Annotated in this window: 67 protein-coding genes, 1 pseudogene and 2 riboswitches; of the genes and pseudogenes, 26 read left to right on the top strand and 42 right to left on the bottom strand. The window is 39.9% G+C overall.

Annotated elements, in window-relative coordinates; translation table 11 throughout:
* The 8 genes from NMU02_RS13775 to NMU02_RS10540 form a co-directional block, all read right to left on the bottom strand.
* On the bottom strand, window positions 1-249 hold a 249-nt coding region (locus tag NMU02_RS13775; RefSeq protein ID WP_435522038.1), incomplete at its 3' end, for a hypothetical protein.
* A gap of 372 nt (window positions 250-621) precedes the next feature.
* Window positions 622-3,150: a glutaminase family protein gene (locus tag NMU02_RS10570; RefSeq protein WP_255027851.1), complete on the bottom strand. Its 2,529-nt coding sequence runs from the start codon at window positions 3,148-3,150 to the stop codon at window positions 622-624.
* Between the two features lie 4 nt (window positions 3,151-3,154).
* Window positions 3,155-4,609 carry a glycoside hydrolase family 125 protein gene (locus NMU02_RS10565; protein WP_255027850.1) on the bottom strand — a complete coding sequence of 485 codons (1,455 nt, stop codon included), beginning with the start codon at window positions 4,607-4,609 and terminating at the stop codon, window positions 3,155-3,157.
* A 138-nt stretch (window positions 4,610-4,747) separates the two neighbouring features.
* Window positions 4,748-6,703 (bottom strand): glycoside hydrolase family 97 protein, encoded by a 1,956-nt coding sequence (locus NMU02_RS10560; RefSeq protein ID WP_290427139.1) that lies wholly within the window; start codon window positions 6,701-6,703, stop codon window positions 4,748-4,750.
* Window positions 6,704-6,993: 290 nt separating this feature from the next.
* Entirely contained in the window at window positions 6,994-9,891 is a 2,898-nt protein-coding gene (locus tag NMU02_RS10555) for a chondroitinase family polysaccharide lyase (protein WP_255027849.1), read from the bottom strand.
* A gap of 86 nt (window positions 9,892-9,977) precedes the next feature.
* Complete coding sequence (locus tag NMU02_RS10550; protein ID WP_255027848.1) at window positions 9,978-10,979, bottom strand: DUF5017 domain-containing protein; 1,002 nt, start codon at window positions 10,977-10,979, stop codon at window positions 9,978-9,980.
* A 27-nt stretch (window positions 10,980-11,006) separates the two neighbouring features.
* Window positions 11,007-12,716, bottom strand: a complete 1,710-nt coding sequence (locus NMU02_RS10545) for a RagB/SusD family nutrient uptake outer membrane protein (RefSeq protein WP_255027847.1) — start codon at window positions 12,714-12,716, stop codon at window positions 11,007-11,009.
* Window positions 12,717-12,737: 21 nt separating this feature from the next.
* The gene (locus NMU02_RS10540; RefSeq protein WP_354003117.1) at window positions 12,738-15,767 is read right to left on the bottom strand and encodes a SusC/RagA family TonB-linked outer membrane protein; all 3,030 of its coding nucleotides are present in this window, start codon (window positions 15,765-15,767) and stop codon (window positions 12,738-12,740) included.
* A gap of 472 nt (window positions 15,768-16,239) precedes the next feature.
* Between NMU02_RS10540 and NMU02_RS10535 the strand changes: the two genes are divergently transcribed.
* From NMU02_RS10535 to NMU02_RS10525, 3 genes are all read left to right on the top strand, one after another.
* Window positions 16,240-17,439: a glycoside hydrolase family 88 protein gene (locus tag NMU02_RS10535; RefSeq protein WP_255027845.1), complete on the top strand. Its 1,200-nt coding sequence runs from the start codon at window positions 16,240-16,242 to the stop codon at window positions 17,437-17,439.
* 141 nt (window positions 17,440-17,580) lie between these two features.
* Window positions 17,581-20,655, top strand: a complete 3,075-nt coding sequence (locus NMU02_RS10530) for a chondroitinase family polysaccharide lyase (RefSeq protein WP_255027844.1) — start codon at window positions 17,581-17,583, stop codon at window positions 20,653-20,655.
* Window positions 20,656-20,674: 19 nt separating this feature from the next.
* Window positions 20,675-22,228, top strand: a complete 1,554-nt coding sequence (locus NMU02_RS10525; RefSeq protein ID WP_255027843.1) for a sulfatase family protein — start codon at window positions 20,675-20,677, stop codon at window positions 22,226-22,228.
* 115 nt (window positions 22,229-22,343) lie between these two features.
* Here NMU02_RS10525 and NMU02_RS10520 read toward each other — a convergent pair whose 3' ends face one another.
* From NMU02_RS10520 to NMU02_RS10485, 8 genes are all read right to left on the bottom strand, one after another.
* Window positions 22,344-24,395 carry a beta-N-acetylhexosaminidase gene (locus tag NMU02_RS10520; protein ID WP_255027855.1) on the bottom strand — a complete coding sequence of 684 codons (2,052 nt, stop codon included), beginning with the start codon at window positions 24,393-24,395 and terminating at the stop codon, window positions 22,344-22,346.
* Window positions 24,396-24,483: 88 nt separating this feature from the next.
* Complete coding sequence (locus NMU02_RS10515; RefSeq protein WP_255027841.1) at window positions 24,484-25,284, bottom strand: hypothetical protein; 801 nt, start codon at window positions 25,282-25,284, stop codon at window positions 24,484-24,486.
* Window positions 25,285-25,389: 105 nt separating this feature from the next.
* Complete coding sequence (locus tag NMU02_RS10510; protein ID WP_255027839.1) at window positions 25,390-27,105, bottom strand: DUF4091 domain-containing protein; 1,716 nt, start codon at window positions 27,103-27,105, stop codon at window positions 25,390-25,392.
* Window positions 27,106-27,116: 11 nt separating this feature from the next.
* Window positions 27,117-28,169, bottom strand: a complete 1,053-nt coding sequence (locus tag NMU02_RS10505) for a cadherin repeat domain-containing protein (protein WP_255027838.1) — start codon at window positions 28,167-28,169, stop codon at window positions 27,117-27,119.
* Between the two features lie 32 nt (window positions 28,170-28,201).
* Window positions 28,202-29,668: a RagB/SusD family nutrient uptake outer membrane protein gene (locus NMU02_RS10500; RefSeq protein ID WP_255027837.1), complete on the bottom strand. Its 1,467-nt coding sequence runs from the start codon at window positions 29,666-29,668 to the stop codon at window positions 28,202-28,204.
* A gap of 22 nt (window positions 29,669-29,690) precedes the next feature.
* Window positions 29,691-32,915, bottom strand: coding sequence for a TonB-dependent receptor (locus NMU02_RS10495; RefSeq protein WP_255027836.1), 3,225 nt, complete (start codon window positions 32,913-32,915; stop codon window positions 29,691-29,693).
* Window positions 32,916-32,962: 47 nt separating this feature from the next.
* A complete protein-coding gene (locus NMU02_RS10490) occupies window positions 32,963-33,952 on the bottom strand; it encodes a FecR family protein (RefSeq protein WP_255027835.1) in 990 nt (329 codons plus the stop codon).
* A 117-nt stretch (window positions 33,953-34,069) separates the two neighbouring features.
* Window positions 34,070-34,687, bottom strand: coding sequence for an RNA polymerase sigma-70 factor (locus NMU02_RS10485; protein WP_255027834.1), 618 nt, complete (start codon window positions 34,685-34,687; stop codon window positions 34,070-34,072).
* Between the two features lie 438 nt (window positions 34,688-35,125).
* Here NMU02_RS10485 and NMU02_RS10480 point away from each other — a divergent pair, with 438 nt between their 5' ends.
* The 3 genes from NMU02_RS10480 to NMU02_RS10470 all read left to right on the top strand — a co-directional run bounded on the left by NMU02_RS10480 (window position 35,126) and on the right by NMU02_RS10470 (window position 39,964).
* Window positions 35,126-38,008 carry a ligand-binding sensor domain-containing protein gene (locus NMU02_RS10480; RefSeq protein ID WP_255027832.1) on the top strand — a complete coding sequence of 961 codons (2,883 nt, stop codon included), beginning with the start codon at window positions 35,126-35,128 and terminating at the stop codon, window positions 38,006-38,008.
* A 149-nt stretch (window positions 38,009-38,157) separates the two neighbouring features.
* Window positions 38,158-39,165, top strand: coding sequence for a quinone-dependent dihydroorotate dehydrogenase (locus tag NMU02_RS10475; protein ID WP_255027831.1), 1,008 nt, complete (start codon window positions 38,158-38,160; stop codon window positions 39,163-39,165).
* 4 nt (window positions 39,166-39,169) lie between these two features.
* Window positions 39,170-39,964, top strand: a complete 795-nt coding sequence (locus tag NMU02_RS10470) for an alpha/beta hydrolase (protein WP_255027830.1) — start codon at window positions 39,170-39,172, stop codon at window positions 39,962-39,964.
* 86 nt (window positions 39,965-40,050) lie between these two features.
* Here the strand turns inward: NMU02_RS10470 and NMU02_RS10465 are convergent, their stop codons facing one another.
* The gene (locus NMU02_RS10465) at window positions 40,051-41,139 is read right to left on the bottom strand and encodes a phosphotransferase enzyme family protein (protein ID WP_255027829.1); all 1,089 of its coding nucleotides are present in this window, start codon (window positions 41,137-41,139) and stop codon (window positions 40,051-40,053) included.
* Between the two features lie 202 nt (window positions 41,140-41,341).
* Between NMU02_RS10465 and NMU02_RS10460 the strand changes: the two genes are divergently transcribed.
* Entirely contained in the window at window positions 41,342-42,235 is an 894-nt protein-coding gene (locus NMU02_RS10460; RefSeq protein ID WP_255027828.1) for a DMT family transporter, read from the top strand.
* 78 nt (window positions 42,236-42,313) lie between these two features.
* Here NMU02_RS10460 and NMU02_RS10455 read toward each other — a convergent pair whose 3' ends face one another.
* The 3 genes from NMU02_RS10455 to NMU02_RS10445 all read right to left on the bottom strand — a co-directional run bounded on the left by NMU02_RS10455 (window position 42,314) and on the right by NMU02_RS10445 (window position 45,965).
* Window positions 42,314-43,564 (bottom strand): hypothetical protein, encoded by a 1,251-nt coding sequence (locus tag NMU02_RS10455; RefSeq protein ID WP_255027827.1) that lies wholly within the window; start codon window positions 43,562-43,564, stop codon window positions 42,314-42,316.
* 569 nt (window positions 43,565-44,133) lie between these two features.
* Entirely contained in the window at window positions 44,134-45,444 is a 1,311-nt protein-coding gene (locus tag NMU02_RS10450) for a phosphatase PAP2 family protein (RefSeq protein WP_255027826.1), read from the bottom strand.
* 44 nt (window positions 45,445-45,488) lie between these two features.
* Window positions 45,489-45,965 carry a DUF456 domain-containing protein gene (locus NMU02_RS10445; protein WP_255027825.1) on the bottom strand — a complete coding sequence of 159 codons (477 nt, stop codon included), beginning with the start codon at window positions 45,963-45,965 and terminating at the stop codon, window positions 45,489-45,491.
* A 186-nt stretch (window positions 45,966-46,151) separates the two neighbouring features.
* Between NMU02_RS10445 and NMU02_RS10440 the strand changes: the two genes are divergently transcribed.
* Genes NMU02_RS10440 through NMU02_RS10430 form a run of 3 tightly spaced genes read left to right on the top strand, consistent with a single transcriptional unit; the run spans window position 46,152 to window position 48,341 of the window.
* Window positions 46,152-46,562 (top strand): hypothetical protein, encoded by a 411-nt coding sequence (locus NMU02_RS10440; protein ID WP_255027824.1) that lies wholly within the window; start codon window positions 46,152-46,154, stop codon window positions 46,560-46,562.
* Window positions 46,537-47,823: a DUF3440 domain-containing protein gene (locus NMU02_RS10435; protein WP_255027823.1), complete on the top strand. Its 1,287-nt coding sequence runs from the start codon at window positions 46,537-46,539 to the stop codon at window positions 47,821-47,823. The genes NMU02_RS10440 and NMU02_RS10435 overlap by 26 nt, the downstream gene beginning before the upstream one ends.
* Window positions 47,823-48,341 carry an IbrB-like domain-containing protein gene (locus tag NMU02_RS10430; protein WP_255027822.1) on the top strand — a complete coding sequence of 173 codons (519 nt, stop codon included), beginning with the start codon at window positions 47,823-47,825 and terminating at the stop codon, window positions 48,339-48,341. Before NMU02_RS10435 ends, NMU02_RS10430 begins: the two co-directional genes overlap by 1 nt.
* Before the next feature lie 91 nt (window positions 48,342-48,432).
* On the opposite strand, the gene NMU02_RS10425 is transcribed toward NMU02_RS10430, so the two are convergent.
* Together NMU02_RS10425 and NMU02_RS10420 are read right to left on the bottom strand one after the other, a co-directional pair.
* Complete coding sequence (locus tag NMU02_RS10425; RefSeq protein ID WP_255027821.1) at window positions 48,433-49,668, bottom strand: PLP-dependent transferase; 1,236 nt, start codon at window positions 49,666-49,668, stop codon at window positions 48,433-48,435.
* Window positions 49,669-49,678: 10 nt separating this feature from the next.
* Window positions 49,679-50,848: a MalY/PatB family protein gene (locus NMU02_RS10420; protein WP_255027820.1), complete on the bottom strand. Its 1,170-nt coding sequence runs from the start codon at window positions 50,846-50,848 to the stop codon at window positions 49,679-49,681.
* A 220-nt stretch (window positions 50,849-51,068) separates the two neighbouring features.
* Between NMU02_RS10420 and NMU02_RS10415 the strand changes: the two genes are divergently transcribed.
* Together NMU02_RS10415 and NMU02_RS10410 are read left to right on the top strand one after the other, a co-directional pair.
* A complete protein-coding gene (locus NMU02_RS10415) occupies window positions 51,069-52,388 on the top strand; it encodes a DEAD/DEAH box helicase (protein ID WP_255027819.1) in 1,320 nt (439 codons plus the stop codon).
* A gap of 200 nt (window positions 52,389-52,588) precedes the next feature.
* Window positions 52,589-53,059 carry a DoxX family protein gene (locus NMU02_RS10410; protein ID WP_255027817.1) on the top strand — a complete coding sequence of 157 codons (471 nt, stop codon included), beginning with the start codon at window positions 52,589-52,591 and terminating at the stop codon, window positions 53,057-53,059.
* 76 nt (window positions 53,060-53,135) lie between these two features.
* Here the strand turns inward: NMU02_RS10410 and lgt are convergent, their stop codons facing one another.
* The 3 genes from lgt to NMU02_RS10395 all read right to left on the bottom strand — a co-directional run bounded on the left by lgt (window position 53,136) and on the right by NMU02_RS10395 (window position 55,879).
* Window positions 53,136-54,008, bottom strand: a complete 873-nt coding sequence (lgt, locus tag NMU02_RS10405) for a prolipoprotein diacylglyceryl transferase (protein WP_255027816.1) — start codon at window positions 54,006-54,008, stop codon at window positions 53,136-53,138.
* Between the two features lie 124 nt (window positions 54,009-54,132).
* The gene (locus NMU02_RS10400; RefSeq protein WP_255027814.1) at window positions 54,133-55,029 is read right to left on the bottom strand and encodes a diaminopimelate dehydrogenase; all 897 of its coding nucleotides are present in this window, start codon (window positions 55,027-55,029) and stop codon (window positions 54,133-54,135) included.
* A gap of 130 nt (window positions 55,030-55,159) precedes the next feature.
* Window positions 55,160-55,879 (bottom strand): NUDIX hydrolase, encoded by a 720-nt coding sequence (locus NMU02_RS10395; protein WP_255027813.1) that lies wholly within the window; start codon window positions 55,877-55,879, stop codon window positions 55,160-55,162.
* Between the two features lie 449 nt (window positions 55,880-56,328).
* Here NMU02_RS10395 and NMU02_RS10390 point away from each other — a divergent pair, with 449 nt between their 5' ends.
* Window positions 56,329-56,991, top strand: a complete 663-nt coding sequence (locus NMU02_RS10390; protein ID WP_255027812.1) for an MgtC/SapB family protein — start codon at window positions 56,329-56,331, stop codon at window positions 56,989-56,991.
* A 133-nt stretch (window positions 56,992-57,124) separates the two neighbouring features.
* Here the strand turns inward: NMU02_RS10390 and NMU02_RS10385 are convergent, their stop codons facing one another.
* The 3 genes from NMU02_RS10385 to dnaK all read right to left on the bottom strand — a co-directional run bounded on the left by NMU02_RS10385 (window position 57,125) and on the right by dnaK (window position 60,643).
* A complete protein-coding gene (locus NMU02_RS10385) occupies window positions 57,125-57,832 on the bottom strand; it encodes a pirin family protein (protein ID WP_255027811.1) in 708 nt (235 codons plus the stop codon).
* A 120-nt stretch (window positions 57,833-57,952) separates the two neighbouring features.
* Complete coding sequence (locus tag NMU02_RS10380; protein ID WP_255027810.1) at window positions 57,953-58,633, bottom strand: hypothetical protein; 681 nt, start codon at window positions 58,631-58,633, stop codon at window positions 57,953-57,955.
* Between the two features lie 99 nt (window positions 58,634-58,732).
* The gene (gene dnaK / locus NMU02_RS10375; protein ID WP_255027809.1) at window positions 58,733-60,643 is read right to left on the bottom strand and encodes a molecular chaperone DnaK; all 1,911 of its coding nucleotides are present in this window, start codon (window positions 60,641-60,643) and stop codon (window positions 58,733-58,735) included.
* Between the two features lie 373 nt (window positions 60,644-61,016).
* On the opposite strand from dnaK, the gene mce reads away from it, so the two are divergent.
* The 6 genes from mce to NMU02_RS10345 all read left to right on the top strand — a co-directional run bounded on the left by mce (window position 61,017) and on the right by NMU02_RS10345 (window position 66,937).
* Entirely contained in the window at window positions 61,017-61,430 is a 414-nt protein-coding gene (gene mce / locus NMU02_RS10370) for a methylmalonyl-CoA epimerase (RefSeq protein ID WP_255027808.1), read from the top strand.
* A 20-nt stretch (window positions 61,431-61,450) separates the two neighbouring features.
* Complete coding sequence (locus tag NMU02_RS10365) at window positions 61,451-63,004, top strand: acyl-CoA carboxylase subunit beta (RefSeq protein WP_255027807.1); 1,554 nt, start codon at window positions 61,451-61,453, stop codon at window positions 63,002-63,004.
* A gap of 20 nt (window positions 63,005-63,024) precedes the next feature.
* Entirely contained in the window at window positions 63,025-63,921 is an 897-nt protein-coding gene (locus NMU02_RS10360) for an OadG family transporter subunit (protein WP_255027806.1), read from the top strand.
* Between the two features lie 75 nt (window positions 63,922-63,996).
* Complete coding sequence (locus NMU02_RS10355; RefSeq protein ID WP_255027804.1) at window positions 63,997-64,428, top strand: acetyl-CoA carboxylase biotin carboxyl carrier protein; 432 nt, start codon at window positions 63,997-63,999, stop codon at window positions 64,426-64,428.
* Between the two features lie 4 nt (window positions 64,429-64,432).
* Window positions 64,433-65,593 (top strand): sodium ion-translocating decarboxylase subunit beta, encoded by a 1,161-nt coding sequence (locus tag NMU02_RS10350; protein ID WP_255027803.1) that lies wholly within the window; start codon window positions 64,433-64,435, stop codon window positions 65,591-65,593.
* A gap of 345 nt (window positions 65,594-65,938) precedes the next feature.
* Window positions 65,939-66,937 (top strand): acyltransferase family protein, encoded by a 999-nt coding sequence (locus NMU02_RS10345; protein WP_354003116.1) that lies wholly within the window; start codon window positions 65,939-65,941, stop codon window positions 66,935-66,937.
* A 158-nt stretch (window positions 66,938-67,095) separates the two neighbouring features.
* Here NMU02_RS10345 and NMU02_RS10340 read toward each other — a convergent pair whose 3' ends face one another.
* The 8 genes from NMU02_RS10340 to NMU02_RS10305 all read right to left on the bottom strand — a co-directional run bounded on the left by NMU02_RS10340 (window position 67,096) and on the right by NMU02_RS10305 (window position 76,200).
* On the bottom strand, window positions 67,096-68,382 hold the full coding sequence (locus NMU02_RS10340; protein WP_255027801.1) for a leucine-rich repeat domain-containing protein: 1,287 nt from the start codon (window positions 68,380-68,382) through the stop codon (window positions 67,096-67,098).
* 271 nt (window positions 68,383-68,653) lie between these two features.
* Window positions 68,654-69,802 (bottom strand): DUF6688 domain-containing protein, encoded by a 1,149-nt coding sequence (locus NMU02_RS10335; protein WP_255027800.1) that lies wholly within the window; start codon window positions 69,800-69,802, stop codon window positions 68,654-68,656.
* 543 nt (window positions 69,803-70,345) lie between these two features.
* Entirely contained in the window at window positions 70,346-71,092 is a 747-nt protein-coding gene (locus tag NMU02_RS10330; RefSeq protein ID WP_255027799.1) for a hypothetical protein, read from the bottom strand.
* Between the two features lie 86 nt (window positions 71,093-71,178).
* Window positions 71,179-71,562, bottom strand: coding sequence for a DUF3037 domain-containing protein (locus NMU02_RS10325; protein ID WP_255027797.1), 384 nt, complete (start codon window positions 71,560-71,562; stop codon window positions 71,179-71,181).
* Window positions 71,540-72,322, bottom strand: a complete 783-nt coding sequence (locus NMU02_RS10320) for a HipA family kinase (protein WP_255027795.1) — start codon at window positions 72,320-72,322, stop codon at window positions 71,540-71,542. Before NMU02_RS10320 ends, NMU02_RS10325 begins: the two co-directional genes overlap by 23 nt.
* A 52-nt stretch (window positions 72,323-72,374) precedes the next feature.
* Entirely contained in the window at window positions 72,375-72,923 is a 549-nt protein-coding gene (gene nrdG, locus NMU02_RS10315; protein ID WP_255027794.1) for an anaerobic ribonucleoside-triphosphate reductase activating protein, read from the bottom strand.
* Between the two features lie 17 nt (window positions 72,924-72,940).
* A complete protein-coding gene (locus tag NMU02_RS10310; RefSeq protein WP_255027793.1) occupies window positions 72,941-75,148 on the bottom strand; it encodes an anaerobic ribonucleoside triphosphate reductase in 2,208 nt (735 codons plus the stop codon).
* Between the two features lie 296 nt (window positions 75,149-75,444).
* The gene (locus NMU02_RS10305) at window positions 75,445-76,200 is read right to left on the bottom strand and encodes a nitroreductase family protein (RefSeq protein ID WP_255027792.1); all 756 of its coding nucleotides are present in this window, start codon (window positions 76,198-76,200) and stop codon (window positions 75,445-75,447) included.
* Between the two features lie 156 nt (window positions 76,201-76,356).
* Between NMU02_RS10305 and NMU02_RS10300 the strand changes: the two genes are divergently transcribed.
* The 7 genes and pseudogenes from NMU02_RS10300 (at window position 76,357) to NMU02_RS10270 (ending at window position 90,675) form a co-directional block, all read left to right on the top strand.
* A complete protein-coding gene (locus NMU02_RS10300; RefSeq protein ID WP_435522037.1) occupies window positions 76,357-78,396 on the top strand; it encodes a TonB-dependent receptor plug domain-containing protein in 2,040 nt (679 codons plus the stop codon).
* A 29-nt stretch (window positions 78,397-78,425) separates the two neighbouring features.
* A pseudogene (locus NMU02_RS13770) lies at window positions 78,426-79,553 on the top strand (YncE family protein); the annotation flags it as partial.
* A gap of 972 nt (window positions 79,554-80,525) precedes the next feature.
* Window positions 80,526-80,731, top strand: a riboswitch (cobalamin riboswitch).
* A 123-nt stretch (window positions 80,732-80,854) separates the two neighbouring features.
* Window positions 80,855-82,861 carry a TonB-dependent receptor plug domain-containing protein gene (locus NMU02_RS10290; RefSeq protein ID WP_255027790.1) on the top strand — a complete coding sequence of 669 codons (2,007 nt, stop codon included), beginning with the start codon at window positions 80,855-80,857 and terminating at the stop codon, window positions 82,859-82,861.
* A gap of 4 nt (window positions 82,862-82,865) precedes the next feature.
* Complete coding sequence (locus NMU02_RS10285) at window positions 82,866-84,023, top strand: YncE family protein (protein ID WP_255027789.1); 1,158 nt, start codon at window positions 82,866-82,868, stop codon at window positions 84,021-84,023.
* Window positions 84,024-84,030: 7 nt separating this feature from the next.
* Window positions 84,031-85,263 carry a cell surface protein gene (locus NMU02_RS10280; protein WP_255027788.1) on the top strand — a complete coding sequence of 411 codons (1,233 nt, stop codon included), beginning with the start codon at window positions 84,031-84,033 and terminating at the stop codon, window positions 85,261-85,263.
* Between the two features lie 19 nt (window positions 85,264-85,282).
* Window positions 85,283-87,022, top strand: a complete 1,740-nt coding sequence (locus NMU02_RS10275) for a DUF5074 domain-containing protein (RefSeq protein ID WP_255027787.1) — start codon at window positions 85,283-85,285, stop codon at window positions 87,020-87,022.
* Window positions 87,019-87,216: riboswitch (cobalamin riboswitch) on the top strand. Its footprint overlaps the gene before it by 4 nt.
* Window positions 87,217-87,357: 141 nt before the next feature.
* A complete protein-coding gene (locus NMU02_RS10270; protein WP_255027785.1) occupies window positions 87,358-90,675 on the top strand; it encodes a DUF5074 domain-containing protein in 3,318 nt (1,105 codons plus the stop codon).
* Window positions 90,676-90,741: 66 nt separating this feature from the next.
* On the opposite strand, the gene NMU02_RS10265 is transcribed toward NMU02_RS10270, so the two are convergent.
* The 6 genes from NMU02_RS10265 to NMU02_RS10240 all read right to left on the bottom strand — a co-directional run.
* Window positions 90,742-91,119: a 2-amino-4-hydroxy-6-hydroxymethyldihydropteridine diphosphokinase gene (locus tag NMU02_RS10265; RefSeq protein ID WP_255027784.1), complete on the bottom strand. Its 378-nt coding sequence runs from the start codon at window positions 91,117-91,119 to the stop codon at window positions 90,742-90,744.
* Window positions 91,116-93,242, bottom strand: a complete 2,127-nt coding sequence (locus NMU02_RS10260; RefSeq protein ID WP_255027782.1) for a Tex family protein — start codon at window positions 93,240-93,242, stop codon at window positions 91,116-91,118. Before NMU02_RS10260 ends, NMU02_RS10265 begins: the two co-directional genes overlap by 4 nt.
* Entirely contained in the window at window positions 93,239-94,657 is a 1,419-nt protein-coding gene (locus tag NMU02_RS10255) for an ATP-binding cassette domain-containing protein (RefSeq protein ID WP_255027781.1), read from the bottom strand. The genes NMU02_RS10260 and NMU02_RS10255 overlap by 4 nt, the downstream gene beginning before the upstream one ends.
* A gap of 3 nt (window positions 94,658-94,660) precedes the next feature.
* A complete protein-coding gene (locus tag NMU02_RS10250) occupies window positions 94,661-95,614 on the bottom strand; it encodes a substrate-binding domain-containing protein (RefSeq protein ID WP_255027779.1) in 954 nt (317 codons plus the stop codon).
* Complete coding sequence (locus NMU02_RS10245; RefSeq protein ID WP_255027778.1) at window positions 95,611-96,804, bottom strand: metallophosphoesterase; 1,194 nt, start codon at window positions 96,802-96,804, stop codon at window positions 95,611-95,613. Before NMU02_RS10245 ends, NMU02_RS10250 begins: the two co-directional genes overlap by 4 nt.
* A gap of 144 nt (window positions 96,805-96,948) precedes the next feature.
* Window positions 96,949-97,829: DUF1566 domain-containing protein (locus NMU02_RS10240; RefSeq protein ID WP_255027777.1), on the bottom strand; the 881-nt coding region annotated here is incomplete at its 5' end.

The following is a 97,829-nucleotide window of genomic DNA, read 5'->3' as shown; positions in this document are numbered from 1 at the left end:
TAGCTGTTTCTGATCACACAAAGATAACATTTTGAAAGCAAAATACAACGGATGGGTGCCTGTGTATTTCTGATTGTTGGCTGTTTCTGATGACACAAAGATAACATTTTGAAAGCAAAATACAACTACAAATAGCTTTTCGCCCGTATAATCTAGCTGTTTCTGATCACACAAAGATAACATTTTGAAAGCAAAATACAACGGATGGGTGCCTGTGTATTTCTGATTGTTGGCTGTTTCTGATGACACAAAGATAACATTTTGAAAGCAAAATACAACTACAAATAGCTTTTCGCCCGTATAATCTAGCTGTTTCTGATCACACAAAGATAACATTTTGAAAGCAAAATACAACAATATGTCTTTACCGATAAAAACACAGGCAGCTGTTTTTAATCACACAAAGGTAACACTTTGAAAGCAAAATACCCCCACTACTTAATTATACTAATATCGCAATTTCTTATTTTACTTGACCTTTTCCGGAATACCGTATGTTTATTCGTAACTTGTTTTCTTTTTGAAGATTCATATATTTTAATCTGTAAACAGATAAATACGAATAAAAAAGAGTTACCCCTAAACGAGCAACTCTTTTAAGAATATATTCTGATATAGAATTTATTTTTTCAACATCTTTTCTTTGAGTATCGGCATATAATACCCTCCGACAACCGAACGAGCTTGGAAACCATGTTGCGTTCCCAGAATCGTTTCGTGCCAGTCACTGATGGGAACCCGGGAAGTTGTCTCATTTGCATACAACCACACCGGATCTACCAATGCATTGAATGTATCGGCTTCTTCCGCCATTGTTGCAGTCCAAAGAATCCAATCCGACTTTGTATAATCCCTTCGGTTGTCCAACGGTAACCCGTATTTATTCTGTTTGCTGAGGTAATATGCGAGTTCCTTCTTATATATATACTCAGGAAACAGGCCGGTCTCAAATAATTTATCCCATACCATATTATATTTCTGGCTCCAGGTATTGGGTTTATCAAACGTTAAACGGTAGTGATCTCCATCATTAGCCATTTCTTCCCATTTTCGAGCCATTTCCTTCGCTGCAGTCATATATTTTTCGGATATCTCTTTTTTACCCATCAAATCGGCCATTTTAGCATACCCGGAAATCCCGACAATCGCTTTTACCGAAAGATTCACATTATGTGCGAAATGTCCCGCAAAATCATCAGTACATAACTGATTTTCAGGATCGAGTCCATTTTCAAGCAAATAATTAGCCCAAGTGGTAAGAACATCCCAATGCTTTTCTGCATAATCCGTATTTCCATCGATAAGGGTAACAGCCGTAGTCATTATCAGCATATTACCACTTTCTTCCACCGGCATGTCTCCGCCATAGGTCTGTCCGTTAGCCATAGGATACGTACCCACATCATGCGCGGCAAAAGGCTTATTCCATTTACCACTTTCACTGTAATAGAAAATATGATTCATCAATCCCTTTGCCAAATCGGTATTATAAACGAGGAATAAAGGAATAGAAGGATACGAAATATCTACCGTACCGATCGAACCGTTACTAAAATTCTCTTTCGATAAGAAAAGTAATTCCCCTTTCTTATCTTCTACCAGCTTATGCGCCGATATAGCCTGACGATAAACTAAGGCACAGAGATCGGCATATTTTTCACCACCAACTTCTGAAGCCCGTTTCATCAAATCTTTATCAAAGGCTGCACATTTATCCATAACCGGAGTATAATCCTGTGCCGCGGAAGAAAGCTCGCCCATTATTGTTTTATCGCCTTTACGATTCCAATAAGGCAACAAGTTCTCACCGAAATACTGTATAGAATATCTGTCATCATAACCAACCATGATATAACCACAAACCGGTTTTTCTCCTACCTTTTGCAAATTATCGGATATAGCCAATACCTCCATTTCTTCAGAAATATCTCCCGTTAGTGTTTCATCAGCACTATTATCGAGTGCACTGTTCTTAACAAAAGCTTCTTGTACAACCGCAGCCCGACCGATTTGCGCCGTACGATTTTGCTTCTTTTCTCCGGAAAGGTAAAAATATCCCCAGTCGATACGTACATCATCCCCTTTCTGTCCCAGCACATCTTGTTCTTTCGTTCCGGTTTTCAAAACGAACAGCTTCTCGTCAGGTTCCATTGAAGAAGTTACCGGTTGATAAATACGATCTTGCGCCCATTGAGGTGTAGCATCGAAATATACAGCTACATCATGGGATTTCCCGTCGACCGACTTTACCTGATATGTAATATAATTTACAGGACGCGAAAGCAAATCGAGATCATCCATCAACAGCGGAGAAGTAAAAATCACATCCAGCAAAACCCCTCCGCATTCGAAGGCATAATAAGTCTGAGTAGGCATTACATTTGCCGAAACCTGTTTCGCAGCCATTGGAAATACCGGAGTAAACTCAGGCTTTTCCCAAATACCGAAATCAAGATAAGCACCTCCTACCGGATTTTTACAATGCGCCGCAATTATATTTTTACCCGGTTTCAATAAAGCCTTCAACTCACCGGTTAAAGGTTTCATCTGTTTCATGGCACAGGCATTTCCCGTATTAACAACCTCTTTACCGTTAATATACAATTCGAGATTATCGTCATGAGAATATTCCAGGATTAAATCTTTCGTCAATAATTCTGGTTCTATTTCTATTGTACGGCGTACCCAAATATCAGTACCGGGCCAATCGGTTTTTACCGTTTTAGCCGGAGTTCCGAAAGCTCCGGTTCCTTTTTTCCAAGCAGAATCGTTAAAATCTGGATTCATCCATTCCGACGCCGGTTTTTCAAAAGTATAATTCCCTTTCCAAGGAGCTTTATCGGCCGTATTTACCACTTGCTTCATCACAGCCTTTTCGTTACCCATAAAACGATAGCATTCACCATCCACTTTAATAATTCCCAACATAGGAAAATCGTGTCCGGTCCAATGTTTTACCGGTAAATCGTATAAATTATCCGCCATCGACCATGCCGAGGTATATGGATCGATCGTTATCAACGGATAGGCCGGAGCGCGCAAGTCATTCACCTGTGCAGGAGTATAATATTTATCACTCCCGCAAGAGGTTAGCCACAACAAGGCGCCGATACCTATTGCGAGATGTTTAGCATAATGTTTGAATTTCATTTCTTTATAAATTATTTAATAATGAACTTTTATTTTCGTTTACCAATCGCAGTATCAATTCTCCAAAAAGAGTATTAGCCCACGCAAACCAATGTCTTGTAAAATTATGCGTATTGTCTTTATTGAATGTCTCGTGCATAAATCCGGTATTATCATCGGTATCACGTAACATTCTCAAACAGTTACGTATCTCGTTATTATCGGTACTGGTTTCCGCTTTCATAATAATACTCATCGGCCATATCATATCATAACCCTGATGAGGACCGCCTATGCCTTCGCCTTTGCTTCCTTTAAAAAAATACGGATTATCGAGACTCCATACCAGTTTACGGGTATTGCGATAAACGGGATCGTTTACCGACATATTTGTCAGATAAGGCATTGCCAAAAGGCTCGGGATATTGGCATCATCCATAAAATAAGCATTTCCGTAACCATCTACCTCAAAAGCATATACTTTTCCGTATTTAGGATGGCGCACAATACCGTATTTATTTATAGCAGTCTGCACCTCATCGGCCAATGCCTTACAGTCGGCTGCAAGTTGGGTATTTCCGGTTACTTCAGTACAAATTTCGGCAATTTGACGTAATGACGCCACTGCAAATACATTCGAAGGAATCAGGAAGCCGAAAGTCGTAGCGTCATCCGAAGGCCGGAAAGAAGAAACGATAAGCCCGACAGGACTTACAGGATTCCCCCATCCTCCATTAGATAACGTATCTAATTGACGTTCGGTTTTTCGCTGAAAATTATACGATCCACGACCGTCTTTACGTTGCTGATCCCGGAATGTTTTATATACCGACTCCATAGCATTCGTCCAGTTTTTATCGAAAACAGAAGTGTCACCCGTCGTTCTCCAGTAATTATAAGCCAAACGAACCGGATAGCACAACGAATCGATCTCCCACTTACGTTCATAAACGTAAGGTTTCATTTCAGTCATATCCGACTCCCAGCTACTGCTTTTTTCAGTTTGTCCAAAAGCATTTGCATAAGGGTCCTGCAAGATACACCAGGTTTGACGATTGATTACTCCGGCAATTAATAACCGCAACGGCTCATCATTTTTACATAAAGGCAAATAAGGCCATACCTGGGCGCCCGAATCCCGTAGCCACATAGCATGTATATCACCAGTTATGACAAATGTATCGGGACGCTCTCCATTCATTTTAAATGATTCTATTGTTGTATCCAGCGTATTCGGAAAACAATTCTCGAACATCCAGGCCAATTTCGGATCTTTTATCTGTTTTTTTACCCGTGCAATCGTCTCTTCAACAGACTTAGAAGTAAATTTACGATTTGCAAGTTCCGGTCGTTTCGATACATAATCGGCAGTTCCTTTACCGTTGCCGGCTGCAAATGCCGAAACAGGTATGCTGCCCGAAGCAGCTAAAGCGGCCAATGCAAGCCCTCCCTTTTTCAGAAAATCTCGTCGTGTTGTCATAACTCTATATATTTATATTTAATATTACCATAATATATTAAAATCAGATCGGCAACAGCCATAAATACTCCGTTATACAAAAAAATCCCGGTCATGTAAATTTATATGTCATACATTACCGGGATTTTTCAATAGCGTTTATTCTATAACGCCTGTCCAACCACCGTTACGTACCATATGTAAGATAAGGGTCGTACTTTTGTTTACCGGCTGCTCTTTTTTCTTATAATCGAGAGCCTGACGATCGGCATTTATTCCATCTTCAAACGAAGTAAGCTTATACTTACGATTGTCTTCCAGAAAGTCTAAAGATATATTTATATCTCTTTCTTTATCATTCGTAATGCCACCGATATACCATTTATCACCTTTACGTTTGGCTACGACCAACGATTTTCCAATCTCGGCTTGTAAAACTCGTGTCTCGTCCCAGGTAACCGGCACGCTGGTAATATATTCGGTACATTCGCGTTCGCGATAATAATTGGTAGGGTTATCAGCAAGCATTTGCAATCCGCTTTCAAATACAACGAAAAGAGCCATCTGATAGGCACGTGTACCAATAGCAGCAGAATTAGGGCGTCTAGAACAATACACCTCGGGCTGCATACTTATCATTGCGCCCGGAGTATAATCCATCGCACCCACAGCATTTCGCATAAAAGGCAGATAAATATTATTTTCGGGAGTAGCGCCACCCATTTGTTCCATTCCCCTTACCCCTTCATAAGAAAGAATATTGGGGTAAGCACGTTCCATACCAGCAGGCTTGAACGATCCGTGAAAATCAACGAATAGTTTATGTTTTGCAGCTTCTTTCGCTACACGTTCGTAATAATTTACCATCCACTGGTCGCTACGATCCATAAAATCGATTTTAACCCCTGCAATACCCCAATCGCTGAAAGTTTTAAACAAGTCGAAATTATTTTCTACTGTCAACCAGGTCAACCAAAGAACAATGCCTACGTTCTTTTCTTTTCCGTAACGAATCAGTTCGGGCAAATTTACATTGGGATTAGGAGTATAAGGATCACGGGTAGATTTTGCCCATCCTTCATCCATAATAATATAAGGAATACCGAATTCCGAAGCAAAATCGATAAAATATTTGTAAGTTTCGAGATTACATCCGTATTTAAAATCTACATGATAAGGAGAAGCTCCGTTCCACCATTCCCAACTTACCTGTCCGGGTTTTATCCAACTGATATCTTCCAGTTCACACGGACGAGAGAGTTTATATACCATCTCATTACCTACAATATCGGCATCATTTTTACCGATAACAAAAGTACGCCACGGATACTTTCTTTTTCCCGAGGTTTTGGCAATGTAATCGGCTTCTTTCAAGATAGAAAGACTTCTGTCACCGTCTTCTCCGAATTCGAGCGGATATTTCGGGAATGCAGATACCAGACCGTTACTCCCCGTTCCTTTGAAAAACAGACAAGGATAATCGAACAAATCGGCTTCGGAAACTAAAATACTATATTCTTTATCCGTTTGTACAAGTATAGGCAGATAACTCATACGGTCATCGCTCTTCCATTCATCCAGTTTTACATGGCTATAGGGATATTCGTATGAAGTTTTAAAAGAAGGAGTCTTGGATATATGAGTCAAGTAATTCCCTGCAAAATTTAGATCGACCCTCTCTCCTTTTACTTCCGAAATATCTTTCCGATTGGTTATGAAACGATACGCTATACCGTCGTTATAGGCTCTGAATTCTACAGAATACCCCCCTTTAAAATTCAATAACAAAGTATTACAATGATTTTTTATTTGCGCGTTTTTTGTCGGTACTTCCCGATCGATCGTTTCATTTATAACCCCGCGTTTATTACCGGTAAGCTTAGGACTCTTCCCTAATACAGTACCATTGACATCGAGAGCCAAAACACAATCCTGCATCAACAAATCCGAGTCATAAGATACATCATAACTGATATTATCCCCTACTTTAACGTTTACACGTATGTGTTTGTCGGGCGAAGTTAACTCTATTTCCTTGGCCGATAACGTATTCGTTACTCCCAAAAATATTAAAGACATCACCAATAATCGCACTTTTCCTGGTATTGTTTTCATGTTAAATATTAAATTAATTAGTTTATAAGCTAATGATATGACGAATCTACCAATTAAATATACCGAATATAATGTAAGAATTACATTTCTTTCACATTTGGTGTCTTAAATACACACATTACTCCGTTACAAAAATATGCATTTTTTATTTTATACCTAATTATTTCTATTACAATTAATGTAAATATTCAAGATATACTCATTTTTTTCAAAATTATTTACTACATTCAAAAAGGGGATGACATCGTAACATGTCATCCCCCATTACTAATCTGTATTCTCTGTTATTCTTAAATTTCTTTTATCAAACCAAATTCTACCGGACGACCTTCAGCACAGGTTACTTTTAAAATCGTTCTATCCGCTTCATATTCAACAGTAACCAAAGGAGATATATCTGCCAAAGACCAATTTCCCCGCAAACAAATCTCTTTAATAACAGGGCGTGATGGTTTTGCTGTCGTATAAGTCTTTTCCTCCAGATGCAAAGACGGATCGCATACACTCATAATACAAGTTTCTTTGCCTGTTTCCCGCATCATCACCAACGTTTCTCCCGTAATAGCCGAGACAGAAGTTTCCTGCAAATCGTTCATAGTTTCGAAAACCACAAATCCGATTATCCCGCTAATATCGTCACGTACTATATGTGCAATACTGTCTTTTCTCAAAACCGTATATCCCGGTATTATTTTACCGGATGGCTGTACAGCAACCATATATTCATAACCTGCATGACGGGGTGAACAACCGTGCGATAACCAGGCAGAAACGAAATTACCTTTTGTAGGATTTTTCTTTTTATTATCTCTCGAATATTGTTCACATTTGGAAATATGTAAATCTTGTCCTGCCGGAATATAATATACATTTCCTTTTGTATCCGATAACCATGCATCAGCAGAATTTTTTATTTCTTTTGATAAGGGAAAAATATCCCAAGTCTTACCGTTATAAAAAACTGTATCGTTTTTATCCTCCAGTGCCAATTGAAACAAGGTAGTTTCTGTCGGGAAATCTTTATTATCGTTACTAATCGAGGAAGCAAGACAGATCATTCTGTTATCGAAACAGAAAACCGATTTACGGGCATGAAAAGAAGGATTAAAATTCTTACGATTTCGTTCTTGTAATTTCATTCCGAAAATACCGTTCATACCCTCCAGTGAAGACGATCCCGCGAAATTCTCGGGAGAATGTTCCATGAGTGTCCCTGTTAAAGGACTTTCAAGTATTTCGAGGGGCAGATGTATGGTTGTGGTACCGGGTAACCGATTCCAGTCCCAGCCGTTTTCGGCAAAACCGCTTTCTTTTGCGCTAACGGGATTCCCATTAGCATATATCTGCACCGAACCATAACTTTGGTAACGACCGTAACGATTATCCGATACATATATTTCCGAAGACCAGACATCGGAATTATATCCCTTAAGAGTAACCATCCAATTGTCTCTCCTGAAAATTCCGGTGGCACCGTAATTATATACAAAAAATCCCGAAGGAGCCACCGCTTCTTGAATACCCTTTTCCTCAAAACGTTTACGATAAAAATCGGACCGAGGTTTTAAACGAAGATAGTCTGCCGCTAACTCTTCATCGATTTCATTTTTATTTTCGGCATGTATTCCTCGTTCGGCCAATAAAGCGAATGTTTTTACCGCATCTTCCGAAATGCTGCCGTCGAAAGGATGCCTGCCCGATATACCGATGCCCCAATCTCGTAAATTACTATAGTTTCGCATGGTTTGTAAAGCCAATTTCAAATGCGAAGCCGCCTTAGCGGTAATGGTAAAAGACGTTTTATTCGTAAGTTCGAGATATACACCCAATGTACCTATAGCACCTATCGAGTATGCGGGATAAAATCCGCCATGATGAAACATAGTCCCGTCTGTTTTTATACCACCAATCGTTCCGGGAGTAAAATCGAGCGAACCGCTCAACCAACGGCTAATTCCCTGCATAGAACGCAATTGCTCAGGCAAATCAGGTTGAAGAATAGCGCATATTACTTTGGGCAAAAGCAGTGTATTCCAAGAATCGAGCAATTCATCCCGGCCATATACATAGGGAATACGCGTTTCAGACAAAGCACTCCAATAGGTAAGAGTACGTATTATTTCACGACCTTCGGCGTGGGCTTCGCGTAATTCGTCCCGCATCATCCAGGCCGCTTTATAAATATTTCGTACCTGATAACCATAATGATGATTGGTTCCCATGCCGCTTCCCCATGCAAATCCCTGATCGATAGCATAATCGAATACATCGAAAAACGCTTTACGGGAAGATTCGTTTCCGTTATACTTCCAATCGCAGGCAAACTGATATAACATGGTTTCAACATCGTTGAGAGTGAGTTCTCCGGCTTTTTTGTCACACTCGTCTTTCGATAAAAGCGGAGCACCGATCCATCTTCCTTTTACCTTATGTATTCCCGCTTGTTTATATATTTCCGTTGCCTTATTTATATTCACCTTTCTCCCGGGGGGTACCAGCATTTTATCCAACCTTGCCGCTACGGTTTCGATGTCTTTCTTTACGTTATTATCTACATTCGAGATTAAAGGAATATCGTACGGATTGTTTTCCCATTCGTATAATCGGCACCAGTGCCAGAGTTCGCGGGTGGGTAACCGGTTATTCTTCGGTAGCTGAAAATCAGGAGTCGCCTGATGATGAACTCCTTGTTGAGGGAAATCTATGCGGCTGAATAGTAAATTTCCTTTTTTTATACCGATTGGAGACTCTATAATCCAGCTTTCCAACTTTTTCTTGCCATGGTCCCCCTGCATATTAGCAAAACTTATCCAGCAAGCTCTCCACCCTGAAAAATCGAGGTTGAAATCGAAATAATAAGGGATAGAGCCATCTTCATCTTCAAATTTTATTTTTAACGGACTCTTTAGTGCGGTATTATTATAAATCCACATAGTAAGTCCGCCCCGACGGGTTTCGAGAGCTTTGTTAAGAATTTCTGGAACAGAGAATACGAGTTTTTGTTCTTCTTTTTTCCATTGCCACGCAAGCGAAGGGCCTTTTCCTTTCGTAAAAATGCTATCTAATGAAATCTTCGCACCCGAAGTCGTCCCAATGTCTTTGCATATTCCATCTGAGAAATCGATTCTTTCTGCTTTTATTTCTGAAAACAGGCAAAGAACGATAATAATAAAATATAACTTTTTCATATTGTTTCTCCCGGATATATTAATGTTCGTTGATTTGAAAATATCATCCTGCAGGAAATCGTACTTATTACGATTCTAATATAAAATCAATTTTTTGATTTTACTTCGAATGTTATTTCTCTCATCACTTTGCTTTCTCCATAAATATTACTGTTACCGGCAATAAATGTAACCGTATATGTACCCGGGACGGTATAAATGTGCGAATAACTATCGAGCCTCACATTTATATTTTTAATTACTTCGCTTTTATCCGGTTCGCATCCATTTAACTGCAAATTGCTCGAGATAAGCCAATCGTCGTTTTCCCAAGCCGGAGTTTTCGCACAACCTTGTATCTCTATATTCTTCGTATCTGTCAGATTCCAGGTGCCTTTCATCCCTTTTCCGTTGAAATAAGCATTCCCCGATTGAGGACTTAAATCCTGAGGAAGCATATCGAATGCCGAAAAACCCATATCGGCAGCCGTAAGCGAATAAACAACTCCGTTTTTATAAACCGTTTCGAGACTGAAGCCGAAAATTTTCCATGTACGCTGAGATTCATTCGGAACGAGCGGCCCAGTTTGGTAACGGAAAGCGAATGTAGCGTCTGACGCATATTTAGATACATCGATGTCTTTTTCATATGTCTCAGTCACTACGTTAGTACTACCATTCCCTGCTTTCGCGGGGAACTCTTCCTGACTTACCACTGTTTCCCATCCATTGAAGGTAGTAAGTAAATTGTGATCTGCATCTTTATTATTTCCGGCCAGTCCCGGGAACCCGGAAGTTGCCATTAATGTAAGGGTTTTGGGATATTTGGCACCATATTTCGAGTCTACAGTAAATCGTATTTTACACGATTCTATATCTTCAGGAGCATATTCTGTTCGGTCTCGATATTTATATTCATGACCTAAATCACCCGACCAAAAGGTAATATAATCGGGATTACCGTCGAATAAAAAAGTTACTTCGTCTCCCGCCAGATAGGTATTATCCGGAGAAAGTGTAACGCCGAAACTGACGTCTTCTGAAATCTTGTTACAGGAAGATAATAAAGCGACCAGTAAGATTCCACAGGCATATTTATGTATATTCATTTTTTCTATATTTATGTTTTACAAAGATTACCACGCCGGGTTTTGTTTCAAAGAATGGTTGAGACTCAACTCATGTATCGGAATAGGCAACCACTTATATCGTTCAGACGACGCTGCATTCTGCGCATAATATTCAGCGAAAGATTTTCCGGAAGCCCAACGCGAATCGTTCATAACATAACGATATACGTTATTCATTTCTTCGGTGAAATAGTCCCAACGGAGTAAGTCGAATTTTCGGACTCCTTCGAAACACAATTCCCGGGCTCTTTCATCCCGTATCAACCGCTTGAATTCCTCATAACTCCAACTGTCTTTGGTTTCGAGCCCGGCCCGTTTTCTTACTCTTTTTACATATTCCACCGCCTTGTTGCTCGGGCTGCCTTCGACTTCGTTATCCGCTTCAGCATACATTAACAATACATCCGAATAGCGTAAAACAGGGAAGTTTATCGGAGTATAATTTTTGTCTCTCGGACTTACGACTTCATATTCGCGGCGATATTTTCCTACATTGCGTTGTACATATTCGCCATACCCTGAGGTTTGCGGTGTAACGCCATCGTCTTTCATCAGGACATTTCCGTTATTATCTAATTTTATATCTCCTTTATAATACCAGTAACGTTTCCAGAAAATCGTGGAATTATCGTTTCGTTGCTGATACCGATAGGGAGCGATATTCCAGTCTCGGCGTACATCGGGATTATTTTTTTCGGTGACATCGTCGAGATCAGGAATTCCATCGGCGTCGATATCGTTGAAAAGATCCCACAAATTAAGGGTTACCGAATAAAAAGCGTAACTATATCCCATCGATTTTTTAGAAACATCGTTGTTTTTAATACCCATGGTACATCCCCACCGGCCGGCTGCCTGATGACCGTCTAAACGGTTTCCTGTGAAATAAATCTCCCATAAACATTCTTTGGTATCGGCCACATCGGCGGCAAGGTTTTTAAATACCTGCGTGTAATCGGGATTCAGATCGTGTTTTATTTTATCATAACGGATCACTTCTCCGGCCCAATACCGGGCTTTCTCATACATGGGCTTCCCTTCGTTAACCGGCCAGCCGGCTCTTTTCAGATAAACCCGTGCCAATATGCCCCGAACGGCTGATTTATTTACATGCCCTCCTTCGACCGCTTCGATTTCGGCCACCATAGGTTCTGCCTTTTCCATTTCTGAGGTCACCCATGCCAATACCGATGCTTGTTTAGTAGCGGCACAATCCCGGATAAGATTATTTTCATCATATTGTGCTCGTGTTATTAAAGGTACGTCGCCCCAACTTTGTGCGAGCAAGAAATAAAAATAAGCTCTTAAAAAAGTCGCTTCACCGATATAGGTTTTCTTTGTTCCGGCATCCATCGATGTTTTTTCGATACGTTCGAGAAATATATTCGCGTTATTGATCCCGGTATATAACTGAGCCCACACATTGGCAACTTCGTTATTGCCGGCGTCAAAATTATTATTGGGGACATTAATAGGTAGCGTATTACGATCATAATAGGTAAGATCATCGGTACCAAACAATTGCATATACGCCCCACCGTATAAATTCTGACTACCCAGCGTACTGTATATACCCGTAAGGGCTAATAAAGCATCGTTACTGTCTTTATAAAAATCCTGTGGCCGAATAAAATCATTCGGTTCCGTATCGAGAAAATTACAGGATACTCCCGTCATCAGAAGTATCGATAATAATATATAATTTATAATCTTCATTGTGATTTCGATTTGATTGATTTAGAAACTGAGGTTAACACCTAAAGAAAAATTGTAGGCTCTCGGATAGGCCGAAAAGTCGAAACCGGGAGTCAGGGCGGAATTCCGAACCGATACTTCGGGGTCGTAGCCCGTATAGGAAGTCCAAGTCCATAAATTTTCCCCTGTAATAAAAATTCGCGCCGATTCGAGAGAACATCGTCTCGCTATTTTACGGGGTAAGGTATAGCCCAAAGCTACCGACTTCAATCTCAAATACGAACCGTCTTCGATTACTCGCGAAGAAAATACTCTCGGGCTGTTATCTCCTGCCCGGGGAATATTGCTCTGCGGGTTCTGCGGAGTCCAACGGTCGGCATAAGAAGCAAACATATTAGTTTCTTTTTTGGTCAGACTATTTTCAAAAATCAATCGGTTCGCATTAAGTATATCATTACCATACGACCAGGTGAAAAATATATTCAGATCGAAGTTCTTATAAGTAAAATTATTGGTAAAACCGCCAACATGTATCGGTTCGCCACGTCCGATAATCGTCTGGTCTTTTTCGTCTACCTTATTATCGCCATTGATATCTTTATAACGGGCATCGCCGGGGTGTATCATATTCCTTTCACTCCCGTTGGTCGGGATATCCGATTTCAGTACCCCGTTTTCAAAATCTTCCGGTTTATAAGTGCCTTCATAAATATATCCGTACATCAGGCCGAGAGGTTTACCTACTTTGGCGATATACGATGGCGTTTTATAGGCGTTATCGAAGGTAACCGTACTCAATAATGTTTCCTGGTTTCCGGAGAGTTCTTTTACTTCACTCCGGTTAAAAGAGATATTGAAATTAGATGTCCATGTAAAATCCCGGTTTTTTATATTTACTGTCTCCAAAGTAAGTTCTATACCCCGGTTGGCCATTTTACCGATATTCAGATATGCTTTAGAGAAGCCTGTAGTATAAGGAAGATCGGCATACAGTAAAAGATTACGGGTGAGTTTATGATAAAGATCGGCCGTAAAATTAATACGTTCTCCGAGAAAACTCAGATCGATACCCAAATTGGTCTGATCGGTAGTTTCCCATTTCAGATTGGGATTCTCAATAGCCGTCAGCCGAAAGCCCGGATAATAAGTTTCTCCAAAAGGATATTCATAAGTCATACTCGGCGTAATACTTCCCATATAGGCATAATCACTTACGCGATTATTACCCGTTTGTCCCCAGCTAAGACGCAATTTGCCGTTGTTGAGCCAATCAATGCCTTTTAAAAAATTTTCTTTATCGAAATTCCAAGCGACCGACGCCGATGGGAAATATCCCCACCGGTTTTTGGGAGAAAACTTCGACGAACCGTCGGCACGGAAAGAAGCCGTAAGGTAATATTTCGATTCGAACGCATAGTTAAAACGGGCCAGATAAGACATCAATTTGTTTTCTCCGATAGATGACTCGATTAGTTTGGGCAACCCCGAGTCCATTCCGGCCATTCCTAAAGATTCGTGAGCGATTTGCTGTACATCGCTACGGAACATGTTCGAATAATTCCCTTGAAAAGTCATACCAGCCAACGCAGAAATATTATGCTTTTTATTGATATATTTCGAATAGCTCAATACATTTTCATTCAGCCAGCCATGATCGTCATAATTACGTACCGAAGCGTTTACCCCTTCAGATCGGCTGGCATTTCCGTACCGGGTCTTCGACCCGTTGAAAGCTTCATTCAGTCGTTTTTTCAACCGATAACCTCCCGAAACCTTTAACTTTAATCCTTTTATAAACGTATATTCGGCAAAAGCATTTCCTACCAAATCATCCTGGGTATTTTTTCGGTATTCGTTCCTGACCGAGAGAATCGGGTTAAACCTATAATCGTTGGCCGTATTTACATCGGGGTCCCATAAAGCAGTACGCAAATCGGTTCCGTCATAGGTCACCGGACGATATCCCCAAACGCTATACATAAAGCTGCTGCTTGCGCTGCTCGATGCTGCCGAGGGTGACGATCCACTGGTTATACCTCTCGAGTAATTGGCATTAAGGTTTATTTTAAGTTTAGAATTTATCCTTTGGTCGAGGCTGAACCGTCCCTGGAAACGCGTATATGCCGAATTAATAATAATCCCGTTCTGATTTACATAAGATAAAGAACTATTATAACGCGTATCAGCCGTACCACCCGATATCGACAGATAGTGATTGGTAGATATAGCGGTACGGAAAACTTCATCCTGCCAGTCGTACTGATCGGGTATGTTGCGATAGCTTTCAAGCGTGCGTCCTTCACTAAAATATTTTTCAAGCATTTCGGAAGGCGAATACAATTCTTCCTGTAATCTGACGAATTCATATGCGTCCATCAAATCGAGTTTATTGTTGAGCCGTTCTAAAGAAACACTGCCATTGTAGGTAATAACCGGTTTACCGATTTTTCCTTTTTTTGTAGTGATTATAACAACTCCATTGGCGCCTCTTGCCCCGTAAATCGCAGTAGCCGAAGCATCTTTAAGAACGTCCAGCGATTCTATATCCGCAGGATTTATCGAAGCCGCACCGGCATCCTCTACCGGAAACCCGTCGATAACGAATAAAGGAGAATTGCTTTGGGTAAGAGAGTTATTACCCCTTACTACGATATTGAAAGAAGCCCCCGGTCCCCCTTCGCCCGATGACACCTGTACTCCAGCTATACGACCTGCCAAAGCCTGGTCGAAACGAGTTATCGGGGTTTTCAGCATATCGTTTATGTTCGCCTTGGCAACCGATCCGGTAAGATCCTTGCGGCGTACTTCCTGATAACCTACTACAACAACCTCATCGAGTGCCGTCGATTGTTCTTTCATTACGATATTCATCATTTTTTTTGTATCTACTTTTACATGACGCGACTCATATCCAAGATAAGAAAAACGGAGAATCGCATCGGAAGAAGGTACTTGAATAGAAAATTTCCCATTCATATCTGTCATAGTTCCCGTATTGGTTCCTTTTAGCAAAATACTTACTCCGGGCAATCTTTCTCCATTGGCATCGACAACAGTCCCCGTTACATTCATTTGCGCATTTGCCACGAGCGATAAACATGCGCATAAAAAAGGCAAGAGAAACTTAATTCTGTTAATTTTCATAGATATATTCAGTTTGGGATTTATTAAAAAAGATATTTTTCTGGAACCGGAATAAAATATTATCGCTCCATAAACCGATTATTAAGTAAATAAGATTAAATAATGTATTTTTCATGTATCGAAAACAATTGATAAAATTTTTCGGCTAATATCTGTAATATTCTCCTACTCTTCTACACATCACACCTTAATAGAAGGCCCATAATCTAAAAAATGGAACCAATATACCTGAAATGAAAATACCAAGAAAGCAAGTCCCATTTTTTTAGGACATATAAAATAAAATATAGAACCCTTTTGTAATTCACAGCAAAATCGTTCCCTATCATTTAATATATCTTAGCGCAGGAATACAATGATCCCTTGATTCAATAACTATTTATAAACACGATAAACTATCATGAAAACGACATTATTTTATATGTTCCTTCTCTGTTCCGTTCTTTTTACCGGCTGTAACTCAAAAACAAAATCCGATAATGCTCTGGTAAAACACGACATCGATATAGCCTCCCAACAAATGGAAAGACAGGTACAGATTATAAATGACTCGGGGAAAATACTTAATCCGCGTACAGTATACAACGGCAAAATAGAGTATGTTCCGAACGATGACTGGACAAGCGGTTTTTTCGCAGGTTCATTATGGTATATGTACGAACTGACCGGAAATAAAAAATGGGAAAAATACGGTATAAAATTTACCGAAGCTCTCGATTCGATAAAATATCTCAAATGGCATCACGATATAGGATTTATGATTTATTGCAGTTATGGAAACGCCTATCGTATCACTAAAAATCCGACTTATAAAGACGTTATCATCGAAGCAGCTCGCTCATTATCCACACGCTTCCGGGCCATTCCCGGAGTAATACAATCCTGGGATGAAAATCGAGGATGGCAAAGTAAAAAAGGATGGTCATGTCCGGTAATCATAGATAATATGATGAATCTCGAATTGTTATTTGAAGCCACTCGGCTGAGCGGAGACTCTACATTTTATAAAATAGCAGTAAGCCATGCCGATGTTACATTGGCAAATCATTTTCGAAAAGACCATAGTTGTTATCACGTAATCGATTATGATAAAAAAACAGGGGCTGTACTCCATAAACAAACGGCACAGGGATATTCCGACGAATCCTCCTGGGCTCGCGGCCAGGCTTGGGCTCTGTATGGTTATACCGTATGCTACCGGGAAACCCGAAATAAAGCCTATCTCGAGCAGGCCGACAAAATTTACAATTTCCTATTCGAAAATAAAAATATGCCTGCCGACTTAATACCTTATTGGGATTTCGACGCACCGAATATTCCCAATGAACCCAGAGACGCATCGGCAGCCGCTGTAATCGCCTCGGCTCTATACGAATTGAGCGGTTACGGAAAACCTGAGTATAAAGATACCGCCGATAAAATCATAAGATCTCTTTCGAGCCCGGCATACCTCGCTATCGTAGGAACCAATGGCAATTTTATTCTTATGCATTCGGTCGGAAGCATTCCTCATCATTCCGAAATAGATGTTCCTCTAAACTATGCCGATTATTATTTTCTCGAGGCTTTAACACGTAAAAAAATAATCGATAAAATGTAAATTATCTACACGCACAGGGTATACTAATGCTCACGGTACTAAAGAAATACTTATAATTATGGAACATTGCTTTAATGCTCAGATTATTCGGGCCAAACTTTATACAGTTATATTTTCAAAAATCAATCGCTCAAACCTATTATGAAATTCAATTGCATCCTTATATTTTTATTAATTGTTCTTTCAACAGTTGAAAGCAATGCGCAAATAAAAGAATTTACTCACCCCGAGATTCTTTCTTTCGAGACCTCGACCCTTCCTGCCAAACCCGGCAAAGGATCGGAAATTACAATAAGTAACCTTCATTATAAACACCTGGCACACAGTTTACAATGGAGGTGGAATCAACCTAATTCAATAATAGAAATCGATCAGCCTATAAAATATTTATCTAAAAATCCGAATCCGAACGAAACTTCGGTATCCACTTTTGTCTTCTGGGTATATAACCCCCGGAATCTTCCAGGAGGAAAAATACGCTTCGAATTTCTCAAAAAAGGCAAAATATGCTCATATTTCGACTACGGGACTGACTTTTCGGGATGGAGAGGAGCCTGGATCGCCTTCGACCGGGATATGCAGGGAAAACCCGAGGAAGGAATGGACTGTCTTCGCATTATCGCTCCCGATATCGAAAACGGTGAGTTATTTTTCGATCATATAATTTTATCTTCCTTTCAGGACATACGACATCATACGGCAAGCTTCGAAGCTCCATATGTAAACCCTTCGACCACTTCTCACTGGCTTATTCTACTGAAATCATGGCAAAATCGATTCGATATTCCGGTGAAAGCAACGATAAGCCCGGAAGAACAAAAAAGCATAAAAACCGTGGAACAACGCCTTCACGAGTTATTATTACCGAATAAAAAAATCGGGTTCGATAAACTGATCAAGCAATATAATGCTTACAATATCACCCAAAATCCCGATGGGACCGTAAAAGGAGTACCCGTATTTTTTGAGCGTTTCGGAGAAACTTACAATCACCTCGGAGGGATCAACTATGCAAAAATATACGATAACCCGATGGGGCTACGTAAATTTAATACACTCCTATATAACATAGCGATTACCTATAATAACAGCGATGACATTCACGAGAAAAATAAGCTGGAACATATGTACATCATGTTAATAAGACATATGCTCGATCAGGGCTTTCAAGCTGGTAGCGCATTGGGAACATTACATCACTTGGGATACAGTATGCGTAATTTTTATCCGGCCGCCTTCTTGATGAAAAATGTGCTTAAAAACGCCGGGCTCGATATACAAGTACAACAAGCCATGGAATGGTTTGCCGGAACAGGAGAAGTAAAATTAAAACCTCGTAAACCGGGGATGGATATCGATGCTTTTAACACCAGTCTTATCGGCAGGCTTTCCAGTATACTAATGATGAATGACAGCCCCGAAAAAGTATCTTACCTGTATTCGATATCTCGTTGGATAAATAACGGATTACTCCCCTCTGACGGAACAGAAGGCTGTTTTAAAATCGATGGTACAATTTTCCACCACCGGCATAACTATCCGGCATACGCAGTAGGTGGATTAGACGGAGCGGTAAACTCAGTATGGCTCTTACACAAAACTATGTTTTCTATTTCTCCCGAAAGCCATGAGCAACTCAAATTTTCATTGCTTACCATGCGTAAATACTGTAATTTACTGAGTTGGCCTTTATCACTTTCGGGACGACACCCCGATGGAAAAGGTCATATTTTTCCCTGGCACTACGGCCGGTTAGCTATCGTGGGAAGTCCTGACGGAAAATATAAAATCGACCCGGAACTAGCCGCAGCTTATCTGAGATTACTTTATCATAAAAAAGGAGAATACTCTGATGAATTGTCACGTGAAGGATTCAAGGCAGAACCGGCTCCGGAAGGTAACTGGAGCCTCAATTATTCTTGTCTTGCCGTACATCGGCGGGGTGAATGGCTGGCGACAGCCATGGGTTTCAGCCGTTATCTCTGGTCGACAGAAGGATATATTGGAGCCAATTGTTTCGGACGCTATTTGAATCACGGTAATCTCCAGATACTCGGAACCGGCAACCCAATCGATATATTTCAATCGGGATTCAATCAGAAAGGTTGGGACTGGAATCACATTCCCGGAACAACAGCCGCCGTTTTACCCATGGAAAAACTGAAAGCCGATGTAAGACAAGTCGACAGTGTATCGGGATATGAGGAAATGTTGCTCTCGGATGAATCGTTTGCAGGTTCGGTATCGAACGGCAACAGAAACGGAGTTTTCGGAATGAAACTACATGAAAACGACAAATATAACGGTTCGTTACATGCGCGTAAATCTTATTTCTTTTTCGACAACCGAATCATCGCTTTGGGTACGGGTATAAAAAGCGTACTAAGAAACGCTCCAGTACATACGACATTATTCCAGGTTTACTTAGCCGATAAAAATATACCTATACATGTTAACGGAAAAAAAATAACCAATTTCCCCTATCATAAACGATTAAAAGAAAAATCGACGGTTCTTTGCGATAGTAAGAATAATTATTATTTCGTCTATAATGCAGATATTATCATTCACAAAGATCTGCAACACTCTCTCGATGAGGAAACTTGCCTACCTACACAAAATAATTTCGCGATGGCGGCAATTAATCATGGAAATTCGCCTGAAAACGAAAATTACCGCTACATGGTACTCATACAACCAAATGAAAAAGAGTTGTCAGAATATATTCGAAACAAAGATTCTCAAGACACAATGCCCTATACCGTTTTACAACAAAACGACAATGCCCATATCGTAACGGATAAAATTACAAAAACGACCGGATATGTACTTTTCGAAAGCGGAATAATAAACAAAGCCGATATTATCTCGACAAACCATCCTTGTCTGGCTATGACTAAAAGTATTAGCGATAACGAACTCATATTGAGTGTATGTGATCCCGACCTGAAGTTTTATGACGGCCCGGCAGACGAAATTTACGATAAAAACGGAAAAACCATCGAACGCAGCATATATTCCCGCAAATGGATAAATAACCCGTCGGGTATTTCTACCATTGAAGTCACGATAAAAGGAATATGGGAAATTTCAGGAAATTCGGAAGATGTTCATATTAAAACACACCAAAAGGATAATACCGTTTTCGAAATCAGCTGCCAAAACGGACTTACACGCGAAGTAAAACTAATGCGCAAAGAATTAAACGATAATTAAATAACGATAAACTCATAAAATGATAATACGATTAAGCCAGACGGTATTATTTTCTGCCGCAACAATTATTTCATTAGGAGCATGTAGCCAAACCAAAAAGTTTAAAAAATACGAACAGCCTAATGTCATATACATTTTCCCCGACCAGTTCAGAAACCAGGCATTAGGATTCTGGCGTGAAAACGGATTCAGAGATAAAATAAATTATACTCCAGATCCAGTTATCACTCCCAATCTGAATAAATTCGCAAAAGAATCGGTAGTTCTTACTTCGGCCATGAGCAACTGCCCGTTGAGTAGCCCCCATCGCGGAATGTTGCTTACAGGAATGTATCCCAACAAAAGTGGAGTACCACTTAACTGCAATGCCGACAGACCGATCAGCAATTTAAGATCCGACGTAGAATGTATCAGCGATGTTTTCAGCCATAACGGATATGATTGTGCCTATATCGGAAAATTACATGTAGATCACCCTACTCCTAATAATCCTCAAAACCCGGGAACATACGTAGAAGATAAAATTCCCGCTTGGGATGCCTATACCCCTCCTTCGAGACGACACGGATTTAATTACTGGTATTCATACGGAACTTACGATGTACATAAAACGCCCCATTATTGGGATACAGCCGGTAAAAGACATGAAATAAAAGAGTGGTCACCCCAACACGAAGCCGATAAAGCTATCGAATATCTTAAAAATACTCATCATGTCAGAGATCCTAAAAAACCGTTTTTTATGATGATAGGAATGAATCCGCCTCACAGCCCTTATCGTTCGATCGATGACTGTATGCCCGAAGATTATGATTTATACAAAGACACGCCTGTTAAAAAATTATTAGTACGCGATAATGCCAATCCCCAAATGGAGAAAGCCGCTAATGTACCCTTTTATTTCGCTTCGGTTTCCGGAGTCGACCGGGAGTTCGGTCGTATCCTGCAAACACTAAAAGATCTCGGCCTCGATAAAAATACAATTGTTATTTTCGCTTCTGATCATGGAGAAACCATGTGCAGCCAGAATACCGACGACCCAAAAAATTCCCCCTATTCCGAAGCAATGAATATTCCTTTTATCGTACGATATCCCGATAAACTGAAACCGCGCGTCGAAAGCGATTTGTTATTATCATCTCCCGATATCATGCCTACAGTATTAGGACTCGCGGGCTTAGGAAACAAGGTTCCCAAAAACGTACAGGGTACCGATTTCTCGTCGTTATTTTTAGATGAAAACTCAATGATAAAACGACCTGAAGGGATATTATACATACAAAATCTCGACGGTGACAAAGACAAAACGGGCAATGTAATTTCTTACTTCCCGTCGGCCCGGGGAATTAAAACTCAGGAGTATACTTTGGCTATTTTTATAAACCGAGAAAAAAAAATAAATAAGATTCTCTTCTTTAACGACCTGAAAGATCCTTATCAGATGAGTAATTTACCGGTAGAGGCAAATGGAAAAATTTTTAAAGAGCTGTGTAATAAAATGGGTAAACTACTTAAAGATATAGACGATCCTTGGTATCAAGAAAAAATTCTGAACGACATCATTCAATATTGAATATATTTACTGGCAGATGCGTTATTTTGATAAAAAACTGATACCGAGAATCTTTATTATTTCGGTTTCAGATATAATATACCCGGGAAATAAATGTTATCTCCCGGGTATATTTTCATTTCCGATTAACTGATACCGGAATTTCCATTTTATCTAACCACTTTTTTACCTTTTCTACCATCGGCATTTCATATAAAAAAATCCAATCGCTATTATTTGTCAAAGCCGCCAAATGATTATGATCATTCTGATCTGAAATATATCCATCCGGATTCTGCATAAACCGGGTTTGTGAATATACATTTTCCAAATCTTTTTTTACTACCGAAAACGAATCGCAAACAGCTCCTATTGTTTTAAGAGCCTCTTGCCTGCCCTCTGTATTCGGGGCTTTGTCATATAAAGCCAAAGCCTCTAATAATCGTACGGGATAATTCAGTAAATTGCTGGTTTGCCGGTACACTTCCAACGTATAACGATTACGTAATGCATTTCGTCGGGCCTCATTCAACCCGTTTACAATCATACCATAACGAACCGATTCCTCTTGTGCCCTATCTAAAAGCTTTTTATACTTCGCACTCCACTCGCCGGGATTTGTTATGTCGGGTAAATCTATCAGTTTAAATGTTGTCGTCACTCCCCACGACGGATTACGATGCCCGGAAGTTACCAAGGCACCATCGAAGAAAAAAGCGGCTTTCTCCATTTCGGATAAGAACTGCATCTGTTTTCCCGACAAGCCGAACTCCCGGCAAGCATGAGCATCTATAAATTCTTCTATCGTACGTCCACCGGGATTCCAACCATATTCTGCCTGCGCTATAAATCCTCGCATAACTGTTTCCAAATGCGGAGAACCATCGTCCCAGGCAGTCGAAAGAATACCTTCCAGATTGTTTTGCGCCACCAGTTCAGAAAAATCTCGTATATACTGTGCCCTGGAATTATTTCTTGGCATAAACGGAGTATCTCCCATCGAAGCCGCTGTCGCAGCCATTACTCGAAGACCGTTTTTATGATACCAATCTAATAAAAGCCGGTGTGCCAGTCCGGTAGGATCTCCATATTGCCAACGCATATATATACAATCTTGGGGGAACATTTTTATCGCCTCATCCAGCCGACTCGTATTCCAATTCTTCAGCACCTCTTCATCCGATAAATCGTTTGTGATTAAACCCCATAAATCTGCGTATTTCAAAGGCATATCGTCCCAGAATATAGGGGTACGACCGTGAGATACGGCAAAATCACAAACTTTTTTCAACCATACCATTTGTAATTCGAAAGGACTCTTTCCGGTTGCTTTACAACGGTCATCGATACCTATAGCCGTTATTTCATCTCCACCGACATGCAAATATTTACTTTCGGGCATGGCCTCCAAAGCATCCCGGTAAAGATCGAATTGAACTTCGTATGTACGCGGGTCGGAGGGGCAAAATTCCCAATCGCTAGCCGGATTTTCCCGAAGTTCCCAATGATGTTTCAGTATAAATCCCGCATGTCCTAAACCTTGTACCAGGGGGCTTATATCGATATGCCTTTCTTTCGCATAACGGCAAATCGCCTGCATTTCTTGTTTACTGATCGCATTGGGAGCTCCTATCTCAGGGCGTCGTGAATAACGCAGCTTATCTTCCAATTCCCAGATTATCCCGTTTATCTTATACCGGGCCAACCGGTCGATCATGCGGTAGTAATATTCAGTCCGGTCGAGATGATGTTTCGTATCGAGGTGTACGGCCCGATAAGATATAGCCGGATAATCGGTAATTTTCATAAACGGAATCAATAAACCGAAATCCCGGCTATCTTCCATCAATTGTTCCATCGTCTGACATCCGTAAAATAAACCGGCCTGAGCTCTGGCAGAAATAGTTACTCCTTTTTTCCCAACTTCCAGAACATATCCTTCAGCAGAAACTGGAGTATCCGAGTCGGTTAGAATCAACGTTATACCTTTACCGTTACCATTTTTCCCGGGTAAACGATCTAACAATTCTCCCAATACCGGAACAGTAAAATTCCCCTTTACAGTAATATGCGATAATTCATCTCCCATCAAGCCGCCTTTTTCCCCGATCTCGATTTTCTGCGGTAAAGGTAAAATTCGGAAACCGTCGATCGGATTTACTGCTTTAACCGGAAAGAAAAAACACATAAGAGAAATGGAAAGGAACAATCGGTAAAACGTGTTTTTTTTCATATTTAAAAGTAATTTAATTCAGTAAACAAAACTATTTTTATGATTAAGGAACTACTATTTTTTTCGTTTTTCCATTCATTCTGATAATATATATACCTTTCTCCAACGGGAAAAAATTACTTCCGGTAAAGAGTTTGTGGTCGATCAGCTTTCCTTCGATTGAATGAATAGAGATTTCTGTCTTATCGTTTGCATTAATAAGCACATACCCCTTACCGACATTAATTTGAAATCCGTCATTTATTTTATCGACCCCATCTAACGAACCTTCACTTACACTTACGGACAATGTGCTGAGATCTAACTTTGCGGTTACCGTACCTCCAATATCACATCTTATATTCTCGGGAGTAATATCCCCCCAATAACCCACCTCGTCATGTATCTTTATGATTTTAAAAAGTCCGCCTTCGGTTACCTCTCCCGTCCAATAAACGATAGTACCTTTTTTAGTCATTTTCTTTGCGGTAGACAGACTCCAGTCCAAGTCGGTTCCCATAGCCGTTCCTATCACATAAAAAATATCCTCACTACAATAAAAATTCGTAGGAGAAAGCGCCCAAAAAGTAACCGTTTTTTCCTCGGAAAGGCTTATTTTATGTGTACCTTCCGAAACAATGCTGCCATCGCCCCACGTACCGTTAATCAACTGATATTCATAATCTCCGGCAGTTAATGTTTTCTCAAGTCTGTACATATTATTTTCACCCGTTGGCGTTAATTTCCAACCGTCGTCTGCTTCTGCCCAGCTATTCATCGAACCGGTAACATAAATCAATTGGTCCTGTGCAAAAATATTTACTACAGACCAACACAAAAATAATAAAAATACAATTGTTTTCATGATAAAATTTTAATCATTAATTATTAAATTCCAAGCTATAGCCATCTTTTTATATAAGATCATTATCGCTTTTCCCCATCAAAAATTTCTAATAAATATTTGCCCTTATTGCCCGGTCGAAAGTTTTTTCAGCAAATACTCGGCTTCCATAACCAGCTTCATTGCATTATTTCCCGAGGTAGAGACAAACTTCTGAACAGCCGGATTTATACGGTTGTCGGATAATATGCGCATTTTCTCATAATCCTGTATTCCTTCCCGCAACAATTCGAAACGGATACTCGATACCGGAGTACTGTTATATGTATTTCCCGAACGGTATATCATATTAAAGTCACCGGATGCGTTAGACCGGTCCTGTATGTTTTTAGGATCTGTCTTAGTCCAATAATCATACGCCCAACGTAAATATCCGTCAAAACCTTTGGCTTTTGCATACCAAGCCATCCAGGCCATTTCCGCGGGATTTGTCTGAAGAGTGACAAAATTATTAGGAAAACTTTGGGCACAACTGGTATAAAAAGTAGATACCGGGGTTCTCGTTTCAGGATCATGTCCCAATAAACTGCTATAATCATAGAGAACATTTTCTATATCCGAAGAGACATCACTACCCGCTAATCCGATCTTCCATTCCTTATCATGATTCGTAATAAGCGAAACGACAGCCCTCATTTCTTCCTCCTTGATTTCATCCATATACAATACCGCTTTATCGAACCAGCCCTTGTTTTTTAAATGCGATCTGAAAGAATCCAGAAACACTGTCCACACCGTATTATACTCATCGCTTCCCACTTTTAACCCGAGTGTTTTTTTCGCACCCGAAGCATCAAAATACCCGATAGAAGTATCCCAACCCACCAGAGAAAAACAATCGATTTGCCGCGTAATCCCCCATGTCATCATTTTTTCTACAAATCGATCGAAATCGGTATAATCGAAACTCCAAGTATCATTTCCGTTCCGGGTCCATTTAACCATAGTCTGTCCTTTATCGAAAGCGCCATCTTTAATATAAGTGGTTATGGCGCTCTGTCCCGCATCGGCCAACAACTCGTAATAAGGTTTTACCAGCGTAAAATATTCATCAGAGAATGGCTGGATGGGTTTACCGTCTTTCATACAAAGGCTCGCCAACTGAAACGGAAATTGCCACAGATCGAGATGGAAAGACCATTCGGAAACCGGCGGTAAACAGTGGTTTACTACCAGTAACTTAATCGTGAATATCTGCTGCTCTTCACCGTCGGACTTCACGGTAAGCGTACCAGAGTATTCCCCGGGAACGGTTTCCGGGGGAATATCTATTGTCACCCATATCTTTACTGGATCTGATTCGGTGAGCGTTTTTACTGTCGATTCAGACAGGGCATCGGCAATCTGCGCCGAATGACGCACCGTATATTCTCCGCAGGTAAGCGCTTCGGTATCTCCGGTTATATATGAAGGGAAACGAAGGCGTACCCTCGATGACGGTATGCTACCCTTACCGCCGATAAGATCAGAAACCTCATAAGTAAGATTGTCGTATCTCTTCTCCTCGGTCCATAATACAATCTGTTTATGTACTCTGTCGTTTTGCCAAACAGTATCGTTCCATACCGTCGTTACCAGCGATTCGGATGTTTGTCCGGCAAATTTACGCCCCTTCTCATAACGTATAAATTTACTTTCAAAGGAACCTTTCAGTACAGATGTCACTGGCGTATCGGGCGGTAAAAGACTGTCACTTTCGTTCTCGGGCTTTTTATCTGTGCAGGCAATCGAACTAAAAATCAGTAAAAACAAAATACCCAGGGTAGATAATTGTAGTTTCATGATCTCTGCAGTTAATTTTTAATTAAAGTATAGTCATAAAAAGGAGATTGGCTTAAATCCATTTCCACCGTATAAGTGCCGGCAGCCTCAACCATTATTTCGCCTCCATCTTCCGATAATTTCGAAAGCCCGTCTGATACTCCGTAAACGATAACAGGATCATCTGAATTTACGGGAATCGTCGTAAATTTGATACTCCCCTCCGACAATTCAGTGGTGAGACTCCATTTCCCGCTTTCAGCTATATAAGTCATAGCCTTTAAAGAGCTTGTTGCCGAACCGGTTATTGCCCATTGCGTTTCGAGTAATGTCATCTGGTTGGTAGCGGCATCGAAATCGATTTTCCAAATGCCCGGAGAAACAATATCCGAATTATCGGCTGTAGTTTTCCAGTTTCCCCACGGTCCGTCACAGGGAAAATATCCTGTACCGGGAGATTCTTTCATAACCAGCGTAAAGGAACCGAAAGATTGTGAACCGGATAGCCCCGCGCTTACATCGAAATAATTTCCCTTATCGGATTGAACAAGGCCGATATTATCCCAGTCTGTTTTCGTGAGATCGATATAGCCTTCATACTTATCGTCATAATCAGCAGAAGCTATTCGAGGTGCTTTCTCCGTATCTAAATAATACTTGTTTCCCGATTTATCTTTATCGCCCGATTTTACGACATACAGAAAAGGAGGAGGATTATAAACCATTTCTATATCATACGTTTCTTTGCGGTCTTCCTTAGATAAAACTATCTGGAATTTGTTATCGACAAAAGTCACTGTACTGCCGACCGATATATTTACGGAAGTACCCGCATCGGCCACACTGATGTATTTTACAACAGCTGTCGTCGCCGGTTTTTTCACCGATAAAATATAAGTACGGCTCAAAGACCCGTTCTCCAGCAATTGCGGTACGGCGGTATAATCTTCACCGTTTACCGTCAGTATCAATCCCGACAAAGGGGAAACAATCGTCGGATTATCGGGATATCCATCATCGTTACATGAAATTATACCGATGGTAACCGTTAATAAGATAACGAATAAATATATTTCTTTTTTCATACTATTTTATTCTTTTAATATTAGCATTAAAATCAATATCCGGGATTCTGTCTTACGCCCGTCATGATCGTCAACTGGGCGATAGGTTTCGGTAAAAGATAATTGTGATCGTCGATATTCGTATCGGGATAATAATTTTTTATCGTTTCTTTCAGGATATGACGACGGCAAAGATCGAACCATCGATTGCATTCGAAAGCCAATTCCCAGTTTCGCTCATCCAACACCGCATGATCGAACTGTGTCGTAGTGAGCCCCGACAAATCGGTCAGACCGGCTCGTCTACGAACTTTGTTTATAGCGTCATAGGCTCTTTCCGAGGGTGCTCCCTCGGCCAAGTTAGCCGATTCGGCATATATCAATAATAAATCCGAGTAACGCAGCATACAATAAAATCCGTCGGCTTTATCCGATGTAGGCTGTCCGTAATATCCCCCGCTTTTACTTCCACCATCCCTGAGTTTACCCACATAGGGTTGAGCGGCATAGGATTTTTCCCAGGGAGTACCGTCACTTAATGTCAAATAAAAAGTCCCTTCTACTCTGCTTTCATCCCCCTTGGGAAATTTTTCGAGAAAACGCTTGTCACCGGTAAAATCGCCCCAACCCCCTTCTACCGCATCCGACGGACGTACGGCACGGTTTACATACCCACCTGTTCCATTAGAAGAACTGGCATAAAATGTAAATATAAATTCGGTATTGGTCATCCTATTTTCCCATAGCCATAAATCGAAAAATTTGTTCTCCAAAGAATATATTTTATCGTTTTCTATCACTTCCCAGGCTTTATCCCGCGCTTTGGCGTAATATGCCGTTTCATTCAAAGGAAAACCGGCTCTGGCGAGATACACCTTAGCCAGCAGTGCCTTGGCCGCCCAACGAGTGGGTCGGCTTACATCATTTTGTTTTATAGGCAACATCGTTTCCGCTGCTTTCAGGTCATTTTCTATCTGATCATACAGAACCGATACCGAAACCTGCGGTTCCGTTGCCGCATTTTGCTGATTATCTTCGAGCAACAAAGGAACTTCTCCGAACCATCGCACCAGTTGAAAATAATTGAAAGCTCTCAGAAACAAAGCTTCTCCTTCGATGGGATTTAATTGCTCTGGCTGAAATTTTGTATTTCCCTTAATTATCTGTATCATCGTGTTACACGAACTGATACTCGAATAATACGCATTCCAGAGTTCATTCGTTATTTCATCAGGGTTACCCACATCGTTTATATCGGCCTCTTCAAATCCTTTCCAGCGAACTACCGGTGTAAAAATATCCTCAGCACCTGCGCCAGCGACATAAGGGACATCGGTACCGTATAGAATAACAAGAGGGGTATATGCTCCCGAAATAAAACTGTCGAAATCGGTCAGCGTCTGAAAAAACTTATCGGGAGTCGGTTGTCCGGTAAGATCTTCGTTGAGGTCGACACAACCTGAAAGCAATAATACAGTAAGAACAGCAACGAAACTTTTCTTTATATTTATGATATTCATAATTGCTATGTATTTACGGTTATTAAAAAGTGATGTCAACGCCTACCAAAAAACTTTTAGGCAAAGGATAAATACCTCTGTCGACACCTAATGCGTCTGCATCCTTTCCCATACTCGCTTCAGGGTCGTATCCGGTATATCCGGTTATTATCCACAGGTTGTCTGCGCTTACATAAATGCGAGCATTAGCGATATAAGCCTTCGATAACCATTTCGATGGTATCCGGTATCCCAGCGTTATATTTTTTAAACGCCAATAGTCGCCCTTTTCGACCCAACGGGAAGAATTCACCAGTTCTTTTCCCGAAAATGCGGGTATATCCGTCTCATTCTGAGGGGTCCAATGCCGTTTCATTACAGGACTGGTGGGAAAAGCATCGGAAGAATAAGACTCTCGGCGTACCCGGTTCTGATTGTATATATCATTTCCATAAACGCCCTGCCAAAAAATATTCAAGTCGAAATCCCGGAAAGTAAATGTATTATTTACACCGAAACTCCATTCGGGCTGCGCATTACCGATAATACCTATATCATTTTTATCGATCTTTCCGTCTTTATTCAAATCTACATATTTCGCATCTCCAGGCTTCGCTCCATACAAGGCGGCAGATGTAACTTCGCTTTGTTTCCAGACTCCTGCATACGTATAGCCGAGAAATGTCCCCATCGGCTGACCGACCATCTGAACAAACGAACCGACCAAACCGGGATAATCGGCTGTTTTCGTTACCAGCGTATTATTCAGCCCGTCTAGCTCCAATATCTTATTTCTATTCAGGTTCAATGTATAATTAACATCCCACTTGAAATTTTTCGTAGCGACCGGAACTCCTCCGATCGAGAAATCGAAACCTTTATTGGCAACCGAACCTACATTGGTTAGAATATCCTCTACTCCCAAAGCACTCGGTACTTTCTGCCACATCAGCAGATCAGTGGTCTTTTTATCGTAATAATCTAATGAAAGCCCCAGCCTTCCACCCCATATGCGGGCATCGATACCGATATTCAATTCGCGGGTGCGTTCCCACTTAAGATCTTTATTGCTTAACTGAGAAATCGTCAACGTCGGATTATTGTTAGCGTCAAGTCCCGGCGTAAATTTCAATTGGGAAGAGTAAGCGGGAACGGCTGCATTTCCCACTGTTCCGTAACTGGCGCGAAGTTTAAACTCGGGAACGATATTTCTCCATTTTTTCATAAACGATTCTTCCATGAGATTCCAACCGACGGAAAATGCAGAAAACTTATCGTATTTATGACCGGGAGCTAACTGACTGGCACCGTCATAACGAAGAGATGCCGAAAACATATAACGTTTATCATAGCTATAATTTACACGGCCCATAAACGATTGCATGGCACTCGAAGAATATTCGACCCAAGGTTGCTGTAAAATAGAGCCGAACTGCAACCCGTTATAGCCCATTCCCACCGGAATTCCCAAAGCCGAGGCCGATGTACTCTGATAATTGTCTTTTAACACTTCATACACTCCGGTAAATTGTACATTATGTTTTCCGAACTCTTTATCGAAAGAAAGTATACTGGTACTTTGAAGAGCGATATACCTCGACTGGGTTTTACTCCCGCTCACATCTTCTATAGGGCCTTTATTAATTACCTGATTATTAAAATATCCCGACGATTTACTATTGGTCTTAAAAGAAAAAAGAGACGAAAATTTTAAAAAATCCCAGAATTTATACTCTCCAGTCAGCGAAGTACTGAACGACGCATCAGAATTTTCGTTTACAATTTCTTTTGCATATCCGACAGGGTTATACAACGATACCGGTCCCACTCCGCCGCCGGGTAGGGTATAATTTCCATCATTATCATAAACCGGTTTTGTGGGAGACCATTGCAGTGCCGAACGGATGGCCATCTCGACCTCTCCATTATGAGACTCATCATAAGATGTAAATGTATTTAAGGTCAAGTTAAGACGGGACGTCGCTTTTATCTTCAAGTTAGCCCGGAGAGTATATTGCTTGAAATCGGTATTCAATACTATACCTTCTTTATTGGTATACCCTCCCGATATATAATAAGAAACAGCTTCCTTCCCTCCGCTGACACTGAGATTATGCGTATTGGAAATGGCGTTCCTGAAAATCTCATCCTGCCAGTCGACACCGTCTCCCATAACCGCAATCTGCTCGGGTGTAAAAATCGGCTTTATACCGTTCTCTATCTGTGCATCCCGCATTAATCCGGCATATTCTTTTGCGTTCAGGCTCGGTAAGGTCTTTCGTACCTGATCGAATGAGACGAAAGCATTATACGAAACATTCATTTTACCCGAAGTCCCGTTTTTTGTTGTTACGAGAATTACTCCGTTGGCCCCACGAGAACCGTAAACTGATAATGCGGCCGCATCTTTAAGAACTTCTATAGATTCTATCTGGTTAGGATTCAGGCTGCCGATATTGCCATCCTGTACACCGTCTATAATAATCAGCGGGTCGTTACCGTATGTTAATGAATTAGCCCCACGTATTCTTATCGTCGTATTTCCCGAAGGATCTCCGCTCGAGTTTTGTACCACAACGCCGGCGACTCTGCCTTGCAGGGCTTGGGCAGTACTGGAACTGGGAGCCGATAAAAGCTCGGAAGCTTTTACCGAAGATACAGCTCCAGTAATATCACTTTTCCGCTGCACTCCATAACCTACAACAACTACTTCATCGATCATCTTCGTATCTTCTTGTAATACGATACGAGTCAACTTGCCGTTATGAGCCGGTATATCCTGACTTTTATACCCGATATACGAAAATGTTATTGTTCCGTCTTCCGGAACATTTTTCAGTTCATATTGTCCATCTATACCGGTAACTGTACCTATAGCCGTTCCCTTCACCACCACACTGGCTCCAATCACCGGTTCTCCGTTCTCATCTATCACTCTGCCAACAATCGTTTTCTTTAATACAGCTTCTTCAGGGATTCTTTTTCTTGAGATAACGATTATCTTATCCTGCAGACTCACTTCGAGATCATTTTCCAGAATTTTCGATAACATCTCCAGTACGGGAGTATTGTTGAAACTTCCGGTAATTTTTTTGTTTACATCTACCTCATCGGTTTTATAAATGACAGACAAACCGGTTTGATGTTCCACTTCTTTCAAAACCGACTTCAACGTATTTTCTTTGAAGTTTTTCGTAACTGTCTGAGCATGAAGAATCAGCGAACCTCCACAAAACAGAAATAAAAGGAAAAGCCATAAAAATTTCATTCGGTTTCCCATGTTTTTCAGATTTAGTTAATTATTACTGTAAATATTTATGTTTCGATATATATTTCTTTCCCTCTGCGTTCTACTTTAATCGGAATAATTTTTTGCAAAGCCTCCATTACTTCATCTATGGTCTCCCGATTCCGAAGGGATACGCTAAACCTCAAATTCCCTATCTTTTCAGATTTTACACGTATATTCACATCATATTGCCGGGAAAGACGAGCCGCCAGTTCTTTCAGTGTTATATCATCGAATTCGACCCGGTTTTCAGACCATGCCCTCGATTTAACCGCATCTACCTGCAAACGTGTAATTTCCCCTGAACTCACATGGAGTTTTACCGACTCGCCCGGCTTCATACCTATCTCCCGGTTTTTGTATTGCACACAAACAGATCCTTCTATAAGCGTAGTCGTTACATATGCATCTTCGGGATAAGCCGATACATCGAATTTTGTACCTTTAACAACAATATCATATCCCCGAGTTTTCACCATGAAAGTTTGGTTTTCTTTCTTTGCCACGTCGAAATAGCCTTCTCCAACTAACTCAACCAAACGCCCCCGCTTGCCATATTGTGCCGAATATTTCAGGATAGACCCTGAATTAAGCCATACGACTGTTCCGTCGACAAGCGTTACTTTACTTTTTTCCCCATACGGTGCCTCGAAAACAGCCATCCGATCCTGATTACGCAGGAAATATGATTCGCTGATTTCCCATGTTCCACCCATTGTAAGTATAATAAGCACGACTATAGCAGCTATTACCCTCCAACTAAATAACCGGGGAGACGATACCAGTGGTACAACGGCAGCTTGTATACGCATTCTGCGACGCAACTGTTTCCATTCATCTTGTACAAGCTCATTACCGGTATTTGTTTGTTTCCATTCTTTCTCCCACAAACGAAATTGCAAAAGATTCTTTTCCGAACCGTTCACAAAAACATATAACTGTGCCTCATCGGCAGCCGAGATGTTACCGTTAAAATACTGTATGGCTATATTACGAACATTTATATCCTCTTTCATAATTTAATCCTCTATATGATGTAACAGCTTACTATCCTCTTACCCAACCCAGGAAATAAAAAAAAGCAGAAAATAAAATTTCTGCTTCGCCACGTTTGCCTCGTTATATATTCCTTTTTATTTACCGTAAATTAACCAGGCTATAATTATTATATATATATCGACAGGATATTTATCTTTAAAATGTTTAGAAAAAATACAAAGCGCTTTAGTAATATGCTTTTCGACAGCTGTTAACGATATCTGTAACTTTTCAGCAATTTCTTTATTTTTCAACCCGCTAAAACGACTCAGTAAAAATACCTCACGGCAACGCCCGGGTAATTGCCCTATTACCAACTTTATCTGATCCTGCAATTCATTATACAACAAATTATTGTCTGGATCGAAAACAAAATCGGCATAATAGAGTCGTTCTTCACCATCGATTCGAGCTAAATACTCGATACGATGCTTCTCGACTACCGAAACATGCTTCAAATAATTAATACACCCGTTACGCACCATCGCAAAAAGCAATGAGGTTACCGATATGGCGGAAAGGATCTCCCGCTTTTCCCAAAGTTTAAGAAAACATTCCTGAATAATATCACGCACCGTTTCTTCATCATCTATAAAACGAGAGGCATATCCTCGCAATCGCGGATAATAATACCGGAAGAGATAAGAGAATGCCATTTCATTTCCCAATCGTATTTCTTTCAGTAATTCGATATCATTCGAGAAATCTGTCATAAATCAATTTATTAATAGAGTGCGCAATTTATAAAACTAAAAACAGACCGCAATATATTATAATATTTTTTAATATTTCGATTAATTTATCGAAACCTGTATATTATCGTCTCTTTTCTACATGAAAATATACCTCCCAGGATTTTAAATAATAACGATACATACTCATATTGTAATACCCGAAATCCTTTTTCCCGCTTTACAAAACCCGAACTTTACCAGCAAATAAAATGTTTATCCATAAAAAACTTACGATTACCGGTTTACACGTTATTTATATGAAAATAAATAAACGTTCCTTTTTCCTAAATAAAAATACTATATTTGTAAATAGTACATGTTTTATTATTATCGTATATTGAATCGATGTCGGACATTTATATACTTTAATAAATCGAAGAAGCAAACCGCTTGTAACAAATTTTTAAAGTTTTATTCATGAATTCGAACGGAAAAATCGTTATAATAACCCTAATTCTTATTCTGGGGACCCTTCTTTCGAAGGCTTCGGAATATAAGATGGAACAATTCAGATTTAACCGGGAACTGCCTTCAAAATCGGTACGATGCATTACTCAAGATCAACAAGGACTTATTTGGATAGGTACCAACGACTGGATTTCTTATTACGATGGATATAAAATAACAAATCTGCCAGTTCCTGAGAATATGGAAAAAGGAGGACTGTCGAAACGTATCTATTGCATACAAAGCGATAGTCACGATAATATATGGTTCGGGACTCCTTTGGGTGTTTACATCTATAACAAAAAGAAAGAAACGATCGACCAGTTGTATCCCGATAAAGACAAGTTGAGAAATAAAAGTAATGTAATCTACAGCATCGCACTCTCTCCCGATAAAAAAATATTTTTAGGCACGCGTAACGGAATTTTTGTTTATAACGAATCCCGGAACAATCTCGAACTTTTTACCCATTTCGCCTATCATACCGAATTTAAGGAAGCGACAAAAAGCGAACGTATCGCAAAAAAAATATATTTCGATAAACTGGGATTACTTTGGATAGGCACCGAAGGAAACGGAATCGTTATGATAAACCTCAAAGATAACTCTCGATCTCACTACCGGCACATACTCGGCCAGGGAAACGGACTTCCCAGTAATTTTATCGAAGATATCTATGAAGATCGATTCGGAAATTTATGGGTTACGACAAACAACGGGTTAGCCCGCTATCAAAGAAGTGAGAATATATTTGAGAATTATAATAAATACGGCATCAGTGGACTCATCTCGTCTATTACCGACGACGGCGACCGATCTCTTCTGTTAGGATCCGATAACGGCCTTATACAATATGACAGAAGCAATCAACATATAAGTCGAATTAAAAATATACCCGAAAATGACAGAAGTTTACCCAGCAACGATGTACGGTGCCTGTATAAAGACCGTTCGGGAGCAATCTGGACAGGGACTTCAAAAGGTATCTGCAAAATAAACGATGAACCCGACTTTCCCATCTACAGGAATATACCCGGCGACAATAATTCTCTGAAGTATAACAACCTTTCGTTTATTCAGGCTGATACTACCGGAAATATTTTATGGATAGGATCGGGCAAATCGGACATAGATCGCTACGATCTGAATACGCAAACATTCAGTCATTTTCAACTTAGAGGTAACGAAGGGCAATTACCAAGCTACATAAACACTGGATTACTTACGCAGGATAAAATGTTACTGGTAGGTACCGACACCGGATTATTCAAATTGGATACGAAAACAGGCATTTCAGAATTTTTCAATTTCAGCTCCGAAAAAAATATTCCCCTTGAAAATATATATACTATGCTGGAAACAAACCAAGGAGATATATGGTTCGGGATACTCGATAAAGGGCTATACCGGTTTGATAACAAGACGGGAAAATTCAGACACATTCCAGTTTCGGAAAACAATGACAAAAAAGATATTTTTACCAATATAAAAGTTTTGTTCGAAGATTCACAGAATAAAATATGGATGGTTTTTTATCAGGGAGGGGTCGGTCGCTATAATCCGGAAACAACGGATACCGAACTCTATGATTACAAAAATACAAACGGAGATTTACCCGATAATATAGTATGGGACATAATAGAATTGAACGACGGCAGAATTCTATTTGCAACAGCATCGGGCATCACTTTTTTCGATCCGGAGAAAAACAAGTTCGAACAAGACACCTATATCAATAATATCATCAATGGTTCTGTATTATCGGCAATACAAGACGATCGCGGCATCATCTGGTTAGGTACAGAACAAGGAATCCTCAAACTCAATTTAAAGAATAAAGATATTATCCGATTTTCAGAATCTGACGGTTTGCAAAGCAATATATTCAATTATCAGGTAAAAGCTAAAATCGGGGCATTCCTTTTTTTCGGCGGCAATAACGGCTTTAATATGATCGATTCCGAATCACAGAATCCCTCATCTTTCACATCAATCCCCTCGATCCTGAATATCTCCAAGAACAACAAATATCTAAACATCAGGAAACTGCCGATAAAAAACGGGCTACCATGCCTTAATATCAATACGTCGGATCAGAATTATTCTATTTCCTTCTCGAATTATTCATATATAAAAGAATGGAGAAACCGTTTTCAATACAAGATAATACCTTATGATACCATTTGGAACTGGGTAGGTCTGGGAAAAAATAAATTTACCCTGCCGAAACTTCCTGCGGGTAAATATACTTTGGTTCTAAAGGGTTCTAACGTGAATGGGAAATGGAGTAATCCCGAGAATGTACTTCTGATAGAAGTAACCTCGATATGGACAACTATTATGCTTATATCGCTGGTTATTTTTATCGCTTTACTTTCGACTTTTTATTTGCTGAACCTTAAATACCCGAAATTTTATAAAAAATACAACCGGATAAGAATAAAAAATAAAACCGGAATACGAAAACAAAAAATAACAGACTCTGCATTCTTAAAAACTCCTGACGAAAAAACACAAAAAATCATCGATGAGCTTTTTGTACTTATGGAAGAAAAGCATATCTATTTAAATAAACGATTAAATAAAGCCCAACTTGCCGCAACACTGAAATTAACGGAATTGCAACTGGCATCGATTTTGAAAGATTATATCGGAAAAGGGTTTAACGATTTTATAAATTATTATCGTGTAAAAGCCGTAAAAGAAAAACTAAAAGATCCGGCCTATAAAGATATTACTCTTGTGGCTATCGGAGAAGAATGCGGTTTTAATTCGAAAACTTCTTTTTACAGAGTATTTAAAGATCTCACCGGAATTACTCCGGCAGAATACCTTGAAAAACTACAGGATTAACTCGCTATTTTTTTACGAAAAACCCCGAAAGCTCTATAATTATAACCTCTGATTATAGCCTATAAAAATTTATATCTGGATTATTCTTTCTGAATTCGATAGATTTGTATCTGTTTAAAAAAATATACAACAATCATATTCTAAATATTATGTATAAATCGATCATCAAGCCATTGTTATTTAAAATAGAACCGGAAAAAATGCACAATCTGTTAATTAAAGGATTAAAAACATACGAAAATCTATCCTTTATTCGTACATACGTACGTAATCATTATAAAGCGCCACTCGATTTATTCATTTCCAACGGGCTTACATTCACAAACAGAATCGGTTTATCGGCCGGATTCGATAAAACAGGAGAGATTTACGACAAATTGGCCGATTTCGGATTCGGATTTATCGAAATCGGTACCATTACTCCTTCCCCCCAAACAGGAAATGCGTCACCTCGTATTTTTCGCCTTCCAAAATACGAATCTATCATTTCGCGAACAGGATTCAACAACCCGGGATATAAAATATTGAACCAACGTATAGACAAAGCAGACAGACCATATGTTTTAGGTATTAATATAAACAAAGATCCCGCATCGGAAAAGCAGGATGCCGCACGCGATATCATTTTACTCTATAAAAATCTGTCGGTAAAAGCTGATTATTTTACGATAAATTTTACTTCGTTTACAGACGAAAATCTACAATTCATGTTAGAAGGATTAAAAAATTACAGGAATGAACAAAATAGTATCCGGCCTGTTCTGTTGAAAATACCCGCTGATATGAATGAAAACGACCTCGACAAAGTGTTAAAGCTTATCGCCGAAACAAATCTTAACGGAATAATCGCCTGCGGCCCCACACAAGACCGTTCTGAAATAAAAAATTACACTCTTTCTGAACTGGATAAGATAGGCCCGGGGGGAGTTAGTGGAAGAGGGATAGGCGATAAATCGTTACACATCGTAAAATATTTACGTAATAAGGCGGGAAAAAATTTTCTTATTATCGGAGCCGGAGGAATCATGAATCAGGAAGACGCCTTAAAAATGAGAGAAGCAGGAGCAGATCTTATACAAATCTATTCCGCATTCATATATTCCGGACCCGATATTATAAAAAAGATTACGAAGAAATACAATGAACGAAAAATATAAAATCATGCATAAATATATCGAATTACAAGTATGGCCCGACGGAGCCCCAAATAATAACGGAATAACCGGAGAAGAAGAAAACCCCGTTTCTGGATGCATCGCCAATATTTCGACTGCCACGTTGCTCGTTTACCCTGCCCCCGATCCGAACGGTAAAGCAATTATTATGTGTCCCGGAGGTGGACTAACTAAAATATCGATATCGCATGAAGGTCACGAAATGGCTGAATGGTTCACTTCCCGAGGAATCACTTTCGCTATATTAAAATACCGTCTGCCAAACGGACATGGAGATATTTTGCTGAGTGACATTCTGCAAAGTTTACGCATACTCGGCGATAACAAACAAAAATGGAATATTCGAAAAATCGGAGTTATGGGGGCCTCTATCGGAGGCTATATAGCCTCATCGGCCGCCGTATTTTTTACCCCCGACACAAGACCCGATTTTCAGATACTACTCTATCCCGTTATAAGTATGGATAAATGTATTACACATCTTAATTCCCGCAAGCAGATATTAGGCGATGCTCCTTCTGAAGAAATTGTAAGAGCTTACTCTACCGACCTGCACGTTACCGAAGAAACCCCACCAGCCTTTATAACCGCCGCATCCGATGACCCGGTCGTTTCGCCCGAAAACAGTATTTGCTATTACGATGCCCTGCTTTGGAATAAAATACCGGCCAGTATGCACATTTACCCCACAGGAGGCCATGGTTTCGGGTTTAAAGATACATTCCCATATAAACAGGAACTGCTTTGCGAACTTGGAAAATGGCTCTCGAATATTGAATAAAGTTTATCAATTATCGAGAAATGACATATCTTAAAATATTCCGGAAAATCTTTACGACGATATTCCCGGAATATTTTTAATGGAAGTTATTCACTAATTAGTTTTGTTATGTAATCGGACATTTCAGCTTCGTGAGTTTCGATGCTCTGTAATAATCTGAATTGAGCCTGAGAACGCACCCAATTATGAGTCGGATATTTTATCTTATAATATATATCACCGTCGATATAATCGGTAAGAAAACGAACAGTTTGCATATAAGTAAGTAACTTAGCTCCGAACGGTAAATTTTCTATTTCGACCGGAAGCAAAAAAGACTTTGCGCTTTCGATATATCCCTTGGCAAATGCTCTGAAAATATCCATATTTATACTTACATTATCGAGATTTTCATCATCTTCGGCCCCCGTATTCGCCCCCGTACGGATGAAGTCTCCGAAATCGGACAACACATATCCCGGCATGGTTGTATCCAAATCGATAACACAAAGAACTTTTCCATTCTCATCAAACAACATGTTATTTACTTTCGTATCACAATGCGTAATACGTTTAGGTAACTTTCCTTCCCGATGCAACTTTTCGGCCTTACACATTTCACTTGCTCTCGACAATAGCTCATCTACCATCCATTGTACCTCCGTTAAGCGGGCGGCTTTATTTTGCGCAATGGCCTTTATAAACGTATCGAGACGAAATTCCATATTATGAAAATCAGGAATCGTTTCTCCCAGTTTATATGGGATATCGACCAACATCGATTGAAAATCACCAAAAGCTTTACCCGTATAATAAGCAAACTCGGGATTCACCGTCTCAAACGTTTTCGCATTCGGAATCAATACCGATACACGCCAGTATTCATCTTCCTCAAAATAATACATCTTTCCGTCTTTGGCCGGAATAAAACGCAATGTTTTCCGGTCGATGTCCGTCTCTCCCCTTTCCTGAAGTTTTTTCCGAATATGCTCGGTTACATTCACAACATTTTCCTGCAAGAGATTTACATCTTTAAAAACAGAGTGATTGATCCTTTGCAGAACATAATTTTCATTATCCTCTCCTCTGGTAATAACTTTATAAGTATCATTGATAAGACCTGTACCCAAAGGCTCTACGACATCTACTACTCCACTGATACAAAAATGAGAAACAATTCGGTGTAATTTATTCATGATATAATATTTAAAGATTTATCAACATAATACTTGCAAATTAAAAAGTTTTATCCGGTAAAACAAAATATACCGATAAAAACATCTCGTATATATTATACAAGATATAGCTTATATTAAATTTCCCGACTAAAATCTTTTAACCTCGAGACACTGTATAAAAACTATTTATGGCTATCTTTGTATTAAATTTATACATCTGATGAAGACTAAATTACTGGCCGTTATTGCCTGCATTCTCTGGGGTTCGGCATTCGCCGGCGCAAAAATAGGATTTGAATATACCACTCCTTTACATCTATCAGGCATGCGTTTTACTTTGGCCGGTATTTTATTGATTCCTTTATTGATTTATCGTAAAGTCGACTGGAAAAATAATTTGAAAGAATGGCGCTATATGCTTCTTTTCGGATTTTTACAAACCTTTTTACAATATGGTCTTTTTTTTATGGGACTCGATAAAGTACCCGCCGCCATTTCGGCTATTATTATCGGAGGGGGTCCCCTGTTTGTTGCTCTTATGGCACATTTTACTATTCCCGACGACAAGTTGACTCTGCGTAAATCACTCGCTATTTTACTCGGCCTTACCGGTATCGTTTTTATTAGTATCACCAAAGGCGGGACAATACATACCGACTTTGTTTTTTATACAGGTATCATATTACTGATGATCAGTAATATCGTAGGCGCTTCTACCAACATTATCGTTGCAAAAAACCGAAACCGGGTTTCTCCCATAATGCTTACGGCATTTGCGAATTTTACAGGAGGTATTCTTTTGTATGCCGTATCGTTTTTTATTGAAGATTGGCATATAAAAGACTATACCGCAGAATTTTATATCGCATGGTTATGGCTGGCTTTAATACCAGCCGCCGGATTCTCTATTTGGTATACCCTTTTACAAAAACCGCAAATAAAAGTATCGGAACTAAATGTCTGGAAATTCGTAGTCCCTGTAGCCGGAGTTATTTTAAGCTGGCTGATCGTTCCGGGAGAGTATCCCGATATTTATTCGGTATGCGGGATCATCGTCATTACTCTTTCTCTCGTGATCCTTCAGACTCAACCAAGGAAAAAAATTATAAGATAAAAACCAAAACCGATTTTTATCTTATATTCATTGTTACACGTAAAAAGATATTATAATCTCATTCTACAGCTATATCTTTCAAGGAAAAACCAAGCAAGGAATCAATGGCGTATATTCCGGGAAAAGTACGCCTGCCAACAATACTATAACTCCTGAAAGCAAAGATGAAACAGCAAAATACACAGTAGATTTTCCCGATAATAACAGCCCCGAAACAGCCAAAACTACGCTAACAATAAAAAGCAAGTCATAGCCGTTTGGAAACAACGAATAAGCCCCTGAATACCATCTTATCAAAATGCCCGCAAATTGAAATAAGACAAAGATTCCGACAATTATCCGGAAAGAGATCATGAAAAAACGGCTATTCAAATGGCCGGATGCTTTATCCCGAAAAATAAACAAAAACAAAAGGAATAACCCCACCGCCAGATAACCGACCGAAACAAGTAACGCAATATGAGATTTATAATAAAAACGTTCGCATCGCAATTTAAAAGTTGAAATTCGATCTTTGGAAGTTTTTTCTTTTTGGAAAGCCACGATATTTCCGAGAACTTCAACCGTATTTTCCCATTTATTATTTTCAAGCGCCGATCGTGCACTATTTACAAACTGTATCATGGAAGTCGCTGCAAAAACCGAATCGGGTCCAGAAAAAATAGTTAAATCGTCTCCCGGAGATGCCCAACTACTATTTGGGCTATCTGTGGGATATATCGGAAAACATTTCGCCCCCATCACCAATTTCAAGATTTCAACCTTGTCGCTTGCTACCATTATCGACTTTTGCAAAGGACTCATATCTTTTCGTTCCTTTTCAGCCAAAGTCTGAAGAGGAAATAATAAATGATATTGCCCCATTTCATCAAAAAATTCGGCATAAGAATAATATTTTTCTTTTGCCTCCAGAAAAGACCTCAATTCTTTTCCGGGTACTTTAATAAAATGTACATCTAACCAATAATAAGGATGTATCATAAAACCGATTAGTACCTGTGTCGCAGAAAGTCCTTTGAACGATTCACGACCGTATAATCGATTTAAAAGAGAACGAGCATAACTATCTAACGTTTGTATTTGACCACAAGAACCTTTTACCATTAAATTACCCAAATCATCGGCCATATAATCAGGAACCGTATGCTGCATCAATGTTTTCCGGTCTTCATTTATTCCTTTAACCGAGAAAATAGCTACAAACATAAAAAGGAAAAGAAAAAAAGAGGTCCTTAAAACTTTTATGCCATCCTTTTTTCTAGCAACAGATACCCTCGACAGGCTGTTTTTAATTAAACTACAAGGTTCATCACTTATATATTTCATCATATCGTTTATTTTTCACCGATCATTCAATAGTTTACTCTATAAATACAATAACAACGAATGTTGTCTTAAGTCCACAAAGATAATCTCGGTTTACATTATTACCAATAGTCATGGTACACTTAAAAATAATAAAAAAGTTTAACAGGATGATATAATTTTTCTGAATAGAAAAGATGTTACAATAAAAAAGATACCCTTTGCTTAGAGATTATATTCATTATAAAGGTGTAATTCTTGAATACTCACGTATTTTTTAATTCGATTCACATCGTTTTTTTCTGGATAAAACGCAAAGGGTATCTAAATATATTTTTTGATTAATAAAGATTCGCATGGGAACATATAGTATCTAAATCATACAGTTATGTATAAACTCAATCTTCATTTTTTAAGAATTTTAAATACTAAAAAACGACACCTATGCAGAATAAATATTAATCATTCTTACGTCATCATAATGCGCAAATATAAATAAAAATATAAACAACCTCTGAGTGAAAATAAAACTTATCTGTGCAATTTTCATATAATTAATATATATTAAACAACATAAATAGAACAGAAAACCTTTAAAAAAGAATATTTACAGAAGAACCAACAGACATGACATTCAATGGCGTACGTTTCTCAAAAGTTTCTTTTACATTGTATTCCTCGTTTTTATGTACTACAAACGAAGCCGAAACCAAAGAATAATCGAAGAAGAAACGAACACCGAAGTTTTGCTTTGCTACATATGCAATAGATAATCCCGTTCCCAAGCCCGGGCGAACCCACTTTTTAGTCTCTACCAATGTCGGAATAAGCGTACTCTTCGATGATAAATTATACCCTACGAGTAATTTGCTGCCAGCTTGCCACCTCGGGCTAAACGGATAAGAAAAATATGCACCAGCATAGCCCGAATGCATTCTGATAGGATCGTATGGCGTACTTTCATTGGTTTTTAAAGAGACTGGTAATGCCGAGAATGTAAACCGGCCTCCAAAACCGACATAAGGATTCAAAAACCAGGCTCCCTCTACACCAGCTCTACTTCCGGGACGAGTACTCAAACTTACACCGTTTCCCAAATACAAATGTCCGGGCAACATACTGAAACCCAAAGTAAGGCCGAAAAAAGAAGGATTACGAAATCTTTCGATCGGATCGAATGACAAATATTTTCGGGTAATTCCTTTATCTTTAAATAAAAAATCAGTCAAAAGATATCCCAGTTCGGTCGTAATTATTCCGATACCCGCACCTACGAGAACATCAGAAAGCCAGTGCCTATTATTCAATTGCCGGGAAACCGCCGTTACGGTAGCGGTAGCGTAACCGGCAACACTTATCCAAGGACTCACTGTCAATCCGTATTCATGGTGCAACATTGTAGCTGTCATAAATGCCGTAGCCGTGTGTCCTGAGGGAAAAGACCGCCGATTAGAACCATCAGGACGTTCTACTTTCATCGTATATTTCAAACCATTTACAACCGAAGCCATAAATAAAACAGAAAATGCATCAGCCGTAAGCATACGGCCCCATGAATTACGACTCTTTACACCTCCGATCTTCATTCCCACCATTGCGACAGCCGGCATATATTGCAATATATCATCATAATGATACCTGAAAGACGGGATATAACTGTTTCTCAAAGTCCTGAAGTGATCACTTTCGTTTTTGAGGATGAATCCTGCGGCAATCAACGGAACAGGAATATAAGTAATTTGGAAAAATTTACTTGACGTAAACCGATCAAAACGCGATTGGTGATAATCTGTTACGGGTACATTCAATACCGGATTAATTTTTGTCGTATCTTCTTTTACTACCGTACCCGAAGCATATACAGTAAAAGAAAATAAAAACAATACAATATAAATGATCTTCATAAAATTAATTCCCCGAAATACAGGGTTAAGTTAATGCTACTACGTTATATTAAAGCTACCAGAAATTCATATATAAAATATCCGCAAAGGATAAACTTCATCATTGTGCCGACGATAAAACCCATAAATGCTCCAAAACCGGCTCTGAGAGCATTACTCGAATTTTTACCGGATAATAATTCACCGACTACAGCTCCGATAAAAGGACCGATGATTATCCCCCATGGAGGAAAAAAGAACAACCCGGCAAGCGTACCGATCATACATCCCCGGCTCCCCCATTTACTTCCTCCTCCATATTTTGTTCCCAACATCGGCGTTATGTAATCTAAAACCTGTACAATAACCACCAATCCCAACCAAAACAATAAAAGAGAAACAGAAAAATCGACTTTATCTGTAAATTGCAATAAAACTAATGCCAGATAAGCAATGGGAGGACCCGGCAAAGCAGGTAATAAACAACCGGCTAATCCGATCAACAAACATAATGCTCCCAAAATTATCAGCAAGATATCCATATACGATATTTTCGTTGCGAAAATAACTATTCCTCTTAATATTAGCAAAAGAAAAATCAGATAATTATACAATATAGTATTCACCAAAAAAATAAACGGCGTACTAAAATTATCTTATTTTTATCTTTATATTTGCAATATCGATAATATATATAGGATGTCCAGTTCACCATAAATTTATATATAATGATAGAAATTTTTCAAGGCACCGATCAGGATTTATACATGAGAGTCTCACCGTTGGTCATGAATCCCGATGTTTTAAAGGCTAATAATAATTATCCGTTTAAAACAGGTGAGAATTTCACATGGTTTTTGTACACTATCGAAGACAAAATAAAAGGTTTTCTCCCGGTAGAACTGAGAAACAACATAGCCATCATAAACAATTATTACGTCGTACGCAATAAAACAGATGTTTTATCTTCCTTATTAAAAGAAGCCAAACGTATCCTGGGCCAGAAAAATATTTTAACCGCCGTCGTTCAAACCCGCGATATACCGGTTTTTGAAGAAAACGGGTTTAATACGGTTAGAGAGTGGAAGAAATATGTTAAAATGACATGGGAGTATGAAAAATCGCCAGAACGTTTATGAACTTACACAGAAAAGATTAAAAAATATCTTTGACGAATTCGACAATATATATCTATCTTTTTCGGGGGGCAAAGACAGCGGCGTACTCTTAAATTTATGTATTGATTATATACGAAATCATAGCCTCGACCGTAAAATCGGAATTTTACATTTCGATTATGAGGCTCAATACGAAATGACGACCCAATATGTCGATCGGGAATTAACCCGTAATAAAGATATACTGGAAGTTTACCGTATTTGCGTTCCGTTTAAAGTATCTACATGCGCTTCGATGTTTCAGACCTACTGGAGACCCTGGGATGATGAAATGAGAAAATTATGGGTAAGAACACTTCCTAAAGGAGCCTATACCAAAGAAAATTTTCCTTTTTATAATACCGAAATGTGGGATTATGAATTCCAGTTTAAGTTTGCCGAATGGTACCACAAAATAAAAAAAGCCCGCAGGACATGCAATTTAGTAGCCATACGCACACAAGAAAGCCTGAACCGATGGCGAACAATTTATAAAGAAAACATTTACAGTAAATACAAAGGCCTTAAATGGACAAAAAAAATATGCGATAACGTTTTTAATGTCTATCCTCTTTACGACTGGCTCACGACAGATATCTGGACCGCCAACGGGAAATTTCAATGGGATTACAATCATTTATACGACTTGTATTACAAAGCAGGAGTAAGCCTCGAAAAACAGAGAGTAGCCAGCCCTTTTATCTCTCCTGCACAAGAAAGTCTGCATTTATATCGGGTAATAGACCCCAATACCTGGGGACGACTGATAGGACGTGTAAACGGAGTTAATTTTTCGGGATTATATGGGGGGACGACTGCTGTCGGATGGCAATCGATAAAATTACCACCCGGACATACTTGGGAAAGTTACATGAATTTTCTCTTATCTACCTTACCGGAAGATACAAGAAACAACTATTTGGGGAAACTGGGAGTAAGCATCGATTTTTGGCGACGAAAGGGGGGCTGTCTCTCGGATGAAACTATAAAAAAATTACAGAATGCGGGAATTGATATTACCGTAATGCCTTCCTCTAACTATAAAACGACCAAACACCCGGTACGGATGGAGTATCTCGACGACATAGATATACCCGAATTTAAAGAAATACCGACTTTTAAAAGAGTATGTATATGTATACTCAAAAATGACCATGCATGTAAATACATGGGGTTCGCCCTTAATAAAAATGAAAAAGAACGAAAAGAACGCATTCTAAATAAATACAAACACATTTTCTGATGGAAACATTCAAAAGTCCTGTTTACAACGTAAGAGCGGTTCCGGTCGAAAAAGTAAGAGCCAATAACTATAATCCGAACATCGTTCCGCCTCCCGAAATGAAGCTGCTCGAACTCTCGATATGGGAAGACGGTTACACAATGCCCTGTGTTTGTTATTATATTAAAGATGAAGATGTTTACGAACTCGTCGACGGATACCACCGGTATTGTGTACTGAAAACTTCTAAGCGTATATACAGACGGGAACAAGGGCTGTTACCTGTCGTTGTAATAGAAAAAGACATATCGAACCGCATGGCCTCCACCATCCGTCATAACCGGGCCCGAGGCACACATAGTATCGAACTGATGTGTGAAATCGTTTCGGAACTTACAAAAGCCGGAATGTCGGATACCTGGATACAAAAACATATCGGTATGGACAAAGACGAACTTTTACGACTAAAACAAATATCGGGTCTGGCCGATCTTTTTGCCAATCAAGATTTCAGTATTCCCGATATTTCTCCCAAATAATATAATTTCATAATAAGAAAAGGCTCGCATATATAAAATATAAGCGAGCCTTTTTATTTTCATTATAACAAAATACTTAAATCAGTATCTTTTATATTTGTAATGCTTGCATAATATCACGATATAAATCGTCGACATTTTCAAGTCCTACCGACAAACGTATCGTTTTATCACATATATCCATTTTACGACGTAACTCCTCGGTAAAACCGCCAAAAATAGTGCTGGCCGGATGTATAGCTAAAGTCTTATTATCGAAAAGATTGGTAGCTCGTCTGATGAGTTTCAGGTTATTCATAAAACGAAAACAAGCTTCTCGTGAAGCAAGATCGAAAGTAAGCATAGCACCCGGGTATTTACCGAATTGCGAATAGCTGATTTTGTAAAACACATTCTCTTCCAATCCTGTATAATTCACATTTTCAATATCAGAATGGAATTTCAATCGTTTTGCAAGCTCGAAACACGTCTTTGCCATACGGTCGAAACGAACTTCGAGAGTTTCGAGGCCTAAAGTCTGCATATAGGCAACCTGTGGAGTCATATAAGCTCCGAGATTCCGATGTATCTCTTTCCTCAATTTACAGGTAAAAGCCTTATTTCCCCAATCCTGAAATAATGAAGCTAACTTAAACGATCGTTTACAATCGAATGTCTGGTAATCGAGAATAAGGCCACCTAACGAGGTAGCCCCGCCGGAAATATATTTCGTACTGGAAATCACTTCTATATCTATACCAAAGTTGCGAGCTTTAAAAATCGTGAACGGCACAACCGTTGTATCTGCAACAAGAGGAACGCCCTTTGTTCGGCAAACATACGAAAGCGCTTTCAAATCAGCGACTTCGAGCTGAGGATTCGTAATAACCTCAAGAAAAACGGCACAGGTATTTTCGTCGATATTTTTCTCTACTTCATCCACCGTGGTAAGATCACAAAAACGAGTTTCCACTCCGAATGCAGCCAAAGTATTATACAATAACGAATACGTATTTCCGAATAAATGAGACGAAGTAACTATATTGGCACCGCTATACGCTAATGTCATCAATACGTTACTGATCGCAGCCATTCCCGAATTCAATGCCGTTACACTACCCGCGTCGGTAACCGATCGGATCAGATCTTCGAAATGCTGAACCGTAGGGTTAGTAATACGCGAATAAGCGTGATCATTGGTACGCCCGCAAAAAGCGGCTTCCATTTCCTCCGCCGTACCGAATTCGTATGCCGCCGTATGATATACCGGCATCGACAACGAGCGATAAACGTCATTTTTCTCAAATGGGGTATGTAATATACGGGAAGTAAAGCTGTTATTTTCCATCTTATTTCAACTATATTTTTATATACGCATCCCTTAACTGATGCAATGCTTTTGCAAGAACCGTACGAGGGGTCGCCACATTGAGCCTCATGAAGCCATCCCCTTCATGCCCGAAAATAGCTCCGTCATTTAAAGCAAGGTGTGCTCCCTCGACAAAAAGATTTATCAAATCATTATGAGAAAGATCGAGATCCCGGCAATCGAGAAATACCAAATACGAAGCATGTGGACGTACAGGAACGATCTTAGGCATATTATCCCTACAAAAATCGATCGTAAAATCGATATTCTTTTGTATATACGACAAACATTCGTTCAACCACTCTACACCATTACTATAAGCAGCGACCACCGAAGGGTATGCGAAAATATGCCCTTCGGCGAGTTCTCCACCATCGACGAAACGACGATAACAGTCGCGTATATTCTTATTTATAATAATAGAATATGCACTTCCGAGACCGGCCATATTGAATGCTTTACTGGGAGACATAAACGTTATCGAATTCATTCGAGCCTTTTCAGATACTGTTGCAAAAGGATGATGTTTATAGGGAGGAAGCGTAAGATCGGCATGTATCTCGTCAGAAACGACTATCGTTCCGTTCTCATAGCATATCTCTGCAATCTCTTTAAGAGTCTCAACATCCCAAACAATTCCTCCTGGATTATGCGGATTACATAATATAAATAATTTACAGTCAGAAACCACTTTCTTAAAATGATCCGTATCCATACGGTAAATTCCATTTTCAAGAATAAGAGGATTAGTTACGACTTCCCGTCCGTTTTGTTCGACTACCCAACGGAAAGGATGATATACCGGAGGTTGTATAAGCACTTTATCTCCGGGCTGTGTCATACTCAATACCGAAAACGTAATCCCCGGAACAACACCGGGACAAAACAAAATTTCGTCTTTCTGTATTTTCCATCCAAAACGGCTATCTACCCAATTTTCTATAGCCCGATAATAATCCTCCCCGGGAGTAGTATACCCCAATATCTCGTGCTCGCAACGCTTACGTAAAGCATCCATAACAAAAGGAGGAGTACGAAAATCCATATCGGCCACCCATAATGGAATAAGGTCATCACGTCCCCATCGAGGTAATAGCGCATCGGTTTTTATTGCATGAGTATGCCTGCGATCGATAACTTCATCAAAATCATATTTCATAATCTGATCTAAAATTCAATTATATTAGTATTACAAAATTACTTTTTCTTTTTAAGAAAAATACTCAAAGTAATAATTTATTGTTTCCAATTATACATACTTTATATCTTAAAAAAATACTCCCCGAAATGTTTTAATTTGAAAATAAACTTTTCAAAAACTCCTTAATTCACCATTTTATTGTATTTTTGGATGTATTTTGAATACACAAATTAAACTTATGAGATTTGACGAGCTAAATTTAGAAGATGCTGTCTTGCAAGGACTCGAAGCGATGAACTTCAGGGAAACGACTCCGATTCAGGAACTCACGATTCCCGTCATCTTGGAAGGAAAAGACATGATCGCTTGCGCACAGACCGGAACTGGTAAAACAGCTGCATACATATTGCCACTATTGAACATGTTGTATAAAACGAAAACGAGAGATGATCTGGTACGTGCCGTAATTATTGCGCCGACAAGAGAACTCGCCCAACAAATAGATATGCAATTCGAGGGTTTTTCGTATTTTCTTCCGATTTCGACTATCGTCGTTTACGGAGGTGGTGACGGTGCTTTATGGGATCAGCAAAAAAGAGGACTTAAAATGGGAGCCGATATCGTAATTGCCACACCGGGCCGTCTCATCTCGCATATGATGCACAGCGATATCGATTTATCAGGAGTGCAATATTTTATTCTCGACGAAGCCGACCGTATGCTCGATATGGGTTTCTATGATGATATCATGCAAATCGGGAAAGGGCTTCCGGAAAAAAGACAAACAATACTCTTCTCTGCAACGATGCCTCCTAAAATCAGACAACTCGCTAAGAATATTCTGCATAACCCTGCCGAATTAAACGTTGCAATCTCTAAACCCAACGAGGCGATTTTACAATCGGCCTATATCTGTTACGAAGCCCAAAAAATGGGAATCATAAAAGAATTATTCAGCAAACCGGCTTCAAGCAAAACTATTATCTTTTCTTCATCGAAACAAAAAGTAAAAGAGCTTGCTTTCACTCTAAAACGAATGAAATTTTCGGTCGCAGCAATGCATTCCGATCTTGAACAAATGCAACGGGAAGAAGTCATGCTCGATTTTAAAAACGGGAAAACCGATATTCTGGTCGCAACCGATATCGTTGCACGCGGTATCGACATCACCGACATTGGCCTAGTGATAAATTACGATGTTCCTCATGATCCCGAAGATTACATACACCGTATAGGGCGAACCGCACGGGCAAACGCAGAAGGAACAGCCATTACATTTGTTTCTGAAACCGAACAAGGTAAATTTAACCGTATCGAAAAATTCCTCGAAAAAGATATCTACAAAGTTCCTCTTTCACCTCAATTAGGAGAAGGACCCGAATATAATCCCAAAGCGTTTTCTTCATTCCACGGTAACAGACGAAATAACGGTCGAACTTTCCAACAAACAAAAAATAGTGGTAATAAAAATAATTTCGGAAAGAAGAAGAGCCAAAACCGAAATTCTCATTTCAATAAAAAGAAAAATAATCCCGGCGATAACGAACCGAAATCATAATTTATTGAGGAACAAAAAATAATTATATACTATGTCTGGTATATAATTTTTTTTGTTTATAAGTAATTATTTTTGTTTCGGTATATCATACAAAAAGAGATCGGCAAATACATACGATATTGCAGTATATTTTACAATTATTACTACTTCCGACAACAAAGCAATAACTTATATTGTTATTTGTATAACAAAACAAAAATATGATGAAAACTCCGTTACAAAACTTTTGGAATCTGATGCTGACAGAAAAAGCATCTAATTTTTCCCTGCTTTTTCTAAGATGCTTTATAGGTATAATGATGCTTACACACGGCATCGCAAAAATCGAAAACTTCGGCACATTATCGACATCATTTGCCGACCCTATAGGATTGGGAAGTACGTTATCGCTGGTATTGATGATACTGACCGAAGTCGGTTGCTCGATACTACTGATCGTCGGACTCATTACCCGATTAGCTGTGTTACCTTTGATCTTCGGAATGATCATAGCCGCATTCTTTACCTACCCCGAACTCACCATGTCTTCAGTAGAGTTACCTCTACTTTATTTGGGAATATATATATTCATTCTGTTGGCTGGTCCCGGAAAATATTCTGTCGACTATTTATTACAACAGGCTTATATAACTGTAAAAAATAGCCGTAAGGATACAACTACTAAAAATTAAAACTTACATAACACTAACAGCAGGAAGAGCCGGGAGAATTCTCCCGGCTCTTCCTGCTGTTAGTTACCCAATGATGTTATTTTTTCTTTGCTTGCTGCCGCATTGAACCTGCATTCACAACCCCTTCTATCTTTCCTTTCTTAATAGCCCTGTATATTAAATAAATTCCACCCAGCACAAATGGTATGCTGAGCCATTGTCCCATATTCAAGACCATCCCTACCTCAAACTCTTCTTGCGGATTTTTCAAAAACTCGATGAAAAAACGCGACAAAAATATACCGACGAGAAATACACCGAAAATAAGCCCCTGATAACGACCGGCATCTTTCTTCCAATACATATACATAAGAATAAGAAATACAGTCAAATAACACAAAGCTTCATATATTTGAGTCGGGTGCGAAGGTAACGAAAATACGGGTTCCATTCCTTTATATTTCCAAAGTGAAAGGTTCTCTATAAAACGAAATCCCCAGGGTAATGTCGTCGGATGCCCGTATATTTCATGATTCATAAGGTTACCCATACGTATCATAGCACCAACCAGAGCGACAGGAATAACCAATCGGTCGAATGCCCATAACGGATTACGATGTGTTACTTTGTACGAATAAATAAGTATTGCTATAATTATAGCAATCGCTCCTCCATGACTTGCTAAGCCGCCCTCCCATATCTTAAAAATATCGAGAGGATGCTGCGAATAATAACTCCAGTCATAAAACAAGCAATGTCCTAAACGAGCACCCACAACCGTCGCTATAATGGTATAAATAAATATTTTATCTACCCATTTCTGCGGCGCATTATCGTGCCTGAATATTTTTTCCTCTATCTGATATCCGATAAGAAAACCTAATGCGAAAAATAGACCGTACCAACGTATTTCGCGGGAAAAAATTGTAAATATGGCCGGATCAACCGTCCAGGTAATGTAATTCAGCATAGTCAGTAATTTATTGTGAACGCAATAAAAAAAGCTGTCTCAGAGATAAATATATACTGAGACAACTTCGCAAAGTTAAAAAAATTTCAGAGAAACATCCCATTCTTAAGGGGAGTTTCTTTTATTATACTAAATGGCGTATCAGCGTTTCTTTATCACCGTACAGCATATCTATTACAGGAATCTCTATCATCGTGTAACAACCGGGCTTCTGAAGCATAGATGCGCGAGCTACGGCAACCAGTACCTGACCGGTAAGAGCCGGGTTATTTATTTGCATATTAAACTCGAACAACTGATTTTGAGTTTTTCCTGATACCCCTTTTCTAGTCATATGTACTCCATGTCCCATATCGAGCAAGTCATCTACATTCTCTACTTGCATGACATGCGTTTCGTCATTTTTAAAATAATCGTCATTTTTAATATTTTGGGCTACTTCTTCAAATTTATAACCGTCTTTAAGTTCTATATACACCATACGACGATGAATACCTGTACCCAAAGGGATGGTCATAGAAAGTGCCGCTTTCACCCCATCGATAGCTTTTACCGCCACCGTATGTCCCATACTCATACCCGGACCGAAATTAGTGTAAGATATTCCCTTTGGAGCACAAGCCTGCAACAGAGCGCGTACGATCGAATCGCTTCCCGGATCCCAGCCAGCAGAAATAATAGAAACTGAATTATTTTTTTTAGCTACTTCATCAAGGCTGCTTTTCAGTTCCCAAATCTGCGTATGAATGTCGAAACTATCGACCGTATTGATTCCTAACGCCAAAGCTTTTACAGCATTTTCTTCTACCTTGCGGGTAGGCGTACACAGAATTGCAACATCGACATCTTTCAACGACTCGATTTTATCGGTAACCACATACGATTTTAATTCTTCAGGAATCTCCGACGCATTACGGCGTACAATACCTGCCACTTCAAAATCCGGTGCAGCTTGTAAAGCTTCCAATACATATTTTCCGATGTTTCCATATCCTACAATGGCGGCTCTAATCTTTTTCATATTGTTTTAATTCTTAGCATTTATACAGAATGTTGTCTTAAAAACACTCGCAAATGTAGCAAAAATACACTAAATTAAAATGAAAAATAAAATGATGTTATGTAAAAAATAACGAAAAAGAAAAAAACGCCTATAATCGAAAGTCGAAATTTTCTCTTCGGGTAGTTTCATATATCTCCCTGTCGAAAGAATAATACCTTGCGGGTTTATGAGAAACCCCGGTCTCGAACTCATCTAAAGGAATAAGATATTTCATTTTTGCAATCTTACGCCTGAAATTTCTCTTATCGAACTCGGTATTGAATATAGCTTCGTATAATTTTTGCAATTGCGTAAGACTGAATTTCTCAGGAAGAAGCTCAAAAGCAATCGGATGATGCAAAAGCTCTTTCCGCAATCTTTCAAGAGCCGCATCCAAAATTTCGTTATGATCGAAAATCAAACGACCCACTTCATAACAATTTATCCAGCAAGCTCTTTTACTGATTGGATCCTTTATATCCGAAATGTTTACAAGAGAGTAAAAACCCACGGTAATTACGCGTCTATCGGGCAACTGAGACTTTATACTTTCGAAATCGATACTACCGTGTTTTAAACGATCAGGGTCACTAAATACCTGAAACTGACGTATAAATATATTTCGTACGCCGGTTTGCTCATACAATACACGCTCGGCCGACTGTTGCAATGTTTCATTTTGTAATATATGATCGCCCGGCAATTTCAACGCGTGTATTTTTCTACTTCCGATAAGATAGGTCTCTTCAAATAACAATACTTTCAACCCCTCGGCATCGTAACCGAAAATGACACAGTCTATCGAAATATTTGGTAACGCAGTATTCATGCTTTAATTCTCCGAAAAAAATTACATCCGTACTCAACAATAGTAATCATTTTACCACTTTATATATTATTGTAAAATATGATTTTCTATATACAACAAAATTATGATTCTGAACAAAATTAATGAATTATTCGCAATACCTAGTATTATTCTTAAAATACCTGCTCATTTTAAAAATAGAAAGAAACATCTTCATTATTTTTCCCTAATTAATTTCATACTTTACAATTATTAATCTATAATTCTTTACTAAAAAGAATAAATATTCATTATAAACAACACTTATTTTCAGGCTTAGTTTTGATACTACTGTCCAACAAAAAAATTAAAAAAACAATATTTATTCGGCCTTCTTGTTTTACAAATTATACTTTTTCTATTTGCGGAAGAAAACGTATATTTGTAATAGAACTTTACAATATTACTTTCACAGCAAAAAGAATAAATCTATGTTAGGTGAATTTATATTAAGACTTTGTCTTGCAGGAATTTTAGGGGTTGCCATCGGCTTAGAACGAGAATACAGGGCAAAGGAAGCCGGTTTCAGAACCCATTTTCTCGTGGCTATCGGAAGCGCCCTTATTATGATCGTATCACAATATGGCTTTGCGGGAGTATTGTCTGATGAAAACGTAAGTTTCGATCCCAGCCGTGTTGCCGCCCAAGTAGTAAGCGGTATCGGATTTATCGGTGCCGGAACAATTATTATACAAAAACAATTCGTTCGCGGACTAACAACTGCCGCAGGTGTATGGGCCACCTCAGGAATAGGATTGGCCATCGGTGGCGGTCTTTACGGCATTGGTATATTTGCGACATTATTCTCTTTGCTCGGCCTCGAATTACTGAACATCATTTTTAAAAATATCGGTATGCACAGCATACTCATTCAGTATTCTACGACAACGCATGATAACTTACAAAAAATTTCGGAAATGATAAAAAAAACCGGAGGTCGTATGGTCAGTTATGAAGCCAAAAAAGAACAAATAGAAGCGCGGATTATTTACCATGTAACACTGGTTATAAAAAGCAGAAATAACGATGATGAAAATAATATCGTCGATTACATACAACATCTTCCCGACCTGATGGTTGAAAAAATAGAATAAAAAAATGCCCGAAGGCATTTATCTTTTGTCATGACCCGTTTGATCGGTCAGTATATCTGCCCTTACGAAAAGGGAACTCTATGATTATATATATGACAAAATAATACCTTCGGACATTCTATGATTTTCGGCCTCAACGCATGGGGACTTCCATCAGTAATACCTCACATCCAGTAAGCGCCTTTAACGTTATCGACGGAGTTTCATATACTCCCATACCGTCACGACGTTCCAGGATCGTTCCTCCCGCATCTATTTCACCTTCTATGACAAATATATATACACCATTACTTTCACCATGCAAACGATAGGTAATTTCGGTTCCCTTATCGAGATTTCCTATCGAAAACCAAGTATCCTGTCCCAAAGTAGCAGGCACTTCATCATCGGGTGAAATAATCAAGGATAACTCATTCTTTTTTACAAGATCGCGAATACTGTAATCTTGATAACCGGGCTTCGTATCTCTATACTTCGGAAAAACCCAAATCTGCAAAAACTCGACCGGTTCAGTAGAACTATTATTGCGTTCGCTGTGCATAATACCGGTTCCTGCACTCATCACCTGTATATCTCCTATTGTGATTACCCGCTGATTATTCGTACTGTCTCCGTGTTTAAGAGATCCTTTTAACGGTATAGAGACAATCTCCATGTTATCGTGCGGATGCGTATCGAAGCCCTTGCCCGGAGCTACTTTATCATCATTGAGAACTCGTAAGGCACCAAAGCCCATCCGTGCCGGATTGTGATATCCGGCAAAACTAAATGTATGATATGTATCGAGCCAACCATGATTGGCATGTCCTCTCGTATCGGCACGATCTATAATTGTTTTCATAATCTTTATATTTAATACATATTATATTAAACAGTACACAATACCGAAAAGTTCTCGATTTGCAATGAAAAACAAAATTAAATAAGCCGTATTATTACTTATCTCTTAGCCAATAAACGGTCAGAATCCAAACGAGTAACCAACAGAATAAAATATATTTTTACCGTATGGCGTATATCTGTTCTGCACCAGATCATAATAAAACATTACGGATATTCCTCCCGTGCGTCCCAAAGGTATTGTACCTCCGGCCCCCGCCAAAACGCAGGGAATAATGTCTCCTTTATAACTGGCACTGCCGATATGCCCCCAATAACGTTTTACTTCAGGTTGAATTTGCAAAGCCAAATAAGGAATCGGATTAAGCCGAACATACACATCGAGACCGATATAATGCATCTTATAATTTTCATACCAGCCTTCATCGTAGCGATAATAATTATATCCTACCCCTCCGCCGAGCGTAAAATAGCGATTGAACTGGTAACCGATTTGTGGAGAAATATTTATACTCGTTCCACGGCTAAACGTAAGACCGAAGGATCCGCCAAATCGCCACGTCCCTTTTTTACGAGTTTTTAGTACGGGCTGTCTTTTTTCTTTTGTCTCTATTTGCTTTTCACGAGCCGGTAACTCATAGTAAAAAGAAGGAGTTTTACTTCTATTCTTTTCTCCCAATATTTCTTTTTGCCTGGTACTGTCTATGGGTTCAAACCAAAAAGGTTTCCGGCCTTTTTCAGATTGTGCCGACAACGTACCCATTATGAACAGAAACATAAATAAAGTAAAAACATTTTTCATTGCCGAGTCGTATTAAAAAACCATAGAGGGATATAAAACCCGCAACCTTATGTTGCAAATTTATATCCCTCTACCGGTTCCTTATAAATTAATCCTATGTTATTTCACTTCTTCGAAGTCAACATCGGTAACCTGATCGTCACCTTTGTTAGCACCTCCTTGTTGCTGTGCTCCAGGCTGTCCTGCTCCACCAGCTTGTTGCTGAGCGCCCTGTGCATTATACATATCCTGTGCAGCCGACTGTAACACGGTATTAAGTTCGTTAGTCGCTGTATCGATAGCTGCGATATCTTGAGCTTTATGAGCTTCTTTCAGTTTGGCTAAAGCCCCTTCGATAGCCGTTTTCTTATCGGCAGGAATCTTATCGCCCATCTCATTCAACTGCTTTTCAGCTTGGAATATCAAGGCATCGGCATGATTCAATTTATCGATGCGTTCTTTTTCTTTAGCATCCGATTCGGCATTAGCCGCAGCTTCTTCTTTCATCCGTTTAATTTCGGCTTCAGACAAACCACTCGATGCTTCGATACGGATACTTTGTTCTTTTCCCGTACCCTTATCTTTTGCAGAAACATTCAATATACCGTTTGCGTCGATATCGAATGTTACTTCGATCTGAGGTACACCCCGCATCGCAGCAGGAATACCGTCGAGATGAAAACGACCGATCGTCTTATTATCTTTTGCCATAGGACGTTCGCCCTGTAAAACATGTATTTCAACAGAAGGCTGATTATCTACCGCCGTAGAGAACACTTCCGATTTACGAGTAGGAATTGTCGTATTTGCTTCGATAAGTTTGGTCATAACGCCACCCAAAGTTTCGATACCTAAAGACAACGGCGTTACATCGAGCAACAATACGTCTTTTACATCACCGCTAAGAACAGCTCCCTGAATAGCAGCACCTACAGCTACTACCTCATCGGGATTAACCCCTTTTGAAGGTGCTTTTCCGAAAAATTTCTCAACAACAGCCTGAATAGCCGGAATACGAGTAGAACCACCCACTAAAATTACTTCATTAATATCAGAAGCCGTAAGACCGGCATCTTTCAACGCCTGGCGACACGGTTCGATCGTAGCCTGAATAAGTTTATCGGCAAGTTGTTCGAATTTTGCACGTGTCAATGTTTTTACCAAGTGTTTGGGTATCCCGTTTACCGGCATGATATACGGAAGATTTATTTCGGTAGAAGTTGCACTCGACAATTCTATTTTTGCTTTTTCGGCAGCTTCTTTCAAACGCTGTAAAGCCATAGGGTCCTGACGCAAATCGACACCCTCTTCTTTCTGGAATTCATCGGCAAGCCAGTCGATGATTACGTGGTCGAAATCATCACCTCCCAAATGAGTATCACCATTAGTCGATTTTACTTCGAATACACCGTCACCTAATTCAAGAATAGAAATATCGAATGTACCGCCTCCCAAATCGAATACGGCAATTTTCATGTCTTTATTCGTCTTATCCAACCCATAAGCCAACGCCGCTGCCGTAGGTTCGTTTACAATACGTCTTACATTCAAACCTGCGATTTCTCCGGCTTCTTTAGTTGCCTGACGCTGAGAGTCATTAAAATAAGCAGGTACTGTAATAACGGCATCGGTAACTTCCTGTCCCAAATAATCTTCTGCAGTTTTTTTCATTTTTTGAAGAATCATTGCAGAAATCTCCTGTGGTGAATAAAGCCGACCGTCAATATCGATACGCGGTGTATTATTATCGCTTTTTACAACTTTATAAGGTACACGAGAAAGTTCTCCCTGCACTTGGTCAAAAGTGTCACCCATGAAACGTTTAATAGAAAATATCGTACGTGTAGGATTAGTAATAGCCTGACGTTTTGCAGGATCACCCACTTTGCGTTCGCCACCGTCAACAAAAGCGACGATTGAAGGAGTAGTACGACGACCTTCGCTGTTAGCGATAACAACCGGTTCTGTTCCTTCCATAACAGCAACGCAAGAATTGGTTGTACCTAAGTCGATTCCAATAATTTTTCCCATTGTGTATAATTTTTTAATGTTTATATTCTTTACTGATTTTATTTGCCTGAACTCTCGGGACACGGCCTTTTGTTTCAGACAATACACTACCGAATATTCAAAATGTATGCCAAAACTTCAACATTCGGAAAGTTTCTTTTTTGGCAGAGCACGAGTCTGAAGTTAGTTTTATTTGTCATATTTTGCTGTCGATTTGTCAGTACCTCCCTTTAATTCCATCGAAAACGAATGATTTGTTCTCCTATCCTACCCCATCAAATAATTTATGGAAAATTTTCCATATTCAAACGAAATTATCTACATTTGTAGCGATAGGATAATGATAAAACGTCCTTTTATCCTCATTGTTCAACCAATTAATAATAAAAAAACTATGAATCTTACACACATCGAGCATTTAGGCATTGCCGTTAAAAGCATCGAAGAATCTCTCCCATATTACGAAAACATACTCGGTCTTAAATGTTACTCGGTTGAAGAAGTTCCGGACCAAAAAGTAAAAACAGCCTTTTTTAAAATAGGTCAAACCAAAATAGAATTGCTGGAACCCACCAGTGAAGACAGTACCATCGCTAAATTTATCGAAAAACGAGGCGAAGGAATACATCATATCGCATTCGCCACGCCGAATGTATCCGAGGCATTGGCCGAAGCAGAAAGTAAAGGTGTAAGACTTATCGACCCATCTCCCCGTAAAGGTGCCGAAGGGTTGAATATTGCATTCTTGCATCCGAAATCGACCTGTAGCGTCCTTACCGAATTATGTGAAGATCCCAACAAAAAATAAATTTATAAATCTGACATACTATGAGCAACCAGCTTGAAAAAGTAAAAGAATTAATCGCTCTGCGAGAACAAGCCCGGTTAGGCGGCGGTGAAAAAAGAATAGAATCTCAACACAAAAAAGGGAAATATACCGCTCGGGAACGTATCGCCATGCTTCTCGACGAAGGCTCGTTCGAAGAAATCGATATGTTTGTACGACACCGTTGTACCAATTTCGGAATCGATAAAGACAGTTATCTGGGTGACGGTGTAGTTACCGGAACAGGTACCATCGACGGGAGACTGGTGTATATATTTGCCCAGGATTTTACCGTTTTCGGAGGTTCTCTTTCCGAAACATTCGCCATGAAAATATGTAAACTAATGGACCAAGCCATGAAAATGGGAGCCCCGGTCATCGGTATAAACGATTCGGGTGGCGCTCGTATTCAGGAAGGAGTAAATGCGTTAGCCGGTTATGCCGAAATATTCCAACGCAACATCCTTGCTTCGGGTGTAATTCCTCAAATATCGGGTATTTTCGGACCTTGTGCAGGAGGATCGGTTTATTCTCCCGCACTCACCGATTTCAACATCATGACTCAAGGAACCAGTTATATGTTCCTTACCGGTCCTAAAGTGGTTAAAACCGTTACGGGTGAAGATGTAACTCAGGAACAACTGGGTGGAGCGACCGTACACGCGACAAAATCGGGGGTAGCCCACTTTGCGGTAGATACCGAAGAAGAAGGTCTTAAACTCATCCGACACTTATTGAGTTTCTTACCCCAAAACAATATGGAAGAGCCTCCGTTGATCGAATGTGAAGACCCCATCGACCGGCTCGAAGACAGTTTAAACGACATCATCCCCGATTCACCTAATAAAGCGTATGATATGTACGAAGTAATCGGTGGTATTATCGATAACGGAGAATTCCTCGAAGTTCACCGGGATTATGCACGAAACATTATCGTAGGGTTTGCCCGCTTCAACGGACAATCGGTAGGCATTGTCGCCAATCAGCCGAGTGTAATGGCCGGATCTCTCGATATAAACGCATCTCGCAAAGCGGCTCGATTCGTCCGGTTCTGCGACGCATTCAACATCCCATTAGTAACACTGGTCGACGTACCGGGATTTTTACCGGGGACAGGTCAGGAATACGGAGGTGTCATTCTGCACGGAGCAAAATTGCTGTACGCCTATGGTGAAGCTACCGTGCCCAAAGTTACAGTCACTTTGCGTAAATCATACGGTGGCGCTTACTGCGTAATGAGTTCGAAACATTTACGCGGAGATGTAAACTATGCATGGCCGACCGCTGAAATAGCCGTAATGGGACCGGCTGGTGCCGTCGAAGTCATTTTTGCCAAAGAAGTAGCTGCATCCGAAGATCCGAAAGCTACCGCAGCAGAAAAAGAAGCCGAATACAAAAAGGCATTCGCCAATCCTTACAATGCTGCCCGTTACGGATACATCGATGACGTGATAGAACCGCGTAATACACGTTTCCGCATTATCAGGGCTTTGCAACAATTACAAACCAAGAAATTGAATAATCCGGCAAAAAAACACGATAACCTGCCATTATAACCTATTAAAAATAATAAGCTATGATAAAGAAAATAATAGGCGGCGCGTTACTTGCTTTCGGTCTCATTGTCGGCGCTCATGCCCAATCGACTTCGTCTCTACGTATCAATGAGGTGCTTACCAACAATGTTTCCAATTATATGGATCCGTTCGGGAACCGAGGTGCGTGGATCGAAATATATAACAATTCTGCGGCAACGGTACAAATGGCCGGATGTTATATCACTAATGAAAAGAACAATCCGAAAAAATATATGATCTCGAAAGGCGATCTGCGCACGCAGATCGGCCCTCGTCAGGTCGTATTGCTTTGGGCCGACGCACTCCCGCACCACGGAACATTCCATACCAACTTCGAGCTCAATCCCGATAAAGAAAACTACATTGCTTTATATGACGCGAGTGGGAAAAACCTGATCGATGAAATCACAGTTCCGGTATTGGATCCAGACCAAAGTTTCGGTGCTCCGCAAGACGGATCCCGAGACCTGAAAGTATTACCTCATCCTACACCCGAAGCGTCTAACTTCGTTATCAATAACAACCCCAAAGTCGAGAACTTCGCCGAGCATGATCCCGACGGAGTCGGTATGGCGCTTACTGCCATGTCGGTTGTTTTCCTGGCACTCATCGCATTGTATGTCGTATTCCGTATTATCGGAAAAATATCGGTAAGATTAAGTACACGACGTGCAATGAAAGCTCAGGGAATCTCAGGGAAAGTTAAAGATGCACAAGTTGAAAATGAAATACCGGGAGCCGTATTAGCTGCCATCGCCATGGCATTAAACGAACATCAGGGAGGAGATCATGATTACGAAGACACTGTATTGACAATACACCGGGTTGCCCGTAATTATTCACCTTGGAGTTCAAAAATATACGGACTGCGCGAAACACCGCATCTGAAAAAATAAAAATGATAAAGATCAACCGACAGACATACGGCGGAATGATCTTTATCACCAGTAATAAAAATAAAACATGTACACATGAAAGACTATAAGTTTAAAATAAACGGTAATCTCTACAAAGTGTCGGTAAACAGCGTTGTCGACAATATCGCAGAAGTAGAAGTAAACGGTACGCCATACAAAGTAGAGCTGGATAAACCGGCCAAAAAACAAATACGTCCTCTTAAACGTCCACAAGCCGCCCCGACAACGTCGAGCGGAGATCCTGTTATTAATCGGCCAACAACTCCTACTACAGCAGGAGCCGTACGTACTCCTCTGCCCGGTGTCATACTCGATGTATGTATAAAAGTGGGAGACCCGGTTAAACGAGGACAGAAAGTAATGGTACTCGAAGCCATGAAAATGGAAAACGCGATCAATGCAGACCGCGACGGGAAAATAATAGAAATTAAAGTTAATAAAGGTGACTCGGTTCTCGAAGGTGCCGAATTACTTATTATAGGATAAGCGTATGGAAGGCGAATTCATTCAATTCCTGGGCAATAATATTCGGGAATTTCTTACCTATACAGGGTTTGCCAATTTCGAAATGGGAAACCTGGTCATGATCCTCTTCGGTCTCTTGTTTATCTACCTGGCCGTAGCTAAAGAATTCGAACCGATGTTACTCATCCCGATCGGATTCGGTATACTTATCGGGAATATTCCGTTTAAGGATGCTGGTCTGCAATTAGGTATATACGAACAAGGTTCGGTACTCAATATCCTGTATCAAGGAGTAACACAAGGGTGGTATCCGCCATTGATATTCCTCGGTATCGGAGCCATGACCGACTTTTCGGCTCTAATTTCCAACCCAAAACTTATGTTGGTCGGAGCGGCGGCTCAGTTCGGGATCTTCGGAGCCTACGCTATCGCTCTTTTTATGGGATTCGAGCCGAATCAGGCAGGTGCAATCGGAATTATCGGAGGAGCCGACGGCCCTACCGCCATCTTCCTTTCCTCGAAACTGGCACCCAATCTGATGGGAGCAATTGCCATATCGGCCTACTCTTATATGGCACTGGTTCCGGTTATACAACCCCCTATTATGAGGTTACTGACATCTAAAAAGGAACGACTTATACGTATGAAACCACCCCGTGCGGTGTCTCATACCGAAAAAGTAATATTCCCCATTGCGGGGTTGTTACTTACTTGCTTCCTCGTCCCCTCCGGTTTGCCTTTGTTAGGGATGCTTTTCTTCGGAAATCTTCTGAAAGAAAGCGGTGTAACCCGTCGACTGGCAGAAACGGCTCGTGGACCACTGATCGATGTCATCACGATATTGTTAGGCGTAACCGTAGGTGCTTCTACACAGGCGTCTCAGTTCCTTACGTCTAATTCTATCAAAATATTTATACTGGGAGCCATCTCGTTCATTATCGCTACTGCCGCGGGAATTATATTCGTGAAAATATTTAATTTATTCCTGAAAAAAGGGAATAAAATTAATCCGCTCATCGGAAACTCTGGTGTTTCCGCAGTTCCCGACTCGGCACGTATTTCACAGGTTGTGGGGCTCGAATACGATCCCACCAATTACTTGCTAATGCACGCAATGGGACCTAATGTAGCAGGTGTTATCGGCTCGGCCGTCGCCGCCGGTATACTGCTCGGGTTCTTAGGATAAAATCGTATATAATAATAAATACAAGAGAGAAGCCATTGGCACATTAGCCAATGGCTTCTCTCTTGTATTTATTATGCCTTAAACTTCATAATTAATATAGAAATTATTTTCACTCTTCTATCTATCCCATCGATTCATTAATTTCATTATCATATAATTCTTATTTTTAAAAGTTAGACTTAAAAAAAATATTTCAAACAATATATATTCAGATTTTTTGAATCTGGATCTTAATTGTAATTATATTAGTATTTCCCTTATTATATATTAATTTTTATTAATTATCATACAGATTTAAATCAGAATAGTATATTATATATATATTACGCATCTATTTTATAATTAATGGCAACAAAAGATAATTATTTTTCATTTATGAAGGGACTTGCTATAATAGCTGTTCTCTTCATCCACACAGGTGGTGACGGAACAGTAGATATTGCTTGTAGGCAATTGTATAACTTCCCTGTAGCCCTGTTCTTCTTCTTATCGGGATATTTTATCAAGGATGAACGTTTAGATATCAAAGGAATCAAGCACATACTCATCCCATATGCAATATGGACACTACTTTATTTTGTTAAAACCACTGTTGAAGGATCGCCCGTAACAACTTGGAGAGTTATAAATTCTTTGTTTTTTGGCGGGGCTTTTTTCCCTCTTTATTTTCTTATCGTACTTATTGAACTCAAATTAATTAGTCCGTGGATAGTACGACACATCCGTAAAATGATGAGTGTATCTCAATATACTTTCTACAAAGACTGGACTTTACTTATCACTCCTGCCACACTATGTATTTTATATATCATACGGTATTACACACATTCGCAGCCATTGATATATGCTCAAATATTTCCTACTTGGTTCATATTCTACTACATAGGAGCCATAATGAAATTCGGCGGTTTCAGAGGAAACACATTGACCGCTCTTTGCTGCACTCTATTCGGATTGTATTTATCAATATGGGAGTCTGCCTATATCAATGAAGTATTAGGAACACCATCTTGGGCTGGTTCCCAAATAAAATTCTCCACCTTTTTTTATTCTCTTTCATTCTGTATACTACTCATGACCCTGCACCAAAAAGTAAAACGGAATATCATTGTCCGTCTTGGAGAACTAAGTTTCGGTATCTATCTTCTTCACATGCCTATGATTAAAATAACGAATTATGCTCTAAATGGTATCCTAGATATATTACATATTGAGAAGTTCAAGATATTATTAGTTAATCAGTTATCCATCATTTCAATATCCCTTCTCCTTTGTTATATATTTCTTATAGTTATGAACAAGTTCCTTCCCGGAAATGTGAACCGCTATTTGGGATTTAGATAATAATCTTCAAATCATAAGAATTCTCTTTAAAAGAGAAAAATTTAATATACTAATACTAAAAAATGATAAATATCTCTATGTAAAAAATGAATACATCAAATGCTTTAAAAAAGAGTCACATTTCGATCACATCATATTCAACATTTCCTTATCATTTTTTACTTTACAATCTTCATTTTAATATTTGCATCTATTATAAAGTTTTTTAAGAGCAATTCTTCTCTCAACATAATTTTTTTAAGAGGTACATTATTGCATTTGGCAGTATATAATTCGGTATTCTTTGATAAATCGAGTGAGAAGATAGGATTAGAAGAACAATCTAACACTTCTAATCGGAGATTTTTCCTCACATCCAATTCCGATAAGTCGTTATGAGAACAGTTCAATTGCATAAGAATGGGATTATCGTTTACTTTTAATTTTTCGATAGTGTTATGATCACAAAACAGAAAAAGAAGTTTTGCCTGATTTTCCACATTAAGATCTGTAAGAGAATTGTAAGAACAATTCAGGGCAGTAAGATTGCGGTTCGCGGCTAAATCCAACTTTGTTAATTCATTTTTACTGCAATTCAGTTTTTCGAGATGAGTACACGATGTAAGATTTAACTCGGTCAAATGATTTTCTTGACATTCCAAATTTTCTAATCGGGAACACCGGCCAAGATCTAACGAGGATAAATCGTTTTCTTGCGTAAACAGAACTTTCATAGCCCGGTTATTGCCCAATTTTAACTCGGTAAGACCGTTTTTGCGGCAATATAGTTCTTCCAGAACCGGATTATTACTTATGTCGAGTGTTTTAATCCGGTTTAGAGGACAAGATAATTCCTCCAGTTCCGGATTTTGAGAAACGTCTAATGACGACAGTTGGTTGTAAGCACAAGTCAAATTCCTCAATTTAGGATTAAAACGGATATCCAGTGTTTTCAACGGGTTGTGTGAACAAAATAAAACATCGAGTTCCTTATTCGCCGAAAGGTCTAATCCGGTAATTTCATTATCGCTGCATTCTAATGCCTCCAATAATATATTATGAGAGGTATCGATGGTTTTCAACTTATTATAATGACATGTGAACCTGCGTAAGTCGATATTCTTTGATATATCTATTGCGCTAAGCTGATTTTGTGAACAGTCCAGTACTTTCAATCGGGTATTACGGCTGACGTCTAACGCCGTTAATTTATTTATGCGGCAATTCAGTCTAATAAGATTAGGAAAATATTCTATCCCTTCCAGCGATTCGATATTGCTGACTTCACAATTTATAACTTCGACTTCAAGGGCTTCCTCCGAAGATATTTCCCCGTCGTTATTTCTATCGCCTATTTCTACCAAATATTTTTTGAAATTAGCATCCGGTATAGTTATCATGCCACTCTGGGCGTAAGACATAAGTCCTGAAAAAAGTAAAAAGATCGACGTAATAATTGACTTCATAGGAGTAAATAAGATTTAGTTAATAATATAAATAAGCTGCCATTCGCTCTTCATCTTATCCTCCTATGTTCCATCGAAGCCATTCATGGAGGCATTATGCAACGGCTTCCCGCCGCTTCATCTATTCAGCAAATTTCTACAAAAATAGAAAAATATCTCTTTATTTCGATTTACACTTAACTTTTTTGCCGTTTTCCCATTATTATGTTTAAGAAATTGTATTGTTAAAAGCTATATATTTCTTTATAACTCCCGACATGTATTCCTCAATTTATGGTTTATTCCGTCTGTTATCCTGATACTGACTGGCTATACGTTGTTCAGGCGCCGCATCGAAAGTATATAAAACAACGATAAAAAGCCATTCGGCTGGCTTCATCGCCCAATAAATTACATTTGCTTTCCACGGACGGTCGATGTAACGACAAACGGGCAACCCGTAACGGTCGTAGTTGTTGCGGATGAAGCGATGAAGGCAAGGACAATATTGAGACAGCAGATCTTCAAAAGCGTTGGCCACACAAAGTTGACGATTGACGACAATGGGTACACCATGGCGGATACCTCTGCGCAGGGGTTTTACGATGTACGGATTTCCCTGGGCAGCCACCGTACAGAGATAATGCCCTCTGTATCCTTCGACCGGGGGAGAAATTTTTGTAGAAAAATACCAATCATCGGTTTGGGTAAAGGCATCGATTAACACTTGCTGCTGACCGAACAGGGTTAATATCCCCAAAATAACGGCACACACAGGTAACAACAAAATAAGCGCCGCAACAGGCAGTCTTCCGCATCGCGACAATATCCGGCTTAGCCGGTTCAGAAACGATGACTTATACTGCGGCCATACGGTAAGCGGTTCTTTGATATACCCTACGACCATTCGTATTGCCATCAGGATATAGTTCACCGCGAAAAGCATAAAAAAAATCACTGGATAATTTAATCCGGGTGTAGTGTCATATAGTCCTCCCGGTGTGAAATCCAGCTCGTTCATATAAAGATTTTCACTCAACTGAACGATCCACAAAACTGCATAGATACAACCCACATACAGTCCCGAAAGTAAAACTGTTGATGGCAATGGCGGTAAACGGTTGCCCTTAACACGTAATACCAGGTAACTTACCACCGCAACTACCATCACAAAAATGATAACCGGCTCGATATAGAGTGGAGAATGATAAACATCATCCAACTCCATTAATGGTTCATCCCATGGTTTAAGCGGCAGTATAACTAAAAACGTAAGCGGTAAGCCTATTATAAAGACAGCCATATCAAACAGCTTGCGTGGTTTGACAGAGCGCATAAATAGGACCAACACATTACGCACTGTAAGAAACAGGGGAATGCCTGCCAGACATAAACCCATTATTATTAATACGATTATTTCTATGGATAGAATTGTTCTCATGGTTCAATTTTGTTTATAGGCCTTAAGATCCTGAATAATAATAAATTAATACCAAAAACAGTGATAAAAAACAATACAGGGCATTGGTGCGCACAAAAAAGCCGTATATATAGCATCGGCAACAATATATATCCGGTTAAAAACAGACCGATATCTATCAAAATATGTTTCACTTTTTGGGGCAACACCAGTTTTATAAACAGAGTGACTAAAAACAATTGTATTACGAAAAGAGCTGCAAAATCTCCCCAAACACCTTGTGAATTTGCCATCTCTTCATAATGTTTATATCTCTTAACCTCCTCATAATACTTATATCTCATAACGGCATCAGTGGGTGGGTCATCTAAAGAGAGATTCATTTCCCACTCAATGGTAGGCGGAAACTTAAAAAAAAGATGCTGGGGTTCAAAGAACTCATCATCAAACTACACTCCAATAAAAAATACAATAAACAGCAGCAGCACCACCGCTGTACTATATTGTATCAAAATCGATTTTATTCCACTCATCGTTTTATTCAGGTGTTTTGTATTTAACTAATTAACAATCGGTACTATAAGAAGCCGTCGCAGCCAATCCTGCCTTTTCTCCGTTCTCCGCCGCCGAAGATAAATACAGCGCTACGCCGACCTCTTCGTACAAATCGGAGGTATCTAATATAAAATCAGGTTTTCCGTCACGGTCCAAGTCACCCAACCACAGGACTTGTGCTTTTCCCGTATCCTCTATGTGAGCTAATGTCGTAACCCATTGTTGACTTTCCGAATCTTTTTCGCCGAAATACACCTCTATTTTTTCAGCCCATATTGGGCTGCCCTCTCTTACCTTAATGTTAAAGGCATACTCTCGACCGCCAAAACAAAACGATGATTGATTTCGTTCTGTCAAAATACCGTTTTCAGGCAGATAAATCGTCTTTACAGAGAGTCCATCCGGCTTTAATCCCCGAATCAGAAACAGACTATTGCGTGCGGAACAAAGAGTTATCGTAGAATCGTCCCAACATTCATTGTACGAATCGATCTCGGCATGAATATCTGCCTGTTGCAAATAATACTCGCCAGTAGCAGTATCGGGATAGAAATCATACCACTCTTCAGATTGCATACGTTGTAATTCCGGTAACAAGGATTTAGGATATTGGGCAAACAATACAATCTGTATATCTACCGGCTTCGATACATCTTCCACCTTAGGATTGCTCACCAATTTGGAAAAAACCGGCACACAGATATAAACTAACATAAGTACCGCTATTAATCTTCCTGATTTGTTTTTCTCTTTCATGTTTGCAATTAATTAAATAAATATGGCTTGTTACTGCCATCAAACGATTATACTATAAAATATCGCTAACTACCGGGCATAAATGGTTACAATACCAACTCGCTGAATAGGCGGTCGAACGTACAATCGAGATCGGTTGTAAATCCCGAGTGAGGTCTCGAAGTCTGTACAATTGTACTACGAACGGCAGTAAGCCATCGAAAACGTTCAGGAATATCCAAAGCAGCAATAGGTCCTCCCCCTTTTTCTCCAGAACAAACTTTTTCAAAAACATGTAAATGACAGCATAATGAATCCCTATCGAATTCGCAGGGAAACATAGCCAGTTTTTTTTCATTTATATAGTATGCACTACGAATATACCTCGCCTCCTTAGAAAAAAGAATAATACCTACATTTATAAATTCTTCTCTCTCGACACAAGGAACGACCCTTATTACGGCATATTCATATAAGTGTTTCTCGGGCATATATCGCTTCTTTTACAAATATTTTGGACTGACTTATCCTCTCTGTCAAAAAACGGTAATAAACATCTTTTATCTCTTTGGGGGTAAGTTCCGTATCGTTCCAATGCAACCAGTCATCCGGAATAAGTTCTACAACTTCTCGAATCTTTTCAGGAACCAATATTTCTTTCATCCGGTCGTCTGTCTCTTCTATACGATCGGCTAAAGGTAAAAGAACATGATCTTTTATCTGAGGAAAACGACCCGAAGCATGCGATTCCCAATTATCCCAAATATAATGAAAATAGAGGGATGAACCGAAATCGATAAGCCATAATTCATTATGCCACATCAACATATTGGTATTTCTTACTGTACGGTCGATATTGGTAAGCAATGCATCGATCCAGACAATTTCAGATGCCATTTCACCATCTACCATATCGGCGGCAGGATCATAAGTAATTGCTCCTGATAAAAAATGCAACCCCATATTCAGCCCCCGACTCGCCTGAAGAAGATCCTGTATTTCCTCGTCTCCTTCGGAACGGCCAAAGGCCTCATCGAGGTTTAAAAATACGATCTCCGGAACACGCAATCCGACACAACGGGCCAACTCACCGCCGAGCAACTCGGCAATCAACGCTTTAGTTCCATGACCGGCTCCTCTGAATTTCAAAACATATTTAAATCCGTCATCGGCTTCAGCCAGAGCCGGTAGCGAACCGCCCTCCCGCAAAGGCATTATATACCGTGTTACATCGGTTGTTCGTAATTCCATATCAAAAGTTCCCTGATCTTTTACAAAAGTAATATTTATCTTTTAAAAAGTACTATACAGAATAACCATCTGCTTTCTCTAACAGTTCACAGATACTATAAGGATCGTATCGGAATAAAACGGTTTTCTGCCGTTTTAAAGAAGCTTGTACATCGATCAATCGCTGGTTGCGACTTCCCCGAAAAGGTAGCGTAGTATCTCTTTCTTCTTCAAGGAACCGACCATCGACTAAAACATCTATATAGGGTAAAATAAGAGATAAACGAGGATTTCCAACAACGTATTCAAATAAATAACCGGTATAACACCATATATTTTTTCCGGTTTCCTCTTTTATACGGTATGCCAATTTAGCAAAACTTTCGGGCTGATATAACGGATCTCCTCCACTGAATGTAATATTCCCTAAAGAATCTGCCCGTATAACCGCCATCAGTTCATCGATAGTCACTTCTTTCCCGTTTGTATCCGTCCAAGACTCTGGATTATGACACCCGGGGCAATGATGAGGACATCCGGCAGAATAAATAGCCGTACGTAAACCGGGCCCATCGACGACGGTATCTTCTACTACATCGAGTATTCGCAATGTATCTGACATTAATAACGCCCTTTCCCTTAATGATGCACTACACGGTCGTTCAACTCCGACAATTTCGCATGATTCCACCGATCGGTAGTGCCAACCAGATAACCTGTTATACGCTGTAAGCGATCTATTTCATGGCTGCCGCAATGCGGACATTCTTCCAGCCCTGTCGAAGCATCTTCATAGCCACACTTCATACACCGGTTGCGATTGTGATTAACCGATCCGTATCCGATATTGTATTTATCCATCATATCCACCACCGACATAATCGCTTCCGGATTATGAGTTGCATCCCCGTCGATCTCTACATAGAAAATATGACCTCCCCGTGTAAGATCATGATAAGGAGCTTCGATTTCAGCTTTTTTTCTAGCCGAACAACGGTAATAAACCGGTACATGATTTGAATTGGTATAATAATCCCGATCGGTAATTCCGGGTAACACACCATAGGTATGCCGATCTTTCATTGTAAATTTACCGGATAAACCTTCGGCTGGGGTTGCCAGTACGCTATAATTATGTTGATAATGCTCAGAGAAACGATTTACCTGATCCCGCATATAGGTTACAATTTTTAGACCCAGTTCCTGCGATTCGGTATCTTCTCCATGGTGTTTCCCCGTAAGGGCCACAAGACATTCGGCCAACCCGATAAAACCGATCCCCAAAGTTCCCTGATTAATAACCGAGGCTATGGTATCGTCCGGCCCGAGTTTTTCGCTACCGTTCCACAATGACGACATCAAAAGCGGAAATTGCTTAGCATAAGCCGTTTTCTGAAACTCGAAACGTTCATGTAACTGCAGAGCCGTAATCTCCAGAATATTATCGAGTTTCGAAAAAAATCGGGCAATACGTTCTTCTTTATCTGCAATCTCCATGCATTCGATTGCAAGCCTGACGATATTAATAGTAGAAAACGAAATATTACCCCTGCCGATAGAAGTCTTAAGACCGAAACGATTTTCGAAAACACGGGTACGACATCCCATCGTAGCGACTTCATGTTCAAACCGACGAGGATCATCGGCACTCCAATCTTCACTTTGATTAAACGTAGCATCAAGATTCAAAAAATTCGGAAAAAACCGGCGGGCCGTCACTTTACAAGCCAGTTTATACAGATCGTAATTACGGTCTTCGGGCAAATAACTCACACCTCGTTTTTTCTTCCATATTTGGATAGGGAAAATTGCGGTCGCCCCGTTTCCCACCCCCTCATAAGTAGAAATCAACAATTCACGAATAATACACCGTCCTTCTGCCGATGTATCGGTTCCATAATTTATCGAACTAAAAACAACCTGATTTCCACCCCGTGAATGTATCGTATTCATGTTATGAATAAACGCCTCCATTGACTGATGTACGCGACTAACAGTACGATTAATCGCATGTTGTATCACTCTCAATTCTCCGGTAAATCCGTTCAAATCACGAGTAATATAATCTTCGATGGGTACCTGATACAGATGTGAATAATCTGTCGCATTAATATCTGCCAAAACTTTTAGTTCTTCGATAAAACTATTTCGAACATAGGGAGCCAAATAAAAATCAAAAGCAGGTATCGCTTGCCCACCATGCATTTCGTTTTGTGCGGTTTCCAAAGAAATACATCCGAGAATGCTGGCTGTTTCGATACGTTTTGCAGGTCGTGATTCACCATGTCCGGCAAAAAATCCGTTTTGAAGTATCTTATCCAACGGGTGCTGTACGCAAGTCAGACTTTTAGTCGGATAATAATCTTTATCGTGTATGTGCAGATAATTATTTGCAACAGCATCTTTCACCCGATCGCTCAGTAAAAAATCATCAACGAAAGGTTTAGTCGTTTCACTGGCGAATTTCATCATCATCCCTGCCGGAGTATCGGCATTCATATTGGCATTTTCACGGGTAACTTCATTTGACTTGGTCTCGATAATTTCCAAAAAGATATCCCTCGTTTTCGCCTTTCGCGCTATACTGCGCTGGTTTCGATAAGCAATATATTTCTGAGCCACATCTTTGCGACTACTTTTCATCAACTCCATTTCAACACAATCCTGTATCGCTTCGACCGTCATCTGTTCGTTACCCCGGCATACGATACGGTCGGTGATCTGACGTATCAGTTCCATATCTTCACCTTTATCGGTATGTAACATCGCCTTACGTATGGCAGCAATGATCTTCTCCTCATTAAAGCCGACTATACGGCCGTCACGTTTAACTACAGTCTGTATCATTTTTATAAAAGAATTAAAGTTATTCGATATTAATAGGCTATCAAAAAGTTTTCTGTAAAGATAAATAATTTCTATATATAGAAACACACAATTATATTTTTTGAAAACTTTTTCATCAATAAAAATATTTAATACTTTAATTTACTGATATTTATATTTTAAAATTGGAAACTTTTAAAAATAATCAGATCATAAAAATTATTTTTCATGCAAATTATTATTCACTAATGAGATTAAAAAAATCCCCTTTTCTTAAATAAAAAGGGGAATAAACAGTATATAAATCAAACCATTTCTTACCGAGATTCAAACGGTAGTTTAAATCCTTGTTTCCGCAAATAACCTTCCATATCGTATTTAAGCGCTTCCCGATAATAACACAACATATGTTCTATCCAGTCATTATCAGTAGTCGTACCAGAACGACTGCGATTATAATCCGATATCGTCTCATCATATTTCAATAATTTTTCTGTCATATCATCTTCTCGATACCCGTTTTCATGTATAAGTAAAGATAACGGCTGCTTCGGCTTCAGATCGGGAGTTTCGGCAGGGTAACCGATCGTCAGTCCGCATACCACAAAAACACCATCAGGCAAATTCAACAATTCAGCGATTTTTTCGGGATGCGCAGTACGGGCATAACCGATAAAGCAACATCCCAATCCTAAAGAATAGGCCGCCATCGCTGCATTCTGCATGGCCAGCGAAGCATCTATCATTCCTACCATTACACCATCGAGGGTTTCGGTAAACAGAGGAAAATCTACACCTTTAGCCTGCGCGGCAACCTTTATTTTATGAAAATCGGCACAAAAAGCCATAAATACCGCACTTGTTTTTATTTGTTTTTGACCCGTTATTTCATATAACTTTTCTTTCTTTTCCTGATCGGTTACAGATATAACAGAAAATTGTTGGCCATTATAACTGGTAGGGGTATTTGAAATTGCCCGATAAATATAATCGAGTTGCTCTTCACTTAATTTTTCTCTTGTATAACGCCTAATCGAAGTACGCAACATCAATATGTCTTCTATATTTTTCATCTTCCTATTTTTTTTAAATACTACAATTAATCACCCGGTTTTGTTGCAAATGTAATGAAACAAATACAGGGAAACAAGAAACAGCTATTTGTTACGTTAGGGTATTATTATTAACTTTGTACCGGTCAGCCATTCCGGATTACCGGCTCTGGAAACATGCATAAAATACAAATAACACATATCCCTCGTTTTTTTTCGTACCTGTTATCCGGTATGATGCTTTGTATTATCTATTCTGCTTCTTTCGGGCAAACCGCCCCCGACAGTTTAAAAACATACCAAATCTCACCTGTAACAGTAACGACCCGGAATCCGGTACGTAACGATATAATTCCGGCACAAAGATTATCGGGGATACAACTCGAAAAACTAAACTCTCATACGGTAGCCGATGCTATTCGTTTCTTTTCGGGAATACAAATAAAAGACTATGGGGGGATAGGTGGACTAAAAACGGTTAATATACGAAGTATGGGTAGCGAACACGTAGGTGTATTTTACGACGGAATCGAAATAGGAAACGCTCAAAACGGAACGGTGGACCTCGGACGATTCTCTCTCGATAATATAGAAGCCGTTACCTTATATAATGGACAAAAGAGTTCTATTTTTCAACCGGCAAAAAATTTCGCATCCGCAAGCTCTATCTATCTCGAAACGAAAACGCCTCTTTTTACCGACAATGAATATTATCACCTGAAGGCTACTTTCAAAACCGGATCGTTCGGAACAGCCAATCCTTCTCTATTATGGGAACAAAAAATAAATTCCGACATTTCGATGTCGGTAAGCACAGAATATTTGTTTACGACCGGGAAATATAAATTCCGCTATAAAGTACGAGACGGATATGACACGACCGCAGTCAGACACAATGGGGATGTAAACGCATTTCGAGCAGAAACCGGTTTATTCGGCCGCATCGATAATGGGTACTGGAAAACAAAAGTGTATTTATACCGTTCGGAAAGAGGATTTCCAGGCGCTGTTGTCAGAGGTAATTTTACTCACGAAGAACGACAATGGGATACAAACGTATTTACTCAATCATCATTCCGTAAAAACTTCGGTAAATTTTACAGTCTGATGCTAAACGGAAAATACGCTTACGACTATTTACACTACTTAGCCGATCCCCAAAAAGATCCCTCGGTAATGTATGCCGATAATCACTATAAACAGCAAGAATTCTATTTATCGGCCGCAAATCGATTTTCACCTATATCCTGGTGGGAATTTACTTTTAGTGCCGATTATTTGTTGAATAAACTAAATGCCGACTTGAGAGACTTTTCGACCCCACTGCGCCAATCGGGTCTGATTTCGTTTGCGACTGCATTCGATTTTGGCCCAATCAATATCCAGGCAAGCCTGCTGGGAACTTATGTACATGACCGTGTAAACAATAACGGGAAAGCCGCTAAAGACCGATACAAACATTCACCGGCAGTCGTTTTTTCTTATACTCCATTTTCCCGTGCCGACCTTACTTTCAGAGCCTTCTATAAAGACATTTTCCGTATGCCTACATTTAACGAACTGTATTATGTTCCAACGCTTACGGTAAGCACTCTCAAACCCGAAACGGTAAAACAATACGATGCCGGTTTTCTTTACCGCCTTTCCCCTGCAAGAGTCTGGCTTCGATCCTTAGAAGTACAAGCCGACGCCTATTACAACCAAATAAATGACAAAATCATAGCAGTTCCGACCAATAGTTTTTTCAGATGGAGTATGCGTAACCTCGATAAAGTAGAAATAAAAGGGATAGATATTGTCTTTAAAACAGTTTTTCAACCGGTTAGAGAACTCGATCTGGGAATAAAAATAAATTATACATTTCAAAAAGCTCAGGATATGAGTGATAAAGATCGGGATAATTACAAGGGACAAATACCCTATATTCCCATGCATAGCGGAACGGCTTTATTCAACGGCAGTTATAAATCATGGGAATTGAATTACAGCTTTATTTACACAGGAGAACGTTATATGTCTTCTACCAATACTCCCGACAATTATATTCTCCCGTGGTATACCAGCGATCTGTCCTTTTCAAAAAGCCTGCGATGGAATCGCTATCGACTGAAAATTACAGCTGAAATAAATAATCTGCTCAACCAGCAATACGAAGTCGTGCCGAATTATCCTATGCCCGGTACAAACTTCAGATTTATATTTAACTTAACGTTCTGATTCCTATGAAAATATCCATTATCACACTAATGAAAACTGTTATCTACGGGCTGATATTTTCTCTTTCAGTATTCATCTGTTCCTGTCGTGACGAAATGCCTGTACTCAAAACCGAAGAGACTCAACTGGCCCCCGGTCGCCCCCATGCATCAATAAAAGGCTTATACTTACTCAATGAAGGAAATATGGGACAAAATAAAGCGTCTATCGATTGTTTCGACTTCACAACTGGAATTTATTACCGTAACATATTTCCCGAACGAAATCCTTCGGTTGTAAAAGAGTTAGGAAGCGTTGGAAACGATATTCAAATCTACGGAAACCGCCTTTATGCGGTCATCAACTATTCTAATCTGGTAGAGGTAATGGATGCCACTACGGCAAAACACATAGGAACTATCGAAATAGACAATGGCAGATACATTACATTCAAAAATGACAAAGCATATATAAGTTCGTATGCAGGACCGGTCGGGAACGATCCTTATTATAGAAAAGGAATCGTTGCCGAAGTAGACACAGCCACACTGCAAATTACACGGACCGCTACTGTAGGTTATCAACCCGAGGAAATGGTTATCGTCGATAATAAACTTTTTGTTGCCAACTCGGGTGGCTATATGGCCCCTGATTATGACCGGACGATATCGGTCGTTGATTTATCTTCCTTTACCGAAGTCAGAAAAATCGATGTAGCCGTCAACCTCCACCGTATTAGAACCGATAATTACGGAAATATGTATGTTACCTCCCGCGGCGATTATAAAGGTACTCCTTCTGATATTTATGTCATCGATCCTTATACCGAACAAGTAAAAGGAAAATTAAATATACCGGCCGACAATCTCTGTATCAGTGACGATAAAATATACATATACAGTAACGACTGGCAAGCAGATACGGGACACGGTAACTCTTCATACGTTTTATACAGTATCACAGCAGGAAAAATTATTTCGGACCATTTTATCAACGACGGTACCGAAAAGAATATTGCCCTGCCGTACGGTATTGCCGTAAATCCCGAAACAAAAGAAATTTTCGTTACAGATGCTCCCTCTTTTACCGATCCCGGAAAACTCTACTGCTACTCCTCCGGCGGTTATTTACAGTGGAGTACGACAACCGGCGATGCACCGGCACATATCGTCTTCACACGATTACAATTAGTACATCCCGACAAAAGGCCAGACACCCCACAAACCGGTCCGTCGCCTTACATCACAAAAGTCCTCGACTATCGCCCGGCACCCGGACAAAATATAAATATACTCCCCTATTACAAACCGGGAGATACACAGAAAGACATGAATGAAAAAGTTCTGAATGCTATCGGAAACAATCGTCAAGGGACAATCTCTTTAGGAGCATACGGTGGATATGTAATCGTTGGCTTCGATCACACGATCGAAAATAAACCGGGAGAAAAAGATTTCAGAGTACTTGGAAATGCTTTTTCCTCGATGATCGATAGTCGGGGAGGCAGCTCTGAACCCGGAATACTTATGGTCGCATACGACGAAAACGGGAACGGTATGCCCGATGACGACGAATGGTACGAATTAGCCGGCAGTGAATACAATAAACCGGAAACACTGAAAAATTATACGATCACCTACGACCTGAATTCAATAGGGAATACATCCTCTCAGTATATTCCATGGAAAGACAGCGAAGGACAAAACGGTTATATACAAAAAATACAATTTCATAACCAACCGTACTATCCCCAGTGGATCGAAACGGGTAAATTAACGTTTTCAGGAACGCGACTCGCTCCAAACGCAAAAGATATAGGTGTTAACGGAAGCAGCTATTGGGTACAATATTTTTATGATTGGGGGTATGCCGATAACAAACCGAACGATTCCGACGATTCGTGTTTCGATATAGATTGGGCTGTAGATGCGCAAGGAAATAAAATAAGTCTGCCGGGAATCGATTTTATTAAAATATATACCGGTGTAAATCAATATTGCGGACCTATGTTAGGAGAATCTTCTACCGAAGTCTCCGGTATTATCGACCTACATCTTATTCAATAGGCTAATACATAATTTATTATATTTCATTTTTAATATTTGATTCTAATAAAATAAGTAATACTGGTTGTAATTTTAATATTTCTTTCTACCTTTGCCAAGCATTGGTTCCAGACCGCCATTTCCGGCGATCGGATTAAAAGGGAATCAGGTGAAAATCCTGAACAGTCCCGCTGCTGTAAGTTTCATACAGACATCATAAGCAAAACCATTGCCACTGGAAGATTTATTTCCGGGAAGGCTGCTTAATGATGGAAACAAGTCAGAAGACCTGCCATGCCTACAATTTTCAATAGCTTTCGAGGAAAGAGCAAATTGAATACAACGATAGTTTAGCGTCATCCCGCGCATTTTTTATCTTTTGTATTTTTGCATTTCCATCCGGCTATTCAGTTTTTAATTGCTAACGAGCGAGGATGAGAAATTTTTACAAACACAAAATTTTATCGGTAACCGTATCTTTTCTTTATCTTTTCCCGGTTTTTTCACAAAACCGGCTCGACTCGATCCAACACTTGCCCGACGTAACAATAACCGCAAAAACATTTAAAGAAGTTATCCCTTCACAAAAGCTTAGTGGTAAAGAACTGGAAAAACTCAATAGCCAAAGCGTAGCCGATGCTCTTCGTTATTTTTCGGGAGTACAATTAAAGGATTATGGAGGTGTAGGAGGGATAAAAACCGTAAATATCCGAAGTATGGGTAGTCAGCACGTCGGTGTTTTCTATGACGGCATTCAAATAAGCAACGCACAAAACGGGCAGGTAGATCTGGGCATGTTTTCCCTCGATAATATCGAAGAAATTTCTTTGTATAACGGACAAAAAAGCGAGATTTTTCAACCAGCTAAAGATTTCGCTTCTGGAGGAGCCATATATTTGCGTTCGAGAAAACCTCGTTTTACCGAGGGGAAGACTACGCACCTGAAAGCGACTCTAAAAGCCGGATCATTCGATGTCATCAACCCTTCGCTTTTATTCGAATACAAAATCTCTCCCCAAATAAATACCTCCTTCAGTGCGGAATGGCTCAATGCGAGCGGAAAATATAAATTCAGATACCGGCGTGTCAATCCAGCCGGCGAAATCGCTTACGATACGACTGCTACCCGTCAAAACGGCGATATAAACGCTACACGCCTCGAAGCCGGACTATTCGGTACGATAAAAGACGGAACCTGGCAAGCCAGATTTTACAATTATAATTCGGAAAGAGGTATTCCGGGAGCGATCGTAAACAATGTATGGAGACGCGGCGAAAGAATATGGGATACCAATTCTTTCATGCAAGGTACGGTACAAAAAGAATTCACTCACCGTTATAAAAGCATGCTGAATGTAAAATACGCTTTTTACCGTACTCATTATGTAAATAACGATGATAAACTCATACAGGTAGATAACCTGTATAAACAAAAAGAGATATATCTTTCATCGGCCAATGTATATACGATATTGCCCCAGTGGGACGTATCGGTATCTTACGATTTTCAATGGAACGAATTACGCTCGGATATGAGGGATTTCGTTTACCCTACCCGCTATACTCATTTATTGGCAGCGGCAACTTCGTATACATGGGGACCTTTAAAGGTATTGGGAAGTTGTTTGGGAAGCTTTGTCAAAGACCGCATCCGAGAAATAGAGTCTCCCAAGCCCAAACGTATAGTTTCTCCATCTGCTTACCTTTCGGTAAAACCTTTCTCACGTCCTGAATTATACATAAGGGCATTTTATAAAAAATCGTTCCGTATGCCTACCTTTAATGACTTGTATTATGCCGATATGGGAAATTCGAAACTGAACCCCGAAAACGCGACTCAGTACGACATAGGAATTACCTACTCGAAAAACTGGGATGATGGATTTTTTCGGACCTTCAGTATTCAAACAGACGGATATTATAACAGCATTAAAAACAAAATAATTGCCTACCCAAAAGGCCAGCAATTCAGATGGACGATATTGAATCTCGGCAAAGTCGACATCAATGGGATCGACATCTCGGCTCAAACTACATGTAGCCCGATAAACCGATTATTCATTACGTTAAAAGGACAATACACTTATCAAAAAGCGATTGATGTAACCGATCCCTCCGACAACTATTATCGCGACCAAATTCCTTATATCCCCTGGCATAGCGGCTCGGCAGTTTTACAAGCTGCATATCGGGGTTGGTACGCTAATTACAGTTTTATATATGTAGGAGAAAGGTATAACCAGCAAGAAAATATCCGCTATAATTACACACAACCCTGGTACACCAGCGATATTTCACTGATCAAGGAATTCCATCTGAAATTCGGAACACTGAAAGCAGCGATCGAGGTAAATAACCTTCTCAGTCAAGATTATGATGTGATTCTTAATTATCCGATGCCTAAACGAAACTATAAATTTACGTTATCTATCGAAATATAATACGATGAAACCGACGCTTTCACATATTATCTTAATATCATTTTTCCCGATAATCTTTTTAGCTTGCCGGGAAGATGAACTCGTGGTACCGGCGGAATACGAAATTATTCCCGAAAAGGCAGATGTCAATGCCGCCCCGAGAGGAATGTATGTATTGAATGAAGGCAATATGGGAAGCAATAAATGCACTCTCGATTATCTCGATTATACTTTTGGACTGTATATACGCAATTTATATGCCGAACGTAACCCGAATGTTATAAAAGAACTCGGCGATGTCGGAAACGATATACAAATATACGGGAGCAAGCTATATGCCGTTATTAATTGTTCGCATAAAATAGAAGTAATGGATGCCCGTTCGTGCAAACGCATCACGCAAATCGACATTCCTAATTGCCGCTATATACGATTCTATCGGGGAAACGCTTATGTTTCTTCTTATGTCGCACCGGTACAAATCGACCCGAACGCACCACAAGGCGCCGTATATCGAATCGACACCGCCAGCATGCAAATAACCGGAAAAGTAACAGTCGGCTACCAACCCGAAGAAATGGCCATAGCCGGAAGTTACCTTTACGTTGCTAATTCAGGCGGATATCGAGCACCTGATTACGATAATACGGTATCGGTAATAGAGCTCGAACGGTTTAAACAAGTGCGTAAAACAGCGGTAGGAATTAACCTGAGCCGTATTAGAGCCGATAAATACGGTAAATTATGGGTGAGCTCGAGAGGAGATTATAAAACTGTTCCCTCCAATCTGTACGTTATGGAAAAAAAGAAAGGATACAATGAAATGGTCGTTACCGATACCCTGAACATTCCTTGTTCGAACCTCGCCTTTCATGGCGATTCCCTCTATATTATAAGTACGCAATGGGATGAATATACACAGACCAATACTGTCTCATACGCCATTATCGACATACGTACCAAAAAACAAATCAGTAAAAATTTCATTACCGACGAAACGCAGGAAGATATAAAAATACCTTACGGATTACAAGTACATCCGGTAACAGGTGATATTTTCGTAACCGACGCTAAAAATTATGTATCGAGCGGAACATTATATTGTTACGACAAAAAAGGAAGAAGAAAATGGAGTGTACGTACGGGAGATATTCCGGCTCATATGACATTCCTAAACCGATAATTATAAAATGATAAAACAGATCATATACAGTATATTTCTTTTTCTGACACCGATATGCATTTTACAATCCTGTCAGAACGAAATACCGCTGGTAAATCTCGGTATCGACGATGTATATCTGTTACCGCGTATGAAAGCATATAAACTATCTCCCGGTCTTTCCGGCAAAGAATACCGTTGGAGTATAGAAACCGTAACCGGAAAAGATTCGCTCGTTTCCACCGATCACGACTATATCTTTCTGGCAAAAGACCCCGGTATTTACAATATGCGCTTTGAAATCATCGACGATCAAACTCCGTTCGAACATCAATTCCGGTTTGTTGTCGTTGAAGAAGAAGTAGAATACAGTCCATATATATCGAAAGTTTACGAATATCGTCCGGCTCCCGGACAATTCATAAACACGATGCCCGAATATCAACCGGGAGATACGGAAGAAACCATGCGAAAAAAAGCAGAAGAATGTATATCGGGTAAGAACGATGTGATGATATCCTTAGGTGGATACGGCGGATATATCGTTTTCGGATTCGACCATACCGTTATCAATGTTCCCGATCAAAAGGATATACTCATTTTAGGTAATGCTTTTTATTCCGAACTTTTTCCCGACGAAAAAGGGGGGAGCTGCGAACCCGGGATCGTATGGGTCGCTTTCGACCGGAATCAAAACGGAAAACCGGATGAGGACGAATGGTACGAACTTGCGGGAAGTGAATATTACAAGCCCGAGACACTCAAAAATTATGAAATAACTTATTCCCGTCCGGACGACTCGAAAATACCTGTACCGGACAAAGATCAATCCCTAAGCGACGTAACCTATATCCCCTGGATAGATAACAGAGGAGGGAGCGGATATGTATCGAAAAACTATTCACACACCCAGAATTACTATCCGCAATGGATAAAAGAAGACAGAATGGTATTTACAGGAACAAAATTGGCAAACAATGCTGTAGATAAAGCCGGAGACGGAAGTTATTATATGCTTTACGCTTATGACTGGGGGTATGTAGATAACCATCCTAATAACCTGACCGACCTTAATAGCTTCGATATAGACTGGGCCGTAGATACACAGGGAAATAAAGTACATTTGCCGGGGGTAGATTTTATAAAAGTATGCACAGCTATAAATCAATATTGCGGACGAATCGGAGAAATCTCTACCGAAATCATCCGTGCACAGGATTTACATATTAAAATTAACGATCCTGTCATACCCTATCCATAAATAATATAAAACATCAGATATGAAAAAAACAATTACCCTTTTATGTATTCTTTTAATAAGCGGTCTTTTCCCCCGACTGATATTCGCCGGGAAAAATATTCCGTTAAAAGAAAGCGATATCAGTGAAAACTATACGCAAGGTGTATTTATTCTGAACGAAGACTGGTATGGACATCAAAACGGCACAATTAACTTTTTGACTGACGACGGAGATTTTTACTACCGTATTTTCCAAAAAGAAAATCCAGGTCAGGAACTGGGTTGTACATCGCAATTCGCCACCATATACGGAGGGAAAATGTACATTTTATCTAAACAAGAAAAAGACCCCGGAGCAGCCATAACCGGTTCCCGATTAGTTGTATGCGATGCTGTTACCATGAAATGCCTGAAATCGTTCGAAAAAATCGCTACCGATAGCGAAAATAAATCTATTGCCGATAGCCGAGCCTTCTTGGGAGTAAATGAACATACCGGTTATATCGGTACCAGTAACGGCATATATTTATTCGATATAGATAATCTGGAAATCGGCCCGGTCATAGAAGGTACCGGAGGAAGTGCTACAAATACGTATTCTAACCAGATAGGGAATATGTTACGAGTAGAAAATCGGGTTTTTGCCGTTCACCAATCTGAAGGTATTTTAGTTATCGATGCCACGACAAACAAAATAGAAACGATTATCAAAGGACATTACGGATCGATTATTCTGAGCCTCGACGGCAATCTCTGGATTAGCGTTTGCGATAAATCGAACCTGATAGGTAATGCCAACCCTGTACCGATCCTGAAAAAACTCGATCCTTACACTCTCGAAATTAAAGATATCGCCCTTACTGATGAAACGGCGATTCCCAATTCTTGGTATGCCTGGACTGCTGACGGATTTTGTGCAAGTGCAAGAGAAAATAAATTATACTGGAGAAATAACGGATCGGGCATGTTCAACGCTCAAAAAATATACTGTTTCGATATCGCGACCGAGAGCATTACAGAAGTATTCGACGCTTCGAAGTTAGGAGACTGGATTATCTACGGTACCGGTTTCCGCATCGATCCTGAATCCGATGATTTGTATATATCTCTTTATCGCGGAAATCAAAGTCAAATATACGAAACCGTAAGACTGACCCCTTCCACCGGAAATATTCAGGAATATGAAATGATCGAGAATTACTGGTTTCCGGCTATGCCTGTTTTTCCCGATAACGAACTACCGGTATTATCAGCCGATTTCCCTTCGAAAATAATTTTAACGAATGAAAATCCTTTGTTCAAAATATCTCTGCAAGGATTGGTCACTGATGAAGACAATCTCGACGCAGCCATCGTCACGACCATAACCGAAATCGATCCGGTGGAAAAAATCAATGCAACGATAAAAAACGGTTATCTGACAGTTTCCTCTAAAACAGGTGGAAACTACTCCGGAGAAGTAACTCTTAAATTCAACTCTAATGGGAAAATACTCACCCACAACATACCGGTAGAAGCGATAGAACTTACCGACGGTATCGATGCAAACGGCATAGAAAAAGTAATCGTTTACCCAAATCCGGCAACGGATTATCTGTATATAAAAACAAATACAGATAAAACAGTACGTATTTTCGATATCAGCGGTCGACTGCTAAAAGTAATGCAGATTACCTCTGAAGATAACCAAATCATCATATCGGAATTACCGGCCGGTATATATCAGATATACATTTCGGGAACTAAAGAAACAACCCGAAGTATGTTTATTAAAAAATAAATAATAAGGCAACAGGTTCTGTACTTTCGGAGGAAAGGAAGAATAATAGGGAATCGGGTGAAAATCCCGAACAGTCCCGCTGCTGTAAATTTCATTAAAATGCACCGAGTCAAAAATGCCACTGGGAAAATTCCCGGGAAGGCAGACCAGTTGCGGAAATAAGTCAGAAGACCTGCCTGTATGCTTATTCATCAACAGCTTTCGAGGAAAGAGCTATTGTTGAACATCCCATATTTTATTCGGAATAAGATATTTCATGTTCTTCGGGCTCTTCCCTACGATGCTTATATAAGAAAAGCCATAACTAAATTATATTATTAAACTAAAAAAAGAACATGAAAAAAATCTACTTTTTGTTGGCTTCATTCTTGCTCTGTATCGGATTACAGGCTCAACAAACGCCAACTACCGTACAAGGTCATCCGTATGACTTTAGTAGGGTAAAGACACAAACTCCGGTGAAGAAACCCGGAAATTTAAAAGGACAGACCGACCTCTCGTTTACAATGGACAAAATCGAGAACTGGACCGGAAAAGGTGCAAAAAGAGCCGCATTAGTCGTACAATGGTTTATCGACAAAGGTGAAAAAGTCGATACCGTCGCCTTAGTATGGGGATATCGCTGGGATGGTGAAGCTACCGGTGCGAATATGATAGAAGCTATTGCCAAAGCCGACCCGCGCTTCTATATTTTAGGCCTTCCCGGTACGCAATACGGCATGGCGGTAGGTGGAATCGGTTATGATGCCGACAAAAAAGGAGAAGTCGCACTGATCAGAAACGGTATCACTAAGGTGGAACTGGAACAAGGGGTTTTTAATACCTCGGGGTATGATTTCGATGACTATGAAGCGGCCGATCCCAACGACTATTTTTTCAGCGGATGGCTCAGCAAAGGATTTTGGAATTATCGCTATAGAGATAACGAAACTAAGATTTTTGAAAATTCAAATATCGGGGCATCGAGTCGTTTTCTGGTTGACGGAAGCTGGGATTTATGGGTACCCTCCATTAATTTTTCATTTATTACGGACGAATCGGTATGCAGTAAATTTACCCCGGCACCGGCAGTTCCCGAAGACGAAAAACCGATCGACTATAAACAGGGAATGTTTCTCTTAAACGAAGATTGGTTCGGACATTCAAACAGTACCATCAATTTTCTCGATGCTGATGGAAAGTGGAACGATCGTGTCTTTAGAAGAGAAAACCCGGGAAAAGAATTAGGTTGTACCAGCCAGTTCGGAACTATATATGCAAATAAAGTGTTTATCGTATCGAAACAAGCTAAAGACAACAGTTCTGAAATCACCGGAGGCAGGCTCACTGTAGCCAAAGCTTCTACACTAAAATCTCTCGCACAATTCGAAACGGTAGGTGATGGTGACGGACGAGCCTTTGTCGGAGTCGATGATAATACCGGTTACGTATCTACCACGAAGGGAATTTATCTTTTCGATATTGCAAACCTACAAATCGGAAACATTATCACCGGAACTGAAGATACCGAATCTAATGTCATGTTACGTGCCGGAGATTACGTCTTCGCAATAAATAATACGAAAGGGATATTAGTAATCGATCCTCAAAACCATACGATAACAAAAACCATAGAAGGATCTTATAGTTCGATTATACAAAGTTCCGATGGTTCTGTTTGGGCCAGTGTAAAATCAACTGCCGAATTATTAAAAATAAACCCCTACACGCTCACTACCGAAAATGTAACGATACCAGCTGCCGTAGCAACTAATTTTGCATGGAATCTTCCCGCATTCTGGGCCAGTAACAAAACAAACACCTTATACTGGAAAGCTTCGGGAACGACCCTATACAAATACGAAATAGGAAGCAGCGAACCCTCGAATACGCCGTTTATCGATATTACCGGTAATGAAGGCGGTTATTCGATGTACGGAACAGGTTTCCGCCTCGACCCCGAAACAGAAGATATCTACTTAGTATTAAATAAAGGATGGGAGAATAATGCTACTGTATGGAAATACGATATTAACGGTACAAAACAGGCCGAATACCCTTTAGAACAATACTATTGGTTCCCTGCTATGCCGATATTCCCCGACAAATACGAACCTGTTATTTCGAAAGAAATGGTATCGAAAATCGTTATCGACAAAAACAGCGAACCGTATACTTATGCTCTGGACGGATTGGTAAGCGATGATGATAATCTGAACGCCGGAATCATAAAAACTCTTACTTATAATGAAAATGAGTTCTTTACAGCCGTTATAAATGCCGGAAATCTTATTATTACCCCCAAAACGACTGCCGGAAAAGAAAACATTACACTGAAATTCAATTCTAATGGTAAAACCGTCAACAAAACTATTTCGGTTGCAATAACCGAAGCTCCCGTTATTACCGCACAACCGGAAAGTGTAGAAGCTGTCATCGATGAAAAAGCGACTTTTAAGGTTACGGCTACAGGGGGTGAACTCACTTATCAGTGGTATGCTAACGGAGAAGAGATTAAAGGTAAAACTTCATCGACTTACAGCGTAACAGCCGGCGACGAAAATAACAACACCTCACTGTATTGTATCGTTAAAAATGAGTCTGGCGAAACAAAGAGTGAAACGGTTATACTAACCACCAAATACATCGTACCCGAAATTACAAAACAACCGGCATCGATCGAACGTACCGTCGGTGGATGGACTGCCGCCCAGTTTAACGTAACGGCTCGCGGGGGAAATCTTACCTACCAGTGGTATAAAGACGAGGTAGCGATAGAAGGAGCTACGACAGCTCGATATTCTATTGCCGGATCAAATTTGAAACTAACCGATGCAGGAAAATATTACTGCGCCGTAACCAACTCCTTAGGTACCACTAACTCAGATATAGCTATACTCACTGTTAAACCGGCTAAACCGTCGATCACAGAACAACCGACGGCGGTAAATGTCAGTGAAGGAGAAACGATAACCTTATCGGTAACCGCTAACGGTGAACTTGTTACTTACCAATGGTATAAAGATGAAGTAGCGCTGGAAAGTAAAACCTCGGACAAACTAATTATCGAGTCTGCTTCTTTAAATGATGCAGGTAATTATTATTGTACCGTCTCTAACGTTTCAGGGTCAGTTACCAGCAATAAAGTAGAGGTTAAAGTAACCCCGAAAGCTCCTGAAATTACGGCACAACCGGTTGACGTATCGGTGAAAGAAGGAGAAAAAATTTCCCTCTCTATAGAAGTTACAGGCACAGATATCTCTTATCAATGGTTTAAAGACGAAGTTGCCATCGCTGACGCTGCCTCCAATATATTTGAAATTGCTTCCGCCACAAAAGACGATGCAGGTGAATATTACTGTGTAGTAACAAACACTACCGCTTCTGTCACCAGCGATAAAGTAAAGGTTACCATAAATAATCTCGACGGATTAGATGCTACCAAAGCCAGAATTGTACAAGTATTCCCCAATCCAGCCGTATCGTATATCAACGTAAAGGCAGCCATAGGAAGCCGTATCTCGATCATCGACAATAAAGGATCGCAAATACTGGAAACTTTACAACAGAGCGAAACAGAAACGATCAATATAGAAGGATTAAGCAACGGCGTTTACTTTATACGTATCATCGGAAATAATCAGGCACAAGTAGTAAAACTGATCAAACGATAAGGTCCCTAAATTCTGATAAAAAAACCGGCGTTCTTCAATGCCGGTTTTTTTATCATTTTACAAGAATTACTTCAATTCCAATAATCCTATTTGCATATAATCCTGTAACATGTCACGAGGTTTCACCACTTCATCATTCCATACCACAATGTCGATATCGAGAGGAATCTCTCCTTGCCGCTTCGAATCAGGATGCCGTCCAGCCGCTTTTTCCATCTCTTTGAAACGTTCCCTCAAATGATCGAAATCCCACTCCGTTTCGATAATTCCCACACAATTATGATAATTAGGCTGGGGTATACTACTTACCGGAACCGTCTCATAACATGAAGAAAACTTAGCGGAAACCGTTATGGCTTTTATCTCCTGACAACTTTTCTTTACAAGCAGCATCCCTCCTTTAATATTAGACGCCAACCCTATAATCGCCCGATTTATTTTCATATTTCTTTCATTGTAAGTTGTACCCTCTTTCTATCTCTATCTACACCAATTACTTTAACTTTTACATGCTGATGTAAAGATACGACCTCGGTCGGATCGGAAACGAAACGATCGGCCAACTGAGAGATATGTACCAAACCGTTCTCTTTGATTCCGACATCGACAAAACATCCGAAATTCGTGATATTAGTCACTATACCGGGTAATACCATACCTTCACGAAGATCATCAATCGTTTTTACCGAAGGATCGAATTCGAATACCCGAATACATTTTCTGGGATCTCGCCCGGGTTTGTCGAGTTCTTCCATGATATCATTCAAAGTGGGAAGTCCCACCGTTTGCGAAATATATTTTTCGAGATTCAAAGACTTTCTCAATTCTTTTTTCACAATCAAGTCTCCGACGGTACAGCCGAGATCACGGGCCATTTGTTCCACAACAGAATAACTTTCGGGATGTACTGCAGAATTATCCAACGGATTTTCAGCATCCTGTATTCGTAAAAAACCGGCCGATTGTTCAAAAGCTTTTTCACCCATACGAGGAACCATCATCAATTCTTTACGAGACGCAAAAGGTCCGTTTTTACTGCGATAATCTACAATATTCTGAGCCAATTGAGGCCCGAGGCCCGATATATAAGTGAGAAGATGTTTACTGGCCGTATTTACATTTACACCTACCTTATTGACACAATTTTCGACAGTCTGGTCGAGCGACTTTTTTAACTTCACCTGATCTACATCATGTTGGTATTGCCCGACTCCGATCGATTTAGGATCTATTTTAACTAATTCGGCCAAGGGGTCCATTAAACGACGGCCGATCGAAACCGCCCCGCGTACCGTAACATCATAATCTGGAAACTCTTCTCTCGCCACTTTAGAAGCAGAATATATAGATGCTCCGTTTTCGCTCACGACAAAAACCTGTACCGAACGATCGTATCGTAAATTAGTTATAAACTGTTCAGTTTCACGGCTCGCCGTACCGTTTCCGATCGCAATCGCTTCGATATTATAAGCCTCTACCAATTTGACAATTTTACGAGCGGATCCCGAAATATCTTGTTTGGGAGGATGTGGATATATCGTTTCGTTATGCAACAGCGTACCTTGAGCGTCGAGGCAAACGACCTTACATCCGGTACGATATCCCGGGTCTATTCCCATTACTCTCTTCTGACCCAGAGGAGGAGCTAATAATAACTGTTTGAGATTTTCAGCAAAAACACGTATAGCTTCATCGTCGGCGCGTTCTTTAGATATGGCTGAAAATTCGGTTTCGATAGAAGGCTTCAATAATCTCTTATAACCATCTCTGACAGCATCTGAAACCTGAGCCGATGAAGCGGAAGCTCCTTTTACATATTGTCCCTCGAGGCGATCGATACATACTTCATCGACGGTATCGATCGAAACTTTCAAAAATCCTTCTGTTTCACCACGCCTTATCGCCAGTAAACGATGAGACGAACAGCGTTTCAAAGGTTCACTCCAATCGAAATAATCTTTATACTTAATACCCTCTTCCTCTTTTCCTTTTACCACTTTCGACGTGATTACGGCTTCTTTACGAAAGACAGATCTGACAAGATTACGAGACCGCTCGTTTTCGCTTACCCACTCGGCGATAATATCACGTGCTCCTTTTAAAGCCTCATCAACATCTTTTACATCTCCTTTCACAAAAGAAAGCGCACGTGTTTCGGGTTCTCTTTCAGTCTGTATCATCAATATTTTCGCCAACGGTTCGAGACCTTTTTCACGAGCAACTTCAGCTCGTGTACGACGGCGCGGTTTGAAAGGCAAATATATATCCTCCAATTCGGTCGTATCCCAGGTATTTTCAATACGAGCTCGTAATTCGGGAGTCAGTTTTTCCTGTTCCTCAATAGTCAACAAAATCGTCTGCTTTCTTTTCTCCAACTCGCATAATTTATCATACCGGTCTTTTATATCCCCGATCTGTACTTCATCGAGAGCTCCTGTTACCTCTTTACGATAACGACTTATAAAAGGTATCGTAGCTCCTTCAGAAAGCAAAGCGACCGTATTTCCGACCTGTCGTTCTCCTATTCCGAGACTCTTCGAGATCAATTGACAAAAAAGTGTATTCATATTATATTATTATTCTCTTTTTTATGGAAAGGAATCTCGATCTGGAAACCGGCAATATCCTTTTCATCGGTATCGTGACTTACATAAATAAAAAGAATACTGCGTTCTTTCCTCAGATCGGTTATATATTTTATAATTTTTTTCTTGCATTCCTCATCTATTCCGGTAAAGGGTTCGTCAAATAGCCACAATGTCGAAGGATACAATAATGCCCTCGCCAATGCGACCCGTTGTTTTTCACCTCCGCTTAAAGTATCAGGCATACGGTTTCCATATCCCTCCAAATCCATTCTCTTCAGTATCTCTGTCGACATTCTGACAGCCTCTGATTCGGTATACGATCCCAAAAGAGGAAGCATAAGATTCTCCCCTACCGTAAACCAAGGAAACAAACACGGGTGTTGCGGTAGATAAGATATTCGATGGTTTCCGGTATTTATTTTTCCCGAGTCGATTTTTTCCAAACCGGATAACATCTTCAACACCGTCGTTTTACCGACTCCAGAAGCACCGGTTATACAACAAACACCGTCAGGTGGTATCGTGAAAGAAATATTTTCAAATAACAAATGCGGCTCATGCTTCACTCTCTCATAAGTTTTAGAAACATTCTCGAATGTGATAGCTGAATATACAGGAATTAAAACATTCTTTCTATTAATTTTAAAACGCAAAGGGAAGGTATAACAGCTTATCCTCCTCAAACAAATTTCGATTAAATAACTCAACAAAACGGCAATAATCGTCCACGACACCAGTTCGGGAATCTCGATAAATCCGTGAGCTTCTTTAATAGCGACTCCGATGCCCCACTGAGGTTGAGCCAACACTTCACCGATAATAATCGCCTTCCAACCGATACCCGATGCAGAAACAAGCCCACTAAAAAGATAAGGACGTAAAGCCGGATAAACAACATATTTAAAACGCCTCCCCCTATTCATTCCGAATATCGTCGAAAATTCGACTATACCTGGCGACAAATTCCGATAACCGGTTTCGATATTCTCGGTAAGAATCGGAACCATCGTAACCAGCGCCATAACAAACGGAATATATCCCGGACGCAACCATATAAGAAATAATAAAATAAACGATATTACCGGTATCGACCTTAACAAAGAAAGAAACGGCTGTATATAGGCTTTCAGAAATATACCGTAAGACATTACACGTGCCAGAAAAACAGACACAACCAATGATACCCCCATACCCGCTAACCCGCGTATAAAAGTAAAAAATATCGCATCGAAAAAAAACGGAGATATTACAATATCGTAAAAAGAGGAAAAAAGAGAAAACACTCCCGGAAATAAATGCGGGTTACCCATGGTTATAGATAACCATTGCCACCCTGCCAGAAGTGTCAGACAAGAACAAATAACGGCTACATATATCTTTACTTTCGCACTCATCCGTTACAAGCCGGTCTTTGAAAGGATATAAAAATCGATATCGGGAACTTTTCCTCCTATCGCTTTCGGCTGATAAAGATACAGTATATTCAGTAAATCTCCTACTTCTTTATAAATATTCGATGCGTGTTGATATCGGATACCACATCTCGAGATTACATCATGAGCTGTAGATTTATCCGGAATAAGACGTTTCAACACCATTAACCCTTTTAAATGGTCATCGGCATGATTAACTTTCGTACATAATTTTTCGAACAAACGGTTCAATTCTTCTGAAATTTCCGGTTCGTTTTTTAACCGCTCATGCAACATCAATGCAGTTTGCGGAAAACCTCTCGATGAAAAAGAATTGGCAAGATCGTAACGAATATACAACATACTATCTCTACTTAAAACCATAGAAACAAACGGCTCCGGCAGTATGGCATCGGTTACGGTTTCACCCAATAATCCTTGTACAATTGCCTGTGGCGTATCATAAACATAAGACCGAGAAAAATTCTTTACCGACGAAAAGGAATCCTTTGTTAACAAATACGAGAGTAAAATATCGGGGGTAGTACCCTGTCCGAATAAATGTATCTTAGGAAATGGCTGCGGCTTATCTCCCTCGCGACGGGAAACCCAAAATAAATTGCCCCATACCGGACATCCCAGATAATTATAAGGTAGCCCTTTATTGTATAAATTAGCTGCAGTAGCGACCGGCAATGCTACAAGGTCTGCCTTCTCCTTTATCATCAACGCTTTCACCTGTTCGGGATTATCATACAAGGCAACTTCGAGAGCACGTCCGTTAATCCGGTAACAGCTATCGAGTAAAGGATACAAGGCTATTGCTGAAGGCCCTTTCAACAAAGCGACACGAATAATACGGGATTTTTCTTTTTTATGGGAACAACCGAGCAGTACAACTATTAAAACCGAAAAAAGTATAAATAACCGTTTTTTCATTTCACCGACTTTAAGGTGATAAATGTAATATCGGGTTGCGTCCCTATACGTATAGGTAAAAGTACATAACCGGTTCCTTCGTTTACATACAGGTATCGGTTCTCCTTTTCATACAGACCACCCCACTCCGGATATTTCATCCCGGCAGGTGAGTATTTCCACTGCCCTAAATGCTGTTTAATCTGCATGGCATGCGTATGTCCCGATAAAGTGAGATCGATATTCGTTTCAGGCAATACTTCGGCTTGCCAGTGAGTAGGATCGTGTGTCATGAGTATTTTAAAATATTCATCTTCGAGATCGGGATACGCCTTGTGTAAGTCGCCGTAACGCGGGAAAGGAGGCTTGCTCCAGTTTTCCACACCGATCAGCGCAATAGAATCGTTACCCCGTCGCAAATAAACCGACTGGTTGTTCAACAAATTCCAGCCCATCGACCGTTGTCCCTCTTTTAAAGATTCGAGATTCTTTACTTTATCGAGCGGATTAGGCCATCTTACATAATCTCCATAATCGTGATTCCCCAATACCGACCATACGCCATCGTGCGCTTTCAGTCTCGAAAGAACTGGCATAAAACGAGGCAGTTCAGAAGCGCGCCTATTCACAAGATCGCCTGTAAACAAGATAAGATCGGGCTGTAAAGCGTTTATTTCATCTACAAAACGAGAAATAAAGGCCGTATCTCTCCCATAATTTTCGAGATGAGTATCAGAAAACTGAACGATTTTGTAACCATCGAAAGAAGCCGGTAATTTTTCGGAATTTATAACGACTTCATGAACGATCGGGTGGGTACGATCATAAAAAGCGCCCCATAACATAGCTCCGAACACATACATTCCCAGAATACCTCCGATAATAGAGCCGATCCAATTTTTTTTACGTTTAAACAGCAAAGGAAGGTAATCGAAAAGCGAAACTATAAAATAACCGATGCGGGGCATATAAACCGTAAAATAAATAAACAAAAACCACATAACAGCCCACGAATGCCGCCCGTCGAAATTACTTTTTATAATAATCGACATAAATAAAAATCCGAGTTGCAGCAAAATACTGCTTCCCCAGAATATCATACGTATCGAGAACCGGCTCATCCACCGTAAAATGATACGTCGATAAATATAATAATCGACCCCTACATTAAATAAAAGCAGCAATATAAAAACCAAAGGAAGTAATTTCATAACCGTATTTTTGAGACTGCAAAAATAAAAAAAATTCGTGCTCCGGCAAAAATACATCTTTTAATGCCTTTCCCAGTGCCGGGGGAATCCCTTGATTCTGCCTCAGGATGACAGTCGTTTTTTGTCATCCTGAATAGGTACTTGTCATTGTTTATTATCCCGCACACAGCGTACGTTCGCCAATGTAGTTTTCTTGTCGCGGGCATAGAGATACACTAGCCTATTGGGATAATAGTTAATCGTGCTAGCATACGCTGTCCAGGCTGTTGTCGGGCTGGCTTCGGTAGCCATCCAGAAGGTTTCGGTATCGAGACTGCTGCCGAATTTCAGTTTTTCCCATATTTCATTCACATAATAAGAATAAGATGCTACGATTACACGGAACTCCGAGGCCCGGGGCAAGCGCCAGTTGGTGAAACCGCCGCCCCGGTATTTGCGGCACAGTTCTTTAGCGATGAGCGCCCCGTCGGCTCCTTCCCAGGGCACCGGTATGGTGCTTACATCCTGCTCGGTCATAAAAAAGTCTCCCGACGGCGGTTCGTCTTGATACACATTCTTATCGCCGGCGTATTCTGTCCAACCCGGATATTTCGATGTATGTTTTTTCAAACCGTCGATATACAACCCGTTGTTGCCGAGGGCTACCGTAGAAAGCCAACTCTCGTACAAATGTGCGGGAGTGACATATCCGGTGGAAGGGAAATCGCTCCATCTTGAATTATTTGTCATTTTTTCTGCACCGTTCATCCGTATCCCCTTCACGCCGGTGGGCGGTATGCCGAAGTCGCCATCTCGGTTGACGGTATTCCAATCGGAGAGGATGAGCCGCATGGCCGTGTTGTCGTACACCACGTTGTAGGTATTTATATACCCTTTCGCAAACCCGTAATAGTCTTTTCCGCCCCGTTGCTCGTGGTTGAGGTGGTTGCGCCGCAGGGAAAATATCTTTTTCTTACCGTTCACCGTAAGCGCGATTACCACCGTTTCGTCTTTGAGCGTGTCGCTCATAAAGGCCGGTACGAAAA

Origin of the sequence: Coprobacter tertius, from assembly GCF_024330105.1 — a bacterium.
Classification (GTDB): Bacteria; Bacteroidota; Bacteroidia; order Bacteroidales; family Coprobacteraceae; genus Coprobacter; species Coprobacter tertius.
This window is presented reverse-complemented; position numbering and strand designations above follow the sequence as displayed.

What these genes read in the sequence shown, in the direction of transcription:
- NMU02_RS10475 (WP_255027831.1), top strand. Translation starts at nt 38,158, where the DNA reads ATGTATAAATCGATCATCAAGCCATTGTTATTTAAAATAGAACCGGAA.
- nrdG (WP_255027794.1), bottom strand. Translation starts at nt 72,923, where the DNA reads ATGTCAGATACATTGCGAATACTCGATGTAGTAGAAGATACCGTCGTC.
- NMU02_RS10400 (WP_255027814.1), bottom strand. Translation starts at nt 55,029, where the DNA reads ATGAAAAAGATTAGAGCCGCCATTGTAGGATATGGAAACATCGGAAAA.
- NMU02_RS10245 (WP_255027778.1), bottom strand. Translation starts at nt 96,804, where the DNA reads ATGAAATTACTTCCTTTGGTTTTTATATTGCTGCTTTTATTTAATGTA.
- NMU02_RS10260 (WP_255027782.1), bottom strand. Translation starts at nt 93,242, where the DNA reads ATGAATACACTTTTTTGTCAATTGATCTCGAAGAGTCTCGGAATAGGA.
- NMU02_RS10535 (WP_255027845.1), top strand. Translation starts at nt 16,240, where the DNA reads ATGAAAACGACATTATTTTATATGTTCCTTCTCTGTTCCGTTCTTTTT.
- NMU02_RS10460 (WP_255027828.1), top strand. Translation starts at nt 41,342, where the DNA reads ATGAAGACTAAATTACTGGCCGTTATTGCCTGCATTCTCTGGGGTTCG.
- NMU02_RS10570 (WP_255027851.1), bottom strand. Translation starts at nt 3,150, where the DNA reads ATGAAATTCAAACATTATGCTAAACATCTCGCAATAGGTATCGGCGCC.
- NMU02_RS10545 (WP_255027847.1), bottom strand. Translation starts at nt 12,716, where the DNA reads ATGAAGATTATAAATTATATATTATTATCGATACTTCTGATGACGGGA.
- NMU02_RS10380 (WP_255027810.1), bottom strand. Translation starts at nt 58,633, where the DNA reads ATGAAAAATGTTTTTACTTTATTTATGTTTCTGTTCATAATGGGTACG.
- NMU02_RS10325 (WP_255027797.1), bottom strand. Translation starts at nt 71,562, where the DNA reads ATGCCCGAGAAACACTTATATGAATATGCCGTAATAAGGGTCGTTCCT.
- NMU02_RS10465 (WP_255027829.1), bottom strand. Translation starts at nt 41,139, where the DNA reads ATGAATAAATTACACCGAATTGTTTCTCATTTTTGTATCAGTGGAGTA.
- NMU02_RS10270 (WP_255027785.1), top strand. Translation starts at nt 87,358, where the DNA reads ATGAAAAAAATCTACTTTTTGTTGGCTTCATTCTTGCTCTGTATCGGA.
- NMU02_RS10540 (WP_354003117.1), bottom strand. Translation starts at nt 15,767, where the DNA reads ATGAATGTAACGGGGACTGTTGTCGATGCCAATGGAGAAAGATTGCCC.
- NMU02_RS10560 (WP_290427139.1), bottom strand. Translation starts at nt 6,703, where the DNA reads ATGAAAACAATACCAGGAAAAGTGCGATTATTGGTGATGTCTTTAATA.
- NMU02_RS10265 (WP_255027784.1), bottom strand. Translation starts at nt 91,119, where the DNA reads ATGAAAATAAATCGGGCGATTATAGGGTTGGCGTCTAATATTAAAGGA.
- NMU02_RS10350 (WP_255027803.1), top strand. Translation starts at nt 64,433, where the DNA reads ATGGAAGGCGAATTCATTCAATTCCTGGGCAATAATATTCGGGAATTT.
- NMU02_RS10490 (WP_255027835.1), bottom strand. Translation starts at nt 33,952, where the DNA reads ATGAAAGAGGATATAAATGTTCGTAATATAGCCATACAGTATTTTAAC.
- NMU02_RS10470 (WP_255027830.1), top strand. Translation starts at nt 39,170, where the DNA reads ATGCATAAATATATCGAATTACAAGTATGGCCCGACGGAGCCCCAAAT.
- NMU02_RS10500 (WP_255027837.1), bottom strand. Translation starts at nt 29,668, where the DNA reads ATGAATATCATAAATATAAAGAAAAGTTTCGTTGCTGTTCTTACTGTA.
- NMU02_RS10290 (WP_255027790.1), top strand. Translation starts at nt 80,855, where the DNA reads ATGAGAAATTTTTACAAACACAAAATTTTATCGGTAACCGTATCTTTT.
- NMU02_RS10515 (WP_255027841.1), bottom strand. Translation starts at nt 25,284, where the DNA reads ATGAAAACAATTGTATTTTTATTATTTTTGTGTTGGTCTGTAGTAAAT.
- NMU02_RS10395 (WP_255027813.1), bottom strand. Translation starts at nt 55,879, where the DNA reads ATGAATACTGCGTTACCAAATATTTCGATAGACTGTGTCATTTTCGGT.
- NMU02_RS10430 (WP_255027822.1), top strand. Translation starts at nt 47,823, where the DNA reads ATGGAAACATTCAAAAGTCCTGTTTACAACGTAAGAGCGGTTCCGGTC.
- NMU02_RS10310 (WP_255027793.1), bottom strand. Translation starts at nt 75,148, where the DNA reads ATGATACAGACTGTAGTTAAACGTGACGGCCGTATAGTCGGCTTTAAT.
- lgt (WP_255027816.1), bottom strand. Translation starts at nt 54,008, where the DNA reads ATGCTGAATTACATTACCTGGACGGTTGATCCGGCCATATTTACAATT.
- NMU02_RS10425 (WP_255027821.1), bottom strand. Translation starts at nt 49,668, where the DNA reads ATGGAAAATAACAGCTTTACTTCCCGTATATTACATACCCCATTTGAG.
- dnaK (WP_255027809.1), bottom strand. Translation starts at nt 60,643, where the DNA reads ATGGGAAAAATTATTGGAATCGACTTAGGTACAACCAATTCTTGCGTT.
- NMU02_RS10275 (WP_255027787.1), top strand. Translation starts at nt 85,283, where the DNA reads ATGAAAAAAACAATTACCCTTTTATGTATTCTTTTAATAAGCGGTCTT.
- NMU02_RS10550 (WP_255027848.1), bottom strand. Translation starts at nt 10,979, where the DNA reads ATGAATATACATAAATATGCCTGTGGAATCTTACTGGTCGCTTTATTA.
- NMU02_RS10345 (WP_354003116.1), top strand. Translation starts at nt 65,939, where the DNA reads ATGGCAACAAAAGATAATTATTTTTCATTTATGAAGGGACTTGCTATA.
- NMU02_RS10480 (WP_255027832.1), top strand. Translation starts at nt 35,126, where the DNA reads ATGAATTCGAACGGAAAAATCGTTATAATAACCCTAATTCTTATTCTG.
- NMU02_RS10255 (WP_255027781.1), bottom strand. Translation starts at nt 94,657, where the DNA reads ATGAGTGCGAAAGTAAAGATATATGTAGCCGTTATTTGTTCTTGTCTG.
- NMU02_RS10520 (WP_255027855.1), bottom strand. Translation starts at nt 24,395, where the DNA reads ATGTGTTTTTTCTTTCCGGTTAAAGCAGTAAATCCGATCGACGGTTTC.
- NMU02_RS10280 (WP_255027788.1), top strand. Translation starts at nt 84,031, where the DNA reads ATGATAAAACAGATCATATACAGTATATTTCTTTTTCTGACACCGATA.
- NMU02_RS10505 (WP_255027838.1), bottom strand. Translation starts at nt 28,169, where the DNA reads ATGAAAAAAGAAATATATTTATTCGTTATCTTATTAACGGTTACCATC.
- NMU02_RS10360 (WP_255027806.1), top strand. Translation starts at nt 63,025, where the DNA reads ATGATAAAGAAAATAATAGGCGGCGCGTTACTTGCTTTCGGTCTCATT.
- NMU02_RS10365 (WP_255027807.1), top strand. Translation starts at nt 61,451, where the DNA reads ATGAGCAACCAGCTTGAAAAAGTAAAAGAATTAATCGCTCTGCGAGAA.
- mce (WP_255027808.1), top strand. Translation starts at nt 61,017, where the DNA reads ATGAATCTTACACACATCGAGCATTTAGGCATTGCCGTTAAAAGCATC.
- NMU02_RS10450 (WP_255027826.1), bottom strand. Translation starts at nt 45,444, where the DNA reads ATGAAGATCATTTATATTGTATTGTTTTTATTTTCTTTTACTGTATAT.
- NMU02_RS10420 (WP_255027820.1), bottom strand. Translation starts at nt 50,848, where the DNA reads ATGAAATATGATTTTGATGAAGTTATCGATCGCAGGCATACTCATGCA.
- NMU02_RS10300 (WP_435522037.1), top strand. Translation starts at nt 76,357, where the DNA reads ATGCATAAAATACAAATAACACATATCCCTCGTTTTTTTTCGTACCTG.
- NMU02_RS10355 (WP_255027804.1), top strand. Translation starts at nt 63,997, where the DNA reads ATGAAAGACTATAAGTTTAAAATAAACGGTAATCTCTACAAAGTGTCG.
- NMU02_RS10530 (WP_255027844.1), top strand. Translation starts at nt 17,581, where the DNA reads ATGAAATTCAATTGCATCCTTATATTTTTATTAATTGTTCTTTCAACA.
- NMU02_RS10565 (WP_255027850.1), bottom strand. Translation starts at nt 4,609, where the DNA reads ATGACAACACGACGAGATTTTCTGAAAAAGGGAGGGCTTGCATTGGCC.
- NMU02_RS10305 (WP_255027792.1), bottom strand. Translation starts at nt 76,200, where the DNA reads ATGAAAAATATAGAAGACATATTGATGTTGCGTACTTCGATTAGGCGT.
- NMU02_RS10285 (WP_255027789.1), top strand. Translation starts at nt 82,866, where the DNA reads ATGAAACCGACGCTTTCACATATTATCTTAATATCATTTTTCCCGATA.
- NMU02_RS10440 (WP_255027824.1), top strand. Translation starts at nt 46,152, where the DNA reads ATGATAGAAATTTTTCAAGGCACCGATCAGGATTTATACATGAGAGTC.
- NMU02_RS10320 (WP_255027795.1), bottom strand. Translation starts at nt 72,322, where the DNA reads ATGGAATTACGAACAACCGATGTAACACGGTATATAATGCCTTTGCGG.
- NMU02_RS10445 (WP_255027825.1), bottom strand. Translation starts at nt 45,965, where the DNA reads ATGGATATCTTGCTGATAATTTTGGGAGCATTATGTTTGTTGATCGGA.
- NMU02_RS10525 (WP_255027843.1), top strand. Translation starts at nt 20,675, where the DNA reads ATGATAATACGATTAAGCCAGACGGTATTATTTTCTGCCGCAACAATT.
- NMU02_RS10410 (WP_255027817.1), top strand. Translation starts at nt 52,589, where the DNA reads ATGATGAAAACTCCGTTACAAAACTTTTGGAATCTGATGCTGACAGAA.
- NMU02_RS10250 (WP_255027779.1), bottom strand. Translation starts at nt 95,614, where the DNA reads ATGAAAAAACGGTTATTTATACTTTTTTCGGTTTTAATAGTTGTACTG.
- NMU02_RS10390 (WP_255027812.1), top strand. Translation starts at nt 56,329, where the DNA reads ATGTTAGGTGAATTTATATTAAGACTTTGTCTTGCAGGAATTTTAGGG.
- NMU02_RS10385 (WP_255027811.1), bottom strand. Translation starts at nt 57,832, where the DNA reads ATGAAAACAATTATAGATCGTGCCGATACGAGAGGACATGCCAATCAT.
- NMU02_RS10455 (WP_255027827.1), bottom strand. Translation starts at nt 43,564, where the DNA reads ATGATGAAATATATAAGTGATGAACCTTGTAGTTTAATTAAAAACAGC.
- NMU02_RS10485 (WP_255027834.1), bottom strand. Translation starts at nt 34,687, where the DNA reads ATGACAGATTTCTCGAATGATATCGAATTACTGAAAGAAATACGATTG.
- NMU02_RS10495 (WP_255027836.1), bottom strand. Translation starts at nt 32,915, where the DNA reads ATGAAATTTTTATGGCTTTTCCTTTTATTTCTGTTTTGTGGAGGTTCG.
- NMU02_RS10330 (WP_255027799.1), bottom strand. Translation starts at nt 71,092, where the DNA reads ATGAAAGAGAAAAACAAATCAGGAAGATTAATAGCGGTACTTATGTTA.
- NMU02_RS10435 (WP_255027823.1), top strand. Translation starts at nt 46,537, where the DNA reads ATGAAAAATCGCCAGAACGTTTATGAACTTACACAGAAAAGATTAAAA.
- NMU02_RS10340 (WP_255027801.1), bottom strand. Translation starts at nt 68,382, where the DNA reads ATGAAGTCAATTATTACGTCGATCTTTTTACTTTTTTCAGGACTTATG.
- NMU02_RS10510 (WP_255027839.1), bottom strand. Translation starts at nt 27,105, where the DNA reads ATGAAACTACAATTATCTACCCTGGGTATTTTGTTTTTACTGATTTTT.
- NMU02_RS10415 (WP_255027819.1), top strand. Translation starts at nt 51,069, where the DNA reads ATGAGATTTGACGAGCTAAATTTAGAAGATGCTGTCTTGCAAGGACTC.
- NMU02_RS10555 (WP_255027849.1), bottom strand. Translation starts at nt 9,891, where the DNA reads ATGAAAAAGTTATATTTTATTATTATCGTTCTTTGCCTGTTTTCAGAA.
- NMU02_RS10335 (WP_255027800.1), bottom strand. Translation starts at nt 69,802, where the DNA reads ATGAGAACAATTCTATCCATAGAAATAATCGTATTAATAATAATGGGT.